Origin of the sequence: Caballeronia sp. ATUFL_M2_KS44 (assembly GCF_023630965.1) — a bacterium.
Classification (GTDB): domain Bacteria; phylum Pseudomonadota; class Gammaproteobacteria; order Burkholderiales; family Burkholderiaceae; genus Caballeronia; species Caballeronia concitans.
Map to the genome: position 1 here is coordinate 1 of NZ_JALQEA010000062.1, position 114,025 is coordinate 114,025.

Annotated in this window: 104 protein-coding genes and 1 pseudogene (1 of these 105 cut by a window edge); 65 read left to right on the forward strand and 40 right to left on the reverse strand. The window is 64.0% G+C overall.

All coding sequences use genetic code 11. The features are described 5' to 3' along the window. Window positions 1-202: 202 nt before the first annotated feature. Window positions 203-583, reverse strand: a complete 381-nt coding sequence (locus tag NCR39_RS26390) for a hypothetical protein (RefSeq protein ID WP_250455411.1) — start codon at window positions 581-583, stop codon at window positions 203-205. Window positions 584-590: 7 nt separating this feature from the next. After that, the gene (locus tag NCR39_RS26395; protein ID WP_250455413.1) at window positions 591-1,565 is read right to left on the reverse strand and encodes a hypothetical protein; all 975 of its coding nucleotides are present in this window, start codon (window positions 1,563-1,565) and stop codon (window positions 591-593) included. Between the two features lie 357 nt (window positions 1,566-1,922). Here NCR39_RS26395 and aldA point away from each other — a divergent pair, with 357 nt between their 5' ends. The 7 genes from aldA to NCR39_RS26430 all read left to right on the forward strand — a co-directional run bounded on the left by aldA (window position 1,923) and on the right by NCR39_RS26430 (window position 12,189). Then, entirely contained in the window at window positions 1,923-3,347 is a 1,425-nt protein-coding gene (gene aldA, locus NCR39_RS26400; protein WP_250455415.1) for an aldehyde dehydrogenase, read from the forward strand. A 97-nt stretch (window positions 3,348-3,444) separates the two neighbouring features. Beyond that, window positions 3,445-4,749: an MFS transporter gene (locus tag NCR39_RS26405; RefSeq protein WP_250455417.1), complete on the forward strand. Its 1,305-nt coding sequence runs from the start codon at window positions 3,445-3,447 to the stop codon at window positions 4,747-4,749. Continuing rightward, window positions 4,746-5,963, forward strand: a complete 1,218-nt coding sequence (locus tag NCR39_RS26410; RefSeq protein WP_250455419.1) for a mandelate racemase/muconate lactonizing enzyme family protein — start codon at window positions 4,746-4,748, stop codon at window positions 5,961-5,963. Before NCR39_RS26405 ends, NCR39_RS26410 begins: the two co-directional genes overlap by 4 nt. Window positions 5,964-5,992: 29 nt before the next feature. Beyond that, window positions 5,993-7,642 carry a GMC family oxidoreductase gene (locus NCR39_RS26415; RefSeq protein WP_250455421.1) on the forward strand — a complete coding sequence of 550 codons (1,650 nt, stop codon included), beginning with the start codon at window positions 5,993-5,995 and terminating at the stop codon, window positions 7,640-7,642. A 197-nt stretch (window positions 7,643-7,839) separates the two neighbouring features. Next, window positions 7,840-8,751, forward strand: a complete 912-nt coding sequence (locus NCR39_RS26420) for a LysR substrate-binding domain-containing protein (protein ID WP_250455899.1) — start codon at window positions 7,840-7,842, stop codon at window positions 8,749-8,751. A 3-nt stretch (window positions 8,752-8,754) separates the two neighbouring features. Continuing rightward, window positions 8,755-9,636: a LysR substrate-binding domain-containing protein gene (locus tag NCR39_RS26425; RefSeq protein WP_250455424.1), complete on the forward strand. Its 882-nt coding sequence runs from the start codon at window positions 8,755-8,757 to the stop codon at window positions 9,634-9,636. A 279-nt stretch (window positions 9,637-9,915) separates the two neighbouring features. Beyond that, a complete protein-coding gene (locus NCR39_RS26430) occupies window positions 9,916-12,189 on the forward strand; it encodes a multicopper oxidase family protein (RefSeq protein WP_250455425.1) in 2,274 nt (757 codons plus the stop codon). 52 nt (window positions 12,190-12,241) lie between these two features. Here NCR39_RS26430 and NCR39_RS26435 read toward each other — a convergent pair whose 3' ends face one another. The 4 genes from NCR39_RS26435 to fae (NCR39_RS26450) all read right to left on the reverse strand — a co-directional run bounded on the left by NCR39_RS26435 (window position 12,242) and on the right by fae (NCR39_RS26450) (window position 16,698). Next, window positions 12,242-13,618: an MFS transporter gene (locus NCR39_RS26435; RefSeq protein WP_250455426.1), complete on the reverse strand. Its 1,377-nt coding sequence runs from the start codon at window positions 13,616-13,618 to the stop codon at window positions 12,242-12,244. A 75-nt stretch (window positions 13,619-13,693) separates the two neighbouring features. After that, entirely contained in the window at window positions 13,694-15,142 is a 1,449-nt protein-coding gene (locus NCR39_RS26440) for an NAD-dependent succinate-semialdehyde dehydrogenase (RefSeq protein WP_250455429.1), read from the reverse strand. After that, the gene (locus NCR39_RS26445; RefSeq protein ID WP_250455432.1) at window positions 15,139-16,176 is read right to left on the reverse strand and encodes an aldo/keto reductase; all 1,038 of its coding nucleotides are present in this window, start codon (window positions 16,174-16,176) and stop codon (window positions 15,139-15,141) included. Before NCR39_RS26445 ends, NCR39_RS26440 begins: the two co-directional genes overlap by 4 nt. A 12-nt stretch (window positions 16,177-16,188) precedes the next feature. Further along, window positions 16,189-16,698 (reverse strand): formaldehyde-activating enzyme, encoded by a 510-nt coding sequence (gene fae, locus NCR39_RS26450; protein WP_250455433.1) that lies wholly within the window; start codon window positions 16,696-16,698, stop codon window positions 16,189-16,191. A gap of 294 nt (window positions 16,699-16,992) precedes the next feature. Between fae (NCR39_RS26450) and NCR39_RS26455 the strand changes: the two genes are divergently transcribed. From NCR39_RS26455 to NCR39_RS26480, 6 genes are all read left to right on the forward strand, one after another. Next, window positions 16,993-17,664, forward strand: a complete 672-nt coding sequence (locus tag NCR39_RS26455; RefSeq protein ID WP_250455435.1) for a 4'-phosphopantetheinyl transferase family protein — start codon at window positions 16,993-16,995, stop codon at window positions 17,662-17,664. 155 nt (window positions 17,665-17,819) lie between these two features. Then, on the forward strand, window positions 17,820-18,353 hold the full coding sequence (gene fae, locus NCR39_RS26460; protein WP_250455438.1) for a formaldehyde-activating enzyme: 534 nt from the start codon (window positions 17,820-17,822) through the stop codon (window positions 18,351-18,353). Between the two features lie 165 nt (window positions 18,354-18,518). After that, window positions 18,519-19,214 carry an ABC transporter ATP-binding protein gene (locus NCR39_RS26465; RefSeq protein ID WP_250455440.1) on the forward strand — a complete coding sequence of 232 codons (696 nt, stop codon included), beginning with the start codon at window positions 18,519-18,521 and terminating at the stop codon, window positions 19,212-19,214. After that, entirely contained in the window at window positions 19,211-21,772 is a 2,562-nt protein-coding gene (locus NCR39_RS26470; protein ID WP_250455442.1) for an FtsX-like permease family protein, read from the forward strand. Before NCR39_RS26465 ends, NCR39_RS26470 begins: the two co-directional genes overlap by 4 nt. Beyond that, the gene (locus NCR39_RS26475) at window positions 21,772-22,872 is read left to right on the forward strand and encodes a lipocalin-like domain-containing protein (RefSeq protein WP_250455444.1); all 1,101 of its coding nucleotides are present in this window, start codon (window positions 21,772-21,774) and stop codon (window positions 22,870-22,872) included. Before NCR39_RS26470 ends, NCR39_RS26475 begins: the two co-directional genes overlap by 1 nt. Window positions 22,873-22,985: 113 nt before the next feature. Next, complete coding sequence (locus tag NCR39_RS26480) at window positions 22,986-24,200, forward strand: YeeE/YedE family protein (protein ID WP_250455445.1); 1,215 nt, start codon at window positions 22,986-22,988, stop codon at window positions 24,198-24,200. Between the two features lie 3 nt (window positions 24,201-24,203). On the opposite strand, the gene bluB is transcribed toward NCR39_RS26480, so the two are convergent. Then, a complete protein-coding gene (bluB, locus tag NCR39_RS26485) occupies window positions 24,204-24,875 on the reverse strand; it encodes a 5,6-dimethylbenzimidazole synthase (protein WP_250455447.1) in 672 nt (223 codons plus the stop codon). A gap of 166 nt (window positions 24,876-25,041) precedes the next feature. On the opposite strand from bluB, the gene NCR39_RS26490 reads away from it, so the two are divergent. Continuing rightward, the gene (locus NCR39_RS26490; RefSeq protein WP_250455449.1) at window positions 25,042-26,061 is read left to right on the forward strand and encodes a polysaccharide deacetylase family protein; all 1,020 of its coding nucleotides are present in this window, start codon (window positions 25,042-25,044) and stop codon (window positions 26,059-26,061) included. Between the two features lie 18 nt (window positions 26,062-26,079). On the opposite strand, the gene NCR39_RS26495 is transcribed toward NCR39_RS26490, so the two are convergent. Together NCR39_RS26495 and NCR39_RS26500 are read right to left on the reverse strand one after the other, a co-directional pair. Then, on the reverse strand, window positions 26,080-27,210 hold the full coding sequence (locus NCR39_RS26495; RefSeq protein WP_250455452.1) for an MraY family glycosyltransferase: 1,131 nt from the start codon (window positions 27,208-27,210) through the stop codon (window positions 26,080-26,082). A 412-nt stretch (window positions 27,211-27,622) separates the two neighbouring features. Then, complete coding sequence (locus NCR39_RS26500) at window positions 27,623-28,177, reverse strand: serine O-acetyltransferase (RefSeq protein ID WP_250455454.1); 555 nt, start codon at window positions 28,175-28,177, stop codon at window positions 27,623-27,625. A gap of 122 nt (window positions 28,178-28,299) precedes the next feature. On the opposite strand from NCR39_RS26500, the gene NCR39_RS26505 reads away from it, so the two are divergent. Together NCR39_RS26505 and NCR39_RS26510 are read left to right on the forward strand one after the other, a co-directional pair. After that, window positions 28,300-29,304, forward strand: a complete 1,005-nt coding sequence (locus NCR39_RS26505; RefSeq protein WP_250455456.1) for a glycoside hydrolase family protein — start codon at window positions 28,300-28,302, stop codon at window positions 29,302-29,304. A gap of 91 nt (window positions 29,305-29,395) precedes the next feature. Continuing rightward, window positions 29,396-30,478 (forward strand): hypothetical protein, encoded by a 1,083-nt coding sequence (locus NCR39_RS26510; RefSeq protein WP_250455457.1) that lies wholly within the window; start codon window positions 29,396-29,398, stop codon window positions 30,476-30,478. A 68-nt stretch (window positions 30,479-30,546) separates the two neighbouring features. Here the strand turns inward: NCR39_RS26510 and NCR39_RS26515 are convergent, their stop codons facing one another. Beyond that, complete coding sequence (locus NCR39_RS26515; RefSeq protein WP_250455459.1) at window positions 30,547-31,512, reverse strand: GNAT family N-acetyltransferase; 966 nt, start codon at window positions 31,510-31,512, stop codon at window positions 30,547-30,549. 525 nt (window positions 31,513-32,037) lie between these two features. On the opposite strand from NCR39_RS26515, the gene NCR39_RS26520 reads away from it, so the two are divergent. The 3 genes from NCR39_RS26520 (at window position 32,038) to NCR39_RS26530 (ending at window position 35,301) form a co-directional block, all read left to right on the forward strand. Continuing rightward, window positions 32,038-33,171 carry a GNAT family N-acetyltransferase gene (locus NCR39_RS26520; RefSeq protein ID WP_250455461.1) on the forward strand — a complete coding sequence of 378 codons (1,134 nt, stop codon included), beginning with the start codon at window positions 32,038-32,040 and terminating at the stop codon, window positions 33,169-33,171. A gap of 610 nt (window positions 33,172-33,781) precedes the next feature. After that, complete coding sequence (locus NCR39_RS26525) at window positions 33,782-34,861, forward strand: hypothetical protein (protein ID WP_250455463.1); 1,080 nt, start codon at window positions 33,782-33,784, stop codon at window positions 34,859-34,861. Between the two features lie 197 nt (window positions 34,862-35,058). Then, window positions 35,059-35,301 (forward strand): hypothetical protein, encoded by a 243-nt coding sequence (locus tag NCR39_RS26530; protein WP_250455465.1) that lies wholly within the window; start codon window positions 35,059-35,061, stop codon window positions 35,299-35,301. A 68-nt stretch (window positions 35,302-35,369) separates the two neighbouring features. On the opposite strand, the gene NCR39_RS26535 is transcribed toward NCR39_RS26530, so the two are convergent. The 7 genes from NCR39_RS26535 to NCR39_RS26565 all read right to left on the reverse strand — a co-directional run bounded on the left by NCR39_RS26535 (window position 35,370) and on the right by NCR39_RS26565 (window position 45,044). Next, window positions 35,370-36,578 (reverse strand): glycosyltransferase, encoded by a 1,209-nt coding sequence (locus NCR39_RS26535; RefSeq protein WP_250455466.1) that lies wholly within the window; start codon window positions 36,576-36,578, stop codon window positions 35,370-35,372. Further along, window positions 36,575-37,750 (reverse strand): glycosyltransferase family 4 protein, encoded by a 1,176-nt coding sequence (locus NCR39_RS26540; RefSeq protein WP_250455467.1) that lies wholly within the window; start codon window positions 37,748-37,750, stop codon window positions 36,575-36,577. The genes NCR39_RS26535 and NCR39_RS26540 overlap by 4 nt, the downstream gene beginning before the upstream one ends. Before the next feature lie 15 nt (window positions 37,751-37,765). Further along, window positions 37,766-38,932: a glycosyltransferase family 4 protein gene (locus NCR39_RS26545; RefSeq protein ID WP_250455468.1), complete on the reverse strand. Its 1,167-nt coding sequence runs from the start codon at window positions 38,930-38,932 to the stop codon at window positions 37,766-37,768. Then, window positions 38,929-40,224, reverse strand: coding sequence for a murein biosynthesis integral membrane protein MurJ (gene murJ, locus NCR39_RS26550; protein ID WP_250455471.1), 1,296 nt, complete (start codon window positions 40,222-40,224; stop codon window positions 38,929-38,931). The genes NCR39_RS26545 and murJ overlap by 4 nt, the downstream gene beginning before the upstream one ends. Window positions 40,225-40,309: 85 nt before the next feature. Next, a complete protein-coding gene (locus NCR39_RS26555) occupies window positions 40,310-41,395 on the reverse strand; it encodes an SDR family oxidoreductase (RefSeq protein WP_250455472.1) in 1,086 nt (361 codons plus the stop codon). A gap of 42 nt (window positions 41,396-41,437) precedes the next feature. Next, window positions 41,438-42,715, reverse strand: coding sequence for a Vi polysaccharide biosynthesis UDP-N-acetylglucosamine C-6 dehydrogenase TviB (tviB, locus tag NCR39_RS26560; RefSeq protein WP_250455474.1), 1,278 nt, complete (start codon window positions 42,713-42,715; stop codon window positions 41,438-41,440). A gap of 82 nt (window positions 42,716-42,797) precedes the next feature. Then, a complete protein-coding gene (locus NCR39_RS26565) occupies window positions 42,798-45,044 on the reverse strand; it encodes a polysaccharide biosynthesis tyrosine autokinase (RefSeq protein ID WP_250455476.1) in 2,247 nt (748 codons plus the stop codon). A 571-nt stretch (window positions 45,045-45,615) separates the two neighbouring features. Between NCR39_RS26565 and NCR39_RS26570 the strand changes: the two genes are divergently transcribed. Continuing rightward, window positions 45,616-45,843, forward strand: coding sequence for a hypothetical protein (locus NCR39_RS26570; protein ID WP_250455478.1), 228 nt, complete (start codon window positions 45,616-45,618; stop codon window positions 45,841-45,843). Between the two features lie 13 nt (window positions 45,844-45,856). On the opposite strand, the gene NCR39_RS26575 is transcribed toward NCR39_RS26570, so the two are convergent. Continuing rightward, complete coding sequence (locus tag NCR39_RS26575) at window positions 45,857-46,882, reverse strand: AraC family transcriptional regulator (RefSeq protein ID WP_250455480.1); 1,026 nt, start codon at window positions 46,880-46,882, stop codon at window positions 45,857-45,859. 181 nt (window positions 46,883-47,063) lie between these two features. Here NCR39_RS26575 and kce point away from each other — a divergent pair, with 181 nt between their 5' ends. The 22 genes and pseudogenes from kce (at window position 47,064) to aroQ (ending at window position 70,130) form a co-directional block, all read left to right on the forward strand. Then, window positions 47,064-48,002 (forward strand): 3,5-dioxohexanoate:acetyl-CoA acetone transferase, encoded by a 939-nt coding sequence (gene kce, locus NCR39_RS26580; RefSeq protein WP_250455482.1) that lies wholly within the window; start codon window positions 47,064-47,066, stop codon window positions 48,000-48,002. A gap of 53 nt (window positions 48,003-48,055) precedes the next feature. Continuing rightward, window positions 48,056-49,390 (forward strand): MFS transporter, encoded by a 1,335-nt coding sequence (locus NCR39_RS26585; RefSeq protein ID WP_250455485.1) that lies wholly within the window; start codon window positions 48,056-48,058, stop codon window positions 49,388-49,390. A gap of 28 nt (window positions 49,391-49,418) precedes the next feature. Then, a complete protein-coding gene (locus tag NCR39_RS26590; protein WP_250455487.1) occupies window positions 49,419-50,159 on the forward strand; it encodes a beta-ketoacyl-ACP reductase in 741 nt (246 codons plus the stop codon). Window positions 50,160-50,187: 28 nt separating this feature from the next. Further along, window positions 50,188-50,979, forward strand: coding sequence for an SDR family oxidoreductase (locus tag NCR39_RS26595; protein WP_250455489.1), 792 nt, complete (start codon window positions 50,188-50,190; stop codon window positions 50,977-50,979). Between the two features lie 201 nt (window positions 50,980-51,180). Continuing rightward, the gene (locus tag NCR39_RS26600) at window positions 51,181-51,603 is read left to right on the forward strand and encodes an NUDIX domain-containing protein (RefSeq protein ID WP_250455491.1); all 423 of its coding nucleotides are present in this window, start codon (window positions 51,181-51,183) and stop codon (window positions 51,601-51,603) included. A gap of 108 nt (window positions 51,604-51,711) precedes the next feature. After that, window positions 51,712-52,746 carry a PDDEXK nuclease domain-containing protein gene (locus tag NCR39_RS26605; protein WP_250455493.1) on the forward strand — a complete coding sequence of 345 codons (1,035 nt, stop codon included), beginning with the start codon at window positions 51,712-51,714 and terminating at the stop codon, window positions 52,744-52,746. A gap of 141 nt (window positions 52,747-52,887) precedes the next feature. Then, window positions 52,888-54,630 (forward strand): DNA-binding protein, encoded by a 1,743-nt coding sequence (locus NCR39_RS26610; RefSeq protein WP_250455495.1) that lies wholly within the window; start codon window positions 52,888-52,890, stop codon window positions 54,628-54,630. Window positions 54,631-54,738: 108 nt separating this feature from the next. Further along, the gene (locus NCR39_RS26615; protein ID WP_250455497.1) at window positions 54,739-55,137 is read left to right on the forward strand and encodes an ester cyclase; all 399 of its coding nucleotides are present in this window, start codon (window positions 54,739-54,741) and stop codon (window positions 55,135-55,137) included. Continuing rightward, window positions 55,134-55,475, forward strand: coding sequence for a GFA family protein (locus tag NCR39_RS26620; RefSeq protein ID WP_250455499.1), 342 nt, complete (start codon window positions 55,134-55,136; stop codon window positions 55,473-55,475). The genes NCR39_RS26615 and NCR39_RS26620 overlap by 4 nt, the downstream gene beginning before the upstream one ends. Before the next feature lie 130 nt (window positions 55,476-55,605). Next, a complete protein-coding gene (gene pssA, locus NCR39_RS26625; RefSeq protein ID WP_250455512.1) occupies window positions 55,606-56,214 on the forward strand; it encodes a CDP-diacylglycerol--serine O-phosphatidyltransferase in 609 nt (202 codons plus the stop codon). A 190-nt stretch (window positions 56,215-56,404) separates the two neighbouring features. Further along, window positions 56,405-57,322, forward strand: a complete 918-nt coding sequence (locus NCR39_RS26630; protein ID WP_284507378.1) for a DUF3034 family protein — start codon at window positions 56,405-56,407, stop codon at window positions 57,320-57,322. Continuing rightward, complete coding sequence (locus NCR39_RS26635; RefSeq protein ID WP_250455514.1) at window positions 57,322-57,759, forward strand: group I truncated hemoglobin; 438 nt, start codon at window positions 57,322-57,324, stop codon at window positions 57,757-57,759. Before NCR39_RS26630 ends, NCR39_RS26635 begins: the two co-directional genes overlap by 1 nt. After that, window positions 57,756-58,364, forward strand: a complete 609-nt coding sequence (locus NCR39_RS26640) for a methylamine utilization protein (RefSeq protein ID WP_250455516.1) — start codon at window positions 57,756-57,758, stop codon at window positions 58,362-58,364. Before NCR39_RS26635 ends, NCR39_RS26640 begins: the two co-directional genes overlap by 4 nt. Window position 58,365: 1 nt before the next feature. Next, window positions 58,366-60,705 (forward strand): putative bifunctional diguanylate cyclase/phosphodiesterase, encoded by a 2,340-nt coding sequence (locus NCR39_RS26645; RefSeq protein WP_250455518.1) that lies wholly within the window; start codon window positions 58,366-58,368, stop codon window positions 60,703-60,705. Window positions 60,706-61,116: 411 nt separating this feature from the next. Continuing rightward, window positions 61,117-61,794 (forward strand): response regulator transcription factor, encoded by a 678-nt coding sequence (locus tag NCR39_RS26650; protein ID WP_084593086.1) that lies wholly within the window; start codon window positions 61,117-61,119, stop codon window positions 61,792-61,794. Between the two features lie 617 nt (window positions 61,795-62,411). Then, window positions 62,412-62,531, forward strand: a pseudogene (locus tag NCR39_RS29840) (ESPR-type extended signal peptide-containing protein); the annotation flags it as partial. A 51-nt stretch (window positions 62,532-62,582) separates the two neighbouring features. Beyond that, a complete protein-coding gene (locus NCR39_RS26655) occupies window positions 62,583-63,722 on the forward strand; it encodes a two-partner secretion domain-containing protein (RefSeq protein ID WP_250455521.1) in 1,140 nt (379 codons plus the stop codon). A gap of 180 nt (window positions 63,723-63,902) precedes the next feature. After that, a complete protein-coding gene (locus NCR39_RS26660; protein WP_250455522.1) occupies window positions 63,903-64,406 on the forward strand; it encodes a glycosyltransferase family 9 protein in 504 nt (167 codons plus the stop codon). A 596-nt stretch (window positions 64,407-65,002) separates the two neighbouring features. After that, window positions 65,003-65,437, forward strand: coding sequence for a hypothetical protein (locus NCR39_RS26665; protein ID WP_250455523.1), 435 nt, complete (start codon window positions 65,003-65,005; stop codon window positions 65,435-65,437). A 208-nt stretch (window positions 65,438-65,645) separates the two neighbouring features. Further along, window positions 65,646-66,311 carry a response regulator gene (locus NCR39_RS26670; protein ID WP_250455525.1) on the forward strand — a complete coding sequence of 222 codons (666 nt, stop codon included), beginning with the start codon at window positions 65,646-65,648 and terminating at the stop codon, window positions 66,309-66,311. Continuing rightward, window positions 66,311-69,577, forward strand: coding sequence for an ATP-binding protein (locus NCR39_RS26675; protein ID WP_250455527.1), 3,267 nt, complete (start codon window positions 66,311-66,313; stop codon window positions 69,575-69,577). Before NCR39_RS26670 ends, NCR39_RS26675 begins: the two co-directional genes overlap by 1 nt. A 115-nt stretch (window positions 69,578-69,692) precedes the next feature. Then, window positions 69,693-70,130 carry a type II 3-dehydroquinate dehydratase gene (gene aroQ, locus NCR39_RS26680; protein ID WP_250455529.1) on the forward strand — a complete coding sequence of 146 codons (438 nt, stop codon included), beginning with the start codon at window positions 69,693-69,695 and terminating at the stop codon, window positions 70,128-70,130. A gap of 27 nt (window positions 70,131-70,157) precedes the next feature. Here the strand turns inward: aroQ and NCR39_RS26685 are convergent, their stop codons facing one another. After that, window positions 70,158-70,331 carry a hypothetical protein gene (locus NCR39_RS26685; RefSeq protein WP_250455531.1) on the reverse strand — a complete coding sequence of 58 codons (174 nt, stop codon included), beginning with the start codon at window positions 70,329-70,331 and terminating at the stop codon, window positions 70,158-70,160. A gap of 37 nt (window positions 70,332-70,368) precedes the next feature. Next, window positions 70,369-70,623 (reverse strand): hypothetical protein, encoded by a 255-nt coding sequence (locus NCR39_RS26690; RefSeq protein WP_250455533.1) that lies wholly within the window; start codon window positions 70,621-70,623, stop codon window positions 70,369-70,371. 343 nt (window positions 70,624-70,966) lie between these two features. Between NCR39_RS26690 and NCR39_RS26695 the strand changes: the two genes are divergently transcribed. Both NCR39_RS26695 and NCR39_RS26700 read left to right on the forward strand, forming a co-directional pair. After that, window positions 70,967-72,376, forward strand: coding sequence for an amino acid permease (locus tag NCR39_RS26695; RefSeq protein ID WP_250455535.1), 1,410 nt, complete (start codon window positions 70,967-70,969; stop codon window positions 72,374-72,376). A gap of 34 nt (window positions 72,377-72,410) precedes the next feature. After that, window positions 72,411-73,607, forward strand: coding sequence for an amino acid aminotransferase (locus tag NCR39_RS26700; RefSeq protein WP_250455536.1), 1,197 nt, complete (start codon window positions 72,411-72,413; stop codon window positions 73,605-73,607). A gap of 34 nt (window positions 73,608-73,641) precedes the next feature. On the opposite strand, the gene NCR39_RS26705 is transcribed toward NCR39_RS26700, so the two are convergent. Beyond that, entirely contained in the window at window positions 73,642-74,010 is a 369-nt protein-coding gene (locus NCR39_RS26705) for a hypothetical protein (RefSeq protein WP_208863139.1), read from the reverse strand. A gap of 156 nt (window positions 74,011-74,166) precedes the next feature. Here NCR39_RS26705 and NCR39_RS26710 point away from each other — a divergent pair, with 156 nt between their 5' ends. The 5 genes from NCR39_RS26710 to NCR39_RS26730 all read left to right on the forward strand — a co-directional run bounded on the left by NCR39_RS26710 (window position 74,167) and on the right by NCR39_RS26730 (window position 78,501). Next, window positions 74,167-74,415, forward strand: coding sequence for a hypothetical protein (locus NCR39_RS26710; protein WP_040052711.1), 249 nt, complete (start codon window positions 74,167-74,169; stop codon window positions 74,413-74,415). A 63-nt stretch (window positions 74,416-74,478) separates the two neighbouring features. Next, the gene (locus NCR39_RS26715; protein WP_250455538.1) at window positions 74,479-74,802 is read left to right on the forward strand and encodes a hypothetical protein; all 324 of its coding nucleotides are present in this window, start codon (window positions 74,479-74,481) and stop codon (window positions 74,800-74,802) included. A 354-nt stretch (window positions 74,803-75,156) separates the two neighbouring features. Then, entirely contained in the window at window positions 75,157-76,884 is a 1,728-nt protein-coding gene (locus NCR39_RS26720) for an outer membrane protein assembly factor BamB family protein (RefSeq protein WP_250455540.1), read from the forward strand. Between the two features lie 115 nt (window positions 76,885-76,999). Further along, window positions 77,000-78,109, forward strand: a complete 1,110-nt coding sequence (gene alr, locus NCR39_RS26725; RefSeq protein ID WP_250455543.1) for an alanine racemase — start codon at window positions 77,000-77,002, stop codon at window positions 78,107-78,109. Between the two features lie 2 nt (window positions 78,110-78,111). Further along, on the forward strand, window positions 78,112-78,501 hold the full coding sequence (locus NCR39_RS26730; protein ID WP_250455545.1) for a DUF1801 domain-containing protein: 390 nt from the start codon (window positions 78,112-78,114) through the stop codon (window positions 78,499-78,501). 12 nt (window positions 78,502-78,513) lie between these two features. Here NCR39_RS26730 and NCR39_RS26735 read toward each other — a convergent pair whose 3' ends face one another. The 4 genes from NCR39_RS26735 to NCR39_RS26750 form a co-directional block, all read right to left on the reverse strand. Further along, window positions 78,514-79,893 (reverse strand): CoA transferase, encoded by a 1,380-nt coding sequence (locus NCR39_RS26735; protein WP_250455547.1) that lies wholly within the window; start codon window positions 79,891-79,893, stop codon window positions 78,514-78,516. 88 nt (window positions 79,894-79,981) lie between these two features. Then, window positions 79,982-80,983 carry a 4-hydroxythreonine-4-phosphate dehydrogenase PdxA gene (gene pdxA, locus NCR39_RS26740; protein ID WP_250455549.1) on the reverse strand — a complete coding sequence of 334 codons (1,002 nt, stop codon included), beginning with the start codon at window positions 80,981-80,983 and terminating at the stop codon, window positions 79,982-79,984. Window positions 80,984-80,993: 10 nt separating this feature from the next. Then, window positions 80,994-82,334, reverse strand: a complete 1,341-nt coding sequence (locus NCR39_RS26745) for a four-carbon acid sugar kinase family protein (RefSeq protein WP_250455551.1) — start codon at window positions 82,332-82,334, stop codon at window positions 80,994-80,996. Continuing rightward, complete coding sequence (locus NCR39_RS26750; RefSeq protein ID WP_250455552.1) at window positions 82,331-83,338, reverse strand: 2-keto-3-deoxygluconate permease; 1,008 nt, start codon at window positions 83,336-83,338, stop codon at window positions 82,331-82,333. The genes NCR39_RS26745 and NCR39_RS26750 overlap by 4 nt, the downstream gene beginning before the upstream one ends. 294 nt (window positions 83,339-83,632) lie before the next feature. On the opposite strand from NCR39_RS26750, the gene NCR39_RS26755 reads away from it, so the two are divergent. Next, entirely contained in the window at window positions 83,633-84,406 is a 774-nt protein-coding gene (locus NCR39_RS26755) for a DeoR/GlpR family DNA-binding transcription regulator (protein ID WP_250455554.1), read from the forward strand. Between the two features lie 22 nt (window positions 84,407-84,428). On the opposite strand, the gene NCR39_RS26760 is transcribed toward NCR39_RS26755, so the two are convergent. The 4 genes from NCR39_RS26760 to NCR39_RS26775 all read right to left on the reverse strand — a co-directional run bounded on the left by NCR39_RS26760 (window position 84,429) and on the right by NCR39_RS26775 (window position 89,968). After that, window positions 84,429-86,939: a hybrid sensor histidine kinase/response regulator gene (locus tag NCR39_RS26760; protein ID WP_250455556.1), complete on the reverse strand. Its 2,511-nt coding sequence runs from the start codon at window positions 86,937-86,939 to the stop codon at window positions 84,429-84,431. A 237-nt stretch (window positions 86,940-87,176) separates the two neighbouring features. Next, a complete protein-coding gene (locus NCR39_RS26765; protein ID WP_250455558.1) occupies window positions 87,177-88,361 on the reverse strand; it encodes a GGDEF domain-containing protein in 1,185 nt (394 codons plus the stop codon). A 140-nt stretch (window positions 88,362-88,501) separates the two neighbouring features. Further along, complete coding sequence (gene yiaA, locus NCR39_RS26770; protein ID WP_250455561.1) at window positions 88,502-88,930, reverse strand: inner membrane protein YiaA; 429 nt, start codon at window positions 88,928-88,930, stop codon at window positions 88,502-88,504. Between the two features lie 102 nt (window positions 88,931-89,032). Beyond that, window positions 89,033-89,968: a LysR family transcriptional regulator gene (locus NCR39_RS26775; protein ID WP_250455563.1), complete on the reverse strand. Its 936-nt coding sequence runs from the start codon at window positions 89,966-89,968 to the stop codon at window positions 89,033-89,035. A 119-nt stretch (window positions 89,969-90,087) separates the two neighbouring features. Here NCR39_RS26775 and gbd point away from each other — a divergent pair, with 119 nt between their 5' ends. The 5 genes from gbd to NCR39_RS26800 all read left to right on the forward strand — a co-directional run bounded on the left by gbd (window position 90,088) and on the right by NCR39_RS26800 (window position 93,542). Continuing rightward, the gene (gene gbd, locus NCR39_RS26780; RefSeq protein ID WP_250455565.1) at window positions 90,088-91,227 is read left to right on the forward strand and encodes a 4-hydroxybutyrate dehydrogenase; all 1,140 of its coding nucleotides are present in this window, start codon (window positions 90,088-90,090) and stop codon (window positions 91,225-91,227) included. A gap of 96 nt (window positions 91,228-91,323) precedes the next feature. Next, a complete protein-coding gene (locus NCR39_RS26785) occupies window positions 91,324-91,527 on the forward strand; it encodes a hypothetical protein (protein WP_250455567.1) in 204 nt (67 codons plus the stop codon). Between the two features lie 139 nt (window positions 91,528-91,666). Beyond that, entirely contained in the window at window positions 91,667-92,578 is a 912-nt protein-coding gene (locus tag NCR39_RS26790) for an urea transporter (protein WP_250455569.1), read from the forward strand. After that, entirely contained in the window at window positions 92,556-93,332 is a 777-nt protein-coding gene (locus NCR39_RS26795; protein WP_250455571.1) for a class II aldolase/adducin family protein, read from the forward strand. The genes NCR39_RS26790 and NCR39_RS26795 overlap by 23 nt, the downstream gene beginning before the upstream one ends. Before the next feature lie 24 nt (window positions 93,333-93,356). After that, window positions 93,357-93,542 (forward strand): 4-oxalocrotonate tautomerase, encoded by a 186-nt coding sequence (locus NCR39_RS26800; protein WP_008347661.1) that lies wholly within the window; start codon window positions 93,357-93,359, stop codon window positions 93,540-93,542. A gap of 50 nt (window positions 93,543-93,592) precedes the next feature. Here NCR39_RS26800 and NCR39_RS26805 read toward each other — a convergent pair whose 3' ends face one another. The 7 genes from NCR39_RS26805 to NCR39_RS26830 all read right to left on the reverse strand — a co-directional run bounded on the left by NCR39_RS26805 (window position 93,593) and on the right by NCR39_RS26830 (window position 100,539). Beyond that, the gene (locus tag NCR39_RS26805) at window positions 93,593-95,767 is read right to left on the reverse strand and encodes a malate synthase G (protein ID WP_250455573.1); all 2,175 of its coding nucleotides are present in this window, start codon (window positions 95,765-95,767) and stop codon (window positions 93,593-93,595) included. Between the two features lie 128 nt (window positions 95,768-95,895). After that, window positions 95,896-96,030 carry a HepT-like ribonuclease domain-containing protein gene (locus NCR39_RS29845; protein ID WP_350029700.1) on the reverse strand — a complete coding sequence of 45 codons (135 nt, stop codon included), beginning with the start codon at window positions 96,028-96,030 and terminating at the stop codon, window positions 95,896-95,898. A 46-nt stretch (window positions 96,031-96,076) separates the two neighbouring features. Beyond that, the gene (locus NCR39_RS26810; protein WP_250455575.1) at window positions 96,077-96,268 is read right to left on the reverse strand and encodes a HepT-like ribonuclease domain-containing protein; all 192 of its coding nucleotides are present in this window, start codon (window positions 96,266-96,268) and stop codon (window positions 96,077-96,079) included. Then, entirely contained in the window at window positions 96,265-96,555 is a 291-nt protein-coding gene (locus NCR39_RS26815; RefSeq protein ID WP_040052566.1) for a nucleotidyltransferase family protein, read from the reverse strand. Before NCR39_RS26815 ends, NCR39_RS26810 begins: the two co-directional genes overlap by 4 nt. 104 nt (window positions 96,556-96,659) lie before the next feature. Continuing rightward, window positions 96,660-98,897, reverse strand: a complete 2,238-nt coding sequence (locus tag NCR39_RS26820) for a xanthine dehydrogenase family protein molybdopterin-binding subunit (RefSeq protein WP_250455577.1) — start codon at window positions 98,895-98,897, stop codon at window positions 96,660-96,662. 21 nt (window positions 98,898-98,918) lie between these two features. Then, window positions 98,919-99,923, reverse strand: coding sequence for an FAD binding domain-containing protein (locus NCR39_RS26825; RefSeq protein ID WP_284507379.1), 1,005 nt, complete (start codon window positions 99,921-99,923; stop codon window positions 98,919-98,921). A 10-nt stretch (window positions 99,924-99,933) separates the two neighbouring features. Next, complete coding sequence (locus NCR39_RS26830; RefSeq protein WP_250455579.1) at window positions 99,934-100,539, reverse strand: (2Fe-2S)-binding protein; 606 nt, start codon at window positions 100,537-100,539, stop codon at window positions 99,934-99,936. A gap of 275 nt (window positions 100,540-100,814) precedes the next feature. Between NCR39_RS26830 and NCR39_RS26835 the strand changes: the two genes are divergently transcribed. Then, the gene (locus NCR39_RS26835) at window positions 100,815-101,492 is read left to right on the forward strand and encodes a nitroreductase (protein ID WP_250455581.1); all 678 of its coding nucleotides are present in this window, start codon (window positions 100,815-100,817) and stop codon (window positions 101,490-101,492) included. Between the two features lie 306 nt (window positions 101,493-101,798). Here NCR39_RS26835 and NCR39_RS26840 read toward each other — a convergent pair whose 3' ends face one another. Continuing rightward, window positions 101,799-103,115 (reverse strand): MFS transporter, encoded by a 1,317-nt coding sequence (locus tag NCR39_RS26840; RefSeq protein WP_250455583.1) that lies wholly within the window; start codon window positions 103,113-103,115, stop codon window positions 101,799-101,801. A 174-nt stretch (window positions 103,116-103,289) separates the two neighbouring features. On the opposite strand from NCR39_RS26840, the gene NCR39_RS26845 reads away from it, so the two are divergent. The 3 genes from NCR39_RS26845 to NCR39_RS26855 all read left to right on the forward strand — a co-directional run bounded on the left by NCR39_RS26845 (window position 103,290) and on the right by NCR39_RS26855 (window position 106,565). Next, on the forward strand, window positions 103,290-104,186 hold the full coding sequence (locus NCR39_RS26845; RefSeq protein WP_250455585.1) for a LysR substrate-binding domain-containing protein: 897 nt from the start codon (window positions 103,290-103,292) through the stop codon (window positions 104,184-104,186). A 105-nt stretch (window positions 104,187-104,291) separates the two neighbouring features. Beyond that, entirely contained in the window at window positions 104,292-105,485 is a 1,194-nt protein-coding gene (locus NCR39_RS26850) for a M20 aminoacylase family protein (RefSeq protein WP_250455587.1), read from the forward strand. A gap of 9 nt (window positions 105,486-105,494) precedes the next feature. Then, window positions 105,495-106,565: a M14 family metallopeptidase gene (locus NCR39_RS26855; RefSeq protein ID WP_250455589.1), complete on the forward strand. Its 1,071-nt coding sequence runs from the start codon at window positions 105,495-105,497 to the stop codon at window positions 106,563-106,565. Here NCR39_RS26855 and NCR39_RS26860 read toward each other — a convergent pair. Continuing rightward, complete coding sequence (locus NCR39_RS26860) at window positions 106,562-107,434, reverse strand: endonuclease/exonuclease/phosphatase family protein (protein ID WP_250455591.1); 873 nt, start codon at window positions 107,432-107,434, stop codon at window positions 106,562-106,564. The genes NCR39_RS26855 and NCR39_RS26860 overlap by 4 nt on opposite strands. A 118-nt stretch (window positions 107,435-107,552) precedes the next feature. Between NCR39_RS26860 and NCR39_RS26865 the strand changes: the two genes are divergently transcribed. Continuing rightward, window positions 107,553-108,041 carry a DUF4019 domain-containing protein gene (locus tag NCR39_RS26865; RefSeq protein ID WP_250455593.1) on the forward strand — a complete coding sequence of 163 codons (489 nt, stop codon included), beginning with the start codon at window positions 107,553-107,555 and terminating at the stop codon, window positions 108,039-108,041. Window positions 108,042-108,053: 12 nt separating this feature from the next. Here the strand turns inward: NCR39_RS26865 and NCR39_RS26870 are convergent, their stop codons facing one another. Then, window positions 108,054-108,359 (reverse strand): high-potential iron-sulfur protein, encoded by a 306-nt coding sequence (locus tag NCR39_RS26870; RefSeq protein ID WP_250455595.1) that lies wholly within the window; start codon window positions 108,357-108,359, stop codon window positions 108,054-108,056. A gap of 342 nt (window positions 108,360-108,701) precedes the next feature. Here NCR39_RS26870 and NCR39_RS26875 point away from each other — a divergent pair, with 342 nt between their 5' ends. From NCR39_RS26875 to NCR39_RS26895, 5 genes are read left to right on the forward strand one after another with little or no spacing between them, the layout of a single operon-like run. After that, complete coding sequence (locus tag NCR39_RS26875) at window positions 108,702-110,003, forward strand: gallate dioxygenase (RefSeq protein ID WP_250455597.1); 1,302 nt, start codon at window positions 108,702-108,704, stop codon at window positions 110,001-110,003. Between the two features lie 27 nt (window positions 110,004-110,030). After that, window positions 110,031-111,380 (forward strand): MFS transporter, encoded by a 1,350-nt coding sequence (locus tag NCR39_RS26880; protein WP_250455599.1) that lies wholly within the window; start codon window positions 110,031-110,033, stop codon window positions 111,378-111,380. Window positions 111,381-111,392: 12 nt separating this feature from the next. After that, on the forward strand, window positions 111,393-112,418 hold the full coding sequence (locus NCR39_RS26885) for an amidohydrolase family protein (protein WP_250455601.1): 1,026 nt from the start codon (window positions 111,393-111,395) through the stop codon (window positions 112,416-112,418). Between the two features lie 2 nt (window positions 112,419-112,420). After that, window positions 112,421-113,104 carry a 4-carboxy-4-hydroxy-2-oxoadipate aldolase/oxaloacetate decarboxylase gene (gene ligK, locus NCR39_RS26890; protein ID WP_250455603.1) on the forward strand — a complete coding sequence of 228 codons (684 nt, stop codon included), beginning with the start codon at window positions 112,421-112,423 and terminating at the stop codon, window positions 113,102-113,104. Window positions 113,105-113,111: 7 nt separating this feature from the next. Beyond that, a complete protein-coding gene (locus NCR39_RS26895; protein ID WP_250455604.1) occupies window positions 113,112-113,813 on the forward strand; it encodes a substrate-binding domain-containing protein in 702 nt (233 codons plus the stop codon). A 54-nt stretch (window positions 113,814-113,867) separates the two neighbouring features. Here NCR39_RS26895 and NCR39_RS26900 read toward each other — a convergent pair whose 3' ends face one another. Further along, window positions 113,868-114,025, reverse strand: partial view of a methyl-accepting chemotaxis protein gene (locus NCR39_RS26900; protein ID WP_284507380.1) — the final stretch only. 1,381 nt of this gene lie beyond the right edge of the window; 158 of the gene's 1,539 nt are visible here — the last part of the coding sequence; the start codon falls outside the window, past its right edge; it ends in the stop codon at window positions 113,868-113,870.

Genomic DNA, 114,025 nt, shown 5'->3' on the forward strand with positions numbered 1-114,025 from the left:
TGCCGTTCGCCAAGGATTTGGCCGCAGATCAAGCGTGAGTTTTTCGAATGTTTGGCCAGCGAATTCTTCGCTTGTCGTTGCAGTGCGAGAAGCGGAAGAATGGCCCGCCATCGAAGAGACAAAAGGTCGCGGGCCGCTCCCGTCGACCGATGAGGAAGGAACCGAGACGCGCTTATCGAGCGACATACACGGTCTTCACCGATCATCGGTCATCGGCTTCAACGGTGAGCGAATCGAATTCCACCGCAATTGCGAAGCCGGCCGTCGGATACAGGATCACTGTGTTGTCGGCAGTCCGTTTGGCTTTCAACGAGTTCTCGAAGAGCTTCGCGGCCAATCGCTCAGTCTCTGTGCCGGGCTTTACCGGTTCAAGAGACAGCACGATATTGACCGTGCCACCACCTTCGATGCCGAGACGCGTCATACCGCGGAAGGTGACGATCACTCGACGATTGACTTGCCTCAGCCTCAGTACAAGCGTGTCCGGACAGTCAGGGTCATTGTCACTGTGCAGCGCGATAGCGTCGACGTGCCAATCGTGAAAGAAATCGAACGATTCGAGTGTTTTGCGAATGTCGGTCAATTGAACCTCAACGTGGAAAGATGGATACGGGCCAGCCTTGATCGCGTTTGAGGCCATCCCAGTTATGCGCGTGCGGATTCGGTTGTCCGTGATGGGAGTCGAAGTCGATATCCACGGCCGCCCCACCGTCTCCTCCGAACATCCGCCACTGTTGTTTTTCGTCCGGGCCGCTTTCGATCCATGAAAACGGGTCGCCGTTCATTTGACTCATACCCGCGATGTCGAAGGACTCGTCCCCGGTCTCCGACTCGAACTCGAATGGCGAAGCGTCACTGAGCGGCGTGTTGTCGCCTGTGAAACTCATCGCCAATGAGCTCGCGTCGTCCGCCTCCGACTCGTACCCGCCGAGCACCGCCCCAGCAACCGATTCAGCAGCGCCAAGCCAGTCGAAGCCACCACTGCCGCCCGTGCTCCCGCCGACGCTATCCATAAGAGAGCCGGCCCCGCCGAAATTCGCCACGACTCCACCAAGGCCGCCACCTCCCGGCGATCCCCCGCCTGCCACCCCGCCGCGTTGACGAATCGGAATGTATTCGGGATCTCGCGGCGCGTAGAGGAAGGCAGCCTGCTTCGGCCAGCGCTGCGGCGCGTCGGGAGGCACGTCAAAGCGCGGCGCCAGGCGCCATTCCCGATTGACTACGGGAATCAGCACTTCATCGCGTACCGCCTTGCGAAAGATTCGCTCGACCTCCTCATTCGACGTTGGTTGATCCCAATGCACAACACGGAGGAAGGTCTGTAAGAAACGCTGGATGGTGAGCAGCGCTCGCCCGCCTGAAATCGTTCGAAAGTCGAGATTCGGCCGGAAGCAGCGATCGAAGGCAATCCGATCGTCTTCAATCGCCTTACGGGCGTCCTCCTTGAGGAACCAGAACTCTGTGCCACATTGCAAACGCGGGGCGAGCGTGCATTGCCAGCCGATATTCAACGGCACGTCCAACGTGTTGTAGGACGGTTGCCATTTGCCGAATCCAGACGCCATACGAGCTTTCGCCTCCTTGTTCTGCTTGGGAGGCAGAATTTCGATGTGAGTGTTTAGCGTGACGACTCAGTCGCGTCAAAATTTGTAGGGCGGTCAGGAGCGCCGTTAGCCGACATCGTGCATCTCGACGCTCGATATTTAGGACATCGTCTAAAGAAACGCCACCGACGGATTGTCCTGCAACCGATGCCGTTCGCCAAGGATTTGGCCGCAGATCAAGCGTGAGTTTTTCGAATGTTTGGCCAGCGAATTCTTCGCTTGTCGTTGCAGTGCGAGAAGCGGAAGAATGGCCCGCCATCGAAGAGACAAAAGGTCGCGGGCCGCTCCCGTCGACCGATGAGGAAGGAACCGAGACGCATGAAGTCAGAACGCAATTTCGTGAATGGCCGTTTCACCGAGCCCGCCAGCGGCGACGTCACCGCCGTCCTCAATCCGGCCACCGAAGAGGTGATCGGCCACGTGAGCAACGCATCGCGCGACGAAGCGCTCGCCGCCGTCGCGCACGCCGCCGCCGCGCAGAAACGCTGGCGCGCGATGCCCGCCGCCGAGCGCGCAACGCACATGCGTCGTCTGGCGGATGCCATCGTCGAGGCGTCGGCTCGTATCGGCGCGGCGCTGGCGATGGAGTCGGGCAAGAGCGTCGCCGACGCGACCAACGAAGCCGTCTATGCCGCCGAGATCACGCGCTATCACGCGGAATGGGCGCGCCGCATCGAAGGCGAAGTCATTCCGAGCGATACGCCCGATGAAAACCTCGTGCTGCATCGCGAGCCGATCGGCGTGGTCGCGTGCCTCATCCCGTTCAATTTCCCCATCTACACGCTAATGCGCAAGGTCGCGCCCGCGCTCATCGCCGGGAACGCGGTCGTCGTGCGTCCGAGCAACAACACGCCGCTGTCGGCTTTCGAACTCGCGCGCGCCGTCGAACGCGCGGCGCTGCCGGCGGGCGTCATCAATATTCTTTCGATGGATCACGCGACGGCCGAAGCCGTCTGCACGCATCCGTCGGTCGGCATGATCACGCTCACGGGCAGCGTGTCGGCCGGACGCAAGGTGCTGGAGTACTGCAAGGCGAACATCGCGAAGCCTTCGCTGGAACTCGGCGGCAAGACGCCCGCCATCGTCGAGCCGGATGCCGATCTTGAAAAGGCCGCGCGCGAACTGGTCGCGTCGAAGCTCACGCACAGCGGGCAGCTTTGCACGGCCATCGAGCGCGTGTACGTGCACGAAAGCATCCACGATGCCTTCGTCGGCATGCTCAAGGCGCAGATGCTGGCGAAGCAGATCGGCGACCGCGCCGACGACGCGAATTTCATGGGCCCGCTCGTGAACCGCGCATCGCGCGACGGCGTTCACGCGATGGTCCGCCGCGCGATCGAAGCCGGCGCGAAGCTCGAAACCGGCGGCGAAGTGCCTGCGCGCAAGGGCTTTTTCTATCCGCCGACGCTGCTGTCGAATTGCCGGCAGGACATGGAGATCGTGCAGGAAGAGACCTTCGGGCCGGTGCTCGCGGTGCTTCCATACAGCACGCTCGACGACGCCCTCGCGATGGCCAACGATCATCAGTTCGGCCTGTCGTCCGTGGTGTACACGGAGAACTATCGCCACGCGATGAAGGTCGCCAACGGCATCGAAGGGGGCGAACTCTATATCAACCGCACGCCGGCCGATCCGTACCAGGGCTTCCACGCAGGCTGGAAGCGTTCGGGCATCGGCGGCGACGACGGCAAGCACGGGATGCTCGAATTCACGCAAACGCGTCTCGTCGTCATGAAGTACTGACGTCTCTTTCTTTTCTCTTTTCTCAACCACAAGAACACAGGAAGGTCCGGCCGGGCGGCGCTGCCGCATGGCCGGCACGCCTTCGAGGAGCACTGCCTTGTCTTCCAATCCAGCTCGAACCGGCCCCGGCGCGGCCGCCGCGCCGCGCGAAACCACGCGCGCGAGCCGTTATCTGCAGCTCGCGCTGCTCGTGATCGCGGCGGGCGCGATCTATCCGATCCTGTATCTGCGGCAGGTCTATCAGCCGACGATGCTCGAAGTCTTCCACATCAGCGAAGCGCAACTCGGCTATCTCTATTCCGCGCTCGGCATCATCTTTCTCATTTGCTATCTGCCGAGCGGATGGCTCGCGGACCGCATCGCGCCGCGCCTGCTCATCACGTTCTCGCTGATCGCGACGGGCGCGCTCGGCCTCTGGTATTCGACGGCGCCGTCGTTCGCCTCGCTCGTCGTGATCTTCGGCGGATGGGGCCTCACGACCGGCCTCACGTTTTGGGCCGCCATCATCAAGCGCGTCTCGATGATCGCCTCCGCCGACGAGCAAGGCCGCTTCTTCGGCTTTCTCGACGGCGGGCGCGGTCTCATCGAAGCGATGCTCGCGACCATCGCCATCGCGCTTTTCGCATACGTCACGCAGACGCGCGGCGAATCGACGGCGGCGGGCTTCAAACTCGTCGTCTATCTGTACGCGTTTCTGTGCATCGGCCTGGGCGTGGTGCTCGGGCTCGTGCGCGATCCGCAAGCGGGCAGAACGGCGCAGGAAGCGCGCAAGGACAGCAACGTGCTGCGCGACCTCGCCGCGCTCGTGAAGAATCGCGAGCTGCTGCTGCTCGCGGCCATCGTCTTCTGCGGCTATCAGGTTTTCTGGGCGACGTATAGCTTCTCGGCATATCTGCACGAGAAGGAGATCGGCCTGTCGGTGGTCGCGGCGGGCGCGATCACCACGCTCAAGCTGTGGATGCGTCCCATCGGCGGCATCGGCGGCGGCTTTCTCGGCGACCGCTTCTCGAAGACCTCGGTGCTCGTGACCGCGCTCTTCTGCGCGGCGGCCGCGTTGCTCGTGCTGCTCGCCGCGCCGAACATCGCGAGCCACGCGCTCGTCGCGGTGATCGTGCTCTTCATCGGCGTGATGACGTACGCCATTCGCGGCCTCTACTGGTCGCTGCTCGATCAATGCAAGGTGCCCGCGCAAACGACCGGTCTCGCCATCGGCCTCGTCTCCGTGCTCGGCTATATGCCCGACACGTTCCTGCCGCTCGTGAACGGCTATCTGACGCAGAACTATCCCGGCGTGCTCGGCTATCAGATGTATTTCGGTTACGTCGCGTGCATGGCCGCGCTGGGCGGCGTCGCGGGGCTCGTCTTCAAACACAGGATCAATCGCCAGGGAGCGCAACAATGAAAATCGCCGCGCTGGAAACGTATGTCGTCGCCGTCCCGCCGCCGCATATCGGCGGCATGTACTGGATCTTCGTGAAGCTGCGCACGGATTGCGGCATCGAAGGCGTCGGCGAGATTTATTCGGCGACGTTCCATCCGAAAGCAATGGCGCCCGTCATCGACGACGTATTCGAGCGCTATCTGCTCGGGCACGATCCGCATCACGTCGAGCGCTTCTATCGCGAGGCGTATTCGAGCGGCTTCACGCAGCGCCCCGATCTCACGATGATGGGCGTGGTGAGCGGCCTGGAAATGGCGTGCTGGGACATCATCGGCAAGGCGGCGGGCAAGCCGGTGTACGAACTGCTCGGCGGCCGCGTGCATGAACGGCTGCGCTCGTACACGTATCTCTATCCGAAGAACAGCCGCGGCGAATACGACTACGACGATCCCGATCTCGCCGCCGAATGCGCCGCGCATAACGTCGCGCTCGGCTTCACGGCGGTGAAGTTCGATCCGGCCGGTCCCTATACCGCGTACTCGGGCCATCAGATTTCGCTCGACGTGATGGACCGCTGCGAAACGTTCTGCCGCAAGGTGCGCGAAGCGGTCGGCAGCAAGGCCGATCTGCTCTTCGGCACGCACGGGCAGATGGTGCCTTCATCCGCGATCCGTCTTGCGCAGCGCCTCGAAAAATTCGATCCGCTGTGGTTCGAAGAGCCCGTACCACCGGGACAGGAATCCGCGATGGCGCAAGTCGCGGCCAAAACGAGCATTCCGATTGCGGCGGGCGAGCGGCTCACGACGAAGTACGAGTTCTTCAGGCTGCTCGAAGCGCGCGCGGCGTCGATCCTGCAATTCAACGTGGGGCGCGTGGGCGGCCTGCTCGAAGCGAAGAAGATCGCGAGCCTCGCGGAAGTTTATTACGCGCAGATCGCGCCGCATCTCTACAACGGTCCGGTCGGCGCGGCGGCGAGCGTCCAGATCGCGGCGTGCTCGCCGAACTTCCTGATTCAGGAAAGCATCGGCACGTGGGACGGCTTTCATGCCGAAGTGCTCAAGACGCCGATTCGCTGGGAAGACGGCTACATCATTCCGTCGCGCGAGCCGGGGCTGGGCGTCGAACTGAACATGGATGTCGTGCACGCGCATACGCCTTACACGGGCGATCGCCTGCATCTGCAGATGGCGTCGAAGCCGTTCGACGTCAAGGACCTCGCGCCGGCCAAGGGCTGACGCAACACAACATGAATCGTCAATAAGACATGGACTTCGATTACATCATCGTCGGCGCGGGATCGGCGGGCTGCATTCTCGCGGACAGGCTTTCCGAGTCGGGACAGCATTCGGTGCTGCTGCTCGAAGCGGGCGGCGAGGACGCGTCGTTCTGGTTCAAGATTCCGGTGGGCTTCACCAAGACCTACTACAACCCCGAATACAACTGGATGTACTACAGCGAGCCCGAGCCGCAACTCAACGGCCGCTCGCTGTATTGTCCGCGCGGCAAGGTGCAGGGCGGCTCCGGCTCCATCAACGCGATGATCTACGTGCGCGGCCAGCCGCACGACTTCGACGACTGGGCGCGCGCGGGCAATCGCGGCTGGGGCTTTCGCGACGTGCTGCCGTATTTCCGCCGGCTCGAATCGCATCCGCTCGGCGAGACCGAGTATCACGGCGCGAAGGGCAAGATCAGCATTGCGCCGATGAAAGACGCCGCGCATCCCATCTGCCAGCGCTTCTTGCAAGGCGCGGAGCAGGCCGGCTTTCCGCTGACCGACGACTTCAACGGCCCGCGTTTCGAAGGCGCCGGCGTCTACGATGTCAACGCGCGCAACGGGCAGCGCTCGTCGAGCAGCTTCGAGTATCTGCATCCGGCGCTGGGGCGCAAGAATCTGCGTATCGAGCGCAACGTGACCGTGCGCCGCGTGATGTTCGATGACAACAAGCGCGCGGTCGGCGTGATCGCATCGCGCGGCGGCGAGACGCTACGCTTCGGCGCGGCGCGCGAAGTGATTCTGTCGGCGGGCGCGGTCGATTCGCCGAAGCTCATGCAGCTTTCCGGTATCGGCGACGCCGCGCTGCTCGCACAGCACGACATCGCGCTCGTGCATGAGCTGCCCGCGGTCGGCAAGAATCTGCAGGATCACTTGTGCGTGAGCTTCTACTATCGTGCGACGGTGAAGACGCTCAACGACGAACTGCGTTCGCTCATCGGCAAGCTGAAGGTCGGCCTGCAATATCTGCTGACGCGCAAAGGGCCGCTCGCGATGAGCGTCAATCAGGCGGGCGGCTTCTTCAAGGGCGATGCCCGCGAGACCGAGCCGAATCTGCAGCTGTATTTCAACCCGCTGTCGTATCGCATTCCGAAGAGCAGCAAGGCGCAGCTCGAACCGGAACCGTACTCGGGCTTTCTGCTGTGCTTCAACCCGTGCCGACCGACGAGCCGTGGATCGATCGAGATCGCGTCGAAGCGTGCGGAAGACGCCGCGAAGATTCGCATCAACGCGCTGACGACGGAGAAGGATCTGCGCGAAGCGGTGCAGGGCAGCAAGCTGATCCGCCGCATCATGAACACGGACGCGCTGCGCCGCATCACCGCCGAGGAAATCTCGCCGGGTCCGAACGTGAAGAGCGACGAAGCGATGCTCGCGTATTTCCGCGACCAGTCGGGCTCGATCTACCACCTGTGCGGTTCCTGCGCGATGGGTCCGGATGCGCGCACCGCCGTCGTCGATGACCGGCTGCGCGTGCACGGCGTGACGGGCTTGCGGATCGTGGATGCGTCGATCTTTCCGAACATCACGTCGGGCAATCTCAATGCACCGACCATGATGGTCGCGGAAAAAGGCGCCGACATGATTCTCGAAGACGCGCGTGCGCACGCGGCCGAAGCGGGCGAACCGGCGACGGCCTGACGCAATCCGGCCGGGCCAAGCCAGGCCCGGCGATCCGGCGACAGCGACCGGCATAATTTGCCTCGATTCGTAAAATGCTGCCCGACGCGGCCACCAGAGCCGCGAGGAGCGTGATAAACCGCTCGCACCGCAGACTGACCGGAGCCGCGCAATGAGGCGTTGCTCCGGCCGAAAGGAGACACGACTTGAAGCGAAAGATGCCCGCCCTGAATGCGCTCAGGGCGTTCGAAGTCGCCGGACATACGGGCAGTTTCACGCGCGCGGCCGCCGTGCTGCATGTCACGCAGAGCGCGGTGAGCCGTCAGGTTCGCCAGCTCGAAACGCAGCTCGGCGAAACGCTGCTGCTGCGCCGGCATCATCATCTCGAACTCACGCCCACCGGGCGGCTGCTGTTGCAGGCGCTCAAGATGTCTTTCGACGGCATCGAACTGACGGCGCGCAGCATCCAGGAAAAAAGCCATCTCAGGCGGCTGCGCATCAACGCGCCGCCCACGTTCACGAGCCGCTGGCTGATGCCGCGCCTGCAATCGCTGCGCGAGACCGCGCCGGAATTGCAGATCACGCTGACGACGAGCCTCAAGGACAATCTTGTCGAATCCGGCGCGCTCGATTGCGCGATCCGCTTCGGCAACGGCGAATGGGACGGCCTCGACAATCAGCTTCTGATGAACGAGCGGCATATCGCCGTATGCGCGCCCGCGCTGCTCGGCGAACACGCGGCATCGCAAGGCGGCGTCGATCTGACGGCGTTCACGCTGCTGCACGTGCTCGCGAGTAGCGACCAGCGCTATCTCACATGGCAGCACTGGCTCAAGGCCGCGCAAATCGACGATGTCGATCTCGGCGGCGGCTACGAATTCGATCTGCTCGATCATGCCATTCGCGCGGCTGTCGATGGCCTCGGCGTCACGATCGCGGATCGTCACATGATCGCGCCTGAATTGCAGAGCCGCGCGCTCGTGCCTTTGCTCGATGTCGAAGTCGACGGGCATCAGTCTTACTGGTTCGTCACGCGCACCGGGCAGCAGGACGCGCCGCAAGTCGCGCTCTTTCGCGAATGGCTGCAAGGCCAGGTCGAGGCGAAAGCGCGCAAGCGCTCGCGCAGGTAAGCCGTGCGCCGCCTGCCGTCGCTGACCGCGCTGCGGTTTTTCGAAGAAAGCGCCCGCCATATGAGCTTCAACCAGTCGGCGGCTGCGTTGTGCGTGACGCCGGGCGCGGTGAGCCGCCAGATTCGCCTGCTCGAAGACGCGCTCGGCACGAAGCTCTTCGACCGCGATCACAAGGGCATCCGCCTGACCGCGCAAGGCGTGGAACTGCTGGCATGCGTGTCCGAAGCGTTCGATTCCATCGAGCGCGTGACGCGCGCGCTATCGGCCGCGAAAAACACCACGCGCAAACGTCTTACGATCTGCGCGCCGCCCACCTTCGCCACACGCTGGCTGTCGCCGCGCTTAGGCTCGTTGATGGACGCGGTGCCTGACATCGTGCTTTCGGTGCGCACGGACTCGACGGAGGAGCGTCAATGCTGCATCCGTTTCGGTTATGAGGCGCGCGCGGATCATCGTTCCGAATTGCTGTTCATCGAACGGCACGTTCTGGTCGGCGCGATGAGGTTCGCGGGCCAGCCCGTCGAATCGCTGCTCGCGCGCCTGCCCGCGCTTCACGTCCTGCACAACGATGCGCGCCTCACGCTATGGCCGAACTGGCTCGACGCAGCGGGCCTGCCTCGCGCTTGCGCGGACAACGGCATCGAATTCTCGACGCTCGATCAGGCCATTCACGCCGCGCGCGCGGGCACCGGACTCGCCGTCGTGGACAGCAACATGATCGCGGACGAACTGCACGAAGGTTCGCTCGTGCAACTGTCGGCGGTGGAATCGAACGGGCCGTATGGATACTGGCTCGATATCGCATCGGCGCATGCGGCGTCTGACTGCGTACAGGCGTTCGCCGAATGGCTGCGCGGCGAAGGCGCGAAAGCGGTGCAGCGCTGACGCATCGCGGTGCTTCAAGCGTTTCGTTCCACTGTCTCGCAGTCCGAACGACATCGACGGAAAGAACGGTGCCAGCGCACGCCAGAACATCGCTTTCGTCCTCGCTCTCGCTCTCCTCGAACCGGAAGATTTTGCAGGCCGCACGGTCGTCGACGTGGCCTGGAAATGTGCGTGTGCGATATCGCACACATGAGAATCGTTTAGGGATACGTGACGGTTTCTGATCTCCTAATGTCATCTTGCGGCGAACTAACACTAAGCACGGTGCAAGGAGACGAAATGAAAAGGCCCATTCGCATGGTCGTCAGCACGGGGTTGGTCATGCTGCTCGCGTTGATGCTGATCCCTGCACCCGGCGTTGCACAAAGCACCGCGTCGCTAACCGCGCGTTCCTTCGACGACCTGAGCGACGCATCCGACGCTTCCGCCGACAACTCGGCCGTCGCCACGCCGGGAAGTCTCCTGTCCGTGCTTCAGCGCCTGCAATGCGTGGCGGGATTGAATCCGTCGGGCAATTCCGCGTCCATCATGCTGAAAGTGCAGATGGGCAACTACCGCATCTACAATCCTTCGACGGATTCGTTCGATTCCGTCACGCTGCGCTCGTATAACGGATGTCCTTCCGGCCCGACGATCAGCATCAAGCCCGGCGCGACGCTGAAGCTCACGCTAAACAACACGCTCTCCGCCACCGATCCGACCGCCAACTGCCCCGGCCCCGCCGACCACACGACGCCGAAGTGCTACAACAATACGAACATTCATACGCACGGGTTCCACATTTCGCCGTCGGGCAATTCGGATAACGTGCTGATGACGGTCTACCCCGGCACCGTGCAGAACTACAGCTACAAGCTCCCGCCCGATCATCCGTCCGGCACGTTCTGGTATCACGCGCATCTGCATGGTTCGACCGCGATCGACGTGGCGAGCGGCATGGCGGGCGTGCTGATCGTGCGCGGCTCGCGGCAGGCGAAGGCGGGCATGACGAACGGCGGCGCGGATATCGATACGATCCTGCGTCGCCGCTTTCTGGTGCTGTCGCTGCCGGTGCGCGAGCACGTGATGCTGTTCCAGCAGATCGAATACGGTTGCTTCGGCGATTCGACGTCCGACAAGCCGCTCGCCGATCCGGCGACGTTCGAATGGATCTGTCCGAAGGGCAGCAGCACGGGCCAGATTCGCGGCTATACGAACCAGCTTTCGTTCATCCCCGACCCGAGGCCGGGTCACACGGGCCAACTGAATTCGACGTGGATCATCTCGGGCCGCTATACGCAGATCAACGGCGTCGTGCAGCCGGTATTTCCGAGCGCGGCGACGTATGTGCCGGCCGGCGAGATTCGCCGTCTGCGCATGGTGCACGGCGGCAATCGCGACACCATCAACGTGAAGATCGTGCGCGCGAATCTGTCGGCGCTCGGTCTTGCCGATTCGCAGTCGCTGTCGGCCGCGCAAGTGAACACCGCGACCACGACGGCGGCGAACGCGCTCGCGAAGGACAACACGAAGGCGTCGCAGACCACGACGCTGGATCGGCTATGCAGCGGCGAAACCGTGAAGCAGCTGGAGTTCGCCGAGGACGGCATCACTATGTCCGCGATGGTCGAGAAGGACGTCAACACGATGAACCCCGGCTACCGCAGCGACGTGCTCGTGGCGTTTCCGTCGCCGGGTCTGTACTGCATTCTCGACGAAGCCGCCGACGCCTCCGCGACCATCAACTTCCGCACCAACGCGACGAAGGCGAAGGACCGCCGGCTGCTGTCGCTGGCGCGCGTGGGCCCGGGCGTCAATATTCCGAACACGACGGTCGGCAATCACTCGCGGTACTGGCAGTACATTCGCGATCAACTCGTCGCGGCCAATCCGACACTCGCGCAACCGGCGAAGTCGGATCTGCAATCGCTGACGCTGCGCGCGTTCGCGCCGACCATTCCCGTCGATGGCAAGGTGGCGAACATCGTTGAAAAGCAGTTTCAGATCGTGCCGCAGCCGCAGCCCCAGCCGGCGCTCTTCCTGATCAGCGGCAAGCCGTACAACCCCGACGAGGTCGGGTACACGGGCATACTCGGCAATATCGACCAGTGGAACGTCTCGGCGTCCGCCCTCGCGACGCACGTGTTCCACATCCATACGAATCCGTTCAAGATCATGGACATCAAGAACGGAAACGGTGACTCGATCTTCAACGGCAATGGCGGATGCACGGACGCCGAAGGCAGCGACAGCGAATACTGCAACCTGCAGGGCGTGATACGCGACACGCTGTTCCTGAAAGCCGGCTACACGCTCACGATGCGCACCGTCTATCAGGACTTCACCGGCGAGTTCGTGATGCACTGTCATATCCTCGATCACGAGGACCGCGGCATGATGGAAAACGTGAAGATCATGACTTCGACGAGCGCGTATCTGAACCGCGTGACCGCGCCGATCACGGCGATGACGAAGGACGCGAGCCGCTGGTTCGCGAAGCTCGCGGGCCGCGATGAGGCGACGCTCGCGCTCGAGGCATCGCTTTGTACCGCAAAGGATTACGCGCGGCGTTGATGCCGGCGGTTCACCGACGCGTCCCTCGCTCCTGAACGAGGGACGCGTTTCTTCATGCGCCGCTGGCTTCGTTCAGCGTCAGATGCTTGGTCTCCGGCGCCCACGCAACGGAGACGACGAGGCCGATCAGCAGCACGGCGGCGAGCGCGAGCATCGTCATCTGAACGCCGGCCTGCGCGATGCCGAGCGGCAGCAGGAACGTGCCGATGGCCGATCCGAGCCGGCTGCACGCAATGGCGAGGCCGACGCCGCACGCGCGCGCTTCCGTCGGGAAACATTCGGGCGGAAACACGCCGACGAGATTCGAGAACGCCGACATCGTCAGCGTGAAGAGACCGAACGCGACGATCATCGCCACATTCGCCGATGACGGCAGCACCGCCAGCGCCAGCAGCGACAGGCACGTGACCGCGAACGATCCGATGAGGAACGCGCGGCGCGAGAGCTTGATCGTCAGCCAGATGCCGAGCAGCGCGCCCAGCACGAGAAAGCCGTTCAGCAGCAGATCGGCGCGCGAACCCTGGTCGAGATGGATCGCGGAAAGAATGCTCGGCAGGAACGTGTAGATCGCGAAGTAGGGAATCACGAGGCACACGAAGAACGCGCAATTGAAGACGGTGCGGCGAATCAGGTCCGGCTTGAAGAGACGCGTGAAGCCGCCCGCGGGCGCGAAGTGCTCGCCGTTATCGGCTTCGAGCGCGACGTTCGGACCGAAGTACTTGCGCACGATGCGAAGCGCTTCGTCGGCGCGGCCCTGTCCGAGCAGCCAGCGCGGCGACTCCGGCGTGCCGATGCGCAGCACGAGCACGAGCAGCGCGGGAACGCCCGCGGACGCGAGCAGCCAGCGCCACGCGTCCGGCGACGCCTCGGCGTAATGCATGCCGAGCACGTTCGCGATCACATAGCCGATGGTCCATATCACGCTGAACGATCCGAGCAGCGTTCCGCGATGCTTGCGCGGCGAGAACTCCGCGAGAATCGCGTGGCCCACCGCGAAGTCGCCGCCCATGCCGAAGCCGATCAGCACGCGCAACGCGACGAGCATGGCGGGCGTCGCCGCGTAGAACTGCGCGAAGGCCGCCGCCGTGATGATGATGAAGCTCAGCAGAAAGATCTTCTGGCGGCCGAGCTTGTCCGAGAGCCAGCCGAACACGAGGCTGCCCAGAAAGATGCCGATGAGCGCCGACGATCCGAGCAGGCCGGTCCAGAACGCATCGAGCGGAATCTGGCGGTTCAGCGACGCGAGCGCGTAGCTGATGGTGCCGAGCGCATAGCCTTCGGTGAAATGCGCGCCGAACGTGAGGCCCGCGATCTTCACGTGAAAGCGGTTGAGCGGAACGTCGTCGAGCATGACGCGGTTCGACGGCGCATCGGCGGGCGCGGCGGCGCGCGGCGCGAGCGCGTGCGGGCTCAGGCTTTGGGTATCCATGGGTTTCTCCTCCACATCTTTCTTGATGCGGCGCACCGTGCATCCGGTGCGCCGCGCATGACCGCTCGCGCGAGTTCAGCGGCCGAGGCCCGCCATCATCATGTACTTGAGCTCGGTGTATTCATCGAGTCCGTACTTCGATCCTTCGCGGCCCAGCCCCGATTGCTTCACGCCGCCGAACGGCGCGACTTCGGTCGAGATGATTCCTTCGTTGATGCCGACCATGCCGCTTTCGAGCGCATCCGCGACACGCCACGCGCGGCCCAGATCGCGCGTGTAGAAGTACGCGGACAGGCCGTAGGGCGTGTCGTTGGCGGCGCGGATGACGTCGTCTTCCGTCGCGAAGCGAAAGCACGCCGCGACCGGCCCGAAGGTTTCTTCATCGGCGATGAGCATGGAAGGCGATGCGTCCGAGAGCACGGTCGGCTCGTAGAAGGTGCCGCCGAGCGCGTGCGGCTTGCCGCCCGTCAGCACCTTGGCGCCTTTCTGCACGGCATCGGCGACATGGGCTTGCACTTTCTTCAGCGCGGCCTCGTTGATGAGCGGCCCCTGTTCGAACGCGCCCTGCAGCCCGTTCCCGACCCGCAGCTTGTGCACCGCGCGCGTGAGCGCTTGCGTGAAGGCGTCGTAGACGCCGTCCTGCACGTAGAAGCGATTCACGCACACGCACGTCTGCCCCGTGTTGCGGAACTTCGACGCGATCGCACCTTCCACGGCGGCGTCGATATCGGCGTCATCGAAGACGATGAACGGCGCGTTGCCGCCGAGTTCGAGCGACAGCTTCTTGAGCGTATCCGCCGATTGCTTCGCGAGCAGCTTGCCGACGCGCGTCGATCCGGTGAACGACAGCTTGCGCACGTCGTGCGATTCCGTGAGCGTCGCGCCGATGGCCGTGGCGTCGCCGGAAACGATGTTGAACACACCGGGCGGAATGCCCGCCTGTTCCGCGAGCACCGCGAGGGCGAACGCCGACAGCGGCGTCTCTTCCGATGGCTTCAGCACCATCGTGCAGCCCGCCGCGAGCGCGGGGCCGGCTTTGCGCGTGATCATCGCGAGCGGGAAATTCCACGGCGTGATGGCCGCGACGACGCCCACCGGCTCGCGCGTCACGATGATCTTCGAGTTCGGCTTCGGGCTCGGAATCACGTCGCCGTAGCTGCGTTTCGCTTCTTCCGCGAACCATTCGAAGAAGCTCGCCGCGTAGGCCACTTCGCCGAAGGCTTCCGCGAGCGGCTTGCCTTGCTCGCGCGTGAGCAGCGTGCCGAGCGCCTCGCGATGCGCGATCATCAGCTCGCCCCAGCGCTTCACGCGCGCGCCGCGTTCCTTCGCGCTCAATGCGCGCCACGCGGGGAACGCTTTCTTCGCGGCATCGATGGCGAGCTGCGTTTCCGTTGCGCCGCCCCGCGCGACGTTGGCGATCACTTCGCCCGTCGCGGGATTGCGGACGGCGTACGTCGCGGCAGTGTCGGCGCTCTCGCGCCATTTGCCGTCGATGTAATGACCCGTTTTCAGGAGATCGATCATGCCGCGCGCTCCAGTTGGCCCGCGAACACGCCTTCGGCGGCACGCGGCTCCCGCGCGATGCGCTGGCCCGCCGTGTAATCGTTGATGAGATCGCACGGCGTGTAGTTGCGCTCGATCTCGTGCAGTTCTTCCGCGTCGAGCTTCGTGCCGAGCGCGGCGAGCGCGCTGTCGAACTGCGCGGCGTTGTCCGCGCCGACCAGCATGCTCGAAATGCCGGGACGCCCGAGCACCCACGCCTGCGCGATCTGCGCCGCCGATACGCCGCGCCGCGCCGCCACGCGCGCCACCGATGCCGCGATCTCCCGCGATGCGCGGTCGCCGTACATTTGCGCCGTGAAGAAATCGGTCTGATTGCGCGTGGATTTTTCGTCGCACGTGAGCAGGCCGCGCGCGAGCGGACTGAACACGGACACGCCCACGCCCTGATCGATGCAATACGGAATCATCTCCCGCTCTTCCTCGCGGTAGGCGGCGTTCAGTTGCAGTTGCATGTTGATCGGCTTGTGCCAGCCATGGCGCTCGCATGCCTGCATGATCTTCGCGAACTGCCACGTGGTCATCGTCGATACGCCGATGTAACGCGCCTTGCCCGCGCGCACGATGTCGTCGAGCGCGTGCATCGTCTCTTCGACGGGCGTGTTCACGTCGAAGAAATGCAGCATGTAGACATCGACGTAATCCATGTCGAGCCGCTTGAGCGACGCGTCGATGCCATCCATGATGTGCTTGCGCGAATGGCCGCCCGCGTTCGGCGTGTTCGCCATGTCGTAACCGACCTTCGTCGTCACGACAATCTCTTCCCGCCGCACGAGCCGCTTCAGGATGCGGCCGACGACTTCTTCGCCGACGCCCGTCGAATAGAAATCGGCGAGGTCGATGAAGTTCACGCCGCGATCGAGCGCGTGCTTCACGATCGGCTCGCTTTGCGCTTCATCGAAAATCCACGGCTTCCATTGCGGCGTGCCCATGTTCATCGTGCCGAGACACAGGCGCGAAACCTTGAGGCCCGACTGGCCGAGGCGCACGTATTCCATGTCGTCGTCTCCTTACTTCTTGGGCGTGTAGAACGGATTCGACACGTCGCGAGCGGCGGCGAACACGGCTTCCTTGCGCGGCAGGCCTTCCATCGCGGCGACGATCGCGTTCCTGCACGCGCGATAGTTGTTCTCGAAGACGGCGTCGAGATCGTCGGTCTTCGGGTTGACCCAGTTCGCCGTCACGACGACCCAGTCGTTCTCCGCTTCGGGCGGCAGCGTGCCGTTTTCGAGCGATTCGGCCACCGCCTTCGCGATGCCCGCCTGCGACGCGCCCCACGTCGCATTGCCGTGGAAGTCGCCTTCGATCTGCGCCTTGTTCACATAGAGCGTGAGCGGCTTGGTCGGCACGCCCGGCTGCGCGATGACGACGAACGGCGCATGTCCCGCCGAGGGCGTCGCGAGCGCGGTCGCGAATGCCTGACCGGCGGGGCCGTTGCGCGGCCCGACCAGCACGTTGATATGGGCGAGGTTCACGCCCGGTCCTTCGAAGCCTTCACCGATGAACAGATTCTTCTGCATTGACTCGTTCCTTTGTCGTTCCGCCGGATGGTGGATGCGGCATTCTGCGGCGGCGTTTCGCGGCCAAGGAATCGAGGATTTTTGAAGGCGGGTGTGAGATGCGATCAACTCCGGGATGACCCGTAAGGGCTTCTCCGCAAGCGATTTCCGACTTTTCCGATGCTCCTAAGCATTTGTTAAGGATTGGCTTCGGAAAATCGTCCTTTGCCCGCTCGGGACGCACAACGCCAAAATAACCGCAAGGAGCGCCGCCATGCCGTGTGAAGCCGCCGTTTCACAGGAATCGAATTCGTGATGGACGACTCCACCGGGTTTCCGCTCGAACTGGCGGACAAGCTGCCCTGGCATTTCCACGATCTCGCCAAGTCGCGCACCGTCGACCGCGTGCCCGAAAAGGGCGAAGTCTGTCTGTGGCTCGTCACGAGCGAATTCCGCTTTGCGTCGGCGTCGAATATCGGCAGCTGGCTCAGCATCGCCGAACGCAGGCGGGCGCGGCTCTATCCGAACTCATCGATCGGCCGGCGCTTCGGCGTCGCGCGCGCGACGCTGCGGCTCGTCGTATCGCAGATGTTCGCGTGCCGCCCGCAGGAAGTGCGCGTGGAAGATGCGCCGGACGAACGCCTCGTCGTCCGCGACGCGAGCGGCGAACGCAGTCTGGGCGTCGATGTGTCGTACTCGGGCATCTGGATCGTGGTCGCGGTGGCGGCGGCGAACGTGGGTATTGGCCTCAGCATCGAAGCGCCGGGCGTGCAGGGCGCGCCTGCCGCAATCGCGGAGGCAGCGCGCCGCGCGAAAGCGCGCGCCGAGCGCGGCGAGGCGGGCGCGGAATCGGCGGCGTCGTCGTGGCATGGGCTCGTGCTGCCGATGCCCGGCGAAATTTGCGGCGTCGTCGCCGTGGATCAGCCGGTGACGGGCGTGCAGGCGTTCGGCTGGGACCGGTCGGCGGAAGGCGCCGGCCCGCGCTGAACGCGGCCTTATCGATCTCTCGCCGACGACGCACTGTGCAGAACAAAGTGTCACGCGCGCGGCTCAGCATCGTGCCTTTCACGGTCGTTTCACGTATGGCATCGTCCTTGCCTTGGCTTCCCGGTTTGATCTGACGAACCCGAGGAGCCACACCCATGTCCCACGATCTCACCTTCCGCGCCGGCGAAGCGACCGTCTTCGCCGCGCCCGGCCAGGCCACCGACGCGATGCCCGAAATCCTGATCGGCCGCGTCGACGGGCCGGTCGGCCATGCGTTCGCGAACATGATGGCGCAGTCGAAAGGCCATACCGCGATGTTCGCCATCCGCGCGTGCAATCAGATGGTCCGGCCCGCGACGATGATCGTCCCGAAGGTCACGCTGAAGGACATGGCGACCATCGACCTCTTCGGCGGCGTGGTGCAGTCCGCAACGGCGGATGCCATCGTCGATTGTCTTATCGAAGGCATCCTGCCGAAGGATCAGGCGAACGAGCTGTGCATCATCAGCCTCGTGTGGATCGATCCGCGCTGCGTGACGGATGCGAATCTCGACAAGAAGGACATGTATCGCACGAACTACGAAGCGACGAAGCTCGCCATTCAGCGCGCGATGAACAATGAGCCGAGTGTGGAGACGTTGATCGCGAATCGGCATAGCGTGAAGCACGATATGGACGACTGGAGCTGATGCGGAAGCAACGGAATCCTAACTAAAATATTGGAAAACACACGGCCGTTCGCTTCCGGCGAATGGACCGGACTCGCTACGTCCGAGGAAACAACAGACGAAACAATAGACAAAACACCTAGGCATAATAGGCATCACCCCGAGGACACCGGAACGCGCCTGCCTATGACCCGCCCCGCCCTGGAATGCCGCCGCCTTCATAAGACCTTTGGTCCTGGCAGAACCATCCTCGCGGGTCTGGACTTCACGCTCGGATCGAGCGAGTTCATTGCGATCATGGGCGATTCGGGCGTCGGCAAGTCCACGCTGCTCAATCTCATCGCCGGCCTCGACGCTCCCGACGGCGGCGAAATCCTGATCGACGGCGTGTCCATCTCCATGTTGAGCGACGAAGCCGCCACGAAGACGCGTCGCGAGAAACTCGGCTTCGTGTTCCAGGCGTTTCACGTGCTGCCGCATCTGACGCTCGTGCAGAACGTGGCCGTGCCGCTTCTGCTCAATGGCCTGCCGATCACGCCCGCGCACGGCATGCTCGCCGCCGTGGGCCTTTTCAATCGTCAGGACGATCTGCCGCGTCAGCTTTCGGGCGGCGAACTGCAGCGCGTGGCGATTGCGCGGGCGCTGGTGCATCGGCCGCGCCTCATCCTCGCCGACGAACCCACCGGCAATCTCGATCCGCAAACCGCGCACGAAATCCTCGGCCTCTTGCGCGCCGAAACGAAGGCGACCGGCGCGGCCGCGATCATGGTCACGCATTCGGAAGCGGCAGCCGCGTTCGCGGACCGCGTGCTGATTCTCGCGGACGGCACGCTGCACGAAGCGGCATCGCTTGCCGCGTTCAACGAAGCGCGCGCACGATGACGGCGCGCGTCGCCGCTCATCGGATGCTGTCGCGCTGGCTGCTCGGCGCGCAATGGCGCAGTCATCGCGGACGCGCGCTCGTCGCCATCGTGACGATCGCGCTCGGCGTCGGCTTGGGCTATGCGGTGCAGCTCATCAACAGCGCCGCGTTCAACGAATTCTCCGCCGCCGCGCGCAGTCTCTCCGGCCAGGCCGATCTTCAGGTGCGCGGCGTGCAGCCGTTCATCGACGAACGTCTTTATCCGATGCTCGCGATGCGCGCGGGCGTCGCGGTGGCGAGTCCCGTGCTCGAAGTGGATGTCGCCGTGCCGAAGCAGACTGCGCCGCTCAAGGTGCTCGGCATCGACGTGTTTCGCGCGAAGCGCATCGCGCCCGATCTGACCGGCGTGCCGTCGCCGCAAGCGCCGCTCGACGTGTTATCCGACGATGCGATCTTTCTCTCGCCCGCCGCGCAGCAATGGCTGCACACGGGCGTCGGCTTGCAGGTCGAATTGCAGAACGGCACGTCGCCGGTGCCGCTGCGCGTGGCGGGCGGCGTCGTGCGGGCGTTGCCGGGGCAGCGCATCGGCGTGATGGATATTGCCGCCGTGCAATCGCGTTTCGGCATGCAGGGCAGACTGACGCGCATCGATCTGCAACTCGCGCGCGGCGTCGATCGCGAAGCGTTCCGGCGCGCGTTGCAGGACGAACTCGGCGCGCGCATCGTCGTGGCCGAGACGCGCGACACCGAAAGCCGCACGGACCGGCTCTCGCGCGCGTATCGCATCAATATGAACGTGCTGGCGCTCGTCGCGCTGTTCACGGGCGCGTTTCTCGTCTTTTCGACGCAGGCCGCGGGCGTCGTGCGCCGCCGCGCGCAATTCGCGATGCTGCGCGTGCTCGGCATGACGCGCGGGCATCTCGTGCGCCAGATCCTGTCCGAAGGCGCGCTGCTCGGCGTGGCGGGCGCGGTGCTCGGCATCGCGCTCGGCTTCGCGGTCGCGGCCATCGCGTTGCGCTTTTTCGGCAGCGATCTCGGCGGCGGATACTTCCCCGGCGTGCAGCCGCGCGTGCGATTCGAGCCGATATCGACGGCGGTCTTTCTCGCGCTCGGCATCGGCGTGGCGCTCGCGGGCACGCTCGTTCCCGCGTTCGAAGCGGCCCGCGCGCGGCCCGCGCCCGCGTTGAAGGCGGGCAGCGAGGAAGCCGCGCTCTCGCCGCTGTCGACGCCGTGGCCCGCGCTTTTCTGTCTCGCCGCCGGCGCCGCGCTCACGCAGTCGCCGCCCATCGACGATGCGCCCTTCGCCGGTTACGCGTCCGTCGCGCTGTTGCTGATCGGCGGGATCGCGCTGATGCCGCGTCTCACGGCCATCGTGTTCGGCGCGGCGAGCGCGAGCTACGCGTGGCTGCGCCGCGAGCGCGGCCGAAGCGCCGTCGCCACGCTCGCGCTCGCGCGGCTCGCGAACGCGCCGGGGCAGGCGTCGATCGCCATGGGCGGCGTGCTGTCGAGCTTCACGCTGATCGTCGCGATGGCGATCATGGTGGCGAGCTTTCGCGTGTCGGTCGAGGACTGGCTGGAGCATCTCCTTTCCGCCGACGTCTACGCGCGCGTGGCCGCGAGCGGCGACACGGGCGGCCTCACGCCGGACCAGCAGGCGCGGATCGTGGCGACGAAGGGCGTCGCGCATGCGGCGTTCTCGCGTGCATCGCAGGTGACGCTCGATGCATCGAAGCCGCCCGTCGCGCTGATCGCCCGCGAGATCGACGGCGCGGATCCCGGCGCGATGCTCCAGATGACCGGCGCGACGCTGCCGCCCGAAGCGTGGAGCGCGGACGAAACGCCCGTGTGGGCGTCCGAGGCGATGGCCGATCTCTACGGCTATCGCACGGGGCAACGGCTCACGCTGCCGATCGGCGGCGCGGGCGAGCACTTCGTCGTCGCGGGCATCTGGCGCGATTACGTGCGGCAGACGGGCGCGCTGCAGATTCGGCTGTCGGACTATCGGCGGCTGACGGGCGACATGGGCGCGACCGATGCCGCCATCACGTTGCGCGCGGGCGCATCGGCGGGACAGGTCATCGCGGCGTTGAAGCAGTTGCCCTTCGGCGATGCGCTCGAATTCTCGCAGCCCGGCGATATCCGCGCGCGCACGCTGACCATCTTCGATCGCAGCTTCGCGGTCACGTACTTGCTGGAAGCGGTGGCGATCGTCATCGGTCTCTTCGGCGTGGCCGCGACGTTTTCGGTGCAGACGCTCGCGCGCTCGCGGGAGTTCGGCATGCTGCGGCATGTCGGCGTGACGAAAAAGCAGATTCTCGCGCTGCTCGCATCCGAAGGCGGCCTGCTGACGATGCTCGGTATCGCGATGGGCTGCGTGCTCGGATTCGCGATCAGCCTGATCCTCGTTTTCATCGTGAATCCGCAATCCTTCCACTGGACGATGTCGCTGCACATTCCGTGGACGTTGCTGCTCGTCATCGGCTGCGTGATGCTCGTCTCGTCCTGCACGACGGCGGTGCTGGCGGGGCGGCGCGCGGTCTCCGTCGATGCGGTGCGCGCCGTGCGGGAGGACTGGTGATGCGCGCGTTCGTCGTCATGCTGATGTCGCTCGTTTCGATGGCGACGGCATTCGCCGCCGAGCCGCAGTTCGCGGCGGTCGCGCCGGGGCGCGCGATCGACTGGCCGCAGGACAGCGGCGCGCATCCGGCGTATCGCACGGAATGGTGGTACGCGACCGGCTGGCTGGAAACGCCGGACCACAAGCCGCTCGGTTTCCAGATCACGTTTTTTCGCTCGAATACCGGCAAGGGCAACGGCGCGGGCGCGTTCGATCCGTCGCAGCTGATCGTCGCCCACGCGGCATTGTCGGATCCCGCGTATGGCCGGCTCGTGCACGATCAGAACATCGCGCGGCAGGGCTTCGGGCTGGCCTACGCGAACACCGGCAATACCGACGTCAAGCTCGATGCCTGGCGCATGGTCCGCGAAGCCGATGGCCGCTACGCCGTCGATGCCGATGCCGCCGGTTTCGCGCTCCATCTCGTCCTCGCGCCGACGCAGCCGCCGATGATTCAGGGCGAGCGTGGCTATTCGCGCAAGGGTCCGCAGCCGCAGCAGGCGAGCTATTACTACAGCGAGCCGCAATTGCAGGTGAGCGGGAAGGTGACGCGGCCGTCGGCGTCGGGGAAAGGCGAAACGGTCGATGTGGCCGGCAGCGCGTGGCTCGATCACGAGTGGTCGAGCACGCTGCTGTCGGCGGATGCGGCGGGCTGGGACTGGCTCGGCGCGAATCTCGACGACGGCTCCGCGCTGATGGCGTTCAAGGTCCGCTCACGCGACGGCCGCGCGATCTGGGCGCACGCCGCGCTGCGCACGCGCGATGGCCGCACGACGCAATACGGCCCGGGCGATGTCGAATTCACGCCGGAGCGCGAGTGGCGCTCGCCGCGCACGAACACGGCGTATCCGGTCGCGATGACCGTGCGCGTCGGCGGCATGCGCTGGCGGCTGGCTCCGCTCATCGACGATCAGGAACTGGATTCGCGCGAATCGACCGGCGCGCTGTATTGGGAAGGCGCGGTCACGGTGACGGGCGATGCGCAGAGCGCCGGCCAGCACGGTCGCGGATATCTGGAACTGACGGGCTACGCGAAGGCGATCGAAGCGGGCAAGCGGTAAGCGCGGAACGCCCGATGCTCCCCGAAGAGGCGCCCCGCGCGTCCGTCAGCAAGCTTCTCTCAAAAACCGGACAATATCGGGGTTAACCCAAAACCCCGAAAAGCAGAAAACTCATGTCCGATTTCGCCACCTCTCTACCTCGCCGCAGCGACCTCAACCCGAAGCCGCTCGGTGTCGCCGCGCTCTTGATCGTCGCGGGCGCGCTGTATCTCGCGCAAACCGCGAGCGTGCGTCAGGCGGCGCTGTATGTCGTCGGGGCGCTGCTCGGCGTCGCGCTGTATCACGCGGCGTTCGGCTTCACGTCCGCGTGGCGTGTGTTTATCGCCGATGGCCGCGGCGCCGGGCTGCGCGCGCAAATGCTGATGCTCGCGGTGGGCGTCGCGCTGTTCTTCCCCGCGCTCGCGGCAGGCTCGCTGTTCGGCACGCCGGTGACCGGACTCGTGTCGCCGGCGGGGACGTCCGTGATCGTCGGCGCGTTCATGTTCGGCATCGGCATGCAATTGGGCGGCGGATGCGCGTCCGGCACGCTTTATACCGTCGGCGGCGGCAGCACGCGCATGATCGTCACGCTCGCCGCGTTCATTCTCGGCTCCGTGATCGCGACCGCGCACATGCCGTTCTGGACCGCGTTGCCTTCGCTGAAACCCGTCTCGCTCGTCAAGTCGATGGGACTCGCGCCCGCGCTCGCGCTCAACTGGATCGTCTTCGCGCTGATCGCGGCGTTGACCGTGTTCGTCGAAAAGCGCCGGCACGGCAAGCTCGTCGCGGCGCATGTTCAGCCCGCGCATACGTCCCCGTGGCTGCACGGGCCGTGGCCGCTTCTCGCCGGCGCGCTCGCGCTCGCCGTGCTCAACTTCGCGACGCTTGCGTTGTCCGGGCGGCCGTGGGGCGTGACGTCCGCGTTTGCGTTGTGGGGCGCGAAGGCGGCATCGGCAATGGGCATCGACGTTGCAAGCTGGCCGTACTGGATGAGCAAGCCGAACGCGGCCACGCTCGCCGCGCCGATCTCGCGTGACGTGACTTCGGTGATGGACATCGGCATCGTGCTCGGCGCGATGCTCGCCGCCGCGCTCGCGGGCCGCTATGCGCCGGTATGGCGCGTGCCGATGCGCTCGCTCGTCGCGGCGATCGTCGGCGGTCTGCTGCTCGGCTACGGCGCGCGGCTCGCCTACGGATGCAACATCGGCGCGTATTTCAGCGGCATCGTGTCGGGCAGTCTGCACGGCTGGCTGTGGCTCGTCGTCGCCTTCTTCGGCAACGTGCTGGGCACGCGGCTGCGTCCGATGTTCGGGCTCGAAGTGGAGCGCCTCAAGCCCACGGCCTGCTGACGCTCACTTCGTCGGCCACCGGTTTTCGAAGACGCATTCTTCCGGTGGCCGGCGCTTCGCCCAGCCTTCCGTTTCGAGCATCGGCGCGTCATAGAAACGCTCGACGTGCCCGATGCAAAGAATCGCGACCGGCCGCGCGCCCGGCGGCATGGCGAGCAGTTCGGCGATCTCGCGCGGATCGAATAGCGACACCCATCCCATGCCGATGCCTTCCGCGCGCGCCGCGAGCCACATGTTCTGAATGGCGCAGGCCACGGACGCGAGGTCCATCTCCGGCAACGTTCGGCGGCCGAAGACGTGATGCTCGCGGCCATCCATCAGCGCCATCACGAGCACTTCCGCGCATTCGCGCATGCCTTCCACCTTCAGTTTCATGAACGCATCGCGGCGCTCGCCGAGCGCGTCGGCGGTGAGCATCCGTTCGCGCTCCACCGCCGCATGAAGCTGCGCGCGAACGTCCTTGCTCGTGATCCGCACGATGCGCCACGGCTGCATGAAGCCGACGCTCGGCGCGTGCAGCGCAGCGTCGATGAGCCGCTGCATGACGTCCGGCGCGATGGGATCGCTTGCGAAGTGCCGCATGTCGCGGCGTTGCGCGATGGCGCGATAGACGGCGTTGCGTTCGGAATCGGTGAAGCTGTTGAAGGTGTCGTTCATCGTCGATAGGCGTGACATGCGCGGTAGCGCCACTGTATCCGCATCGCGCGGCCGTGCACAGCGCGCTCACGCCGATACGCGGCATACGGTGCGCTAGCCCACCATCGCGTGCACGAAAATGAGCGAACATAGCCGATGCCGTTCGGAACAGGCACCGTCCGCATTTCATCGATCAGGCCGACACATGACATTCGACCACGGCGTATTCACCGTCTCGCTGGACTTCGAACTGCTCTGGGGCGTGCGGGAGACGCGGACCATCGAAAGCTATGGCGAGAATCTGCGCGGCGGGCGGCGCGCCATTCCTCAGATGCTGGATGTCTTTCGCAACGCCGGCATTCACGCGACGTGGGCGACCGTGGGCTTCATGTTTCATCGCGATATCGCCGAACTCAAAGCCAGCATGCCGCGCGCGCGTCCGCATTATGAACGGCCGGGCATATCGCCGTATGACTATATCGATGCCGCGCAAAGCCTCGATCCGCTTTATCACTTCGCGCCCGAGTTGATCGCGCTCATTCAGGAAGCGCCGGGACAGGCCATCGGCACGCATACCTATTCGCACTATTACTGTCTCGAAGAAGGGCAGGGCGTGCGCGAGTTCGAAGCGGACCTGGAATGCGCGGTGGACGTGGCGCGGCGCGCGGGCATCGAGATGAAAAGCATCGTGTTTCCGCGCAATCAATGCAACGACGCGTATCTCGCCGTGCTGAGCCGCTTCGGGATTCTTTGTTATCGCGGCACGCAGCACGGCCACGCTTATGCGGCATCCGACAAAGCGGGCCAGAGCCGCTTCAAGCGCGCGAGCCGCCTGCTCGATGCCTATGTGAACGTGTCCGGCCACAACACGCATGCGCTCGAAGACTGCTATCGCTCGATGCCGTTCAATTTTCCGGCGAGCAGTTTCCTGAGGCCGTTCAAGCGCCGCGCCGCGATGCTCGACGATTTGCGCCTCAAGCGAATCAGGGACGCCATGACGTATGCCGCCGTCCACAAGCGGCTTTATCACCTGTGGTGGCATCCGCATAACTTCGGGCGCGATACGGCGCGGAACATCGCGTTCCTCGCGCGCATCGCGGAGCATTATGTCTTTCTTCGCGAGCGCTACGGCTTCGTCTCGCTGAACATGGAAGAGCTGTGCGCGCTCGGCGCACGTCTTCACGCGAATGATCGTGCGGCAAGCGCGATCGAAGCGACGCTCTGAAGCGCCGCTTCTTCCCCTTCAACGACGCGTTTCCTGCGACGTGGCCGGCGGCGTGATCGACGAATGGCCGAGCAGGAAGCGCGGCGTCTTGAAGCGCACGATGCACGCGTAGACCCACACGTACGCGCCGACGAACACGATGTCCGTTGCGAACAGCACGACAGGTTGATTCCAGAAGAACGAAGCCGGCACCACGCCCACCGCGCACAACGCCCACAGATAAGGCGACGTTCGCGCGTTGCGGCGGCTGCGCTGACGCGAGTCGCGATAATCGGCGCCGCGCAGCGCAATGCGGCGATAGATCAGCGTATGCAGATGGACGCCGTCAGGCTCGCTGACGGGCCGCCCGCGCACGAACTTGCGCCGGTAAATCGAGAAGATGGTTTCGAATAGCGGATAGATCGCCACGACGGCCGCATACCACGCGGACACGTTCGGATGCCGTGCAATGAGCAGCACGAGCAGTTCGGCCATGAGAAAGCCGATGAAATACGCGCCGCCGTCGCCGAGAAAGATCGCCGCGCCCGGATAGTTCCATACCGCGAAACCGAGGATGGTGCCGATCATCGTCAGGGCCACGCTCATGATGAGCCAGTCGCCGACCTGATGCGCGACATAGCCGATCGACCCGAAGATCAAGATGGCCGATACCGATGCGAGGCCGTTCATGCCGTCGATCAGATTGATCGCGTTGGTCAGGCCCGACACCGTGAGCACCGTCAGGCCGATGGCGACCGGCAAGAGCGCGAGACCGCGATCGACGATAGGCAGGTCCACGCGGCCGAGCACCGCGTTCAACACATAGACCGCGCAGATCGCGCCGGCCATCGCGGCGAGCAGCCGAATGCGCGGGCTCACGCGCTTGGTCACGTCTTCCACGCATCCCGCGACGAACGGTATCGCGGCGCAGCCGAAGAGCAGCAAGGCATCGCCGAGCGGATTGCCGTCGAAGATGCCGCCCACGACGAAAGTGATACCCGTTCCGCCCATGATCGCGACGCCGCCGATACGCGGCACGGGCACCGCGTGCATCTTTTGTACCCCGGTGAGATCCGTGTCGAGCCAGCGGGAACCGGCATGGCTCGTGTACTTCACAATCCAAAGTGTCAGACAAAACGATGTCAGGCAGCCGAGGGCGAGATTCAGCATTGTCGTGTGCTCATGGTCAACAGCGCGGACGGTCGATCGGAATCAGAATTAATTAGCCAATGCCGAACATGCGGGCCGATGACTCGGCCCTCGAGTCTTTCGATCAAGCCACTGCGTCGAAGCAAAACACGGATACATAACCCGTAAAACGCGCGATAACCCTATTTATTCCGGTGTCTTTTTTATGATTAATCAGGGATATCCCGCTTATCCCAATCACGTTGGGAGTCCGAATATCATCGCGCGACAAGCCTTTTGAATGGCACGTTTTTTTGTTGATGAAGTGTTGGCTAGGCCGCGTAGTGGCTAAGAATTGACTGCTCTCATAAGCCTTCTTTTGTGCTTTCGAGCGATGGCAGACACCGCATGTGTCGCCGTGATGACGCCCCTTTACGCAATGCTCATGTATTGGTCATGCAATCCATCGGCGCAGCACGTATCGGCCTTCGCGATTGCGCGCGAGGTCATCGCTCACGATGCGCGCAGGCACGCCCGCGACCGTCACATTGGCCGGCACATTCGAAGTCACGACACTGCCCGCGCCGATCGTCACTGAATCGCCGATTATCACGTGCTCGACGATGCATACATTCGGCCCGATATAAACGTTATCCCCAATGGTGGCCGCTTTACCGTCGTTGGAACCGATGGTCACGCCTTGCGAGAGATTGCAGTTCGCACCTATAACGGCGGTCTCGTTGATCACGATATTGCCGAAATGCCCGATAAAGAGTCCCGGTCCCACTTGCGTGCCCGCCGGAATGATGATGCCGAACTGGCGCTGCTTGCGGCGCAGAATGATCTTGAGGAGTCCGCCAAGAAATCCGTTCGGCGTAGCCGACGCGAGACGAAACCACACCGAATAGTTGAAACCTTCCGAGGAAATGAACTTGCGAACGAGCGTGCCCGTATCGGCGCAACCGGCATAGCGGTAGAGATCGCTCTTGATCAGATCAAGCGGTTTCATCGGTAACCTAACGAAGAAGGTGCGTTGCGCGGTAGCGTAACGGGACGCGGATCGCGTATAAGTTTGAGAACTCACATTTCATTCGACGTATCGAGACGACGCACAAAGGAGCCCGCCGCGTCATGCGAAAAAGAAGGATTGCGCTCAAGCTCATCGCGCTCGGCGCGCTGGTGGAAACCCTCGCTTCGAAGCCGCTTCATGCAGCGGATACCGTGAATGCCGGCACGTTCGGCGTGAAGGGCGACGGCACGAGCAACGACCGCGCGCGGCTTCAGACCGCGATCGACGCGTCTGTCGGCAAGACGCTCGTCATCAGCGGACGTTGCCGTATCGATGCGAAAGGACTCGATTTGCGAAGCGGATCGCGCGTTCGTTTCGATCCCGGCGCGTCCATCAAGCTGCTTGCGCACGACACGCCGTTTTATCAGATCATCCGCATCTGGGACGTGACCAACGTGATGCTCGAAGGCGGCACGCTCGACGGCAGCAAGGAGCTGAATGCCGCGCAGCCGAAGCGTCGCGAAGAGGGCTACGGCATGGGCATTTCCATCGCGGGCAGCACGAACGTGAGCATCAAATCGGCGACGACCATCAACTGCTGGGGCGACGGCGTGTATATCGCCAATAGTTATCGCGCGCAGCAGGTGGCGCCCGAAGATATTCGCATCGCGGATCATCATGCGAGCTATTGCCGGCGGCAGGGCGTGTCCATTATCAGCGGCAGGAATATCGTGATCGAGCGCGGCGTGTGGGAGAACATCGGCGGCACCGCGCCGTCGGCGGGGCTGGATATCGAGCCGAATTCGAATCGCGATGTATTGGAGAATATCCGCATCGTCGATCCTGTCACGCGCCATTGCAAGATCGGCATTCTCGTTTTTCTTGCTGAAATGCCGGGGCCGCTTGCAAAGCGCGTCGATATATCGATTAGCGGTCATCGCGATGAAGGTTCGACCGATAATGCCTTCAGCGTTTCAGGTCTCGATACGAAAGGCTTCATTGTTAAAGGCCGCGTTGAAAGCCATTCGCCCGTTTGGGTCGATTCGCGGCTCGCTTCGGTTGAAAGCGTGGACTATGACAAGCGCGGTCCCGCTGTCGTCGTGACGGGCCTGCGCCTCATCCGTTAGACGAGCGCTCACATGCTGTGGGACAGCGCACAGACTCGGCGCGCGCATCGCCCCACGCTTTCCGGTGCCACCTTGAACGAGGATTCCTTCGATGAGAGCAAGAGCGATGCAGGTTCGAAGCGCATCGGCTTCGCGTGTCGTGCATCGTGCGCAGAACTATCTTGCGACGCCGGCCGGCTGGGTCTTCATCACGCTCGCGGTTGTCATTCTCATCATCATGGCGACGAGTCCGCGCCACGTCTCGACCGTGCTCGACCAGGACAATTACCTCGAATATTTCCGCAGGACGACATGGGACTGGTTCGTCAGTTCATATAAGCAGCGCACGTCCACGCTTTCATTCGTCATCAGTACCGTCACGGAAGAATTCGGCTGGCGCGCGTGGGTGGTCGGCTTGAATGCGTTGGGCTTCACGCCGGAAACGGGCGTTCGCATCACGGTGGTCATGCTCAATGCGCTGATCTTCATCGCGCTGCTCGAAGTCAGGCGCCCGCTCTTGGGCCTGGTTCTCTGGGCCGTCATACCGATGGCGCTCGCAACGGTCGGCACGTTTCAGATTCGGCAAGGCATGGCGTTCGGCATTGCGATGCTCGTCACGCTGCGATACCGGCGTCCCATCACCGGCTGGAGCCTCGCGTGCTTCATCCATACGACGTTTGCGATACCGGCGCTGTTGCTCATCGCCATTCGGCTATGCGGCGAGCGCAGACGGCTCGCGTTCGCGAGCGCGGGCGCGATGGCTTTCGCGCTGGTTTCATCGGCGGGATTTCTGTTCAGGAACTTCGGCGGCCGGCGTATCGACGAATACTCGGGGTATCAGGACGACTTCACGATCAAGCTCGTGATTCTGCTCGTCATTTACATGACGGCATCGATCGTGTTCCTTTATTCGGAGTGGAAGAACAGGCCGGGCGCGAAATCCACCGTATGGACCGAGCTTTGCACGATGCATATCGTGCTCGTGCTCTATCTGCTGCTTGCGTTCCTGCTGTTTCCGTTCGGCAAGGGGCGCGTGTGGTATTGCATCCCGTTGATGCTCGCGTTCATCGTGCCGCAGATCCGCTTCAGGAACGCGTTTTCGATCTGGTGGGTAGTGGGAATAATGCTGGTGTTGTCCGCCGAAGTCATCAAGAGCTATTACGAAGGCGTGTACGCGTATTTCATCGGCAGCTAGCTGTGCGATGCGCGATGCGCTTCGTCATCGACGGCAGAAGCATGCACCGTCGATGACGAACGCGAGTTTCAGGTCTTTTCCGCAGGCGTCTTGCGCAGGCGCTTCGCGCCCGTCTTGCTCGCCATCCGCTCGCCACGAAGCACCGTGCGCAGCGCGCCGTAGTCCGCGCGCATGCGTTCGATTTCATAGCGCGTCACGAGCCGCCCGCCGAAGCCCGACAGGAAGTCGAGAATGGTCGCGGTGGAAATGCCGTCGAGATCGAAGATCAGCTTGCGCTCGCGGGAGATCCGCGCGGCTTCCCAGATCAACAGGCTGATGGCGCCGCCGTGCGCATCCGCGCGGCGCGAGGACAACAGGTAATACACCGCGCGGTCGTCCCACACGAGCGCGGTCTCCGCAACGAGCGCGCCGTCTTCGTCGAACGCGCCGAGCATCACGCCCGCGTTGCGCGTGCGCACTTCGCCGAGCACGCGCCGCATGATGTTCGAGCCGTACACGTTATTGCGTTTGCGAACGGCGAGATTGCTGTCGTAGAAGTCGACGAAGGCATCGGCGTTCTGTATTTCCCGTATCGTCAGACGCTCGGTCGCGCGCCGCACCCAGTTGCGCGTGTTACGGCGCAACGCCGACCACGCTTCGCTTTCGGTGCGGTCCGGGGGAAGCTCCATCGTATAGCCGATGGAAACATCGTAGCCATGCAGCGAGAACGCAATGGCCTCGGCTTCCGACATGCGCGTGTCCATCAATTGATGGAAGTGCGCGCAAGACGGCAGCTTCGCCACGAGCTGACTCGCAATCTCCATTCGGTAACACCATTCGCGCTCGCTGCTGCCCGCGCGTTGCGGCTTGATGACGGGACCGAGCGTGCGCGTGATCGACGGCAATTCGGATATGCGCCATATGCCTTTTCGCTCCAGCATATAGGGCATTTCACCGATGACTTCATCGCCCTGTCTGACTTCGACGACGTCCCATTTACCGTCGGTTGCCGCTTCGAGCCACCATGGTTCATGAAAGATCGATCGTGCAGTCAATCCTTGCGGCTTCACGTCGCATGTCACGGCGACCTTGACATTTTCCTTGGCTTTATTCTGTTTGCCTTTCGCGGGCTTGGGTTTCGTCGCAACAGCTGAAGAGCCTGCTGAATAGCATTCGTTATTCATTGTCCCTCGCAACTCGGTTCATGATGCAGTTCGCTATGCGTTTAATGTGCGCTGCAAAACTTCAGCACGGGCGTTAGCACGCGGGTCGACAGCGTCCGAAGGCTGGCGCGACGGAATGACGGACGCGGAGTCGGCGGCGTGAGTCAGAAGAGGCGATGCGTGTTTTCGACGATGTCAAGAGAATACGTCGGGCGACTTATTACAAGGGTTTACTGGAGCGTAAATGAGCAATCGAGTGCACCACTGTACGGCATCGCACGTTGCGCCGGTTGCTTCGCGATGCAAGATGCGCCAAGCGAAGGACAGCCAAATGATGTCTGTTCATTGACGATGCGGCGCGCGTGACCTGCCCGATGCGCAAGCCATCGTAAACCATGTGACGTCGCAGAGACATTCATGATTGCACCAGCCACACGTATCGACATCATCAAAACGACAGAGGAATTCCGTGCGCTCGGCGACGAATGGCAAGCCTTGTGGCGGCGCGCGCGGGGCCGGCATCACGAGTCGTTCGTGACGTGCTGGCTCAGTTGGGAATGCGTGGCGAAACCGATCGGCCGGTCGCTTCGCATCATCGCGGTTCATCGCGGCGAGCGCCTTGTCGCCGTGTGGCCGCTCGTTCGTTCGCGTAACCGGCTGTGGACCGTCATGCGTCCGTTGAGCCCCGAATCGGCGGACTATACGACCGTGCTCGTCGATCCCGAGCATGCTTCAGTTGAACTGATCGAATCGATCTGGCGCGCGGCGCTCGAACGCTGTCCGGCCGACATCTTCCTGTTGCCGTATCTGGATCACGAAGGCGCGCTCTACCGGCTCGCGATGGCGCATGAAGGATTGATGACGGCGAAGGCGCATCCGTATGCCATCGCGCGCCTGTCGCAAGAAAAGGATTGGGAGAGCTTCGCGGCGCCGCTCGGCACGCTGTCGGGCAAGAAGCCGGGCGCGCTGCTCAGGCGGCTCGAGCGGCAGGGGAAGGTCGAGATGCGCGTGCTCGGTCCCGACGACACGGAAGAAAACGCACGCATGGTCGACTGGATGCTCGAATGCAAGCGCGATTGGGCCGAGCGCGTGGACAAGAAGGGCGCGTGGCTCTATTCGCAGGCGTTTCGCGACTATCTCGTCGCGCTGGCGAACCATCCGGCCGATAGCGAGGGAAAACCCTACTCGCGGATCATGGTCCTGACGCTGGACGGCGCGCCCATCGCCGCGAACATGGTCGGACTCGGCCAGGGAATCATGCTCGGCGTGATGACCGGATTCGACCGGGCGTTCGGCAAGTTCGCGCCCGGCGCGATCAGCGTCGAGGCGTGGGTGCGCTGGGCGATCGAAAACCGGTTCGATTTCGACCTGGGCGCGGGCACGGAGACGTTCAAGCCGTACTGGAGCAAGGGCAACGTGTCGACGGCGACGAGCGTGCAGATCGCGCAGTCGTCGTGGGGACGCGTGGCTTTCGCCATGAACGACGGCATCAGCAAGCTCGCGGCGATTCGCGCCGGAATGCGGCGCGGCAACGCGGAAATGGCGTCGTAGACAAAATTAAAACAAAACGCACCGATTAACTTTTAATCCGCAAGACGATTTAATAATCAGAAGAATTTCTTAAGCAATAAATGCAGTTTTCTTCATACATGAAACCTGTCGTTCGGTAGCAACGACAAGCCTTATTTCTCCTCTCGACGATTTTTTTTAAATCGTCCGATCAATAAGCAAACGTTTTCCCGAATCCCCCGCCCCGCTTGGGATACGGAGAACGTACGTTCTCGCTATTCCGACCCGTCCCCGCTATTTGGTTACAACGCGTTACGAAACAATCTCAATTGTCATACCACGATGTGTATTATTCGAACCCGGTATCGGTATTACGTGCCATTACACGCAAGCGCTAGTCTGCGTTATGAAGTAAGTTTGACCGGCATCTCGTCACCAGCATGCTTCGGGCGGTTCATTGCCTCGGTTGAACGGCTTTGCCTTCGTCCGATTTTGCGGTCTCGACGGACATTTTCTTTTTTCCAGTCGCCTATCAATAACGTCAAGCACAATGCCTTTTATCAAAACCAATCTCCTTTCTTCTGAACAAAATCCGAATTCGATTTTCACCCGCCGTAAATTCCTGACCGCTCTTGCAGCGGGAACCGGCACCGTGGCACTGGCCGCGTGCGGCGGCGGCAGCGCCGACGACCTCGCCGCCACCGACAAACGCTGGCGCCGCAGTGGCGCCGCGAGCAGTTCGGCCGCGTCCAGTACGGCTGCGTCGAGCGCGACGGCCGCATCGTCCACGCAAGCAGCGGCAACTTCGACGGCCGGCACGGTCGACGCCGGCACGTTCGGCGTGAAGGCCGACGGCGTCACCAACGACCGCGCCGCGCTTCAGAAGGCCATCGACGGTTCCGTCGGCAAGATCCTGCTGATTTCGGGCAAGGTCCGCATCGACTCGGCAGGCCTCGATCTGCGCACGAACTCGCATCTGCGTTTCGCGAGCGGCGCGTCGATCAAGCTGCTCGCGCACAACACGGCGAGCTACCAGATCCTGCGTCTGTGGGACGTGAACAACGTCCAGATCGAGAACGCGTACCTCGACGGCAGCAAGGAGCTCAACTCCGCGACGAACGACCCGAACGAAGGCGGTCAGGGCATGGGCATTTCGATTGCCGGTGCGACGAATTCCACGATCACCTCGCCGACGACGATCAACTGCTGGGGCGACGGCATCTACATCGGCAACTCGTATCACTCGCTCACGACGCCGAGCAACGCCATCACCATCACGAAGCACGTGGCGGACGGTTGCCGTCGCCAGGGCGCGACGATCACGAGCGGCAGCAACATCACGTTCGATACGCCGACGTGGTCGAACACGACGGGCACGTTGCCTTCGGCCGGTCTCGACATCGAGCCGAACGACAACAACGCGGTGCTGTCGAACATCAAGGTGATCAGCCCGACCACGAACAACTGCCGCTACGGCATTCTCGTGTACCTCGGCGCGTTCCCCGGCCCGGTCGCCAAGACGGTGTCGATCGACATCACCAACCACCGCGACAACGCTTCGTATCACGTGGCGTATGCGGTCGGCGGCCTGCAGTTGAACGGCCACTCGGTGACGGGCCATATCAGCAGCGACAACCCCGTGTACATGCACTCGGCGCTCGGCTTCAGCAAGACGGACTGGGACAACGCCGGTCCGACGGTCGAAGTGACGAACATGACTTACACGCGTTAAGCCGGGCGGTTTCCGGGTGACGGAAAAAAGGGCTGCCCGCGAAGGCAGCCCTTTTCTTCATGCAACTGTCTTTTTCTGCCAATCACCTGTACTGCCCCTTAACTTCCGGCTGAAAATGCCGAAAACTAATGGCATGGATGCTGCTCTAAACAATCCCGGCTGCGGGATTGCCCAGCGTCGATTCGTCTGGAGAGGGAATGGATTTCGCCATTACTGTCGGCACGATAGTGTTTTTCGCTGTCGTTGCGCTCGCCTTGCTGGCGGTGGCCGACGTGCTGCTGCCTTCGCGACGGCGGCATCGGCGCGGCACGGACAGCGACGAAGGCAACGGCGAGGGATCGCCCGGCCTGTGGGACAGCCTGCGCGGCCGCATGCACAAGTCGGACGAACTGAAGCCGAAAGAAGCGGGCCACTCATCGCGCTCCGGTCATCACAAATGACGCTGCCCGTGCAAATTATGCAGTTCAGATAGCATCCCCGGCTGCGATCCACGCACGAAACGCAATCCTCAGTCTGTCTGTTTGAACCCGACGCAATCATGCGCCGATCGGCGTTGCGCGTTCGTCGTGCTCACGTACGTTTCTTCGTAGCGTCGCCAACTCGTTTCGATCGAGAAAACGCGTTCTATTCGTTCGCGCGCGGCAAGGCCGAGTCTGCGCCGTTCTTCCGAAGGTATCCTCAACATGTCGATGAGCGCGTGCGCCAATGCTGCCGCGTTCCCGGGCGGCACGACGGTTCCGGTCTCGCCGATGAGCCACGCCGTGTCGCCGACATCGGTGGCGACGCATGGAACGCGGCACGCCATTGCTTCGCCCACGACCGTCGGCAAGCCTTCGCTGCGCGAGGAAAGACAGAACACGTCGAGCCCGGCGAGCACGGTCTCGGGATGCTCCAATGCACCGAGCAGCCGTCCCGCATGCGTGATGCCCGCGTGATGCAAGCGCGCGACGAGTTCGCCGTTATCGTGATCGAGCCCGCGGCCCGCCATCACGAAGCGGCATTGCGGCAACACGTCGAGCACGCGGCGCATCGCGGCAATGAAGTTCGGATAGTCCTTTACCGCGTGATATCGCCCGACGATGCCGACCACCGGCGCATCCGCATCGAAGCCGAGATCGCGACGCAAGTGCTCGCGCGCGTGCGGCATCGGCCTGAAGACATCCAACTCGAAGCCATTGGGAATGACCGTCATCTTCCCGGCGCGATAGCCGCCCTGAACGTGCGATTGCATGGCCGCTTCGCCGCAGCACACGATGGCATCCGGCACGCGCGCAGACAGCATCGCGCACGCCTTCGTGACCCAGCGCGTCATGCGGCTGCTGCCCGTCGAACGCAGGTCCGTATGATGGATGCCCCACACGAGCGCGGGACGCGGCGCGCGCGATCCGCGCAGGCGTCGCGACGCGTTCATTGCGTGAAGCGCGAGGCCGCCCATGAGATCGCCGTGATAGAGCCAGCTTTGCACGACATCGGGATCGAGTTCGTCCAGCCAGCGCACGAGCGTCATGAACTTCGCGGGTCCGGGCATGCCGCGCCGCATGCCGAGCATGCGCACCTCGGCCCCGGCTTCGCGGATGCGCGCAGCGAGCGTGTCTTCCGACGACAGCGATATCACCGTATGCCGCACGCCGCTGCCGCGCGATGCGCGTATCAGCCGGTAAAGCAGCATCTCGGCGCCATCGGCCGGAAGCGCGGTGATGACGTGAACGATCTTCACCGCGCGATACCGACCGGCGACGGCGTCGCCTGATGCGCGGGCGCGAGCGTTTGATACACGCCGAGCGTTCTGTCGATGACGATGGCTTCGTCGAACTCGCGCAGCGCCTTGTCGCGGGCGGCGAGGCCGAGCTTGCGGGCGAGCGCGCGATCGTCGTCGAGAAGGCGCAGTGCATTCGCGAGCGCGACAGCGTCGCGCACCGGCACGATCAGGCCGTCTTCACCGTTCACGCTGACCACTTCGCGGCAGCCGGGCGCATCCGTGGTGATGAGCGGCAGCGCGCACGCGGCCGCTTCGATCAGCGATTTCGGCAGGCCTTCGCGATAGCTCGGCAACACCATCACGTCGGTTTCAGCAAGCAGCGCGGGCATGTCGCTGACGTGGCCGCGCCATTCGACGAGTCCTTCCGCCACCCAGCCTTCTATGGTCGCGCGTTCGATCGATGCGGGATTGCCCGCATCCGGCATCCCCGCGAGAATGAAGCGAATGGAGCGGCCTTCGCGTTTCAGCGCACGGGCGGCATCGATGAATTCGGCGATGCCCTTGTCCCACAGCATGCGCGCCGCAAGCAGCGCACGCAGCGGTTCGCGCGAGAGCGGGGCATCGGCGGGACGCGCCTTGAAGCGCGAGCAGTTCACGCCCGAGCCCTTGATCAGATGGATCGCGCTTTCATCGACGAGACGCGCCGTCTTGAACATCTGCACGTCATCGGGATTCTGAAGGATGAGCGCGCAGCCGTCGCCATCGAGCGCGAGACGCAGCACGCGGCGCACGACGGGACGCAACATGCGCGCCTTGAGATCGCGGCTCGTGAACACATAGCCGAGGCCCGCGACCGAGTTCACGCGCGCCGGCACGCCCGCGAGCTTCGCACCGAGCGACCCGTACACCGCGCTCTTGATGGTGAAGCCATGCACCAGCGCGGCCCGTTCTTCACGGAAAAGGCGCGCGAGCCACAGCACGAGATTCAGTTCGCGAAGAGGATTGAGACTGCGGCGGATCATCGGCACCGCATGCCAGCGAAAGCCGAGTTCGCGCAGACGCGGGCCGTATTCGCCGGGCGGCGAGATCAGCACGACTTCATGGCCCATGTCGCGCAAACGATAAGCGAGCGACAGGCGGAAGTTGTAGAGATACCAGTCGGTGTTGGCGAAGAGGATGACTTTGTTCATGGCTCGCATCTCCTTTCAAAGCGCCTGACGCTGATGATTCCGCATGCGATGGTTCACGGGTGGTTGCGCGTCTGCCGTGCATACGCCGATGCGCGCGAACAGGTCGTCCCATAGGCGAAGGATCGCGCTGACGGCGTATCGCTCGCGAATCGACTCCGCGCCTTTACGTGCGAGTCCCGCACGCAGGGCTTCGTCGCCGAGGAGACGCGTCAAAGCGGCAGCAAGCGCGTCGCGATCGTTCGGCGGCACGAGCAGCGCGTCTTCACCGTTGCGTGTGATGTCGCGCGGACCGCTCGGACAATCGACGGCCACTGCCGGCACGCCCAGCGCCATGCTTTCGGCAAGCGCGAGCCCGAAGCCTTCGAAGCGCGACGACATCACGAAAGCCTGCGCGCGCCGCATTTCCATCCACGGTTCGCTGGTCACGCCCGGCATGAATACGCGCTCTTTCAAATCGTATCGGTCGATGCGCGCCTGCAACGCCGCGCGCTCCGCGCCTTCGCCCCATATGGTGAGATCCCATTGGGGAAAGCGGTTTGCAATGGAAGCGAACGAATCGATAAGCAATCCATAATTCTTTTGCGGATGCAGCCGCCCGAACGAAACGAGCCGCATGCGCGCGTCCGTGCTCGCAGCGGGCGCGGGTTGCGAGAAGAGTTCCGGCGGCAATGGATTCGGCATGACCGCCATGTGACGCGCGCCCGGAATCATCGCGCGAAACGGCTTCACGACGTTCTCGGTGAGCACCGTCACGGCGTCCGCATACGGATAGGCGATGCGCGTCGCCAGGTTCCAGAACGGCGAGCGGCCATCGGCGGAAGGATCGTTGTGTTCGCACACGATGAGCGGCACGCGCTGCCCGACCGTCGCGAGCACGCTCGCCACGTTCACGTTGTAGAGGAACGAGACGACGACATCCGGCCGGCTTTCGCGGATCAACGCGCGCAAGGCCAACTGGCGTTCGATATAACCGATGGCACCGCCGCGTCTCTTGGCGACGCGATCGGCGAGATGGATCATGCGCACCTTGTCCGACAGCGCGTAGAAGCACGGGCGCTTGCGGCTGTATGTGGCGACGAGCGTGACGTTGTCGCCGCGTTCGCTCCATGCATTGACGAGCGTGGCCGCGACGCGCTCGGCGCCGCCGCTTCCCATCGAGCTCACGAGCAGCGTGATGTTCATCGAACCGTTCCTCCCGTGAGGTTCGCGGGCGGCACGCGCCGCGTGATCATCATCGACACGACGAAGACCGTCGCGTGCATCATGCCGGTTCCGACGAGCACGCCCGGCATGCCGATCCAGCGCGTGAGCACCGCATTGGCGACCACCTTCACCGCGAAGCCGAGCGCGGTCACGATAGCCATGTCCTTGTAGCGGCCCTCGACCGAAAGCAGGTTCATCGTGACGAGCGCCGCGAAATAGAACGGCAACTGCACGAGCGCATAACGCATGAGGTCGGCCACGAGCACGGTGTTCTGCGCGGTGAACGCGCCGCGCTGGAACAGCACTTCGACGATCCACGGCGCAAGCGGATACGTGATGAGCGCGGCCACCGTTCCCGCGCCGAGCGCCATCAGGGACCACAGAAACGCGGTGTGGCGCGCGCGGTTGATGTCGTCCTTGCCCAGAATGTCGGAAAGCACCGGCAGCGTGCCCTGCGCGATGGCAAGCGCGCCCATGCTCAACAGCAAGCCGAACACGCGGTTCGCATAGCCGAGCGTGGCGACGGCGCCATCGCCGAGATGCGCGACGAAATACTGATCCAGCGCGGGCGAGCAGCACACCACGAGCTGCCCCAGCATGAACACACGCACCGCGTGATAGATGGGCTGCCAGCGGCGCGACGTGAACGTGAGGCTCAGGCGGCTGTACTTGCCGTCGACCTTGCCCGCGAGCGGCCACAGCACGAGCACGAGCGCGATATAGCCGAAGAGCGTGCCGTACATGAGCGGCACCATCGCGGTCTTGTCGGTGACGAAGAGCACGAGCAGCAGCGTCATCACGGCGGGCAGGCCGTCGAGCAGTGTCGCGATGTGGCGCTCGCGCGATTGCAGCCGCGTGGAGTATGCGGTGATCACCATGATGAGCACGCCGATGGGCGCCATCACCACCATCATGTGATGCGCCATGTCCCGCGTCTGCGCCGACAGATTGCCCGCCATGAATTGCAGGACATAAGGCCAGACGAGATAGATGATCGCCGTGAACATCAGGCCGACCAGCATCGCCCAGGCGAGCAGTTCGCCGAGAAAGCGCGTTTCTTCTTCGATGGATTCCCGGCGCAGATCGACGAACATCGGCACGAGCACGATGGCGAACACGGCCGAGCACGCGGCGGGCAGCCACGAGACGAGCGTCAGCGTGATCTGATACGCATCGACCACGTTGCTGATGCCGTAGCGATACGCGATGACCATTTCCTTGGCCGCGCCCGCGCATCGCCCGAGGAGAACGAAAACGGCCACCCTCGCCATGCCGCGCGCCGCGCGCAGATGATCGGGGTGAAGCTGCAGAAGACGGTCTCTCAGTGCAGCGAATTGTGAAATCAACGCATCTGCCTCATGTCCCGCTGCGTGCGGCCGAAAGCGCGGATGCGCTGATTGGCTCGCGGTCAGCTTGTTCTGAAAGGAAGCGGATGTACCACGGCATGGCCTTTTCGATGCCGTCCGCGAAAACCACCTTGCGCCCGTAACCGAGCAGTTGCTCGGCCTTGGACACATCGGCTTGCGAATGGCGCACGTCGCCCGCGCGGAACGGTCCGTACACGGCGTCCCGGCGGCTCTCGATCCCATGTCTCGCGAGTGCCCGCTTGAGTTCTTCGTATAACTGCCTGAGCGTCGTGGGGTCGCCGACCGCGACGTTGTACACCTGTCCCCTTGCTTCCTGCGCCGCCTTCGCCGCAAGAATGTTCACCTGCACCACGTTGTCGATGAAACAGAAGTCGCGGCTCGTTTCGCCGTCGCCATTGATGGTGATGGTCTCGTCTTCGATGAGCGCGGCGGTCCATTTCGGAATGACCGCTGCATACGCGCCTTCGGGGTCTTGCCGCTTGCCGAACACGTTGAAGTAGCGCAGCCCGGTCGCATGAAAGTCATACGCGCGCGCGAACACGGACGCATACAACTCGTTGGCGTACTTCGTCACCGCATAGGGCGAAAGCGGCTGGCCGATGCGGTCTTCCACTTTCGGCAGGCCGGGATGATCGCCATACGTCGAACTCGATGCCGCGTATGTGAAGCTCTGGACCTTCGCATCGCGCGCGGCGCACAGCATGTTGAGAAAGCCGCTGAGATTCACGTCGTGCGTCGCGATGGGATCGCGCACGGAACGCGGCACCGAGCCGAGCGCTGCTTCGTGCAGCACATGATCCACGCCATGAAGCGCGGCGCGGCAATCGTCCATGTTGCGGATATCGCCTTCAATGAAGCGAAAGCGCCGCCATTGCTTTTCACCGACGACTCCGCGCACTTCGTCGAGATTGCGCTGATGTCCCGTCGCGAAGTTGTCGAGGCCGACGACATGCTGATCCAGCGAAAGCAGCGCTTCCAGCAGGTTCGAGCCGATGAAGCCCGCCACGCCGGTGATCAGCCATGTTTGCGGATGCGCGCGCAATGCTTCGCACACGGATTCGTATCGGTCGGGCATCGGGTTCTCCAGCGCGGATCGCGAGCGTGTCATGAGCGGCGATCACAGGCGCAGATCGCTTGCTTCGGCGGGCAGCACGTATTTCAGGTCGTACACGACATGCTGGCCCTTGCCGAACGCATGCAGCGCGTCCGCACCCATCTCCGCGAACTCGCGATGCGACACCGCGAGCACGATCGCGTCGTACACGCCCTTGGCGGGCGCTTCGATCGGCTGGATGCCGTACTCGTGGAACGCGTCTTCGCGCGAGATCCAGGGATCGTAGACATCGACGTTAGTGCCGTATTGCTTCAGTTCGGTGACGATATCCACGACGCGCGAATTGCGCATGTCGGGACAGTTCTCCTTGAACGCGAGACCCATCACGAGCACGCGCGCGCCCGGAATATAGATGCGCGCCTTCGTCATCGCCTTGACGAGTTGCGAGACCGCATAGCTGCCCATGCTGTCATTCAGCCGGCGGCCCGCGAGGATGATCTCGGGGTTGTAGCCGATGGATTGCGCCATGTGCGTCAGATAGTACGGATCCACGCCGATGCAATGCCCGCCCACGAGCCCCGGCCTGAAGTTGAGGAAGTTCCACTTCGTGCCCGCCGCGAGCAGCACCGCTTCGGTGTCGATGCCCATCTTGTTGAAGATGATCGATAGTTCGTTGACGAGCGCGATGTTCACGTCGCGCTGCGTGTTCTCGATAGCCTTCGCCGCTTCGGCCACGCGGATGCTGCTGGCCTTGTGCGTGCCCGCCGTGATGATCTGGCGATAGAGCGCGTCGACGGCATCGGCCACTTCGGGCGTCGAACCGGACGTGACCTTCTTGATGTCGGGCAGGCGATGCAGCTTGTCGCCCGGATTGATGCGCTCGGGGCTATAGCCCGCGAAGAAATCGACATTGAAGCGCAAGCCCGACACGCGTTCGAGCACCGGCACGCATTCTTCCTCGGTCACGCCGGGATAGACGGTCGATTCATAGATCACGACATCGCCGGGCTTGAGCGCAGAACCGATGGTTTCGCTCGCGCGCAACAGCATGCCGAGGTCGGGACGCTTGTGACGATCGATCGGCGTCGGCACGGTCGCGATGAACACGGTGCAGTCCTTGAGCGCCGCGGGGTCGTCGGTGAAGACGAGCGATTGCGCCGCGCGCAGTTCCTCGTCGGCGACTTCGAGCGTCGCGTCGTGTCCTTCGCGCAGCGAGTCGATGCGATGACGGTTCACATCGAAGCCCACTACCGCATGATGCTTGCTGAATTCGACGGCGAGCGGCAGGCCCACGTAGCCCAGGCCGATCACGGCAATTTTCTGATCAGTAAGCGAACGCATGAAGTTCTCTCCAGTCTCGAAGCAACGCGAAGGGCGGTGACCGCCGTGTGTTTCGACTGCGCATGCTGCGCTTATTCGACGCTTATTCCGGCGCGGATTCGTAGTTATGCGCGACGTAAGCGCTGCTGCCATAGCGTCCTGCGAGCGCCTTGTTCGCCGTATGCAGCGAGACGCCGTTGAGCAGCACGCCGGTCACGCGCGCGCCCGTCTGATTGAGCCGCTTCATCGACTCCTTGATTTCGCCCACGCGCGTTTGCCCATAGAGGCCCACGAGGAAGATCGAGCCTGCCGCCGGCGCGATCGCGCCCGCATCGGATACGGCGAGCACGGCCGGCGCATCGACGAGCACGATGTCGTACAGCGAGGACGCTTCCTGAATCACCTCGCGATACTTCGCGCTCAACAGCAGCTCGGCGGGACTCGCCGGATACGGTCCGCCTTGCAGCACGTCCAGATTCGGCAATACGTCGCGATGAATCGAGCCATCGAGCGTATGCGTGCCGAGCAGGATGCTCGCCAGCCCCGGCCCTTGCTGAATGCCGAATTGTCGATGCAGATAGCCCTTGCGCAGGTCGGCATCGACGAGAAGCACGCGCGTGCCGCCCGATGCGAGCACCGTGGCGAGATTCGCCGAAAGGAACGACTTGCCGACGCCGGGCAGCGGCCCCGCGATCATCACGACGTTATTGCGCGCGCCGACGAGCGTGAATTGCAGCGCCGAACGCAGGATGCGCAACGCTTCGACCGTCGGGTCCTTGGGGAACTGCGCGGCAAGCACGGCCTGACGCGGCGCCGTGCCGTTGACGACGCTCGAAAGCGCAGGCTGACGCGCGCTCTGCGGAATGGTCGCGAACACGCTCAGGCCCGTGTCGATCTCGATCTCCTGCGTGTCGGTCACGCCGCGGAAGATGCGGTCGAGCAGCATGGCCAGGCCCACGGCCAGGAAAAGCCCCAGCGCGAGCGCAATGGCAAAGGCCAGCCATTTGATCGGCTTGACGGGCAGTTCGGGCACGTCGGCGGTGTCGATCAATTGAACGGATGCCGCCTTGCCCGCCTTGATCAGCATCATCTCTTCGATGTTGTTGCGCAGCGCCGTGTAAAGGTCCGTGCTCACGCGGACGTTGCGCAAGAGACGCAGCGCGCCTTGCTCTTCCATCGGCATGGAACGCGTGCGGTCGTTCAGCTTGGCAAGGAACTGCTCGGTTGCCGCGATCTGCTTGTCGATGGACGTGATTCTCGGATGCGCGCTGGAGAACGTGGTCGTCAGGTCGTCGCGCGTGTGACGCAAGGACAGCAATTGCGCGTTGGCATCGGCGGTCTGCTTCAGGATCAGGCGATTGGTTTCGTCGGTATCCAGCATCGCGTTCTTGTCGCGATACGAGTTGTACGCGTTCTCCGCGTCTTCCATCTGACGTTTGAGCACGGGCAACTGCCGCTGCAGATAGGTGAGCGAATTCTCCGCGATCACCGCCTTGCGGTCGCCGTTGAGCCTGACATATTGATGCCCGATCTCGTTGATGGTCGCGGCCACCTGCACGGGATCCGCGCTTTCGAGCGTCACCTTCAGCACGCTCGACTTGTTGCCCTGCTCGGTGATCTTGAGCTGGCTCTGGATCGCGTCGATGGTCAACTGCCGCGAGTAATGCACGACATCGAAGCCGACGCCCGGATTGCCTTTCATCGACGTCACGAGCAGCCGCACCGGACCTTTCGAGGTCTGCACGAGCAGCACTTCGCCCACGGTGCCGACGACCGGCGTGCCGAGCGCGGGATTGCTCAGTTCATATTGGCCGTCCTTGCGCGCGGTCACGGTGAACTTCGCGCCTTCGAGTTGGCGCGGCACGTCGAAGTCGGGAACGCTGATGGATTCGTCGCCCCACGCGTAGTCGCCGAAGCCGAAGAGTCCCGGCTCCGAAAGCTGGCCGTCGTGATGAGCGAGGCGGTTGCCGACCACCGGAAAGCGACGCGGATACGCGCTGATATACAGCTTGAGCGCATCGACGGCGCGCGAGACGACGAGCTTCGAGCCGATCACCTGCATCTCGCCTTCAGCGGACGAACGGTCGTCAAGCGTCGGAAGCATGTTGCTCAACGGATCGCCGGGACGCGAATTCGATACGTCCTTGTTGTCCTCGACCTTGATGAGAATCGCGGACTGAAAGATGGGCGGGCTCAAATAGGCGTATGCGGCGCCGAGCAGCAGAGTGAACGTCACCACCATTGCAATAAGCACGCGATGGTTGATGACTGTATCGATTAGCGAAGCAAACGGAATTTCGTCGCCGTTTTCCGCAACGGCTTCGTCAGACGTTTTGACTTTGGAAATCATTTTAAGCAGGCCCCGGCGCGTGTGGTTGGCTCAAACGGATTGGGCAGACATGCTGTTAGGGCTTTCCACGATCATTCATAAGGAAAGCAGAGGATCGCAACCCGGATGCGTGAGAGAGAATTGCGCGTGGTGAAACCGTATCAGCCTGCTTTTTGCCGGTATGCGCGGAAGGCCACATTGCAGCCCGCGGTTCGATGTCGCGGGGAAATATTGCTGATGAAATTGCATAACGTGCGTATGCCTAATCTATTCCGCATCGAGGCGGCAAGAGCGCGTTTATCCGTGTTTGTCCGTATCCCTCATTCCATCTAATCAAACGAGGCTTCGTCATCCATACGAAGCTGTCGAATCGAACAGGTGTGCGCAAACCGGCAGCGGGAAACTGACGTTCTTTTGTACGAACAAACGATGCGCTGTCGGGGCGCGACAACCGCATGATCTGTCATGCGTTGGTCATGGACCGACATGTGCGGTCTTCGCTTCCGGCGAATGGCTTACGCAACGAGGTTTCGCGTGCTGGCATGGCTGCTGCATAGTCCGATGCGAGATTCATTAATGCATCGGAGTCCGTATGAATACCAAAGCCATAGCCGCGCTGTGCGTGATGAGCGCCGCGTCTTTATCCATGTCGCTGCCCGATCCGGCTCGCGCAGCCGCGCGCACCATCAAGCCGTTCGATTGCAAGACCGCGAGCGCGCGCGTAGAGCGACATGCGCACGGCGCATCGTCGAAAGCGCAAGTGCAGGTTCAAAAGCGCGAGCGCTTCGACAGCATCGACGCGATGTATCGCGGAGGCTGATGCGCACAGCGCCTCAACGCCGCAGTTCGCCCGGACCTTTGCCCGTCCAGCGCTTCAGTGCGCGGCGAAAGTTGGCGGCGTCGCTGAAGCCGAGCAGCATGGCGATATCGTCGGTGCTCATCTTCGTCGTCTTCAGATACTCCAGCGCGAGCGAGCGGCGCACGTCATCGACGATGGCGAGAAACGACGTGCCTTCCGCTTCGAGACGCCGCCGCAAGGTGCGCGTGGTCATATGCAGCGATTGCGCCACCGCTTCCATGCCGGCGAACGTGCCGGGCGTGCTCATCAGGATTTGATAGACCTCGCCGGCCACGCCCGCCGATGTCTTCGCCTGCCCGATCAGCCTGTCGCATGTTTCCTGCAGCAACGTGGCCGTGAGCTTGTGCGCGAGCTGCGGCTTGCGGTCGAGTATCGCGCTGTCATAGACAAGCTCGCATTGCGGCTGATCGAAGAAGCAGGGGCAGCCCAGGTATTGCGAATAAATGTCCGCATGCGCGGGCGCGGGATACGAGAAGCACGCCTTGACCGGCGGACACGCGCTGCCGGCGACATCCTGAAGATGCGTCACATGCTGCGTGTATTGCTGCTCGATGATGAACTCGCGCAGCTCACGCGACGGGCTCGACACGAACGCATCGGGGAACGTCCACACCATGCGGTCCGGATACTCGGTCCATTCGATGGTGACCGTGGGCGTCGCGAGACTGTGATACTTCACGCCCAGCTTGAAGTACTCGCGCAGCGAAAGGCAGGACATGAGCGCGTAGCCATACATGCCGTATGCGGAAAGATGCAGCCGCATGCCGACCTTGAACGGCGTGGCGGGATCGCATGCCTGCGAGACTGCGTTCCTGCACACGGTTGCATACTGCGCGACCGATGTGAGCACGGAGGCATCGTAAATCTGATCGGGATTCACGCCGGTGCCGCGCAGACTGTCGGCGGGCGCGATGCCCTGTTCCGCCAGCACTTCCACCAGCGCGGCGATCTTGTACGGCGCGTACATGCGCTCGTTATACGGCGGGCGGCTCGTGGCCACGGCATCCTCTTCGCGTTACCTGTGCGTCGCTCTTGCGTCGCTTTTTGCGTTGTCCTCGGGGGACTCGCGCCTGTCCGAAAATGACCTTACGGGCGCGATGCTATCCCACTAATATCGCTCTCACAAGATGCCGCGCGCGAATCCGGACGCGGCACGAACATTGGACATAGAGAGACGCCAGATGAACAGCACAGGCCGCAAGGTCATCATTTCGTGCGCGGTCACAGGGGCCACGCACGTTCCGTCGATGTCGGAGCACTTGCCGCTCACGCCATCCGATATCCGCACGCAAGCCATCGAAGCCGCCGAGGCCGGCGCCGCGATCATCCATCTTCACGCGCGCGATCCGCAAGACGGACGCCCCACGCCGAGCCCGGACATCTTCCGCCAGTTCGTGCCGGAGATCGCCGAAGCGACCGATGCGGTCATCAACATCACGACGGGCGGCAGCACGCGCATGACGCTTGCCGAACGCCTCGCGTATCCGTTGCTGGCGCAGCCGGAGATGTGCTCGCTCAACATGGGCTCGATGAACTTCTCGATTCATCCGGTCGCCGCGAAGATTCAGTCATGGCGCTATGGATGGGAGAAGGACTATGTGGAAGGCATGGAAGACATGATCTTTCGCAACACCTTCAAGGACATCAAGCACATCATGCTCGAACTCGGCGGCAAGGGCACGCGCTTCGAGTTCGAGTGCTACGACCTCGGGCATCTCTACAATCTCGCGCATTTCGTCGATGAAGGGCTCGTGAAGCCGCCGTTCTTCATTCAGTCCGTGTTCGGGATACTCGGCGGCATGGGCGCGGACCCGGAGAACATGACCGTGATGCGCTCGACAGCGGACCGCCTCTTCGGACGCGAGAACTATCACTTCTCCGTGCTCGGCGCGGGCCGTCATCAAATGTCGCTCGTCACCATGAGCGCGATCATGGGCGGCAATGTGCGCGTCGGTCTCGAAGACAGCGTGTATATCGCGAAGGGCGTGAAGGCCGAATCGAATGCGCAGCAGGTGCGCAAGATAAGGCGGATTCTCGAAGAGCTTTCGTTCGAGATCGCGACCCCCGACGAAGCGCGCGCAATGCTCGGCCTCAAGGGACGCCACGAAGTCACGCCATGAAGTCACGCGACGACGTGACATCGGCATAACGATAAAGACTCATAGGAGACACCATGACATCGCTATCGATCGACGAAACTCACCGCATCGCGACACGCAAGGCGATGCTGCGCCTCATTCCGCTGATGTGCGCGATCTACTTCATGTCGTTCCTCGACCGCACGAACGTCGCGCTCGCGAAAGCGCAGCTCGCGGTCGATGTCGGCATCAGCGCGGCGGCGTTCGGGCTCGGCTCGGGCATCTTTTTCATCGGCTATGCGCTGCTCGAAGTGCCGAGCAATCTGGCCGCGCATCGCGTGGGACCGCGACGGTGGATCGCGCGCATCGCGGTGACGTGGGGCATGCTTTCCACCGCGATGATGTTCGTGCAAGGCCCGTGGTCGTTCTATGCGCTGCGCGTGCTGCTCGGCATCGCGGAAGCCGGGCTCTTTCCCGCGTTGATGTACATGGTCACGCTTTGGTTCGCGCCGAACGACCGGCCCGTTGCCGTGGGCTGGATCTACACCGCGCCCGCGCTCGCGCTGATGCTCGGCAATCCGCTCGGCGGCGCGCTCATGCAACTGGGCGGCATCGGCGGGCTGCACGGCTGGCAATGGATGTTCATGATCGAAGGCATTCCGAGCATCGTCGTCGGCGTGGTGCTGTTCTTCAAGCTGCCCGAACGTCCGCGCAATGCGCGCTGGCTGTCGAAGCAGGAAATCGACGTGCTCGAACAGCGCGCCGTGATCGACGCACACGGTCATCCCGAACTCACGTCAGCCGACTGGATCGCCGCGCTCAAGCGCCCGACGACCGTGCTCATCGGTCTCATCTATTTTCTGAATCAGGTCGCGTTCGTCGGGCTGTACTTCTTCACGCCCGCCATGATCCAGCAGATGCACGTGAAGACGCCGTTCATCGTCGGTCTGCTGTCGAGCAGCGTGGGTGTCGGCTTTCTGCTGGGCGTGCTCGTGCTGCCGCGTATTCATCGCCGATATGGAAACGACTGCATCTATCTCGGCGTGCTCACGGCGGGACTCGTGGCCGGCGCATGCGCGTTCGTCGCGACGGCAAGCCCGGTCGCGCGCATGGTGCTCCTCGCGGTGACGGCGTTCTTCGCGGGCGGCGTGCTGCCTTCGTACTGGGCCATCGCGATGAAACGTCTGCAAGGCATCCAGGCGGCGGCGGGTCTCGCGTTCATCAACACGATCGGGCTGATCGGCGGATTCGTCGGACCGTATCTCTTCGGCATGACCGAAACCGCGACAGGCCGCAGCGATTCGGGCTTCATGGTGATCGTCGTCGCGTCGGTGCTCGGCCTGCTGCTGGTACCCTTGCTTGCTCGCGCGATCCGGCGCGAGGCGGCACCGCGGCCCACGGTCGGCGCGGCGGCGGGCGCGCATTCATGAACTCATCACCAACAAGAAGGTCGGGACAATGCGGCTAAAAGGAAAAGTAGCGATCATCACGGGCGCGGCGCAGGGCATCGGCGCTGCGACGGCATTGAAGTTCGCGCGCGAAGGCGCGATCGTCGCGGCGTGCGATCTGAACCACGATGCGCTCACGCGCGTCGCCGATGCATGCCGTGAAGCGGGCGGTGAAGCCAACGCGTTTTGCATCGACATGTCGGATCGCGCGGGCGTGGACGAGATGGTGGCGACGGTGCGCGAGCGTCACGGAAGAATCGACGTGCTCGTGAACAACGCGGGCATCACGCGGGACGCGCGCCTGCAAAAGATGACGATCGAACAGTTCGATGCCGTCATCGACGTGAATCTGCGCGCCGTGTTCCATGCGACGCAGGCGGTCGCGGATCACATGGTCGCGCAGGGTTCGGGCGTGATCCTGAACGCGAGTTCGGTCGTCGGCATTTACGGCAACTTCGGGCAGACCAACTACGCGGCCGCGAAGTTCGGCGTGATCGGCTTCACGAAGACGTGGAGCCGCGAACTGGGGCCGAAGGGCGTGCGCGTGAACGCGGTCGCGCCGGGTTTCGTCGATACCCCGATCCTCGCCACCATTCCGGAAGACGTCCTCGCGAAAATGCGCGCGCAAGTGCCGCTCGGACGCCTCGGCAAGCCCGAGGAAATCGCGAACATCTACGCGTTCCTCGCCAGCGACGAAGCGAGCTATATCAACGGCGCGGTCATCGAGGCATCGGGCGGCATGACGCTGTAAGGCCGCGCAGCCATTCAACGGAAGAAGCATGAACACGTTCGATCTATTGAAGCCCGCGCCCGGACTGCGCGTGGTCGTGTCCGGCGCGGCGAGCGGTATCGGCGCGGCAATTGCAGAGGCATTCGTTCAGGCGGACGCGCAAGTCTTCATCTGCGACGTCGATGCGTCGGCGGTCGAAAAGGCCAAGGCCGCGCAGCCGCGATTGCACGCGAGCGTCGCGGATGTCGCGAACATCGAACAGGTGGATGCGGTCATCGACGATGCACGCCGCGCGCTCGGCGGACTCGATCTGCTCGTGAACAACGCGGGCATCGCGGGTCCGACGGGCGCAGTCGAAGACATGGACCCGGCGCAATGGGAACGCACGATCACGACGAATCTGAACAGCCAGTTCTATTTCCTGCGGCGCGCGGTTCCGGTGCTGAAGGCGACGTCGGATCGCGCGGGCATCATCGCGATGGCGTCGGTGGCGGGGCGGCTAGGCTACGCGTTTCGCACGCCCTATGCGGCGACGAAATGGGCGATCGTCGGGCTCGTGAAGTCGCTTGCCGTCGAACTCGGCCCGAGCGATATCCGCGTCAACGCGATTCTTCCGGGCGTCGTGGAAGGCGAGCGCATGAATCGCGTGATCGCGGCGCGGGCGGAATCGCTCGGCATCACGTTCGACGCAATGCGCGACGATTATCTGAAGCGCATTTCGCTGCGCCGCATGGTCACGGTCGACGACATCGCCGCCATGACGCTGTTCCTTGCATCGCCGGCGGCGCGCAACGTGACCGGCCAAGCGATCAGCGTGGACGGCAACGTCGAATATCTCTGACATAGCATCAAACTTCATACCATTCGATAGCACGACGAAATCCTCAACTTCGCCTTCGATATGCCGAAATAGCGGTGTAACCGATTGCGCCACGTGCCCCTTATGCGTTACAAGAATTCGACCATGAGGGCGCATGGCGCTGGCACACACCGCCGCACACGTTCGAACGCCGGCGCGGCATTTCATATTGGAGACGGGGGCATGAGGGTTCGGGCAACGGTGCTGCTGGTTCGTCATCGCGCAGTGCTGCTGGTGAAGGAGCGCGGCGGCCCGTGGTTTCTGCCGGGCGGCGATCTGCGTCCCGGCGAACTGGCGATGGCCGCCGCCATTCGCGAATTGCACGAGGAAACGTGCGTCGAGGCGAGCGCGGCTGCGTTTCTGTGGCAGCACGTATCGGCGCATCACATGCATCAGGTCTTTCGCGTGGCCATTCCGCCTGAGGTCCGTCCGCGTGCGAACGTGCGTGCGGGAATCGAGGAAGTGCGCTGGGTCGAACTCTCGCAACTGGCGAGCATGTCGGTGACGCCGGGCACGCGGGCGATTCTCGGGCGCGCGGCGGGCGGCACGGGCACGGTGTCGCGATCCGACTGGCGCGACGGCGCGGGGGCGTCGCCCGGATTCTGAGGACGGCGCTTTGCGCTACGATCGGCTTTTGCGCGATGCATCGCACCCGCGCGGGCAATTGTCTCCGCAGCGCGGAGACATTCATCGCCGCCGATCCCAACGTCCAACATGACCGACCTCATTCCTTCATCGCTCTTCGACGAAGTCAGGCGGCTGATCGATTCAGCCCGTGAACGCGCGGCGGCCGCCGTCAACGCGGAACTGACGCTGCTCTACTGGCAGATCGGCAACCGCGTCCGCGCGGAAGTCCTGCGCGGCGCGCGTGCGGAATACGGGCGCCAGATCGTCGCGACTTTGGCGCGCGAACTCAGCGAGCGCTATGGACGCGGCTGGAGCGACAAGCAATTGCGCCATTGCATCCGGCTCGCCGAAGTCTTCGCCGACGAGGAAAGTGTCTCCGCAGTGCGGAGACAATTGAGCTGGACGCATCTCAAGACGCTCATCTATATCGACGACCCGCTCAAGCGCGACTTCTACATCGAACTGGCGCGCGTCGAGCGCTGGTCGTCGCGGCAACTGCAGGAGCGCATCCATTCGATGCTCTTCGAGCGCAGCGCCATCTCCCGCAAGCCGGAAGGCGCCATCGCGCACGATCTCGCCGTGATGCGCGACGAAGGGCGCGTCGCACCTGAAACCCTTCTGAAAGATCCGTACGTGCTCGACTTTCTCGGGCTGAACGACCATTACCTCGAAAAAGATCTCGAAGACGCGATTCTTCGGGAGATGGAGCAATTTCTGCTGGAGCTTGGCGCGGGCTTCACGTTCGTCGCGCGGCAAAAGCGCTTGCAGATCGACGAGGACGATTTCTACATCGATCTTCTGTTCTATAACCGCAAGCTGCGGCGGCTCGTTGCCATCGAACTGAAGCTCGGCGCGTTCAAGGCCGAATACAAGAGCCAGATGGAACTCTATTTGCGCTGGCTCGCGAAGCACGAACAGGAACCGGACGAGTTGCCGCCGCTCGGCATCATCCTGTGTGCGGGGAAGAAGCAGGAGCAGATCGAACTGCTGGAACTGAACAAGAGCGGCATTCACGTGGCGGAATATCTGACCGTGCTGCCGCCGCGCGAAACGCTGCAGGCGAAGCTGCATCAGTCGATCGAAGCGGCGCGTTCGCGATTGCTCGACAAGGACGCGGACTGAGGCCGCGTCGTTCGGCATTGTTGCGGTTTGCGGCACGCGGGCGCTTTCATCGGGCGAAATTCGGGAAGCAATGCCAACTTGTTGGATAATCCCTCCTTTCGTCCGGCACACCTTGCCCGATGCCTGTAACTCGAGGCGCTTATGTTTACAGAAGCAGACACCATCACCGATGAAGAAGTCATTTCGATTGCCCAACGTCTGAGCGACGAAGGGCGACCGGTTTCCCCCGTCACCGTCTGGGCGGAGTTGCGGCGCGGCTCGGCCGTGTCGATTGCGCAAGCCTTGCAGCGCTGGCGCGACGCCCGCGAGCCCGCCGTGCCGGCCGCGCAGTTTTCGGCGGACATGCCGCAGGAATTCGCCGACGCGCTGATGAACGCCGCGCACCGGCTCCGGAAGGCGTCCTGGGACGAGGCGCACGGCGTCGTCGCGCAGCGCGCCGATCTGCTGGGCAAGCGGCTCGAAACGGCGCTGGCCGAGCGCGACGAAGCGCTCGCCGGCTATCAGACGGCCGAAGGCGCCGCCGCCGACGTGCGCCGCCAGCACGACGAACTGACGTCCGGGCTGCGCGCGTCCGAAGAGACGGTCGCCCGTTTGCAGGCGCAGCTTTCCGGCGCCACCGAGCGCGCCGAGGCATCGCAGGCGCGGGCGGCGGAACTCGCGGAACGCGCATCGACGCAAGATGCCGTGCTGGCCGCCGCGCGCATGTCGCTCGACGAGGAACGCAAGGCGCGCGAAGCGTTGAACGCGGAGTTGTCGGCGAAGCGCGACGAGATCGAGCGCGTCGCCCGCGAGCGCGACGAAGCGCGTGAGGAACACGCGGCGAAATCGCAACTGGCGGAGCGGTCGTCGCAGGAAGCGGCGGAAAGCGCCGCGCGCATCGCGGCACTGGAAGCCGAATTGCAGGCGGCGCGCACCGAACTCGCGACCGAACGCGAAGCGAATGCGGCGCGTCACGCGGATGCATCGGCGCAAGAGGAAGCGTTGCAGCGCGTCAAACGCGAACTGGACGAAGCCCGCGCGCAAAACGACGAAAGCCGCACGCGCCTCGCGGCCGTCGAATCCGAACTCGCGACGGAACGTGAAGCGAATGCGGCGCGTCACGCGGATGCATCGGCGCAAGAAGAAGCGTTGCAGCGCGTGAAGCGCGAACTCGAAGAAGCGCGCGTGCAGATCGACGAAAGCCGCACGCGCGTCGCGTCGCTCGAAACCGAACTCGCGACGGAGCGCGAAGCGAGCGCGGCGCATGGCGCGCAGGCATCGGCGGGACAGGAAGCGATCGAGCGCGTCACGCGCGAACTCGACGAAGCGCGCGCCCAGCTCAACGCCGTCAACGAGGAAAAGGCCGCCGCGCAAGCCGAACTGGCGCGTGTGTCGCAGGACGCCGCCGCCGCCGGCAGTCGCGCGGACGAGGCGCAGCAGCACGCCGCGCGTCTCGCGGAACAGCTCGCCGAGCGCGAAAAGAGCGAAGCCGCCGCGAAGGACGAGTTGCGCGATCACAAGATCGCGTTGCAGACCTCCGCCGCAGCCAAGGAAGAGGAACTCGCCGGGTTGCAGCGCCGCATTTCGGCCCAGGCCCAGACGCACGCGAAAGCCTACGACGAGTTGCGCGCCAACGCGGAGCAGTGGGTCACGTATGCGCGCGACCTCAAGCAGCGCCTCGATGTGGCCAACGAGAAGATTCTTTTCATCGATGCCCGCAGCACCGGCGAAGTCGCGCTGTTGCGCCGTCTTTCGACCGAACTCGAACGCCTGAAGCCCGATCACGAACTGGTGTTCCGCGAGGCGCAGCAACGCGTGATCGGCGACAAGATCGCGCAGCAACTCGCGCAGAAGGGTTATCGCTACGATCCCGCGACGGCTGTCATGTCGAAGATCGAAGGCTGATAGCCGGCTCCCGCGCGCACCGCTTCGGCCGAATGCGGAAGGCGGTGCGCGCGGCGTACCGATTGTGCGACCATACGGACGACCCTTGCCACGCAAAGGACCGTCCATATGGAAAGCACCGACCTCGCAGGCGTCTACCGCGGCTATATCGCCTGCCTCAACGAACGGAACTGGCCGATGCTCGGCACGTTCGTTCACGACGACGTCACGCACAACGGCAACGTCCTTCGCCTCGACGGTTACCGGCAGATGCTCGAACGCGACTTCCGGCACATTCCCGACCTGCGCTTTCACATTCAGTTGCTCGCCGCCGATCCGCCATTCGTTGCGAGCCGCTTGTGGTTCGATTGCACGCCGGCGCGCGATTTCCTCGGTCTCGATATCGACGGCAGGCGCATCTCCTTCGCCGAGAACGTGTTCTATGAATTCCGCGACGCGAAGATCGTGCAGGTGTGGTCCGTCATCGATAAAGCCGCCATCGAAGCCCAGCTTCGCACCTTCTCATGATCGATGCCTCCTGCCATTGCGGCGCGGTGCGCTTCACCGTGGATGCCGCCCCGGACGAAGTGAACGACTGCGACTGCTCCCTCTGCCGCCGATACGGCGCGCGCTGGGCGTACTACGATCCGTCGCGCGTGGACTTCGCGCCCGACTGCGGCCCGACCGACATCTATATGTGGGGCGCGCGCCGGCTGGAGTTTCATCGCTGCGCGTCGTGCGGATGCGTGACGCACTGGCGCGCGGTCGACCGCGATCGTCCCATGATGGGCGTGAACACGCGGATGATGCCGCCCGAAGCGCTCGCCAACGCGCGCGTGCTGCGCAACGGCGAAGCCACCGACTGACGCGGTCCGACTCTTGCGGCACGCGATGCCGGCGGGGCGTGATGATAGACTCGATCCGTCTCGCGGCCGCCCGTGCTCGGCGCCGCCCGAATTCAATGCAACGACAGCCAAGACTGCAAAGACAACAAGCATGAAACGTTTCTCGATGATCCGCGATTTCCATCTCGCCGACTGGTTCACGCTGGGCAATGCGATCTGCGGAACGGGCGCCCTGTTTTCGACGATCAGCTACATCGACGACTCCGACGTCTTGCATATCTATCTCGCGTGCGCGCTGGTTTTCGCGGCGCTCATCTTCGACGTGCTCGACGGGCGCATCGCGCGGTGGCGTCAGAAGTCGTCGCTGCTCGGCAAGGAACTCGATTCGCTCGCCGACGTCATCTCGTTCGGCGTCGCGCCCGCGATCATCGGCTATGGATGCGGCATGCGCGGTCTCTATGACCGCGTGATGCTCGCGTACTTCGTCGCGTGCGGCGTGTCGCGTCTCGCGCGCTACAACGTGACCACCGAAGAGATGTCGGCCGGAACCGGCAAGGTCACGCATTTCGAAGGCACGCCCATTCCGACATCGTTTGCCATCGTGCTGATGCTCGGCATCGCCGCATGGTTCGGCGCAATCGGGCCGCAGTTGTGGTTCGGCGAATGGCGCATCGCGGGCTTCACGCTGCATCCGCTCGTGCTCGTCTACGCGCTTTCCGGCTCGCTGATGATCAGCCGCATCCGCATTCCCAAGCCTTAACGCCCGCCTCGCGGCCTCTATCAAGTTTCGACGAGCGCCGCCGTATACACGTGGATGAAGGGTCGCGGCCGAGATCGCCGCGTCCGTCCCCAAGCGCCAGGCTCGCCGCGGAGTCGTCAGCCACGACACGCGACACTCCCAGTGGCGAACGGGAATTCTCACGGACCCGTTTCCAGAGCCCATCCACGTAATGCATTCATTTCGCAAGACCGCGAGCCTGGCCTGCGCGGTGGCCGCGCTCGTCGCGCATTCGCCGTTCGCGCTGGCCGACGACGTTCCGGACGCGCCCGAGTTGCCGAAAGTCCCGCTCACGGGCGGCAAGCTGCTGCTCACGGGCGGCGTATCGCAGGTTGAAGGCGCGGCGGGCGGCGGCCTCGCGCCGTGGGCCGTCATCGGCGGATACGGCACCGCGAGCCAGCTCGGGGCGAACGTTCACGGCACCTATATCCACACGCAGGACTACGCGCTCGGCTCGTGGGGCTTGACCGTGGGCGTGGCAAACCGCGTCGAGTTTTCGCTTGCGCGCCAGCGCTTCGATACGCGCGATGCCGGCGCGAAGCTCGGCCTCGGCGAAGGCTACGCGTTCAACCAGAACATCTTCGGGCTGAAAGTGCGGCTCATCGGCGACGCCGTGCTCGATCAGGACACGTGGATGCCGCAGGTCGCCGCGGGCATCCAGTTCAAGCACAACGAAGAGGGCGGCGTGCTGAAGGCGATCGGCGCGGCGAGCAATTCGGGCACGGACTTCTATCTGTCCGCGACCAAGCTGCTGCTCGCACAGAGCCTGCTGCTCAACGGCACGCTGCGCTTCACGAAGGCGAACCAGTTCGGCCTGCTCGGCTTCGGCGGCGACAAGTCGAACGCGTACAAGCCGGAATTCGAGTCGTCGGTGGCGTACTTGCTGACGAAGAACATCGCGATCGGCGGCGAATATCGCATGAAGCCCGACAATCTATCTTTTGCCCGCGAACAGGATGCGTACGACGCGTTCATCGCGTGGGCGCCCAACAAGCACGTCTCGCTGACGGCGGCGTATGTCGCGTTAGGCGACATCGCGACGATCAGGAATCAGCGCGGCCTCTACGTGTCCTTGCAGGCGGGGTTCTGATGACGACGACGACCATTCGGCACGCGGCGCTCGCCGTCATGCTCACCGCGTTGATGAGCGCGAACGCGCACGCGGAAGACAACGCGCTGTATCGACAGTTCGGGGAAAAGGCAGGGCTTGCGCGCATCGTCGATGACATGTACGCCACCGTGACCGTCGATCCGCGTACCGCGCCGTACTTTGAGAACGCGCCGATCCGCCGCATCAAGACGAAGCTCGTCGAGCAGTTGTGCGTGCTGCTCGACGGTCCGTGCGTCTACACCGGCCGTCCGATGAAGCGCACGCACGAAGGGCAGAACATCGACCGTGCGGCGTTCGACGCGCTCGTCGAAGACCTGCAGGCCGCGATGGACAAGAACGGCGTGCCGTTCCATGCGCAAAACAAGCTGCTCGCGAAACTCGCGCCGATGTACCGCGATGTGCAGGACCGTGAATGATGAAGCTCTTTCAGTTTTTCCTCGTGCCCTTGATGGCGCTTTTTGCATCGCTTGCGCAGGCGGCGAGCGTGCGCGTTCAGGTCGTCGATCAAACGGGCGCGCCCGTGCCCGATGCCGTCGTCTATGCGATGCCCGCAACCGGCAAACCGCCCGCGACGAAGCCTGCCGGCGCGATCATCGATCAGGTGAAGCGGCGCTTCGTGCCGCTCGTGTCGGTGGTGCAGACGGGCGCGTCGGTGACGTTTCCGAACCGCGACAACATCGAGCATGACGTGTATTCGTTCTCGCCCGCGAAGCGTTTCGAGCTGAACCTGTATCACGGCATTCCGGCGAATCCCATCGTGTTCGACAAGCCCGGTCTCGTCGTGATGGGCTGCAATATTCACGACGAGATGGTGTCGTATCTGCTGATCGTCGATACACCATGGTTCGCGAAGACCGATGCAAAGGGCGTGGCCGTCATCGACAACGTGCCCGCCGATACGCTCAAGCTGACCGCCTGGCATTTCCGCCTCGGCGATGCGAACGCGCAGCCGACGCAGAAGATCACCGTCACCGCCGATTCGTCGGCGAAATTCGCGCTGCAACTCAAGGCCGCCGAATAGCATGCGCCTTCACAGCCTGCGTGCGCGCATCGCGCTCGTGTTCGTCGTTCTGATGCTCGTCGCGCAGGCTGCGGCTTACATCGTCATTAATTCAGTCATCCTGAAGAATGCGCACGAGAACGCGGAAGAGCAGTTGTCCGTGGCCGAGCGCGTCTTCGGGCAAGTGCTGCGCAGCAATAGCCAGCAGTTGACGCAGGCGGCGAGCGTGGCCGCGTCCGACTTCGGCTTTCGCGAGGCGGTCGCGACGCACGACAGCAAGACCGTCGCGTCCGCGTTGCAGAATCACGGCGACCGCATTCATGCGGATGCGGTGATGCTCGTCGATCTCGACGGCAAGCTGATCGCCGATAGCGACGGCGCCGCGCACGAAGGCATGGCGTTCCCGTTTCCGCATCTCATCCGCACGGTGGCGCAGAAGGGCGATGCGTCGTCGTTCGGCATGATCGGCGGCAAGGCGTATCAGCTCGTCGCGGTGCCGGTGAAGGCGCCGATCGTCATCGCGTGGGTCGTGATGGGCTTCGCCATCGACGACGTCCTCGCGCGCCAAATGAGTTCGCTCACATCGCTCGATGTGTCGTTCCTGACCGTGGACGAGCGCGGCCGATGGGATGTCGTCGCAAGCTCGCTGCCCGAAGCGTCGCGCGTCAGGCTGAAGGATCAGGCGCAGCTCGCGGACGACGGTTACGCGACGCGCATGGTGCGTCTGCATTCGGAAGGGCGCACCGTGGCGGTGCTGCTCGATCGTTCGCTCAAAGAGGCGCTGGCGCCGTTTCGTCGATTGCAGTCGGCGCTTCTGCTCATCACGATGCTGGGCGTGATCGTGTCGATCGTCGGCAGCGTGCTGACGGCGCGCTCGGTCACGCGACCGCTCGCGGCGCTCGCGCAGTTCTCCCGGCGCGTCGGACAGGGCGATTACAGCGGGCCGATCGAGATCAGGCATCAGGACGAGATCGGTGAACTCGCCAGCGCGTTCAACCAGATGCAGGAAGGCATTGTCGAACGCGAGAGCCGCATCACCGAGCTTGCGTATATGGACCGGCTCACCGGCCTGCCGAACCGCGCGCTCTTCAACGACCGCCTGCAACACGCGATCGTCGCGGCCAGCGGAAGCCGCCGTCCGCTGTCCGTGATGATGATGGACCTCGACCGCTTCAAACTCGTGAACGACACGCTCGGGCATCCGATCGGCGACATGCTGCTGTGCGAAGTCGCCGGGCGTTTGCGCGCGGCGCTGCATCGGCAGACGGATACGGTCGCGCGCTTGGGCGGCGACGAGTTCGCGGTGCTGCTGCCCGAAGGCGATCTCGCGGCGGCGCGCGTCGTGGCGGCGCGCATGCTGCGTGCGCTCGAAGAGCCGATCACCATCGAAGGGCAACTCGTCGATGTAGGCGCGAGCATCGGCATCGTGATATATCCGGAGCACGGCACCGACATGAACGTGCTGCTGCGCCGCGCGGATATCGCGATGTATGCGGCCAAGCGCGCGAACCTCGGCCACGCGCTCTACGACGCGCGGCACGATCACAACAGCGCCGAGCGTCTTTCGCTGATGGGCGAACTGCGGCAGGCCGTCGAGCACGATCAGCTCACGCTCTACTATCAGCCGAAGGTGGATCTGGCGACGCATCGCGTGACGCATGTGGAAGCGCTCGTGCGCTGGGATCATCCGACGCGCGGCTTCGTCTCGCCCGACCAGTTCATCCCGTTCGCGGAGCAGACCGGTTATATCAAGACCATCACGCGCTGGGTCGCGGACAAGGCCATCGCGCAATGCGCCGCGTGGCAGGCAGAGGGCATCGAACTCGCCGTTTCGGTGAACGTGTCCGCGCGCGAGCTGATTCTGTCTTCGTTGCCCGAGATGTTCCAGAGCTTGCTCGAGAAGCACGGCGTCGCGCCGGACCGCCTGTGGATAGAGATTACCGAAAGCGCGATCATGGAGGACCCGAATCACGCGATCGAGACGCTCGACCGTCTGCACGCGCTCGGCATCCGCCTTTCCATCGACGACTTCGGCACCGGCTATTCATCGCTCTCGTATCTGAAGCGCATGCCGGTGGACGAGTTGAAGATCGACAAGTCGTTCGTGATGGGCATGACGCATCACAAGGATGACGAGACCATCGTGCGATCGACCATCGACCTCGGACACAACATGGGGCTGAAGGTGGTGGCGGAAGGCGTGGAGAACGAAGCGATGATGCAGCGCCTCAACGCGCTCGGGTGCGATCTCGCGCAGGGCTTTCATCTGAGCCGGCCGCTGCCGCCCGCGAAGCTCGCGCAATGGCTCATCGAGCAGTCCGCGCAAGCCGAAACGTTCGCCGAGCCGTCGTTGCCTGCGTGACTTTCGACGCCCGCTGCCACTTAGAACTTCGTCTATGGATTTCCGGTAGTCGTATCGGGCATGGAGAAGTCACTCAATGGCGCGCGTGCATCGCAGCAAAATCACTGATTTCGCTATCCGCCGGGTGCGATTCGCGTGATCTTCCAATTCGGCTTTCGCATTCATTTCGGGTTTTCAACATCGTTCTATATGACGGTGTTATGCGTCCGCCTTATCGTCTATACAAGTCACGAAGAAAACATACGCGATTGCAGCGTACTGAAGAGGCATCTCCATTCATGCCGCCGTGACGACGTGGCAGTGAATACTCATCGTCTTTCGCCTGACGCATCGTGGTGCGGCCGGGCCGGCGCCGAGACCTGCGACAGCCAGTTGATGAGGGGCCTCGCCGGGCCTGTCAGGAGATAAGAGATGCGACAGATCAAGGTTGCCATCGTCGATGACCATCCGCTCGTGCTTTGCGGACTCCGTAAGACGTTGGAAGACGCTGGTTTCGACGTATCGGGTGCAGTAACAAGCCCGAGTGAATTAATCAAAATGCTCGGTGCGTCCGAGTGCGATGTCGTCCTCACGGATTATTCCATGCCGGGCGACGAAGGGCTCGACGGCTGGCGCTTCCTAGCGTCGGTATCGAGTGAATTTCCAGACGTGCCTTTGCTCGTTTATAGCGAGTTCGACGATCCTTTCCTGGTCGGCAGCCTCGTTCAACGCGGCGTCTCGGGAATCGTGAGCAAGCGCGACGAGATGCATGAAGTGCTGGCGGCGGTGCGCGCGCTGGCAGACGGCGAACGCTATTTGTCGATGATCGCGCGGGCATCGCTTCAGGAATTCGGCGCGCTGCCCGCGTACCGGCGGTTCACGTCGCTCACGCGGCGGCAAATGGAAGTGACCGGCCTGATGCTGTGTGGATTGTCGGTATGTGAAACGGCTCGGTTGCTGCATCGGCGTGTGAATACCATCAGCGCGCAGCGCACCGAAGCATGCCGGCGTCTCGGGTTCTCCGGAGAATCGGAGATGTACCGGTTCGCGGTAGGGCACGGGCTTTGGCTTGACCGGTCAGCTTCCGGAAACGAACTGCGGTCGGCTTGATATTCAGTTTCAGCGCGACGCGAGCAGCGGCTGATTTCATTGCTGCTGCTTGACGCGCTTCGATTTACCGCTCTACCAGCGCGGACATACTGTTGGCGTTGCGTACGCCAACGTCGCATCAATAAGAAAAAATCTAAAAACGATGCATCTCGCCGGCTTAACGTCCGTCATCTCTCCTTCGACGGATCGGCATTCCAAACTCCTCAAATCGACGACCGTTGGATTAGAAGTTTTCTTATCTAATCGTTGCCGGCTCGTCATGGTGACGCCACGTCACCGCTGATTGTTCTGAATTTCACGGCGTTCGTTTCGCATATCGGACCGTTTCGAACTTCGTCTATATCGACGCTGTATTTCGCTTTTTAGCATCCGACCCTGGATTCGAAAAGCAGTCCTGGCTGAAGGGTGATCGCGACGACGAACGTCATCGGCGCGCGAAGTCTTTCTGCAGAGCCAGGGCTTGTCAAGAGGAGACCCCAAAGGGCGTCGTCGAATCCAGGCGTGTCAAGGCCGTCGAGCCTTCCGCGCTGCTTCATGGAGATTGCGCTCCGGCGCGTCGGTTCCGCACTGAGCCATCAGTTCGGAATGTCTGTCATTTCTTCGCAGGTAAATTTCTAATGAATCAGAATAGATTTCGTCGCGTGTTTAGCAAGCGACTTGGAATGTTGGTCGCTGTTGGTGAAGATGTCGTTGGTCAGGGTAAGGCGCCCGGTGAAGGCTCGTCATCCGAAACAGGTGCTGTTGAAGGATTTCGCGTTGTTTCCGCGCTGACGGCGTTCGCCGCCGCCATGCTCGCGACGCAGCCCGGCGTAAGCTTCGCGCAAGCGCTGCCGACGGGCGGCCAGGTCACCGCCGGCCAGGCGTCGATCTCGCAGAACACCAATACGATGACCATCAATCAGGGTAGCCAGCGCACCGTGATCGACTGGAACTCGTTCAACGTCGGCGCGGGCAACACGGTCCAGTTCAACCAGCCGAACGCGCAATCGCAGGCACTGAATCGTGTCTCGGGCGGCGGCGCATCGAATATTCAGGGTTCGCTGCTGGCCAACGGTCAGGTGCTGATCCAGAACGCCAACGGCGTGCTGTTCGGCAAGGGTTCGGTGGTGAACGTCGGCTCGCTGCTGGCGACGACCAAGGCCATCAATCCGGATGCGTTCATGGCAGGCGGCACGCTGCAACTGAACTCGACGGGCACGAATGCGAGCGTCGTGAACGATGGCTCGATTCAGGCGCAGGGCTATGTGACGCTCGTGGGCGATCAAGTTCGTAACACGGGTTCGATCAACACGGCGCAAGGCGGCCAGGTGGTGCTCGCCGCAGGCGATAGCGCAACCGTCGCGCTGCCGAACGGCCAGGGCATTCAGTTGACGCTGACCAACGCGACGGCTAACGCGCTGGTGGAAAACAGCGGCACGATCAAGGCCGATAACGGCTCGGTGCTGCTGACCGCACGCGGCACCAACACGCTGCTCAGCACGGTGGTGAATCTGTCGGGCGTGGTGCGCGCAGGCACGGTCGTGGCCGATGCAGGCAACACGGGCGATGTCGCCGTGACCGGCAAGATCGATGCATCGAACAATGCAGCAGGCGGCGTGGGCGGCACGGTGGTGCTCTCGGGTGACCGCGTGGGCGTGTTCGGCAACGCGAGCATCGACGCAAGCGGCGATGTGGCGGGCGGCAAAGTCATCATCGGTGACCGCCAACGGCGTGCTGAACGTCAGCGGCAACACGTCGAACGGCACGGGTGTGATCGATCAGGGCTCGATCAACGTCTCCGGCAAGGGTTCGGCCGACATCTCGGGCGACGCCAAGAACGGCAACGGCGCAGTGATCAACGGCGACGTGAACGTGAACATCTCCGGCAACTCGACCAATGGCGCGGGCTTTATCGAAGGCGACAACGGCTCGATCGATATCTCGGGTAACGGTTCGACCAACATCTCGGGTAAGTCGACGAACGGCAACGGTGCGGTCATCGACGGCGATGTGAACGTGACGGATATCCGCACGCGATTCCGGTTCACCTGCCGCTCATTCTCGATGCGCTGCCGCCCGCCGTTCCCTATCTGCGCGCGCCGCAGGGCGTGACGGCCAGGCTGCCGGCCGTGGATCCGCACAAGCTGAAAGTGGGCATCGTGTTCAAGGGCAATCCGACACACGAGAACGACAGCCAGCGCTCGCTGCCATCGCTTGGCGTGCTCGACGATCTCATCAGGCTCGGCGGCGTCGAGTTCTTCAGCCTGCAAAAAGGCGCGGGCGCCGACGAAGCCGCGCGTTACGGACAGCTTTATCGCAACTTCCACGACATCGGGCCCGATCTGAATACGATGGCGGAGACCGCAAGCGCAATCGCGGCGCTCGATATCGTGCTGACGGTGGATACCTCCGTTGCGCACGTCGCCGGGGCAATGGGCAAGCCCGTGTGGCTGATGCTGCCTTCGTACGGCGACTGGCGCTGGCATTACACGCGCGAAGACAGCCCGTGGTATCCGACGATGCGGCTTTTCCGCCGCCGCTTCGGCTGCGACTGGTCGGAAGTCGTGGCGCGGCTGGCGGGCCATATGCGCCAGGCGATCATGGACAAGTCACAGCGCGCGGTCACGGCGTAATGGGCGCAGCCTGATTCGATGTTCCCGTGCCGCTTTCATCGACGAACGGCTCGGGAACGTCACGGGGAAAGGACGACGAATCGTTTTTCGATACGCGATCTGCGTTTCGCTTTTGAGTTCTTTATGAGCGGGAATTTGTGTTCGCAGGATTTCCCGCATTTGAAAAGTAGTTCGTTCGGTCGCGCTAATCAAATTCCGTTTATATCCGTAAAAGCGTGCTGAAAGGCATACTTGAGTTAGCCTAAACGGTTACATGCGTTACCTGCAGACCACGTTAGCCATGGCTCACGTTCAATACTCAGGCGCGTAGGCTGCTTATGCCATTCGACCTTTCGACCGCCCTTAAGGCGGCTTTTCGTGGAGCGCACCAACGGCAGGAGGGAAAGGCGATGGCGATCGCGCAGGCAGACGCTAATAGACGTTCTTCGATATGTCGGTCCTGATGTGACGACTCACATCGGGCAGTCGAAGCCAACGGACTCATTCAGGGTCGCGGTCAATATGCCGTTCGAGTCTTCGTTACCGCATTAATTGCAATGCCCTTCTGCAGACAGGCAGCCCCGAGAGGCGCTTGTCACCATCTTTCGGTGCCTAGTATGTCTTTGTTCCGTTCCATACGCCAAGCCGTTCAGCAATCGCCGGAATCCCTCGGAATCGCTTCGCTGGTGCTGGTGCCGGTGTTCTTCGCGATGTCCTTCGTCATCCTCGCGGCTTTCGCGGTGGGACTGTCGCGGTCGTGTATCGTCCTGGCCGTTTCCATTGCGTTCGTCGCATGTATGTTATTAGTCACCTGCATCCTGTTCACGCAGAGCAGTCGCTACAAGACGGCTCGGGACCGGTGCGCGATGTCCATGCCGCTTCATGAGTTCGGACAGACGAAGGCTTATCGCAGAGACGTCGACGACAACAACGCCTCGCGCGATGACCTGCGGATGCAATGCAACCTATGCCGCAGCGAAGGAGGGCCGTTGTGCTTGGGCGGGCCCACGAGTAGAACCAATTGTGAAGACCGGAATGAAAAGAGTGCTTGACCAAGGAGCCCGGCGGGCATATTCGAAAGCATTGCAGTCAGTCTTTCCATGCAATCCGTCCTATCCTAGAATAAATTCTGGCTATCTCTATGCGCTCGGGAGACGTGCTGATGAACCGGTCTGTTCGTCGGTTGCTTTTTCTGCAGCAAGCCGCGCTTCTGTTTCGTCTTCCGGTGCGGACATCGAAGGCTCGAGCGACGGTGTACCCATGAATGGACAAATCCGCACTGTTCGCGTGGTGCTGGCCGATGACCACCCCATCGTACTCCTGGCTGTTTCGGACCAGTTCTCCAAGCTCCCCGGATATGAAATCATCGCGACGGTGAATTCGGGCGCGGAATTGATTCGCGTGCTCGAAAAGGAACCGGCCGATCTCGTCATCACCGATCTCGTCATGCAGGGCGATGAAGAAATCGAACTCGACGGCCTGCGCCTCGTGAGCCGGCTGCGCCGGTCGTATCCGGGCGTGCCGCTCGTGATCCTCACCATGATGACGAGCGGCGGCATGTTCCATGAACTGTGCAAGCTCGGCGTCGCGGCTATCGTGAGCAAGGAAGAGCCGGCGAGCGAACTCGCGCAGATCAGCATGCGTGCGCTCGCAACGAAGGAAACCATCATTTCGCCGAAGATTCAGCTTCGTCTCGCGCGTGAAGGGGCGACCTCGAAGGATCTCGCGCGCGAACAGCCGCTTTCGCCGCGCGAACTCGAAGTGGTGCGCCTCTTCGCGCAAGGGCTTTCCGTGACGGAGATTGCGCGCACGCTGAACCGGTCGGTGCCGACGGTCGCCACGCAGAAGCGCTCGGCCATGCGCAAGCTGCACGTGGAGAATCACGTAGATCTCGTCAAATACGCTGCCAAGACAGGTCTTGCCTGATGGAGCGTTTCTTCGCCGCATCGCAGAATTCTCCTCTGCAGATGCTGCGGATGCTGGAGAACAACCTCAAGCGCGAACGGCGCATCTTCGCGATGGCGGTCGGGCTGCTGATCTTCGTCGCGATCTGCGCGGCCGCCGCCACGGCGGTCTTCATGTTCAGTTCCGTGTTGAGAGCCGAACAGGAACTGGTGCAGGCTGCCATGCGCGGCGTGAACGTCTCCATCTTCAGCCGCTACAACATGCTCAATACCGGCGCGGCGCTGCTCGAAGCCGGCGCGGGTCCGTCGAAGGCCAACGAAGCGGGAGTGAGTAGCAAGCCTTCTTGCCAGCCTTATCCCGTTGATCGTGAAGACCCGGTGCTGCTTGCCGCGTGCAATGCGGCGCGGCAAATGATCCCGGAAGAATCCACGCCGCCCATCCTGCAGTACGTTTCCTTCGACGGCAGCGTGTCCCACGGTTTCTCCTTCTTCGTCGATGTCGACGACAAGGTGCCTCCGGAACAAAGACTTGCCGCGCTCGCCGGCTTCGCGAAGATCTACATGAACACGCACGGCATCAAGCCGCTCGATGCGGCGCATGCGCGGCGGGTCATGTGGTTCGTCGCGCCTCCGTCGATCGGTTTCAGGAAGCCGACCATCATCATGTTCATGGTGGTCGCGCGCGATGATGCGCCCGTGGGGTTCGTCTTCACGCGGATCCTTCTGGACCGCGCGCTGCGCTACGTGCTGGCGGAATCGCTCGGGTCGCAGATTGCGATTTTCAGTGAAGATGGCCGTGTTCTCGGCGGCGACGACACCGAATACACCCAATATGTCAACCGGAGCCTCGAAAGCGCGCAAGCCGGCACTTTCCACTGGCTGCCCGGCCGCGGATGGGGCGCGCGGCTGGACCCGCTCGCGCTGGGCGTCGGACACATCACGGCTGCGCTGCCCCTGAACAAGGAACTGGCGCTGAAGCGCGTCGATCTGTCGATCATCGTGCTCGTGACCGGCGTGCTCGTCGCGATGCTGCTCGCGATGTATCGCTACTGGAATTTCCGCTTCCTCACGCCGAACTACGAGCAGGCGCGCCGCGCGGTGGAACGCGAGATTCTCAATCATCTGCTCGTGCACGCGACGCCCGTGGGCCTGTGCATCGCCTTGCGCACGGACTTCGGCGTCATCGCGGCGAATCAGGTCGCGAGTTCGATGCTCGGCCTCTCCGATGCCTCCATGCGCTTGCCCGCCGGACTCTGCGAGGCGCTCGAAGCGAACGGCATCGCGCCGGCGGACAAGGGCCATGAAACGATGATCCGGCAGCTTCAATATTCGCTCGCGAAGCCGGACGACGGCGTGCTGCATCTCAAGATTTCGTACGCGTCGGCGGTGGTGAACAACACGGACGTCCTGTTCTGCGCGATCGCCGACATCAGCGAGCATCACGAAGTCGAACGCCTGCTGCGCACCGCCAAGGAAACGAGCGATGCCGCCGCCAAGGCGAAGCTGAGCTTCTTCGCCTCGATGAGCCACGAGATCCGCACGCCGTTGTCGTCGCTCGTCGGCAATCTGGAACTCGTCGCGCTCGGGCCGCTCGCCGCCGAGCAGGAGGCGCGCGTCCATGCAATGCAGGCATCCGCGAACGCGCTGCTGCAAGTCGTGAACGATGTCCTCGATTTTTCGAAGATGGATATCGGCGAAATGCGGCTTTTTCAGGAGTGGGGCTCCATACACGATCTCGTCGTGCGCGTGATGATCGCGCATGCGCCGCTCGCGAACCGGCAGGGATTGCGGCTCTTCGTCGTGATCGACCGGTCCTGTCCCGCGAAGCTCCTCTTCGATCCGATCCGCGTCTCGCAGATTCTCAACAACCTGCTCGGCAACGCGCTCAAGTTCACGTATTCGGGCAAGGTCGTCGTGCGTGCGTGCTGGGTCGATGGCGCGCTGGAATTGAGCGTCGCCGATTCGGGCATCGGCATTCCGGAGTCGCAGCGCGAGACGCTGTTTCAGCCGTTCATCCAGGGCGAGGCGCATCGGCTCACGCAATCGCGCGGCACGGGGCTCGGACTGTCCATCTGCGTGCGGCTTTGCCAGTTGATGAAGGGCCGCATTTCGCTCGACAGCACCGAGGGCGTCGGCACGCGCATACGGGTGTCGTTGCCGCTCGCCGTCGAAGCACCGGGCGCGGCCAGCGATGCCTTCATGCTCGGCGGCCGTCCGGCCATCCTGTGCCGCGCGAGCGAGTATCGCGAATGGTTCGAGAATCTCTACGATCCGGACCGCAGCGTGCTCACGTTTCTTTCGCAGGCGAACATGGCGTCGACGGACGGCTGCGACTACCTGATCGCCACCGACGAGTTCACCGACCAGGAAATCGAATCGATCTGGACCGACCAGACGCGCATGATCCGCATGACGCAGGACGGGCCGCTCGTGCCGGTGCATTGGGGCGACGGCGTGCTCGAAGTGAGCATCTTCAGCGTGAAGGGTTTCAAGGATGCGGTCGGCATCATCGAGGGACGCGAGCGCGCGACGGCGCGTCCGGACGCAGCTAGCGCGCCCGCCATGCGGACCGCGCCGAAGTCGGGGCCGACGGTGGTCATCGCGGAAGACAACCGGCTCAATCGCGGGCTGCTGCGCGATCAGTTGCTGACGCTCGGCGCGACCGTGCTCGAAGCCGCCGATGGCGAGGAGGCGCTCGAACTGCTGCGCAAGAATCGCGTGGATATCGTGCTGACCGACATGGACATGCCGAAGATGTCGGGCGCCGAGTTGCTCGCGGCAGCGCGTGCGCGCGACCCGTCGATGCGTATCTATGCGGTCAGCGCGAGCGCCAGCACGCAGGACGTGGAAGCCGGCCGCGCGCGCGGCTTCACCGACTATTTGACGAAGCCGCTGCCGCTTTCCGTTCTGGCCGGCGTGCTGCAGGCCGCGAGCGCGAACGAAGCAGACGACGCTTCCGACGACAACCTGCCGCCCCGGTTCCCGACGGTTCCCGCCGCGTATATGCCCGATCTCCTCGTTCAGATCGACGAAGACATCGCCGCGCTCGACGGCATCTGCCGCGCGAAGGACATGGAGCAACTACGCGGCTGGGCGCACAAGCTGGCGGGCGGCCTCGCAGTGCTCGGTCGGTCGATGATGTACGACCAGTGCGAGGAATTGCGCACGGTGCTGAGGGAATCGGAAGACTGGGAGGAAGACGTCGATACCTTCACCGCGCTGCTGCGCGTCGACCTGATCGAGCTTCGCGACATGCTGCACGCCGCGCAGGAGGCGCACTCCAAATAGCGGCGGGGCGCGGTCCGCGTGACCGAACCCGAGGCGAAACTATTGTCATGGCGCGCCATGGACTGCAGAATCTGTCGATTACCTGGCCTGCAGCATCCACATTCAAGGACCCACCATGGCAAAGATTCTGACGCTGCACGGCGTCAACCTCAACATGTTCGGCAAGCGCGATCCCAAGCAATACGGCACCGCGACGCTCGCCCAGATCGACGAGCAGTTGAGCGCGCTCGGCACGGAGCTGGGCGTGGAAGTGGAGTGCTATCAGACGAACATCGAAGGCGAGATGTGCGCGCGCATCCATCAGGCGTTCACCGAAAAGGTCGATGCCGTCGTCATCAACGCGGGCGCGTGGACGCATTACAGCATCGCCATTCGCGACGCGCTCGCCATTCTGACGGTGCCCATCGTCGAGGTGCACATGTCGAACGTTCATGCGCGGGAGCCGTTCCGCCACGTCTCGGTGTTCGCCGAAGTCGTGAAGGGCCAGATCTGCGGCTTCGGCGTGGACAGCTATCTTCTCGGCTTGCGCGCGGCGGCATCCGCGATTCAGTAACGCGGCGATGCGTCGCGCAAACGGCGCTTACGAAGCGCGGCTGACTTCCTTGGCGGCGCCCGCGACGTTCGAACCGGCGCGCTCGCGAATCTGGACTGCGCGCGCCGGCTTCTTGTCCTGCACGGTCGCGCCACGAATGAACAGCACCGCGAAAATCGCGCAAACCGTCCACACAACCCCGATGATGGTCAAGTAGTTCATTTCGTTCTTCCTGGTCCGATGCGTTTTGCTTGATGTCTTAGCTTTGCGATGCAGGCATGGCGAGCAACTGGCCGATCAGCCGTTGCGCGAGCGCGTGCTGTTCGGCGAGGGAATCGGCTGCGTCGTGGCCGGGGCGCGCGGTCATTTCGCCCGCGAGGCGCAGCACGTTGTCCGACGCCATCTGAAGCTGCGCCAACAGTTCCGCTTCGGACGCGGCAGCGCCGAGGTGCGCCTGCGCAGTCAGATTGGCGACGTGATGCGGCGTGGCGTTGTGTTGCATCGTCTGGAACATGGCGCTTCCCCGTTTGAGTGGATGAACGGATTTTGCGCGCGGGGTCGTCATCTCAATCCCCCGAAAAAGCCCCGATTTCGGCGTCAATTCCCGCTCTTGACCGCTTTGGCGCTCCGCCGACCCGCTGAAACCGGGCGCAAAGGTCCACGCGACAAGGCTTTGCGCGCGGCGGGACGGTAAAATCGCATACTTTGGTCCGGGCGGAACGGGAAGCGAAGCGGTGTTTTGCGGGGCGCGATGAACGCGTCGCGCAAAAAAACAACACTTCGTGCGTTTTGAAAGACGGTGCGGCGGCGGGCGTCGCGGCGACGCGCGGACCGGGCAGTAGAGGCAGGCATCGAACATGGTTTCAGGCAATACCCACGCGACGGCAACCCAGCCCGAAGCGGAATCGCTCAGACGCGGACTCAAGAGCCGCCACATCCAGTTGATCGCGCTCGGCGGCGCGATTGGCACCGGACTCTTTCTCGGCGTCGCGCAGACGATCAAGCTCGCCGGTCCATCGGCGCTGCTCGGCTACGCGATCGCCGGGCTCATGGCGTTTTTCATCATGCGGCAACTGGGCGAGATGGTCGTCGACGAACCCGTCGCCGGCTCGTTCAGTTACTTCGCCGACAAATACTGGGGCCGCGCGGCGGGCTTCGTCTCGGGCTGGAACTACTGGGCCATCTATATCCTCGTCGGCATGGCGGAACTGTCGGCGGTCGGCATCTACATGCAGTACTGGTGGCCGGGCTTGCCGACGTGGATATCGGCGCTCGCGTGCTTCGTCATCGTCAACGCGATCAACCTCACGAGCGTGAAGTCGTACGGCGAACTCGAATTCTGGTTCGCCCTCGTCAAGGTCGCGGCGATCGTCGGCATGATTCTCTTCGGCGGCTATCTGCTGATATCCGGCCACGCGGGGCCGCAAGCCAGCGTCACGAACCTGTGGAAGCTCGGCGGCTTCTTTCCTTACGGCGTGAGCGGGCTCGTCATGTCGATGGCCGTCATCATGTTCTCGTTCGGCGGGCTCGAACTCGTCGGCATCACGGCGGCGGAGGCGGAAGATCCGTCGCGCAGCATTCCGCGCGCGACGAATCAGGTCATCTACCGCATCCTCATTTTTTATATCGGCGCGCTCGGCGTGCTGCTGTCGCTGTATCCGTGGGACAAGGTGGCGACGGGCGGCAGCCCCTTCGTGCTCATCTTTCGCGAGATGAACAGCACGTACGTTGCGAACGTGCTCAATGTGATCGTGCTGACGGCGGCGCTGTCGGTCTACAACAGCGGCGTCTATGCGAGCAGCCGCATGCTGTACGGCCTCGCGCAGCAGGGCAACGCCCCGCGCGCATTGGGCGGCGCGAACCGGCGCGGCATTCCGCTCGCCGCGCTTTTCGTTTCGGCCGTCGTCACGGGCGCGTGCGTGCTCATCAATTACTTCATTCCCGGCCGCGCTTTCGAACTGCTGATGGAGCTCGCGGTGACGGCGCTCATCATCAACTGGGCGATGATCAGCGTCGTTCACCTCAAGTTTCGCCGCGACAAGCGCGAGCGCGGCGTGACCACGTCGTTCAGAAGCCTCGGCTATCCGCTCACCAACTACCTTTGCCTCGCGTTCGTCGCGGGCATCGTGTGGGTGATGTTCGAAACGCCCGAACTGCGGCTGTCCGTGTACCTGATCCCCATCTGGCTCGTGTTTCTGGGAATCGGCTACTATCTCAAAAGCCGGGGCGATGACACGGGCGATACCCGCCGCGTGCCGTCCCGATGATTCTTCCTCCTGCTTATCGCCCGATCCCGACACCATGTTCGAACATATCGATGCCTACCCCGGCGACCCGATCCTCTCGCTGAACGAAAACTTCCAGAAGGACCCGCGCACGAACAAGGTCAATCTGAGCATCGGCATCTACTTCGACGACGCCGGCAGTCTGCCCGTGATGCAGGCCGTGCGCGAAGCGGAACTCTCCATTTTGAAGGACCTCGGCCCGAAGCCGTATCTGCCGATGGCCGGTTTCGCGCATTATCGCGACGCGGTGCAGGCGCTCGTGTTCGGCGCGGATTGCCCGGCGCGCGCGCAAGGCCGCATCGCGAGCGTGCAGACGCTCGGCGGATCGGGCGCGCTGAAAGTGGGCGCGGATTTCATCAAGCGCTATTTTCCGGCGTCGAAAGTGTGGGTGAGCGATCCGACGTGGGAGAACCATCGGTTCATCTTCGAGCGCGCGGGCTTCGAGGTGAACACGTATCCCTATTACGACGAAACCACCGGCGGCCTGCGTTTCGATGCGATGCTCGAAGCCATCGACGCGTTGCCCGCGAAGAGCGTCGTGCTGCTGCATGCGTGCTGTCATAACCCGACGGGCGTCGATCTGGACGAAGCGCAGTGGGTGAAGATCATCGACGTGCTGAAAGCGCGCGATCTGCTGCCGTTCGTCGACATGGCGTATCAGGGCTTTGGCTCGGGCCTCGACGAAGACGCGTTCGCCGTGCGCGAGCTTGCGCGCCGTGGCGTGCCGGCTTTCGTCGCGAATTCGTTCTCGAAGAATTTCTCGCTGTATGGCGAGCGTTGCGGCGGCCTGCACGTGCTTTGCGACGATGCCGCCGAAGCCGATCGCGTGCTCGGCCAGTTGACGAGCGCGGTGCGCGCGAACTACAGCAATCCGCCGACGCATGGCGCGAAGATCGTGACCAAGGTGCTGACGACGCCCGAACTCGCGCAATCGTGGCGCGAAGAGCTGGCGGCGATGTGTGAGCGCATCGCGCGCATGCGCCAGGCCATTCACGACGGCCTGAAGGACCACGTGCGCGGCGAAATGCTCACGCGCTATGTCAAGCAGCGCGGCATGTTCACGTACACGGGTCTCGTCGCGGAACAGGCGGATCGGCTGAAAGAGGAATTCGGCGTGTATATCCTGCGCTCCGGCCGCATGTGCGTGGCGGGCCTCAACGACAGCAACGTGCAGACGGTCGCCGACGCGATCGGCAAGGTGCTCGCGAAGTAAATTAACGCGCCTCGCGCTTCACGTCCGCTTCACGTCACAACGCGGGACACGACAGCACTTGCTGCGGCGGCAGCGTGCCCGGTCCCGCGTCTACCTTCGCACCACGCGGCGGCGTCGAAACGAGACGCACGCTGTTTTCTCCCGCATTCGCGAGCACGTATTGCTCCGGGCTTCCGTCCGGCTGCCAGTACACGCGATACACCGCGCCATCCCGATACACATGCAGCGCGCCGTGCACGGCCTTGTCGCCTTGCCTGAGGTCGGCGCGCTCGCCTTCGCGCAACGTCAGCGCATTGCCCGACGCGCCTTGCAGCACGCCGCATGCGGCATCGTCGGCGTGGGCGTGCGCGCACGCGATCACGGCTGCGAAGAGCAGCGCGCGGCGGAATGTCGGCGTCTTCATCGGCTCGTATCTCCAGGGGATCTTTGCGCAAATGAGAGCAATTTGCGTGCAGCGCGGACGAGCGTGCCGTGACGCGCACGCCCGCGCAATCGGCTTCACCGTTCGCGCGCGCGTGTGCTACCTTGGATGAAGCAGCGTTCGATCGTGGAGGCCGCCATGTCAGTGATCGCACCGGACGAAAAAGCGGACTTTCTGGCCATCCTCGCGCGGCATCGTATCGACGCGAGCGATTTTCTCGTGCAGGAAGCGGGCGAATCCGATGTCGTCGACGATGTGTATCCGTTGCAGGGACACGTCACGATCGTGCGGCGCTCGACTTTGAAAGAGCGCGAGTATCGCATCGGGCACGGCACCGCCTGGGTCGCCATGTTCGAGAAAGACTTGAACAAGGGCGCGTTCGGCTGATTGCCTGGACTTGCGACGCGCGCCGCATCGACTTACCACGCACTTTTTGAGGCGGAGCACGCGATGAGACCGACCGAATTCGCATCGTTCAAGGCGCACGTCGCCATGCTGCTCCGCGATCTTCCGCGCGGCATGACCGCCGATCTGACCGATGTGGCCGTCGCGTACTGGAACGGCACGCAAGTGGTCGGGGCGTATCTGCGCGATAACGGCTGCATCGACGAAGATTTCGACTTCGACGAAACCGCCTGGGCCTTCTGGCGCGATGAGTTCCTGCTTTGGTTCGACGCGCCGCACTTCTCCGAACGACGCGATCTGAAAGCCGCGCTGCTTTCGGGCACCTACGCGGCGACGGTCCACGGCGGACGCTGGCCGAGACCGTCCTGACGGCTGCGCTCTACAGCGCATCCGTTCTTTTCCCTTCCTTGAGCGGAATATTGCTTGCTGCGATTCCGTTCACATACGGCGGCACGCTTTTCAGCTTGCCCGCACGATTCACATCGATTGGCGGTACGCCTCGGCCATCAGTGCGCTGACACGTGCGCGGGCGTCGATGGCATCGCGGGCGGCGGCGGCCAGCATCGAAAAGAGAGAAACGAGCATTCCCATGGCGGAAGTCCTTGATTGTTAGCGAGACTAGGTTAACTACCTAGGTAGTTTCCCTATAGTAACACGCTTGACGCGCCGCAGCAAAATGCATCGCGCGACGTGGCGACGCGCAGGTCCGGAGCAGGAGTGCACATGAAAACGCATCTCTCGGGTCGTACCGTTCTGCTTTCTCTGCTGGTCGCGACGGTGACCGCGATCGCCATCGCGGGCGGATGCAGCGGCAGCGGTTCTTCCTCGTCGGGTGCCACGGCGACGGCGGGCGTGTCCAGTCCGCCGGCCGCGTCGAGCCCGTCGGGTGCTTCGGCTGCATCGAGCCCGGCGCCGGCATCGAGCCCCGTGGCGGCCGCGAATCCGATGGATGTCGCCACATATCACAACGACATCGCCCGCACCGGGCAGCAGCTCGCGGAAACCGTGCTCACGCCCGCCAACGTCAATTCGGCGACGTTCGGCAAGCTCGCCGTCTATCCGGTCGATGGCGCCGTCGACGCGCAGCCGCTTTTTCTCGCGAACGTGTCGATCGCGGGCGGCACGCACAACGTGCTGTACGTCGCGACGGAAAGCGCGAACGTCTACGCCTTCGACGCCGACACCGGCGCGACGCTCTGGAAAACGACCACGCTCGCCAGCGGCGAATCGCCGAGCGACGACCACGGCTGCGGCCAGATCACGCCGACGATCGGCATCACCGCGACGCCGGTCATCGACCGGACGCGCGGCCCGCATGGCGCGATGTACGTCGTCGGCATGTCGAAGGACGGCGCGGGCCGCTATCACCAGCGCATTCACGCGCTCGATATCGCGACTGGCGCGGAACTGTTCGGCGGGCCGACGGAAATCGCCGCGTCGTATCCGGGCACGGGCGCGGGCAATCAGAACGGGCGCGTCGTGTTCGATCCGGGGCAATACGCCGAACGCGCGTCGCTGTTGCTGCTGAACGGCATCGTCTATACCTCGTGGACGTCGCACTGCGATTTCATGCCTTACACCGGCTGGGTGATGGGCTACGACGCCGCCACGCTCGGGCAGGCGAGCGTGCTGAACGTGACGCCGAACGGGCAGATGGGCTCGATCTGGATGAGCGGCGCGGGTCTCGCGTCGGACGGCGCGTCGATTTATTTTCTCGATGCCAACGGCACTTTCGATCCCACGCTCGACGCGCACGACATGCCGATCCACGGCAACTTCGGCAACGGTTTCCTGAAGCTCGGCACGACGCCGGCGCTCGCCGTCACCGATTACTTCGAGCCGTCGAACACGGTGCAGCAGTCGAACGCCGACGAAGATCTCGGCTCCGGCGGCGCGCTCCTGCTGCCCGATCTCGCCGACGCCACCGGCGCGGTGCGCCATCTCGCGCTGGGCGCGGGGAAGAGCGCGGTGATCTACGTCGTCGATCGCGATTCCATGGGCAAATTCGATTCGAACGCGGACCACATCTATCAGGAACTCGTCGGGCAGATCGGCGGCCCGGTGTTCGGCATGCCGGCGTACTTCAATCGCACGGTGTATTTCGGCGCGGTCGGCGACAGCATCAAGGCGTTCGCGATCACGAACGCGCGGCTCTCGGCCACGCCCACGAGCAAGACGCCGAACGCGTTCGGCTCGCCGGGCGCGACGCCGAGCATTTCGGCGAACGGCGCGGCGAACGGCATCGTGTGGGCGGCGCAGAACGGGACGATCGCGGCGCTCCACGCGTACGACGCGTCGAATCTCGCGCGGACGCTTTACGACAGCAACCAGGCGGGCGCGCGCGATCAGTTCGGTCCGGGCAACAAGTTCATCACGCCGACGATCGCGAACGGCCGGGTCTACGTGGGGACGAAGGGTGGCGTGGCGGTGTTCGGGCTGCTGGCGCGATAGCGTCGCCGGACAGTCGTTTCGACTAAAAAACGCGTCGAATTAAATAACAAGAACTACCTTCGACTCGATACGATGCCGGAATCGACCAGACAACGAGCCGAACAGGAGACCACTCATGCCCCGCCCGATTTCCGCGCGCATTCATCCCGATTCCATCCGCCGCAATATCGAATTCGTGCGGCGCACGGCGGCGTCGTCGCGCGTGTGGGCGGTGATCAAGGCGAACGCCTACGGTCACGGCATCGAGCGCATTTATCCGGCGCTCGAACAAGCCGACGGCATCGCGCTGCTCGATCTCGACGAAGCCGTGCGCGTGCGCGAACTCGGCTGGACGAAGCCCGTGCTGCTGCTCGAAGGCATCTTCGAGGCGCGTGACGTGGAGATCGCGGATCGATACCGGCTGACGGTGACCGTGCATTGCGACGAGCAACTCGACCTGCTCGATACCGCGAAGCCGCGTCAGCCCATCGACATTCAACTCAAGATGAACTCCGGCATGAACCGCCTCGGCTTCCGTCCGGACGCCTACAGCCGAGCATGGCGGCGGGTGTCGGGCATGGCGTCGGTCGGCGCGATCGGGCTGATGAGCCACTTCGCGAACGCGGACGATGGCGGCATCGACTGGCAAATCGACGAATTCGACGCTGCCACGCGCGATCTTCCCGGTACGCGTTCGCTCGCGAATTCGGCGGCGGTGCTCTGGCATCCGCGCGCGCATCGCGACTGGGTGCGGCCCGGCACGATTCTCTACGGCGCGTCGCCGACGGGCAGCGCGCGGCATATCGCGGGCCTGCCGCTCGCCGCGGCGATGACGCTGTCGAGCCGCATCATCGGTGTGCAGACGCTCGCGCCGGGCGAGACCATCGGCTATGGACGCGCTTTCACGGCGGATCGCGCGATGCGTATCGGCGTGGTCGCGTGCGGCTACGCGGATGGTTATCCGCGTCACGCGCCGGCCGGCACGCCCATCGCGGTCGATGGCGTGAGGACGCAGCTCGTCGGGCGCGTGTCGATGGACATGCTCACCGTCGATCTCACGCCGTGCCCGGCGGCGGGCATCGGTTCGTCCGTGCAGCTTTGGGGCGATCAGGTGCGCGTCGACGAAGTCGCGGAGCCGTCCGGCACCATCGGCTACGAGCTGATGTGCGCGCTCGCGCGGCGCGTGCCCGTCGAGGTCGATGCCGCCGGTTCCGTCGATCCGGTCGATTCATCCGTGGCGGCCTGACGATGGACGCGTCGCAACGCATCGACGAGATGATCGCGGAACTGGCCGACTGGCGCGGCGCGACGTTCGCGAGCGTGCGCAAAGCCATCCTCGCGGCGGATCCGCAGATCGTCGAGGAATGGAAGTACATGGGAAGCCCGGTGTGGTATCGCGACGGCATGATCGCGGTCGCCAACGCGCACAAGGGCAAGGTCAAGCTCACGTTCGCGCACGGCGCGATGCTTGCCGATCCCGGCAAGCTCTTCAACGCGGGACTGGAAGGCAACGCGAGACGCGCGATCGATTACTTCGAAGGCGACGAGGTCGATGTGCGCGGCTTGCAAGCGCTCGTCCGCGCGGCCATCGACTTCAACGTGAGCAAGTCGAAGAAGAAGCGCGGGTCTGTCGCATAAGTCGGCGAGCGATCACCACCGCGCCTCCGACGTTCCCGGCGGCTCGGAAGCCCGCTCGTAACGCGCGGGCGTGCGCGCGAACTGCGCGCTCGGGCGCACCGCGTCGAGTTCGCCGAAGCCGGACGGCCGCCGCTCCATGAAAGGCGTGAAATCGGGCCTAACGGCTTGCAATCCGCCATCGATTCGTCCGAGTCCGCGCAGCCAATGCCCCGTCTGCGCCAGCGACACTTCCACGTGCCAACTGCCGCCTTCCTGCTGCTGCTTCCACAGCGCGGCGGCGGCGCCGAACGCCATCAGAAAGCCGCTCGCCATGTCGAGCATCTGCATCGGCAAGGGACGCGGCTTTCCCGCGCCTTCCGCTTCCCCTTCGGCGGCATTGAAGCCCATCGCGGTCTGCACGAGCGAATCGAAGCCGCGCCGATCCGCCCACGGTCCCTCTGTGCCATACGCCGTCAGCGACACATACACGATGCCCGGCCGACGCTCCGCCAGCGCTTTCGCCCCGAAGCCGAGCGCCGCGAGCCCGCCCGGCCGATACCCCTGCGAGAACACATGCGCTTCGTCGATGAGACGCCACAGCGTCGCGCGCGCGTTTTCGTCGTGCAGATCGAGATGCGCGGAGCGCTTGCCACGGCTCGTATCGGCGATGGCGGAAATGTTCGGCAGATGCGGCGCGTTCACGAGCATGACGTCCGCGCCGTACGCGGCCAGCGCGCGCCCGCCGACCGGCCCGGCCAGAATGCGCGTGAAGTCGAGCACGCGCACGCCGGCCAGCGGCCGATCGTTTGCCGACAGCGGCGGCAACGCACGCGGCGGCGCATCGCCGATGCGCGTGATCGTCATCAACGGCTGCGCGGCGATCGCGCGTGCTTGCGGCGTGGCGTCCCATTCGTCGAAGGTGCGCAGCATCGTGACGACGAGACCGCGTTGCGCGCAGGCATCCTCGAAATCGGCGGCGCGCCAGTCGAGCAGGGTGCGCGCGACGTCTTCCCGCTTCGCGGTGCGCGGATCGAGGCCGAGCACGCGCAGCGCGCCGTCCTGATGATGCTCGAAGTTGGCATGGATGCGCACGTAGCCGTCGGCGCAACGGTAGAGGCCCGAGAACGCGCCCCAGATGTCGGGCGGATGGCCGTCGAGCGTGAAGTGGCCGGTGCATTCGACCGCCGCGTGCGTCATGTCGACGGACACGCGCTGGCGCGGCGCGCCGCGCACGTGCGCCAGCTCGCAGGCGGCGAGCGCGGAGGCGGCGACGGTCGATTGCGCCGCCGTGCCGACTGCGAATGTCGAGGGAAAGACCGGGTCGTGTCCCGGAAGATCGAGGAAGGCGAGGGCGTCGCCGGGCAGGCCGGCGAGTTGCCAGAGACGGCTTAGCGTGTCGATGGAGGCGGGCATGGTCGGCGGGCGCATCGCGAGGGAGATGCGGCATTGTCGCGCCGAATCGATGCGATGTCCCGCCTCGCGCCCGCTCAGGCGATGCGCCTTAAGCGCGCCGCGTCGCCAGTTCCGCGCCCTGGCGCAGCGCTTCGAGCAGGCTGCCTTCGTCGGCGATGCCCTTGCCCGCGATATCGAACGCCGTGCCGTGATCGACCGACGTGCGGATCACATCGAGCCCGACCGTCACGTTGACGCCCGCTTCGAGTCCGAGCACCTTCACCGGCCCGTGTCCCTGATCGTGATACATCGCGACGACGAGATCGAAGTCGCCACGCCCCGCGCGATAGAACAGCGTGTCGGCGGGCAGCGGGCCGGTCACGTCGAGCCCCTGTTCCTGCAGTTCCTTCACGGCCGGGATGATCTTCTCTTCTTCCTCGCCGTAGCCGAAAAGACCGTTCTCGCCCGCGTGCGGATTGATGCCGCACACGCCGATACGCGGCTTCGCGATTCCCGCCTTCACGAGCGTCGCGTTGCCGCGCTCGATCGTGCGGCGCACGAGACCCGGCTCGATCTTGCGGATCGCGTCGATGATGCCGATGTGCGTCGTCACGTGAATCACGCGCAGCTTCGGCGCGACGAGCATCATCGACACTTCGTCCACGCCCGTCAGATGCGCGAGCATTTCCGTGTGGCCGGGGAACTTGTGGCCGCCCGCGTGCAGCGCTTCCTTGTTGAGCGGCGCGGTGCAGATCGCGTCGATCTGATTCGCCTGCGCCAGTTCGACGGCGCGCGCGATATAGCGATACGCCGCGTCGCCGGCAACCGCCGACAGCTGGCCGAACGGCAGATCGTCGGGAATGAGTTCGAGGTCGATGCAGTCGATCACGCCCGGCTGATACTGCGCCTGCGATGCGTCGTCGATGCGCCGCACGGTCGCGCGCACGCCGGTGATTTCGATGGCGCGTTCGAGACGGCGCGCGTCGCCGATCACGAGCGGACGGCACTGCTGGTACACGGTTTCGTGCACGAGGCTCTTGACGACGATTTCCGGGCCGACGCCGCTCGCGTCGCCCATCGTGATGCCGATTACGGGAAGATAGTTGGTCATGGTCGTTCGTTCAGATGGAGGTTTCGCGGGCGTCGTTCTTGAGCGCGGCGACGGGCGTTTCAGCAACGCCGTGTGCGCCGCGCAAGTGCTGGTACGCGCCGAGGAGCGCGTGCTCGCTGCCGAATGCGCCGGCTTTCGTGACGATGGCCGCGCCGTTCGCGGCGCTCGTCGTGTTCGTGGTGGTCGCGCGTCCGAGCGCCACGCCGGCTTCGATTTCGCGCACGAGTTCGAGGCTGCCGACGTTCGCAGCCGCGAGCATCGCGCGGGCCGTTTCGCCGCCGGTCGCGATCAGGCCGCCGAGCGCGTCGAAGTGCGGCGCGACGAGGGCCGCGAGCGCGTTGGACAGATGCGCGCCTTCGGCGGGATCGAAGGCGTCGTCGCGGCCGATGCGCACGATCAGGTCATGCCCGCCGCGCAGCCGCTCGCCGATGTCGTCGCCCCACGCGGCCCACGCCGAATGGCGCGCGCCGTCGCGCAGCACGGCGGGCGGCACGATCAGTTCCGCGATGCCCGCTTCGCTGCGAAGCATCGCGCATTGCCGCTCCGATACCGCCGAGAGGCTGCCGACGAGCGCGAGCACCGGCCCGTGCGCCACGTCCGCCGATGCGTGGCGCGCGGTGAGTGCGGCGGGCGCATCGAAGAGATCGGGCAGCGCGGCGAGTTCGCGCGCGAGGCCGCCCGAGCCGACCCAGAAGAAAGGCGTATCGAGCGATGCCGTGATGCGGGCGAGCGCGGCGAGATCGTCGCTGGTTTCGGCATCGACGATCAGCGCGCCGACGCCTTCCGCCGCCGCCGCCGCGATTCTCGCCGCGAGCGATTGCGGTGCGTCGCGCAAGGTCGCGAGGCCAATGTGCGCGGTTTTCAGGCCCGCCGCTTCGAGCATCGAGCCTAAGCGCGCGTCGCGTCCCGCGTGTTCCAGTTGCCAGGTTTCGGTCTGTTCGAGCGGCAGGCCGTTCACGAAGACGACGCCTTCGCGCACCGCGCGGCCCGTCGCCGGAAACGCGGGCGCGACGATCGCCGGACCCGCGAGCCGCGCGAGCGCCGCGACTTCGGCGGTCCAGTTGCCGCGCAACGTCGAATCGATCTTCTTGTACAGACGACGGCCCGGCGCGCGCAGTACGCGGCACGCATCGGCGACGCGGGCGGCGGCATCGGCGGGGGAAAGGCGGCGCGTGTCGGTGTCGGCGGCGATGACCGTCGCGCCTTCGTCCGGCGCGTTCGGGTCCAGCGTGACGACCGTCTTGCGGCCCGCCGCCGCGAACGCGATCGCGCAGTCGGCGGCGCCCGAGAGGTCGTCGGCGAGAATCAGCATGCTCGTGGACTTCGCGTTCATCGCGTGCATGGCCGTCATTGAGCGGCTCCGCGCTTGGCCGTGGCGTCGAGCGCGGCGCGGGCATCGTGGCGGGCGGAGACGCGCTTCGCGATCGCCGCGGTGAGGATCGGCGTCACGATGGACGTCACCACCACGCACGCCGCGACCAGCAGCGTCGCGGACTTCGCCGCTTCTTCATAGACCGGATTGGCCGCCGCGATCAGCGCCGGAACCGCCGCCGCATTGCCTGCCGTATTCGCCGCCGCCGCGCCCGCGACGCCGGTGCCGCCCGTCAGGCGATCCGCGATGTAGAGCGGAATGCCGGTGACCACGACGACCGCGAGACCCAGCCCGATGCCGAGCAGGCCCGCCTGCCATACCTTGTGCAGATCGAGGCCCGCGCCGAGCGCGAGCGCGAAGAATGGAATCATCACCGGCACCGCGCGGCCGAGGAAGTCGCGCATTTCGCGGTCGAGATTGCCGAGCAGCATGCCGACGGCGAGCGGCAGGATGCTGCCGACGAGCGTCGGCCACGGAAACGCCGAGAGGCCCGCGACGCCGAGCGTGACCATCGTCAGGAACGGGCCGGATTCGAGCGACATGATCGTGTACGCGCCGACATCTTCCTTGCGTCCGTACTGGCCCATCAGCGCCATGTAGAGGCCGCCGTTGGTGTCGTTCATCGCGGCGACGACGGCGAGCGTCGAAATGCCCGCGAACATGCCGGAGCTGATCGGCTGCTCGCCGAGAAAATGTCCGAGGACGATGCCCGCGAGAACCGCCATGCCGATTTTCGTGATGAAGAGCGCGCCGCCTTTCTTGAGCAGATAAGGCGTGGCTTTCACGTCGATGCCCGCGCCCATGCACACATAGAACACCGCGAGGATCGGCAGCGCGCCGGTGAAGAGCGCGCTCGTGAACGAGCCGAAGAACTTCGGCATGCCCGGCAGGAAAGTGGCGATCAGCGAGCCGATGAGAAGCGGCACGATCATCATGCCGCCGGGTACGCGCTCGATCGCACGCTTGATTGGAATCTGGGCCATGGGGTGTCTCCGGAAGAGTTTTTGCCGTTTCGATCAAAAAAAATGATCGGTTCGATCAATCGCTAGTGTAATGTTTGATCGAATCGCGCGCAATTACCGCTATGTGCGCGTTTACACTGATCGAACCGTTCAGCGCGATGCGTGTGCAATGATCGAATCGGTCATGGCGCGCTCTTTGATTTCCGACGAACGATGCAGCATCGCGCGCGCCCGGAACCGCCGCGCAATTCGATAAACTTGGCGCCCGCCGCGCACACGCATGCGCGTCGCGCCACGCCCATCAACAGGAACCGCATGAAAGTCGAGAAACGCCGCGAGGCGATGCTGCAAGCCGTGCTCTCCGGCATGAACGATGTCGCCGCGCTCTGCGAGCATTTCGGCATGTCGGAGGCGACCGTGCGCCGCGATCTGCGCGCGCTCGCCGACGAACGCCGCATCGTGCGGACATACGGCGGCGCGGCGTCGGTGGGCGCACACGAGCCGGAGGAATCGCTCGATACGCGGCGCGAAAGTTTTCGCGAGCAGAAGGAAGCCATCGCGCGGGCGGCGGCGCGTCACGTGCAGGACGGCGACACGCTCTTTCTCGACGGCGGCACCACGACCGCCGCGCTCGCGCGCTGCCTTGCGGGGCGCAAGGAGGTTCAGGTCATCACGAACAATCTGCTGGCGGTGAGCGCGCTCGCGTCGGCGGATGTGCGCGTGACGCTGATCGGCGGCGACGTGCGGCCGTCGAGCATGAGCACGCTCGGGCCGATCGCGCAGGTCGCGCTGTCGCGGCTCACGTTCGACAAGGCGTTTCTCGGCGCGGACGGCGTGGTCGCGGGGCGCGGGCTTTGCGAAGCGACGGCGGAGCAGGCGTTTCTGAAGGAATGCATCGTCGCGCAGGCGGCGAGCGTGTTCGTGCTGGTGACATCGGACAAGCTGGAGCGCGCGAGCCAGCAGCACTGGACGCCGCTCGAACGCGACTGGACGCTCGTCACGGATTCTTTCGCCGATGCCGCCGCCGTCGAGCGATTCATGCAGCGCGGCAGCGTGACGGTGGAGCGCGCGGAGATGGACGCGCGGTAGCGCCGCGGTTCGCTATTGTTGGCTATTGGGACGCCGCCAGCGTCAGCACGTTCTCGACTTCGCTCAGGTCCACCGGCTTGATCAAATGCGCGTCGAAGCCGGCGGCGCGCGTGCGGGCGATGTCTTCGTCGGAACCGAGTCCGGTCATCGCGGCGACGATCACGTGCGCGCCGCCGTCCGCGCCCACGCGCTCGCGAATGCCGCGAATGACGTCGAAGCCCGTGAGTCCGGGCATCGACAGATCGAGCAACACCACGTCGGGCCGGCGCTCGTCGAACAGATGCAGCGCTTCCTTGCCGTCGTAGGCGGCGCGCGCCGCGTGGCCGAGCATATCGACGACGAGCGTCATGCTGTCGGCGGAATCGCGGTTGTCGTCGACGACGAGCACTTCCAGTTGCCGATCCGCCGGTGCGCCCGGCGCCGCCGGCTTCGGCGCGCCCGGCGCGCTCGCCTGCGCGAGCGGCAGCCACAGGCTGAACACGCTGCCTTTGCCCGGTCCGTCGCTCTTCGCCTCGACGTGTCCGCCGTGCAGTTCCGCGATCGCGCGCACGAGCGTCAGGCCGATGCCGAGCCCGCCTTCGTCCGCATGCGCGCCCGGCGGATGCTCCTGCACGAAGAGATCGAACACGGCGCCGAGCGCATCGGCGGAAATGCCGCGCCCTTCGTCGATCACGCGCAACAGCGCCGTCCCGCCGCGCGCGCCGACTTCCAGCCTGATCGTCGAACCGGGCGGACTGAACTTCGACGCGTTGTTCAGCAGGTTGTTGAGCGCCTGCACGAGCCGCGTCGAATCGCCGTTGACGCTGACCGGCCCCGCGCCATCCTCGACGACGAGATGCTGCTGCCGCGCATCGAACGACGGCTGGCTGGCCTCGGCGCTGAGATGCACCACGTCCGCAAGATCGACGATGCCGGTCGCGAGGCGAATCTTGCCCGAACTGACGCGGCCGGCTTCGAGCAGATCGTCGACGAGCTTCGTCAGATGCGCGAGCTGCCGGTCGACGATCTGGCGGCTGCGGACCACGTCGGCGTCGTCGGACGCCTTCAGTTTCAGGATGCTCACCGCGTTGCGGATGGGCGCGAGCGGATTGCGCAACTCGTGGCCGAGCAGCGCGAGAAATTCGTTCATGCGCCGGCTGGACGCTTCCAGTTCTTCGAGGCGGCGGCGCGAGGTCATGTCGCGCGTGATCGCGACGAAATCCTGCGCGCTGCCATCGGAATTGGGCAGCGCGCTCAGCGTCGCGTGCGCCCAGAACTCGGAGCCGTCCTTGCGCACGCGCCAGCCTTCCAGCTCGACGCGGCCGTGCTCGCTCGCGCGGCCGAGCGTATCGCCGGGGCGGTGGCGGGCGACTTCGTCGGGCGTGTAGAAGAGCGCGAAATGCCGGCCGATCGCTTCTTCCGCCGTGTAGCCGTACAGCGCGTTCGCGCCCTCGTTCCATGAGCGCACGATGCCGTCGGAATCGAGCATGTAGATCGCGTAATCGCTGACCGAATCGATCAGAAGGCGCAGGCGATGATTCGCCGCCGTCGCGCGCAGGCGGTCCGTGATGTCGTGGATGAAGCACGTGAACTGGCGCTGGCCCTCGTACCAGACTTCGCTGATCGTCAGGTCGGCGACGAACTCGGTGCCGTCGCGGCGGCGCGCGGGCAGTTCGACGCGCGTATCGATCACGCGCGCCTCGCCCGTCGCCAGATAGCGCGTGAGCCCTGCGCGATGCGCGGCGCGGTGCCGCTCGGGCACGATGAACTGCGCGAGTTCCTGATGCATCACTTCGTGCGGACGCCAGCCGAAAAGACGCGTCGCGGCCTCGTTCCAGTAGATGACCATGCCGGCTTCGTCGATGGAGACGAACGCGACGTGCGCATTGTCGAGGATGGTGCGGCGGCGGCGCAGCGCGTCGGCGAGTTTTTTCTCGAACTCCACGCGCAGCGACGATTCGATGCTCAACGTCGCGCTGACGGTCGCGTTCTGCTCCAGAAGCTGACGGTTTTCCTGCGCGATTTCCTCGCGCGCGATGGTTTCCGCGATGCACGCGCAGAACGCGTTGAGAATCGCGATATCGGCCTGGCCGAACTGTTCCGGCTCGCCGGAAATGAGCTTCAGCACCGCGACCGACCGGCCTTCGTAGATGACGGGCGCGACCACCATCGACGCCGCGCCGACGGCCTGGCACGCCGCGCGGTCCACGCGATGATCGTTCGCGGTGTTGCGGCTGACGAGCGCCTCCTGCCGCGTGATGCACAGCCCCGACAGGCTGCCGGCGGCCGGCAGCCGCGTGCCGACGTGGCGCGCGGCGGCGCCGCTCGCCGCGCGATAGACGAGTTCGTCGCCGTCGATCCATTCGATGACCGACGACGCGACACCCGCCACTTCGCGCAGCGTGTCGGTGACTTTCTGCAGATACTCCGGCAGCGGCAGCCGGGAATGCGCGAGGCTGGCGAACGTGGCGAACCATCGCTGGAAATGAGCCTGACGTTTCGGATGGGCCTTGAGTCTTTTATCCGCGGTTGAGGTCTCGTACTGAAAGCGCATGGCCCTTTTTTGCATCGATCGAGGCGGAAGTTTGGAATGCGATGATTATCGCGGTATTTATTCGCCCTAATTTGAACACAAAAGAACGCCAAACGTTTGCTTAAAACAGATCGTGCAATTTTTATCGACGCAGCGGAAGAACAACAGGAAAGCGGTGCTGAATAAAGGATTTAGGCTCGCATTAATCCGGTAATAACGACTCGGTTCGGATAATCATTCAGACGAATATTTTCCGATTTAGACGAGCGCCGATTCGCCCGACGGCTGCGGTGCGCTTTCGCTGCCGCTCGCGGCTACCCATCGGCTCTTGCCCGAGCGTTTCGCGGCGTAAAGCGCGTTGTCCGCGTCGCGCAGCACGCCGTCGAGTTCGGTGTGATTGCGATCGAACATCGCAATGCCGATGCTCGCGCCGATCGTCAGCGCGCCGTCGCCTTCCGCATGAAACGGCTTGCCCAGTTCGACGACCAGCAGATCCGCGAGCGCGAGCGGATCGATGCTCGGCGGCGCGACGATCACGAACTCGTCGCCGCCGAGACGCGCGACCAGCGCGTCTTCGCCCGTCAGATGCCGCAGCCGGCGCGCGACGAGCGCGAGCAGCGTGTCGCCGACTTCGTGGCCGCAGGCATCGTTGATCGCCTTGAAGCCGTCGAGGTCGAGATAGAGCAGCGCGTCGTAGGCGCGATCGTGCGCCCGGCCGTGCAGCATGCGATAGCGCACGGCCTGGAACAACCCGGCGCGGTTCAGAAGGCCCGTGAGTTCGTCGTGGCGCGCGCGGCGGTCGTTTTCCTGTTCCGCTTTCATCGTCGAGACGAGCATGCCGTTCAGACGCCACGCGGCGGCGCTCATCGCGAAGAGATAGAAGGGAATTTGCAGCAGCGTGAGCAGGAGCGTCGGCTCGCCCGAAAGCAGTGCGCCGATGCAGCACGGCCCGAGCGACAGAAAGATCATCGCCGCGACGAGACGCGGCGCGCCGAAATTGCGAAAGCAGATGCCGCCGACCATCGCCGCCGCCGAAAGGAACGAGAGCGTGGCGGCCACCCAGTCGCCGGAGAGCACGCTGACGAGCGCGCCGTAGCCGACCGTCGCGCCCCACAGCGGCGCGAGGAGCACGTAGGCATCGGTGAGCGTCGATTTGCCGGCGCGGGCGCGCCGGCGCGCGACGATCAGCACGGCGAGCCGCGCGAGACAGACCGCGACTTCGAGCGCGAGCCAGATATCGAATGCAAACGACGGATGCCGCGTTTGCAGCACCCACGCGACCCCGATGGTGTTGAACACGCCGCCCGCGAAGATCGGCAGCGTGCCGAAGAGGCTGCCCACGAGCGCGACGCGGATGGCGCGCGGAATGTCCGGGCCCGCGTGCAGCAACCACGTCGCCGCGCGCCCGCGCGGGAGAGTGAACGATTCGGTCTGTAGGTCCATGTTTGCGATGTGCATTGGCCGGGCAAATGCTCGGCCTTAGGGACAGTTGCTCCACACATCGGATAACGGAATGAAAGGATCGAACTTTATAGCGGCGAGGGCTTGCTCGCGATGTGAAACGTTTGCGTGCCGTCCAACGATCAAATTGTTTCGGATTCCACGCTTGCCCGCGGCGCGGCCTGAATGTCGCGCGTGTTCTTTTGAACCGCGATCGCGCCGAACAGCGCGAGGCCGAAGGACATCGCGTAGAAACCCTTTTCGCTTAGCGCAAGCGTCGCATTGAAAAGGCCGACGGCAAGCAGACCGATTGCCAGCACGAGCGCAATCCAGCTCAGGCCGAAATACAGCTTCGTCACGGGAATGCCTTCTACTCGGTCGCGCACCGTCTTTTGAAGCGAGATAGCCGCGAAAAGCCCGAACACGAGGACGGTGAAGTAATAGCCTTTTTCGTTCAACTGCATGCCGGCATTCCACAATCCGGCCAGATATGCTGCGAAGCCGGCGCACAATGCGCCCCACGACGCGACGACGAAGGCGGCCGAGGGCCGTTGAGAAGGGATGCTAACCATTGCCATGAGTTCCTTTTTCGATCAACGACGCCCTGACGCGGGCGTATCGACGGGCACTCTAGCAGGGATGTTTTCTGAGAGAAAGGCGGCGCGCTTCGTGGTCTAAGCCGCGTTGCGCCCCGCATCCGCGATCTCGTCCATCAACAGCCGCACGCCCGCCGAAAGCTGCGCGTCGCGGCGCGTGACCATCTCATAAGGCTCGCTTTTCGATGTGAACGCGAGCGGCAGCGTGCACACGACGCCATGCGCCGTGCAAAAGCGCGCGACATCGACCGATACGAGCGCCACGAGCGACGGATTCTTCTCCAGCAGCGCGAGCGTCGCGAATGCCGATGTCGTTTCGAGCAAATGCGACGGAAAGCGCAAGCCCGCGTCGTGGAACTCGCGTTCGAGCAGAAGGCGCATCGGCATGTTCGCGCGATACACCACCCAGCGATGCTTCGCCAGATCGTTCAGCGCGACGCGGCGGCGCTTCGCGAGCGGATGATCGACGTTCGCGATCACGGCGAGCGTCTCCTGCTGCACGACGACGCTGTCGTACAGATACGGCGTCTGGCTCACGCTCGTGCGGCACACGGCGACATCGAGCCGTCCCGCGTCGATGAGGCCGAGCAGCGTCGCGCTCGTATCCTCGACGATCTCCACCGACATTTCCGGCTGACGCGCGCTGACGGCGGTGATCGCATCGGTGACGAGCGGCACCGCGCCCATGATCACGCCCACCGACACGCGCCCGCCATAACCGCGCATGATGCCGACGATCTCCTCCCGCAAATGCGCGATATCCGTGTGAATGAGCCGCGCGTAACGGATCACGCAATGGCCGACCGCGTTCGGCTCCAGCCCGCGATGCGTCCGCACGAAAAGCGGCGTGCCGAACGTCGTTTCGATTTCATGCAGCGCCTTGCTCGCGCCCGGCTGCGTGAGCGCAAGCTGCTTCGCCGCGCCGAGCAGCGAGCCGCGTTCCTCCAGCGCGATGAGCAGGCGCAACTGCCTGACGTGCAGGCGCGAGAGAATCGAATTGAGCGATGGCGTCATGATTCGTTCAGCCGATATGGCTTGAGAGAAAGTTATACCCTTATCACACGCCGTCAGTATCGCGGAGCGGAATGCGTCCGTATACTCGGCCACGCGATATAACCTTTCGTCATTCCATCATGGCTCTCATCAATTACATCACGCAGATTCAGTTCGACTACGGCGCGGTGCGCCTGCTCGCCGGCGAGTGCGAGCGCTTCGGCATTCGCCGTCCGTTGATCGTGACCGATGCGGGCATTCGCGCGGCCGGCCTGCTCGACAAGGTCGTCGATGCGCTCGGCCCGAACTTCGCCGCGCCCGTCTTCGACGCCACGCCGCCGAACCCGAACGAAGCCGCCGTGCGCGCGGCGGTCGAGCTGTATCGCGCGAACGATTGCGATGGCGTGATCGCGGCGGGCGGCGGTTCGTCGATCGATCTGGCGAAGGGCGTCGCCGTCTGCGCGACGCACGACGGTCCGCTGCAGAGCTTCGCGGTGATCGAGGGCGGCCTCGCGCGCATCACGGCGAAGACCGCGCCGGTCATCGCCATTCCGACGACGGCCGGCACCGGCAGCGAAGTGGGCCGCGGCGCGATCCTGATTCTCGACGACGGCCGCAAGGTCGGCGTGATTTCTCCGCATGTCGTGCCGAAAGTCGCCATCTGCGATCCGGAACTCACGTTCGGCCTGCCGCCGATGCTCACCGCCGCGACCGGCATGGACGCCATCGCGCATTGTCTGGAGACGTTCATGGCGCCGGCGTTCAACGCGCCCGCCGACGGCATCGCGCTCGACGGCCTCTGGCGCGCGTGGCGGCACATCGAGCGCGCGACCCGCGACGGCTCGGACCGCGCGGCGCGCTGGAACATGATGAGCGCGTCGATGCAAGGCGCGCTCGCGTTCCAGAAGGGCTTGGGCTGCGTGCACAGCCTGAGCCATTCGCTCGGCGGCATCAATCCGAAGCTGCATCACGGCACGCTCAACGCCATTTTTCTGCCGGCGGTGATCGCGTTCAACAGCAGCGCGCCTTCGATGCAGGAAGAAGGCAAGCTCGCGCGCATCGCGCAGGCGATGGGCCTCGCTTCCGGCGACGACGTCGGCAACGCCATCCGCACCATGACCGCGACGCTCGGCCTGCCGCGCGGCTTGGCGGAACTGGGCGTCACGCGCGATCTTTTCCCGCGGATCATCGCCGGGGCGCTGAAGGATCACAGCCACAAGACGAATCCGCGCGATGCGTCGAGCGACGACTACGCGGCGATGCTGGAAGCGTCGATGTAAGCGGGGTGCGCAGGGCGGTTTGCGGCAATGCAACAAATGACTAGGGAAAACCCCTAGTCTTTGTTACAATGTGCAGCAAATTCTGGATTCACTGTCATGCGCACCCGTTACGTCATTCTCGAAAAAATCGCTTTTACGCTGCTCACGCTGTCCGCCGTGGTCGATGCCAGCTATATCACGTGGGAAAAACATCCGAACTTCCGTGAAAACGTCACGGAACTGGTCAAGATGAGTTCCGACCTGAATTACGCAACGGCGACCATCGACGGTTCCACGATGATGCCGCTCGCGTTCAACTAATCAACTAAACAGCCGCCGCCGAGCGGCTGTTTTCGTTTCACCTCGGCGTTTCCCGCCAATACCCGCTATACGGCCCCGCGTCGCACGACGCGCGCGGCTTGTCCTATGCTGGCGGCTTCCTCAAGCGATGCCGCCGCGCATGTCCATCGTTCTTCATTCCGACGCCGCTTTCGGCGCTCAGCTCCGCAGCTTCGCCCGCGCGATCGGGCAGATCGTGCTTCAGCGCAATGCCGCGACCGGCGCGCTGCTGTTCGCCGGCGTGCTCGCGGCGAGCCCGCGCCTCGCGTGCGCGCTCGTGATCGGCGCGATCGTCGGCAACGTCATCGCGGTCATCACCGAACCCGCCGATTCCCCCGTCATCCGCGACGACCTCTACGGCTTCAACGGCGCGCTCGCCGCGCTGGCGGCGTTCACGTTCATCCGCGATGCGTCGCAGGCGGCGGCTGTCGCCATCGTCGCGGCGATGTTCGCGACGCTGCTCGCGGCGCCGCTCACGCGCGCGCTTTCGCTTCGCGACTTGCCGATCTTGTCGAGCCCGGCGATCATCGTCACCTGGTGCTGGATGCCGTTGCTTGCCGATCGCGGCGAAGTCGGCGCGCTCGGACCGGTCCCGGCCGGCGTCGCCGCGCTGACGATGTCCGCGTTCGCGGGTTTGGCGCCCATCGTGTTCGCATCCGGCGCGGTCGCGGGCGCGTTTATCGCGGCAGGCTTGTTCGCCGCGCGGCCCGCACGCGCCGGTTGGGCGCTCGCGGGCAGCGCGTTCGGCGCGGCGCTGCACGGGCTGTGCGGCACGAGCGACGCCGTTTTGCTTTCCGGCGCGTGCGGCTTCAATGCGGCGCTCGCGGCGCTCGCCATCGCACCGTTCGGCGCGCGCTACGCGTTCTTGGCGATTGCGCTGGCGGTGGCGATCGAGCGCATCGCGGATTGCGTCGGCATCGCGGCGCTCACCGCGCCGTTCGTGCTCGCGTCGTGGGCGACGATGCTCGTGGCGCGGCGCGTCGAAGGATCATCGAAAGGAGGAGGCTCGCATGTCGTTCACCCACACATTTGAGCGCAGGATCGGCGAAAGCGGACCGCGCTCGGCCGCCGAAACCGCGACGCGCGTGGATCTGGCGGCGGCGTATCGGCTCGTCGCGCTGAACGGCTGGGACGACGTCGTCTACACGCACATTTCCGCGAGCGTGCCGGGCGAACCGGGGCGCTTTCTGATCAACCCGTTCGGACTGGCGTTCGATGAAGTGACCGCGTCGAATCTCGTGAAGATCGATATCGACGGCAACGTGATCGGCGAAAGCGCGCATCCGGTGAACGCGACGGGCTTCGCGCTGCACGCCGCCGTGCATGCCGCGCGCGCCGACGCCGCGTGCGTGATGCATCTGCACGTGCGCGAAGCGATCGCGGTATCGACGCAGCCGCACGGCCTGCTGCCGGCCTCTCAGCACGCGATGCGCTTTCACGGCCATCTCGCGTATCACGATTACGAAGGCCTCGCGTTCTCGCGCGCGGAAGGCGAGCGGCTCGTCGCGAGTCTCGGCGGGCATCGCGCGATGCTCCTGCGCAATCACGGGCCGCTGACGCTCGGGCGCACCATCGCGGAGGCTTACGTGCTGATGGATATGCTCGTCAAGGCATGCGATATTCAACTGCGCGCGCTGGCGGGCGTGGGAAAGATGATCGTGCCGACGCCGGAAGTCGTCACGCGCACGGCGGCGCAATTGCACGACGACGACGCTATGGAAGGCGCGCTCGAATGGCCCGCGCTGCTACGAAAGCTCGAGCGCATCGACCCGACTTATCGCGACTAAAACGCAACTGGAGGAATCAACGCAATGCCGACTTTCAACATCCAGCTCTTCGAAGGCCGCACGGTGGAAGAGAAGCGCAAGTTCGTCGAGGCGATCACGCGCACGACTTGCGAGACGCTCGGCTGCGAGCCGGGTTCGGTGGATATCATCCTGACGGACGTGAAGCGCGAGAACTGGGCGACCGCGGGCAAGCTGTGGTCGGAGCAATAGCGCTTCGATGCGAACGCGGCAGCGCGATGCCGCCGCGTTCGCCGTGAGCGTTACATCGTTTCCTTCGCGGCAAGCCGGAACTTGTGCAACAGCGGTTCCGTGTAGCCGTTCGGCTGCGTGCGTCCTTCGAAGACGAGCGCGCAGGCGGCCTTGAACGCGTAGGAGCTATCGAACGCGGGTGCCATCGGACGATAGTACGGATCGGCCTCGTTCTGCTGGTCGACGACCGCCGCCATGCGTTCGAGCGTCGATCGCACCTGCTCTTCCGTCACGATGCCGTGCCGCAGCCAGTTCGCGATGTGCTGGCTCGAAATGCGCAAGGTGGCGCGGTCTTCCATCAGGCCGACGTCATGAATGTCCGGCACCTTCGAGCAGCCGACGCCCTGATCGATCCAGCGCACCACGTAACCCAGAATGCCCTGCGCGTTGTTCTCGATCTCGTTGCGGATATCGTCTTCCGACCACGTTGCCTTCTCGACGACGGGAATCGTCAGCAGCCCGTCGAGCAGTTCGTTTTTCACGCCTTCATAGTCGATGCTTTCCGTGTCCTGCTGAACGTGCTGCACGTCGATCTGATGGTAGTGCAGCGCGTGCAGCGTCGCGGCCGTCGGCGAAGGCACCCACGCGGTATTCGCGCCGGCCTTCGGATGCGCGACCTTCTGTTCGAGCATCGCGTGCATGAGGTCCGGCATCGCCCACATGCCCTTGCCGATCTGCGCGCGGCCACGCAAGCCGGTGTTCAGGCCGACGAGCACGTTGTTGCGCTCATACGCGCCGATCCACGCCGACGACTTCATGTCGCCCTTGCGCATCATCGGGCCGGCTTCCATCGACGAATGCATCTCGTCGCCGGTGCGATCCAGAAAGCCTGTGTTAATGAACGCGACGCGCGCCTTCGCTGCCGCGATGCACGCCTTGAGGTTGACGCTCGTGCGGCGCTCCTCGTCCATGATGCCCATCTTGATCGTGTGACGCGGCAGGCCGAAGAGATCTTCGACGCGCGTGAACAGTTCGTCCGAGAACGCGACTTCGGCGGGGCCGTGCATCTTCGGCTTGACGATATAGATGGAGCCGGTGCGCGAGTTGATCTTGTTCTTCAGATCGTGCAGCGCGCCGAGCGTGGTCATCACGGCATCGAGGATGCCTTCGGGAATTTCGTTGCCGTCGCGATCGGTCACGGCGGGGTTCGTCATCAGATGCCCGACGTTGCGGATGAACAGGAGCGAGCGGCCATGCAGCTTGAGCGTGCCGCCGTCCGGCGCCGTGTATTCGCGGTCCGCGTTCAGGCTGCGCGTGAACGTCTTGCCGTTCTTCGTGACCTGTTCCGACAGTTGGCCCTGCATCAGCCCGAGCCAGTTGCGGTAGAGCTGCGTCTTGTCGGCGGCATCGACGGCGGCGACCGAGTCTTCGCAATCGATGATGGTGCTCACGGCCGCTTCCATCAGCACGTCCTTGACGTGCGCGGCATCCGTCTTGCCGATGGAATGATTCGCGTCGATCTGAATCTCGAAGTGGAGGTCGTTGTGCTTGAGCAGCACGGCGCTCGGCGCGGCTGCATCGCCCTGAAAGCCCGCGAATTGCTCGGGATTGGCGAGGCTGCTCTTGCCGTCCTTCAGCGTGACGACGAGCTGGCCGCGCTCGACGCTGTACTTCGTGGCGTCGGCGTGGGAGCCGTGCGCGAGGGGCGCGTTGTCGTCGAGGAAAGCGCGTGCATACGCGATGACCTTCGCGCCGCGCTTCGGGTTGAATTCGGCGGTGCGTTCGGCGCCCTCGCTGTCGTCGATGGCGTCGGTGCCGTAGAGCGCATCGTAGAGGCTGCCCCAGCGCGCGTTGGCGGCGTTGAGCGCATAGCGCAGATTCGAGAGCGGCACGACGAGCTGCGGCCCGGCCTGCTCGGCGATTTCACGATCGACGTTGGCCGTGGTCGCCTGCACTTGCGCGGGCGCGGGCACGATATAGCCGATGTCTTCCAGAAACTTGCGATACGCGCGCAGGTCGCGCACCGGGCCGGGGTTGCTGCGATGCCAGTTGTCGAGTTCGGTCTGAAGGCGGTCGCGCTCGGCGAGCAGCGCGCGGTTCTTCGGCGCGAGGTCGTGCACGATGGCATCGAATCCTTTCCAGAAGGATGCGGCATCGACGCTCGTGCCGGGAATGGCTTCTTCTTCGACGAACTTCGCGAGACTCGCGGCGACCTTGAGGCCGTGCTGTTGAATCATTTCGTTCATGGGCACTCCGGCTGATTGCTGCTACATAGGGGATTGGGGGCTGGGGAGTATGGTAGCGCGGAATGGGAGGGGAATTGCATCGCGTCGGCCTGCAAGCGGTGTGCCTGGGGGCGGCGCGGGCGCGGCAACTAGTCGCCGAGATGTTTCGCTTCGGCGGCGAGCGCTTCGAACTGGCTTTCCATGGCCGGCGTATCTTCCGCCACGGTCGTCCAGATGACGCTCATATCGACCTTGTGGTAGCCATGAGCGATTGCATTGCGCATTTCGTAAGCGGCTGAGAAAGGGACGTCTCGATGCTTTGCGACGAAGTCAGGAAAATTGCCGCCGGATGTTATTGCATGCTTCGCCGACGTTTTCCAGATTGCGAAGAACCGCGTCCTGAATTAATTCGTCCTCGAGGAAAGCCGCCTCGTCCATTCCTTGGGTGTAACGCGAGATACGCCGAATTGCGGTAAGGACGTGATCCAGGTACTCGAGCAAAGTCTGGATGTCACGACTCATACCGGAATGGCTCCGGCAATGATCACCTCACGCGTACGATCCGGAAGCGCGTTAGGCGTGAGGACGTCGACTGGGACCCCGAGTAACGTGCGCAGTTCATGGCGGATTGCACCGATGTCCAGCATCGTGGTTCGTGGCGTCGGATCGATCAGCAGATCGAGATCGCTGTCTTCCGTATCGTCGCCGCGGGCAACGGATCCGAACACACGCGCATTCGACGCACGATGCGCTTCCACGACGCGTCGAATATCGTCGCGATGAGCCTGGAGTGCGATGGAGGGTTTCATGGCGGAATATGCAATTGCTAGCGCGGACACCGATCGAGTCTAGCATAGCGCGCGAGCACGAAAATCCGGCCTTCCGTCGCGAAAGGCCGGACCCACGCACGCGCTCAACCCCCCAGCAAATCCTCGATCATCACCGGCAATTTCCTCACCCTAACCCCCGTCGCGTGATAAACCGCGTCCGTGATCGCCGACGCAATCCCCGCCAGCCCGATCTCCGCGATCCCCCGAGCCCCAAGCTCGTTGAACACGGTATCGGGGTGATCGAGGAACGTGACATCGAGCTTCGGCGTATCGGCATTCGTCGCGATGACGTAATCCGCGAGACTGCTGTTGACCGGCGCGCCGGAACGCTCGTCGTAGGACGTGTGCTCGAAAAGCGCCATGCCGACGCCCATGACCACCGCGCCTTCAATCTGATTGCGCGCCGCACGCGGATTCAGAATCTTGCCGCCGTCGATCACCGTCACCACGCGGCTCACGCGCAGCCGCGCCGTCGCCGGTTCCCACGTGACTTCCGCGAAATGCGCGCCGTAGGAGTGAATCGACCAGTCCTTCTTGAGCGGATCGTCGAAGCCGCCCTTCGCGCTCGCACTGCCCGACGCCGCGTGCATCCGCGCCGCTTCGAGAATGCGCGTGTAGGGCACGCCGCTCTCCGGCGCTTCCCCCTTGCGATGCACCCGCCCGTCGCTGAACGCGAGTTCCTCGGCTTTCGCGCCCGCCAACGGCGACCCTTCCGCCGCGCTCGCCCGCGACAACACGATGCCGATCGCCGCCCGCGTCGCATCCGACACCGCCGGCACCACCGATGCCGTCGCCGCCGATCCGCCCGATATCGGCCCGATGGGCAACGCGGTATCGCCGAGGCCGACTTCGATCTTGTCGAGCGCGATGCCCGTCTGCTCCGCGACGAGCTGCGCGAGGATCGTGTACGTGCCCGTGCCGATGTCCTGCGTGCCGCACACGACGCGCGCCGTGCCGTCCGCGCGCAGATCGACGGTGGCTTCCGCCGAAAAGCGCAGCCCCGGCCAGCTGCACGCGCCGACGCCCCAGCCGAGCGTCAGGCCATCGCGTTTCATCGAGCCGACTTCGGGCGTGCGCCGCGACCAGCCGAACTTCTCCGCGCCGGTCTTCAGGCACTCGACCAGATGCCGCGACGAGAACGGCAAGCCGCTGCTTTCGTCGACGCCCGGCTCGTTGCGCAGCCGCAGTTCGACCGGATCCATCTTCAGCGCGAGCGCAAGCTCGTTCATCGCCGATTCCAGCGCGTAGAGGCCGGGCACCGCGCCGGGGCCGCGCATCGACGTGGGCGAACCGACGTTGCGCTTCACCGAGCCGCCCGTCACGCGCAGGTTCGCCGTGCTGTACATCTGCGGCGTCGCTTCGCCGCAATCTTCGGTGTATTCGTCGGCGAGCGCCGCGTGGTTCAGGAAGTCGTGCTGCACGGACGTGAGCTTGCCGTCCTGCGTCGCGGAAAGGCGCATGCGCTGCTGCGTCACCGGCCGATGCCCCACGTTCTGGAACATCATCTTGCGGCTCAGCACGAGCTTCACCGGGCGGCCCGTCTGACGCGTCGCGGCGGCGGCGAGCAGCGAATGCGGCCACATCCACAGCTTGCTGCCGAAGCCCGAGCCGAGAAAGCGCGAAATCACGCGCACTTTCTCTTTCGGCACGCCGAGCATCTGCACGAGCGTGCCGCGATGATTCGCCACTGCCTGGCTCGTCTCGTAGAACGTGTAGTTGTCGCCGTCCCAATGCGCGACGGTCGCGTGCAGTTCGATCGGATTGTGCGTTTCCGCCGGCGTCACATAGGTTTCGTCGATCTTCACGGGCGCGCTGTCGAATGCGCCCGCCGGATCGCCGCGTTCGCTCTGGACTTTCGGTTCCTGGTCGGGCGCGAGCGTCGTGCTGACGTCGTGCTTTGCGACCTCATAGCCGACCTTGATCGCAGCCGCCGCGGCGCTCGCGGCCTCGAAGGTTTCCGCGATCACGCACGCGACGTACTGGCCGTAATAGCGGATCACGTCGTCCTCGAAGGGCGGACGCTGTTCGTCGACATAGCCGTCTTCGAACGAATTGGCCGGAATGCGATACAGCCGTCCCACGTTCCCGCGATGCAGGATCAGCTTGACGCCGGGCATGGCCTGCGCGGCGGCGAATTCGAGCGACGTGATCCTGCCGCTCGCGATGGTGCTGCCGACCGGCACCGCGTACAGCATGCCGGGCAAATCGACGTCGGATGTATACGTCGCGCGGCCGCAGACCTTCTGCGGCCCGTCGATGCGCGATTGAGGCCGTCCGATGAATCCGTTGGCGGACGGCTTGATGTCGGGCGCGGTGGACATGGATGCGTTCCTCGATTCGGTTCAGGATGCCTGCGTGGCGAGCGTGAGCGCATGCACGATGCAGCGCTTCGCCAGTTCCACCTTGAAGCCGTTTTCGCTTTGCGGCTTCGCGTCGGCGAGCGCGGCGTCGGCGGCGCGCCGGAACGCGGCTTCGTCGGGCGCGGCGTCTTGCAGTTCCTTCTCGGCTTCGCGCGATCGCCACGGCTTCGTCGCGACGCCGCCCAATCCCACGCGAACATGCGCGATGCGGCCGTCCTTCACGCCGACGACGATCGCCGCCGAAGCGAGCGCGAATTCATACGATGCGCGGTCGCGCAGCTTCAGATACACGGAACGCGCGCCAACGACTGGCGGCGGCAGCGTCACGTGCGTGACGAGATCGCCGGCTTCGAGCACGTGCTCGCGATCGGGCGTCGTGCCGGGCAGCAGATGGAAGTCGTCGAACGCGATGGCGCGCTTGCCGCTCGTGCCTTCCACGTGAATCGTCGCTTCGAGCGCCGCGAGCGCGACGTTCATGTCCGACGGATTGCTCGCGATGCACGCTTCGCTCGTGCCGAGAATCGCCATCATGCGATTCGCCCCGCCGATCGCGGAGCAGCCGCTTCCCGGCTCTCGCTTGTTGCACGGCGACGCGGTATCGCGGAAATAGACACAACGCGTGCGCTGAAGCAGATTGCCCGCGGTCGTCGCCATGTTGCGCAACTGCGCGGACGCGCCGGACAACAGCGCCTGCGAAAGCACCGCATAACGCTCGCGGATCAGCGGATGATGCGCGACATCCGAATTGCGCGACGTCGCGCCGATGCGCACGCCGCCGTCGTCCGTCGCCGCGATTTCGCCGAGCGGCAGCCGGTTGATATCGACGATACGCACGGGCCGTTCGACGTTGAGCTTCATCAGATCGACGAGCGTCGTGCCGCCCGCGAGAAAGCGCACTTCGGCGCCTTGCTGCGCGGTGTGCGCGGATGCGCCGGCCTTGATCGCCTCGGGCAGATCGCGCGCGCGGGAAAGCTGAAACATGTCCATGGCGCGCTCCTTATTCCTTGCCGCGCACGGACTGGATCGCCGTGACGATGTTCTGATACGCGCCGCAGCGACACAGGTTGCCGCTCATCGCTTCGCGCACGTCGTCGTCGCTTGCGCCGATGGGTTCGTCGAGCAGCGCGACCGCGGACATCAACTGGCCGGCGGTGCAATAGCCGCACTGGAAGCCGTCGCATTCGACGAACGCCGCCTGCATCGGATGCAGCGCGTCCACTTCGCCGATGCCTTCTATCGTCGTGATCGCGTCGCCATCGTGCGCGGCGGCGAGGCACAGGCACGAATTCACGCGACGGCCGTTCACATGCACGGTGCATGCGCCGCATTGCCCGTGATCGCAGCCTTTCTTGGTGCCGGTGAGATGCACGTGCTCGCGCAGCGCATCGAGAAGCGTGGTGCGCGGATCGAGCGAGAGCGTATGGCTTTGACCGTTGATGGTCAGCGTGACGCCGGCTTTAGCGTCGCCTGATTTCGCGGCGGGCGGCGCGAGCACGTCGGCGGCGGCGTGCGCGTTGCCGTTTGCTTCTTGCGTGTCTGCGCGCGGGTTCGTTGTCGATTTATCGGCGCGCGCGGGAGTCGATTGGGGAACGGGGTGTTGCATCGAGCAATCTCCTTCAATGGCGCAACGCGCGGCGCGAGGCTGCGGATGCGGCGGGACCTTGAGAGGCGAAGATGCGATGAAGCGTTGGTGCGTGATGCGTTGATGCGTTGATGCGTTGAAGCGTGGCGTTGCGGCGATGACACTCAGCCAGTATAGGCAGACGTGGCCGATCTTTCACAGACGACGGCCAGGCGAACCCACGATGAAATACAGGGGCACGAAGCATGCCTGAGCGTGGTAGCGTTAATGCATTGCCTATTTCTCCACTGCAAAACATGAACGTTGCCGATGCCATCGCTTCGCGCCGCTCGATCCGCGCGTTCTTGCCCGATCCCGTCGAACGCGCGACGCTCGAAGCGATACTGGAAAGCGCATGCCGCGCGCCGTCGGGCAGCAACATCCAGCCGTGGAAAGTTTATGTGCTTACCGGCGATGCGAAAGAAGCGCTGTCGCGCGCGATTCTCGACGTGTTCAACAATCCCGCCGCCGACCGCGAGCACGAAGAAGAATTCGCGTATTACCCGCGCACGTGGACGTCGCCTTTCATCGAACGAAGGCGCGCGCTCGGCATCGGGCTGTACTCGCTGCTCGGCATCACGCGCGAGAACAAAGAAGGCATGCACGCGCAAATGGGCCGCAATTTCGCGTTCTTCGGCGCGCCGGTGGGCATCATCTTCACCACCGACCGCACGATGGAGCGCGGCTCGTGGCTCGACTACGGCATGTTCATCCAGAACGTCATGCTGATGGCGCGTTCATTCGGGCTCGATACGTGTCCGCAGGCGGCGTTCAACCGATATCACCGCATCATTGCCGAGCAGTTGAAGCTGCCGGAGAACGAGACTGTGGTGTGCGGCATGAGCCTCGGATACGCGGACTGGTCGCAGCCGGAGAACCGGCTTTCGAGCGATCGCGAGCCGTTGAAGAACGTCGTGCGCTTTTCGGGCGATTGAGTGAATCGCAAGCGTCAGTGCGCAAGCGCGAGCCGCGCGACCAGCGAGAGCACGACGACGCCGGCCGCCGTGAAAGCGGAGAGCACGATCAGGATCAGCAGAAGGCGCAGGATCATGGACATCGCGTCGATAAAAAAAGGGCCGCTTGCGCGGCCGGAAGGAGGGGTGGGTCGGTCAGGCTTCAGACTAGGGCCTCATTCTTAACCCGGCCTTAAGCGCGCAAAAACTTCTCGCACGCCACGCCGAAACAAAAAGCCGCGCCACCCGAAGGCGGCGCGGCTTTCAACGATGAAAACGCGGTGACGCTCAGCGCAGCGCTTCGCTATAGCGGTCGCGCAGCGGAATGATGGTCAGAAGCGCGACGGCGCTGCCGAAGATCACGTAGTAGCAGATGGAAAGCGCATCGCCCGTGGTCATCGTCAGCCATTGCACGATGGCCGGTGCAAAGCCGCCGAAGATCATGACCGCGATGTTGTAGCTGACCGAGATGCCCGTCGACCGCACGCTCGACGGCAGCAGCTCCGAGATGAACGCCGGATAGCAACCCTGATACATGCCGAGGTAGGTCATGAGCAACGCCTGGCAGACGATCAGCATCGGCAGGCTCGGATGCGCGGTGAGCACGGCGAAGATCGGATATGCGGTCAGGAACGACAGCGTGAGCGCGGTCGCCATGATCTTCTTGCGGCCGATGCGATCCGACAGTTTGCCGAACACCGGGCAGCACACGAGATACACGAGCGCGCCGATGGTCGAGCTGATGAGGCCGTCGGTGAGCGCCATGTGCAGCACGCGCGTGGCGTGCGTCGGCAAGTAGAGCAGGAAGATATACGTGCCGATGGTGCCGAACACCGTGAGGCCCAGGCCCGCGAGCACGGGCAGCCAGTGCTTGGTCGCGGTATCGCGAATGGGGCTCGACGTCAGTTCGTTCTTCTGCGCCTTTTCGACGAACACGGGCGATTCATCCAGCTTCGAGCGCAGATACAGGCCGACCGGCACGATCAGCAAGCCGAGCACGAACGGCACGCGCCATCCCCAGCTATTGAGGCTTTCCGGGCTCAGCGAACGCGTGAGCACCGCGCCGCAGAACGATCCCGCGAGGCTTGCCGCCGCCTGCGCGACCATCTGGTAGCTGCCGAAGTAGCCGCGCTTGTTGGCGGGCGCATACTCGACGAGAAACGCCGTGGCGCAGCCCACTTCGCCGCCGGCGGAGAAGCCCTGAATCAGGCGGCCGAGCAGCATCAGCAAGGGCGCGGCGACGCCGATAGCCGCATAAGTCGGCGCGAACGCGATAATCGCGATGCCGACCGCCATCAGCGAGATGGTGAGCGTGAGCGCGGATTTGCGTCCGACGCGATCCGCCACCGCGCCGAGCACGATGCCGCCGAGCGGCCGCGTGAGAAAGCCGACGCCGAACGTGGCCCACGTCGCGAGCAACGAAATGGTGGGACTGGTGGCGGGGAAATACAGCTTGGAGATGATGACCGCGAAGAAGCCGTACACCATGAAGTCGAACCATTCGAGCGCATTGCCGATGGTCGAAACGACGATGGCGCGTCGGCCCGATAAGTTGGACGCGGCGTTGTCGGCAGCGGCGTGCGATGCGGGTAGTACGGTGCTCATCGAAAAGACTCCGAGAGAATATGTTTTATCGCGCGTTCGTTTCCGCGCTTTCCGTTACGACAACATGCAAAGACTACGCCGGAATAAATTAAGAAAATATAGAATTTCTGAACTGACATTCAAGGAAACCTCAAGGAAACCTGAATACAACGTCGGGTAATCCCTAGGCACGTCATGAGCAATATTCGCTTTTTGCGCACCTTCATTGCCGTGGCGCGTTATGGCTCCTTCGCCGCCGCCGCCGAAAAAGTCGCGCTCACGCAGGCGGCGGTCAGCATGCAGATGCAATCGCTCGAAGACGATCTGAAGCGGCCGCTCTTCGATCGCGTCGGACGCACGAACCGGCTGACGAGCATCGGCAAGCAGGTGTTGCCACAGGCGGAGCGCATCGTCGCGCTGTACGACAGCATGCGTCTCACCGGTCTCGACGACGAAATCGCCGGCTCGGTTTCCATCGGCGCCGTCGATTCCGCGATGGGCGCGCTCGCTTCCGTCGTTACCGAACTGAAAGGACAGTATCCGAGGCTCGATGTGCGGCTCTTCACGGGCAAGGCGCTCGCGCTCGCGCCGCAGGTCGAGGCAGGCGAGATCGACGCGGCGGTGATCGTCGAAATGGCGGGCAAGACGCCCGCGAGCCTCAACTGGACGCCGCTTTATTCGGAGCCGCTCGTGGCCGTCGGCTCTTCGGGACGCGCGTATGCGAATGCCGCCGACATGCTCGCGAGCGGCCCCTTTCTGCGCTTCGATCGTGCGCAGCGCACCGGCGCGCTGATCGATCGCGCGTTGCGCCATAACCGCTTCACCGTCAGCGAGTTCCTCGAACTCAATTCGCTCGAAGTCATCGTGGAACTGGTGCGGCAGGGCGCGGGCGTCTCCGTGGTGCCGCTGCTCGAATACGGGTCGTGGGCGAGCGATCCCGCGCTCGTCGTGATGCCGCTCGCGAAGAACACGCCGCGACGCGTCGTCGGCATGCTGGAGCGCAAGATTCACGATCGACACGCGGTCATGCGAGTGGTTCAGGAAAGCATTCGCGCGCGTTCGCGAGCCGCCGACGTCGCGCGCGATGCATGAGGTTTCCTTAAGTCACGGACAAGAAATATCGGCTTTCGCTGTGAATTACGGCCATCGACAATGCTTCAACGTCAGGCCCGTCATTCATCGACCCAAGAGGAAAGCATGCCGATCATTCCCGAGATCGCCCAGTCGCAAGACGAACTCAAAGCCATTCGCCGCGATATCCACGCGCATCCCGAACTCTGTTATGAAGAAGCGCGCACCGCCGAACTCGTCGCGAGGAAGCTGGAGAGCTGGGATATCGAAGTGACGTGCGGGCTCGGGAAAACGGGCGTCGTCGGCGTGTTGAAGAAAGGCACGAGCAAGCGCGCTATCGGCTTGCGCGCGGACATGGACGCGCTGCCGATTCCCGAATCGAACACGTTCGCGCATGCATCGAAACACGAGAACAAGATGCACGCGTGCGGCCACGACGGCCATACCGCGATGCTCCTCGGCGCCGCGCAATATCTTTCGAAGCATCGCGATTTCGACGGCACCGTCGTGTTCATCTTCCAGCCGGCGGAAGAGGGCGGCGGCGGCGCGAAAGCCATGATCGAAGATGGGCTCTTTCAGCGCTTTCCCGTCGATGCCGTCTTCGCGCTGCATAACTGGCCGGGCATGCCGGCGGGCAACATGGGCGCGCGCGTCGGTGCGACGCAGGCATCGAGCAACGAGTTCGAGATTCGTATCGAAGGCATCGGCTCGCATGCCGCGATTCCGCACGATGGCGTCGATCCCGTCTTCACCGCGCTGCAGATCGGCACGGGCTTGCAGAGCATCATGACGCGCAACAAGCGGCCGATCGATGCCGCCGTGCTGTCCATCACGAAGATGCAGGCGGGTCACGCGGTCAACGCCATTCCGACGACCGCCACGCTCGCGGGCACCGTGCGCACGTTTGCCGTCGATACGCTCGATCTCATCGAGACGCGCATGAAGGAGATCGTCGCGGCGACGGCGGCGGCGTATCGATGCAAGGCCGAAGTGAAGTTCGTGCGCAACTATCCGCTGACCGTGAACACGCACGATGAAACGCAGTTCGCGCTCGGCGTGATGCAGGAAGTCGCGGGCGTCGATCATGTGAACACGAACGTCGATCCGACCATGGGCGCGGAAGACTTCTCCTTCATGCTGCTGGAGCGTCCCGGCTGCTATGGATACATCGGCAATGGCGAAGGCGCGCATCGCGATCATGGTCATGGCCTCGGGCCGTGCATGCTTCACAACAGCAGCTACGACTTCAACGACAACGTGCTGACGCTCGGATCGACATACTGGGTCAAGCTCGTCGAGAAGTTTCTCTCGCGTGCGTGAGCGGCGAACATGACGACGTATTTCTCTTCCTCATATCGCGATGCACGCCAGCGCTTCATCGATGCCGCCGCCCTGCGCCAGTTCCATGTCGACACGCGCGTGCTGCCTGACATAAGCGGACTCGAAGGCGAAACGCTCGCGACGGATATCGTGCGCATGGGCCCCGCCGATGCGAAGCGCATGCTCGTGCTGACATCGGCGACGCATGGTGTCGAGGGCTTTTGCGGCTCGGGCGCGCAGATCGCGCTGCTTCACGACGACGCGTTGCCCGCGCTGCTCGACAAGCTCGGCGTCGCGCTCCTGCTCGTGCATGCGATCAACCCGTACGGCTTTTCGTACCTGAGCCGCACAACCGAAGGCAACGTCGATCTGAATCGCAATAGCGTGGATTTCGACGCGCCCTTGCGCCAGAACGCGGGCTATGCGGAACTGCATGGCTTGCTGATACCGCAGACGTGGCCGCCCGATGAAGCCAACGTCGCCGCGATCCGCGACTATATCGACACGCGCGGCCAGTGGGCGTATCAGCAAGCCGTGACGACGGGCCAGTACACGCACGCCGAAGGCATGTTCTACGGCGGCAGCGAAACGGCATGGAGCACGCGCACGATGCGCGAGATTCTCGCCGGCTATGGCGAGCGTTGCGCGGCCATCGGCTGGATCGATTTTCATACGGGACTTGGGCCGAGCGGCTTCGGCGCGAAGATCAACATCGGCGAGCTGGCGCGTGCAAGACGATGGTGGGGCGCGGACGTGACGAGTCCGCTCGACGGCACGTCCATCGCGGCGGATGTCGCCGGGCCGCTGCTCGATGTGCTGTCGCAGACGTGCCCGCATGCATCGAACGCGGCGATCGCGATCGAATACGGCACCGTGCCGCTCACCGACATGCTCGACATGCTTCGCGCCGATGTGTGGCTGCGCCATCACGCCGACGCGCCCGACGCGCTGAAGGCCGGCATCCGACGCCAGATTCGCGCGGCGTTCTATATCGACGACGACACGTGGCGCGGCATGATTCTGGGCCAGGCGCGCGCGGCGGTGCTGCAGGCGGTCTACGGCTTGTCGCGCGAGGGCTAGCGCAGTTCGAGCCACATCGGCTGATGGTCCGATGACCGGCTCTTCTGATCGGCCTCGCATCCGGCGATGCGCGGCTTCAGATCGTCGGTGACGAAGATGAAGTCGCACGCGAACGGACCGTCGGCCCACTGCTCGTGATCGTACAGGCCGACGGTCGCGGCGCGCGGCTCGTCCGGATGCGCGCAGGTCCATGCATCGGCGAAGGATGGCGCGTCCGCGATGGGTTCGAGCATCGCGCGATACGCGGAGCCTTCGAATGCGCTATTGAAGTCGCCGCAGACGATGGCCGACATGGGCCGCGCGGTATCGGCGAACGGACTCGCCGGATTCTCGGACTTCGATGGGCGGCGAGCATGCGCGCACGCTTCGCTGTGCAGCTCGCGCAGCCGCGCCACTTGCGCGAGCCGCTGCGTTTCCGAGTAGAACTCCAGATGCGTGCTGATGATGCGCAGCGGGCCGACGTCCGTTTCGATGACCGCTTCGAGCGCGATACGCAGCATCGACGGCTTCGCGGGATCGGCGGGCCACGGCAGCGAATGGCGCAGCACTTGCCGCACGGGCAGACGGCTGACGATGGCGTTGCCGAACTGCCGCCGCGCGAGGCCCGCGCCCATCGGCGGAAGATCGGACCCGATGCCTTTGATGACGGTCGCGCCCGGAATCAGCGCGGCCAGTTCGGCGAACTGATCGGCGCTCGGGCGGCCTGCGAGCCCGCCCGCTTCTTCGCTTTCATGAAAGCCGCGCGTGACTTCCTGCAGACAGAGCACGTCGAAGTCGTGCAGCGCCTTCGCCTCGTTGACGATGCGCGGCAGATCGACGCGGCCATCCACGCCGCGTCCCCATTGCATATTCCAGTCGACGAGTCGCATGTCCGTGATCCTCGGGTCGGTTCGTGCGCGAGTCCGTCTTGCGAAACCCAGTATTTCTGACTGTCTCGAAAAAGCGCGGCCTACAATCCGCGGTATCGAAACACGTCATGAATGCACCATGAAAACGAGCACGAAACTGTGGTTGAGCGGGATTTCATCGATGTCGTTCTGCATCGCGTGTCAGGCGCAGCCTGTGCCGCAGAGCGGGCCGGCGCCCACGCTCACGCGCGAGCAGCAGGCGGGCCTCGACAAGCAGGATCAGGATATCGCGGAAATGGCGGCGACGATCGTGAGGATGATCGATCAGGACAAGGCGGGCGATGTATGGGATGCGTCGTCCGACGTGGCGAAACGGGTCATCGCGCGCGAGGACTTCGTGAGCAAGGTGTCGCGGGATCGCGCGACGCTCGGCACGCCGGGCATGCGCATGCCGATGGGCGTGAAGCATCTTCACTTCGACGGCACGGGCAACATGCCCGCGGGATGGTTCATGAGCGTCGCGTTCGATACGCAGTTCAGCCAGCCGCAACAGTCGTCGCGCGAAGTCGTGACGTTCATTCTCGATGCGGATAGAAGCTGGCGGTTCGTGGGGTATTCGGTGCGGTGAGGCGCAACGCCTCTACATATTCGTCCACGACGCACACCATCCCTTCGCCGCCACGTCTTTCCCGCTGAACAACGTGCATCCGCCCCAGGCATCGGTGGACTTGCCCTGAAACAGCGAGCAATTCGCGCACGTCTGATCTGCCGCGAAGTTCGGGTACTTCGCCCGGTCCACCTTCGCGGCGTCTTCCTTATAGCCGACGGCCACGGCCGCCGGATCGGCTTCGCTCAAATGCGGAGCCTCCGCGTTCGCGCGGGCGAGCCATAGCGACGCGCCCGCGCCCATCGTCAGCACCATGAAACTGCGGCGGGAATGGTTCATATCGTGGAGTGATCCGGTTGTCGTTCTCTTGCGCTAACGGAACGATACGCCGACTCGCGCATCGATGCATGCACGAGCGTCCGGCTTTGCGTCCTTTTTGTCAGGCCATCTGTTTTGTTTATCGGCAAGATCGGACCGCGACGTGCGGCCCCCGCCCGCCAAGCCGCCACCGGCAACGATCCATCATTTCCGCGCGCCGTCCTCCCTGCTTCGCCTCATGGTTTACGCGCAGTTCCGCGCGTGCGGTGCGCGCCGTATCGTCCGCTCACGTTTTCGCAACGAACCGGGCCGCGTGCAGTCGACGAGCGCCTCGTCGCCCGGCATCTCACGGAGCATCTGAACATGGCCCGCATCATTGGCGGTATTGCCGCCTCGCACACGCCGACCATCGGTTTCGCATTCGACAAGAACAAGCGCGACGATCCCGTCTGGGCGCCGATCTTCGAGAACTTCGCGCCGCTCGCGGACTGGATCGAAGAGAAGCGTCCCGATGTGATCGTGACCATCTATAACGATCACGTCACGTCGTTCTTCTTCGATCATTACTCGGCGTTCGCGCTGGGCGTCGGTCCCGAATGGCATGTCGCCGATGAAGGCGGCGGCGCGCGCGATCTTCCGCCGGTCAAGGGCCATCCCGCACTCGCCGCGCACATCGGCAAGTCGCTCGTCACCGACGAGTTCGACATGTCGTTCTTCCAGAACAAGCCGCTCGATCACGGCTGCTTCTCGCCGCTTTCGATGCTGTGCCCGCACAAGCCCGAGTGGCCCGTGAGCATCGTGCCGCTGCAAATGGGCGTGCTGCAATTGCCGGTGCCGAGCGCGCGGCGCTTCTACAAGCTCGGCAAGGCATTGCGTCGCGCCATCGAAAGCTACCCGGAAGACATCAAGGTCGCGATTCTCGCCACGGGTGGCCTCTCGCATCAGGTGCACGGCGAGCGTGCCGGCTTCAACAACACCGAATGGGACGCGCGTTTCCTCGATCTCTTCGAGCGCGATCCCGAGCAGCTCGCTGACATGACCCTCGCGGAATATGCGGAGCTGGGCGGCTACGAAGGCGCGGAAGTCATCATGTGGCTCACGATGCGCGGCGCGTTGTCGTCGAATGTCGTGTGCAAGCATCGCAGCTACTACCTGCCTTCGATGGCCGGCATCGCGACCGCCATCTACGAAGGCGAAGACAGCGAGACGAAGCCCGCGATCATCGAGCGACATCGCGAGCGCATGGCGGAACAACTGACGGATGTCGAGAAGCTGCAAGGCACGTATCCGTTCGATATCGAAACGGCGGTGCGCGCGTATCGCATCAACGATTATCTGCATCGCATGATCGAGCCTGCGCACCGCGAAGCATTTCATAAGGATGCCGAAGCAAGTTTCGAGGCGGCTGGCTTAAGCGAAGAAGAGCGCGACATGATCCGCCGACGCGACTGGCGCGCGCTGCTGCATTACGGCGTCATCTTCTTCATGCTGGAGAAGCTCGGCGCGGTGACGGGCGTGTCCAACCTGCATATCTATGCCGCCATGCGCGGCGAAACCCTCGAAGCATTCCAGCGGACTCGCAACGCACCCGGCGCGCTGTATTCGGTCGCGGGCAAGGGCGCGGGCAAGCTCGACTGGGACAAGGCGGAGAAGGGCAAGGAATAAAACACACATACAGGGACGGAGACACACATGACTAGCGGTAGAACCATCGACATCAAGGGCTTTATCGACGAGCGGCCCATCTCCGCCTACCAGTGGCTGCTGGTGGCGCTGTGCTTTCTCGTCGTCACCGCCGACGGCATGGACGTCGCCATCATGGGCTTCGTCGCGCCTTCGATCATCGCGGACTGGCATATCTCGCGGCCCGCGTTCGGTCTCGTGATGAGCGCGGCGCCCATCGGTCTCGTGATCGGGGCATTGGCGGCGGGACCGGCGTCGGACCGCATCGGACGCAAGGGCGTGCTGATCGCATCGGTCTTCCTGTTCGGCGTGTTCACCATCGCGACTGCGTTCACCACATCGCCGATGAGCATGGCGATATTGCGCGTGCTGACGGGCATCGGCCTCGGCGCGGCGATGCCCAACACGACGACGCTGCTCTCCGAGTACGCGCCGCAACGCAAGCGCGCGCTGCTCATCACGATCATGTTCACGGGCTTCAATCTGGGTTCCGCGTTGATCGGCTTCGTCGCGGGATGGCTGATCCCGGTGCATGGCTGGCGCTCGGTGCTCGTCTTCGGCGGCGCGTTGCCGCTCGCGTTGATCCCGCTGCAGCTCTGGTTGCTGCCCGAGTCGGCGCGTCTGCTCGCGGTGCGCGGCGCGGCGCAGGAACGCATTCGCAAGGTGCTCGGACGCGTCTGCGGCGCGCGCTTCAATGGCGATGAAATCTTCATCTCGAACGAGCCGCCGTTGCCGATGAAGAAGCCCATCGGCGTACTGTTCTCGCATGGCTATGGCGTGCTGACGGCGGCGCTGTGGGTCACGTATTTCATGGGCCTGCTCGTGATCTATCTGCTGACCGGCTGGATGCCGACCTTGATGAAGGACGCGGGCCTCACCGTATCCGCGGCGGCCAACATCACGGCGATGTTCCAGATCGGCGGGACGATCGGCGCGATCATCGTCGGCTGGATCATGGACCGAGTGCGGCCTGCGCCCGTCATCAGCGCGGCGTACCTCGGCGGCGCGGTATGCGTGCTCGGGCTGGCGTGGATTGGCGCGCTGTCGTCGTCGCTCGCGCTGCTCGTGTTCGCTGCGGGCTTCTGCATGAGCGGCGCGCAGACCGGACTCAACGCGTTCGCGCCGAACCGGTATCCGACGGTCGCGCGTGCAACCGGCGTGAGCTGGATGCTCGGCATGGGCCGCTTCGGCAGCATCTTCGGTTCGGCGTTCGGCGGCGCGCTGCTGGGTCTCGGCTGGCAGTTCGGCGCGATCCTCGCGATGCTCGCCGTGCCCGCGACGCTTGCCGCCATCGCCATTCTCGTCGCACAGCGCGGACGCGCGGGCGAAACCGCGCCGCAGACGACCGTCGCACATTAGTACGGAGTTCGAATGATTATCGACATACACGGCCATTACACCACCGCGCCCAAGGCGCTGGAAGCATGGCGCAATCGGCAGATCGCCGGCATCAGGAATCCATCGGAAAAGCCGCGCGTATCGGAACTGAGCATTAGCGACGACGAACTGCGCGAGTCCATCGAAAGCAATCAGTTGCGGCTGATGCGCGAGCGCGGTCTCGACCTCACCATTTTCAGCCCGCGTGCGAGCTTCATGGCGCATCACATCGGCGACTTCGAAGTGTCGAGCACGTGGGCCGCGATATGCAACGACCTGTGCTATCGCGTGAGCCAGTTGTTTCCCGACCACTTCATTCCGGCGGCGATGCTGCCGCAAAGTCCCGGCGTCGATGTATCGACGTGCATTCCGGAACTCGTGAAGTGCGTGGAGCAATACGGCAATGTCGCGATCAATCTGAACCCGGACCCTTCGGGCGGACACTGGACGAGTCCGCCGCTCTCGGACCGCTACTGGTATCCGGTCTACGAGAAGATGGTCGAGTACGACATCCCCGCGATGATTCACGTCAGCACGAGCTGCAACGCGTGTTTTCATACGACGGGCGCGCACTACCTGAACGCCGACACCACCGCGTTCATGCAATGCCTCACGTCCGACCTGTTCCGCGATTTCCCCACGCTGCGTTTCGTGATTCCGCATGGCGGCGGCGCGGTGCCGTATCACTGGGGACGCTTTCGCGGTCTTGCGCAAGAGCTGAAAAAGCCTTTGCTGAAGGATCATTTGCTCAACAACGTGTTCTTCGATACCTGCGTCTATCATCAGCCGGGCATCGACTTGCTCACGCGCGTGATTCCCGTCGACAACATTCTGTTCGCGAGCGAGATGATCGGCGCGGTGCGCGGCATCGATCCTGAAACGGGACACTATTTCGACGATACGAAGCGCTATATCGAGGCTGCGTCGATGCAGCCCGAAGCGCGCTACAAGATCTACGAAGGCAACGCGCGCCGCGTGTATCCGCGGCTCGATGCGGCGCTCAAGGCAAAGGGACGGTGACCATGTACGAACTCGGAGTGGTGTATCGCAACATCGATCGCGCGGATGGCGACGCGGCCGCGAAGCTCGGCGCGCTCGGCTCGGCAACGGTTCACGAAGCCATGGGCCGCGTCGGCCTGATGAAGACCTACATGCGGCCGATTTATACGGGCGCGCAGGCGAGCGGCACGGCGGTGACGGTCCTGCTTCAACCGGGCGACAACTGGATGCTGCACGTCGCGGCTGAGCAGATTCAACCGGGCGATATCGTCGTGGCTGCCTGCACGACCGACAACACCGATGGCTTCTTCGGCGACCTGCTCGCGACCAGCTTCAAGGCGCGTGGCGCGCGGGCGCTCATCATCGACGGCGGCGTGCGCGACGTGCGCGTGCTCACCGAAATGGGCTTTCCGGTGTGGAGCCGAGCGATCTCGTCGAAGGGCACGGTGAAGGCCACGCTCGGCTCGGTGAACATTCCCGTGGTGTGCGCGGGCGCGCTCGTGACGCCCGGCGATGTGATCGTCGCGGACGATGACGGCGTCGTCGTGGTGCCGTCGGCATCGGCGAAAAAAGTGCTTGAAAAAGCCGTCGCGCGCGAGGCGCTCGAAGAAGAGAAGCGCGCGAAGTTAGCGAGCGGCGTGCTCGGCCTCGACATGTACAACATGCGCGAGCCGTTGCAACGCGCGGGCTTGCGTTACATCGACTGAGCGCGCGATGAACGAGACAAGAGCGGCCATCACGGTCATATCGTCGATGGCGACGCGTCACGTCCTCGACGATCTCGCCGATGCCTATACGCAGCGCTACGGGCAGCGCGTCGCGATCGAATCGGTGGGCGGCGTGGCGGCGGCGCGTCGCGTGCAAGAAGGCGAGGCGTTCGACATCGTCGTGCTGGCCGCCGACGCGATCGGCAATCTCGCAGCGGCAGGGCGCATCGATGCGGCGAGCCGCGTGGGCATCGCGCGATCGGGCATTGCAATGGCGGTGGCGGCGGGAGCATCGCGTCCTTCCGTCGATACCGAGGCCGCCGTGCGCCATGCGGCGCTGGCGGCGCGCAGTATCGGCTATTCGACGGGACCGAGCGGCGCGCACTTGATGCGCCTCTTCGAGCGTTGGGACATCGCGCGGTCGATTGCATCGCGTCTCGTGCAGGCGCCGCCGGGTGTCGGCGTGGGCGCGTTGATCGCGCGTGGAGACGTGGAGCTCGGGTTTCAGCAGACGAGTGAGTTGATCGGCGTCGATGGCGTCGACGTGATCGGTTCGATGCCCAATGAGATTCAGGCGATGACCGTATTCGAAGGCGCCGTTTGCGCGAATGCGCGCGCGCCGCAGGTTGCACGATCGATGCTGCAATTCATGACCCAGCGCGATGCCGATGAAGTCAAGCATCGGCATGGGATGGAAGCGGCGTTCTAAAGCAAAAAAACCCGCGCTTCATCCCGAAGCGCGGGCCATCACCAACGCAGAACCTCAAGCCTCCTGCAACCGGAACGTCTCGACCGCCGTGCGCAACGCCGCCGCCTGATCTTCCAGCGATTGCGCCGCCGCCGCCGCTTCCTCCACCAGCGCCGCGTTCTGCTGCGTCACTTCATCCATCTGCGTGACCGCACGCGCGACCTGATCGATGC

Excerpts from the sequence above, each read along its gene's own strand:
- NCR39_RS26760 (WP_250455556.1), bottom strand. The coding sequence starts at position 86,939 with ATGCGCTTTCAGTACGAGACCTCAACCGCGGATAAAAGACTCAAGGCC.
- NCR39_RS26715 (WP_250455538.1), top strand. The coding sequence starts at position 74,479 with ATGAGACCGACCGAATTCGCATCGTTCAAGGCGCACGTCGCCATGCTG.
- alr (WP_250455543.1), top strand. The coding sequence starts at position 77,000 with ATGCCCCGCCCGATTTCCGCGCGCATTCATCCCGATTCCATCCGCCGC.
- NCR39_RS26860 (WP_250455591.1), bottom strand. The coding sequence starts at position 107,434 with ATGCGACTCGTCGACTGGAATATGCAATGGGGACGCGGCGTGGATGGC.
- NCR39_RS26750 (WP_250455552.1), bottom strand. The coding sequence starts at position 83,338 with ATGGCCCAGATTCCAATCAAGCGTGCGATCGAGCGCGTACCCGGCGGC.
- NCR39_RS26870 (WP_250455595.1), bottom strand. The coding sequence starts at position 108,359 with ATGAACCATTCCCGCCGCAGTTTCATGGTGCTGACGATGGGCGCGGGC.
- NCR39_RS26435 (WP_250455426.1), bottom strand. The coding sequence starts at position 13,618 with ATGGATACCCAAAGCCTGAGCCCGCACGCGCTCGCGCCGCGCGCCGCC.
- NCR39_RS26720 (WP_250455540.1), top strand. The coding sequence starts at position 75,157 with ATGAAAACGCATCTCTCGGGTCGTACCGTTCTGCTTTCTCTGCTGGTC.
- NCR39_RS26490 (WP_250455449.1), top strand. The coding sequence starts at position 25,042 with ATGACATTCGACCACGGCGTATTCACCGTCTCGCTGGACTTCGAACTG.
- NCR39_RS26570 (WP_250455478.1), top strand. The coding sequence starts at position 45,616 with ATGAATACCAAAGCCATAGCCGCGCTGTGCGTGATGAGCGCCGCGTCT.
- pssA (WP_250455512.1), top strand. The coding sequence starts at position 55,606 with ATGAAACGTTTCTCGATGATCCGCGATTTCCATCTCGCCGACTGGTTC.
- NCR39_RS26465 (WP_250455440.1), top strand. The coding sequence starts at position 18,519 with ATGACCCGCCCCGCCCTGGAATGCCGCCGCCTTCATAAGACCTTTGGT.
- NCR39_RS26505 (WP_250455456.1), top strand. The coding sequence starts at position 28,300 with ATGCGAAAAAGAAGGATTGCGCTCAAGCTCATCGCGCTCGGCGCGCTG.
- aldA (WP_250455415.1), top strand. The coding sequence starts at position 1,923 with ATGAAGTCAGAACGCAATTTCGTGAATGGCCGTTTCACCGAGCCCGCC.
- murJ (WP_250455471.1), bottom strand. The coding sequence starts at position 40,224 with ATGGCGAGGGTGGCCGTTTTCGTTCTCCTCGGGCGATGCGCGGGCGCG.
- NCR39_RS26480 (WP_250455445.1), top strand. The coding sequence starts at position 22,986 with ATGTCCGATTTCGCCACCTCTCTACCTCGCCGCAGCGACCTCAACCCG.
- NCR39_RS26530 (WP_250455465.1), top strand. The coding sequence starts at position 35,059 with ATGGATTTCGCCATTACTGTCGGCACGATAGTGTTTTTCGCTGTCGTT.
- NCR39_RS26565 (WP_250455476.1), bottom strand. The coding sequence starts at position 45,044 with ATGATTTCCAAAGTCAAAACGTCTGACGAAGCCGTTGCGGAAAACGGC.
- NCR39_RS29845 (WP_350029700.1), bottom strand. The coding sequence starts at position 96,030 with ATGCGCAATGCAATCGCTCATGGCTACCACAAGGTCGATATGAGCGTC.
- NCR39_RS26445 (WP_250455432.1), bottom strand. The coding sequence starts at position 16,176 with ATGGAATACGTGCGCCTCGGCCAGTCGGGCCTCAAGGTTTCGCGCCTG.
- NCR39_RS26885 (WP_250455601.1), top strand. The coding sequence starts at position 111,393 with ATGATTATCGACATACACGGCCATTACACCACCGCGCCCAAGGCGCTG.
- NCR39_RS26475 (WP_250455444.1), top strand. The coding sequence starts at position 21,772 with ATGCGCGCGTTCGTCGTCATGCTGATGTCGCTCGTTTCGATGGCGACG.
- NCR39_RS26635 (WP_250455514.1), top strand. The coding sequence starts at position 57,322 with ATGACGACGACGACCATTCGGCACGCGGCGCTCGCCGTCATGCTCACC.
- NCR39_RS26665 (WP_250455523.1), top strand. The coding sequence starts at position 65,003 with ATGTCTTTGTTCCGTTCCATACGCCAAGCCGTTCAGCAATCGCCGGAA.
- bluB (WP_250455447.1), bottom strand. The coding sequence starts at position 24,875 with ATGTCACGCCTATCGACGATGAACGACACCTTCAACAGCTTCACCGAT.
- ligK (WP_250455603.1), top strand. The coding sequence starts at position 112,421 with ATGTACGAACTCGGAGTGGTGTATCGCAACATCGATCGCGCGGATGGC.
- NCR39_RS26875 (WP_250455597.1), top strand. The coding sequence starts at position 108,702 with ATGGCCCGCATCATTGGCGGTATTGCCGCCTCGCACACGCCGACCATC.
- NCR39_RS26415 (WP_250455421.1), top strand. The coding sequence starts at position 5,993 with ATGGACTTCGATTACATCATCGTCGGCGCGGGATCGGCGGGCTGCATT.
- NCR39_RS26410 (WP_250455419.1), top strand. The coding sequence starts at position 4,746 with ATGAAAATCGCCGCGCTGGAAACGTATGTCGTCGCCGTCCCGCCGCCG.
- NCR39_RS26605 (WP_250455493.1), top strand. The coding sequence starts at position 51,712 with ATGACCGACCTCATTCCTTCATCGCTCTTCGACGAAGTCAGGCGGCTG.
- NCR39_RS26440 (WP_250455429.1), bottom strand. The coding sequence starts at position 15,142 with ATGATCGATCTCCTGAAAACGGGTCATTACATCGACGGCAAATGGCGC.
- NCR39_RS26595 (WP_250455489.1), top strand. The coding sequence starts at position 50,188 with ATGAACACGTTCGATCTATTGAAGCCCGCGCCCGGACTGCGCGTGGTC.
- NCR39_RS26545 (WP_250455468.1), bottom strand. The coding sequence starts at position 38,932 with ATGAACATCACGCTGCTCGTGAGCTCGATGGGAAGCGGCGGCGCCGAG.
- NCR39_RS26500 (WP_250455454.1), bottom strand. The coding sequence starts at position 28,177 with ATGAAACCGCTTGATCTGATCAAGAGCGATCTCTACCGCTATGCCGGT.
- NCR39_RS26690 (WP_250455533.1), bottom strand. The coding sequence starts at position 70,623 with ATGTTCCAGACGATGCAACACAACGCCACGCCGCATCACGTCGCCAAT.
- NCR39_RS26395 (WP_250455413.1), bottom strand. The coding sequence starts at position 1,565 with ATGGCGTCTGGATTCGGCAAATGGCAACCGTCCTACAACACGTTGGAC.
- NCR39_RS26795 (WP_250455571.1), top strand. The coding sequence starts at position 92,556 with ATGTCGTTCACCCACACATTTGAGCGCAGGATCGGCGAAAGCGGACCG.
- aroQ (WP_250455529.1), top strand. The coding sequence starts at position 69,693 with ATGGCAAAGATTCTGACGCTGCACGGCGTCAACCTCAACATGTTCGGC.
- NCR39_RS26655 (WP_250455521.1), top strand. The coding sequence starts at position 62,583 with ATGCTCGCGACGCAGCCCGGCGTAAGCTTCGCGCAAGCGCTGCCGACG.
- NCR39_RS26805 (WP_250455573.1), bottom strand. The coding sequence starts at position 95,767 with ATGAACGAAATGATTCAACAGCACGGCCTCAAGGTCGCCGCGAGTCTC.
- NCR39_RS26630 (WP_284507378.1), top strand. The coding sequence starts at position 56,405 with ATGCATTCATTTCGCAAGACCGCGAGCCTGGCCTGCGCGGTGGCCGCG.
- NCR39_RS26765 (WP_250455558.1), bottom strand. The coding sequence starts at position 88,361 with ATGGACCTACAGACCGAATCGTTCACTCTCCCGCGCGGGCGCGCGGCG.
- NCR39_RS26510 (WP_250455457.1), top strand. The coding sequence starts at position 29,396 with ATGAGAGCAAGAGCGATGCAGGTTCGAAGCGCATCGGCTTCGCGTGTC.
- NCR39_RS26895 (WP_250455604.1), top strand. The coding sequence starts at position 113,112 with ATGAACGAGACAAGAGCGGCCATCACGGTCATATCGTCGATGGCGACG.
- NCR39_RS26745 (WP_250455551.1), bottom strand. The coding sequence starts at position 82,334 with ATGACGGCCATGCACGCGATGAACGCGAAGTCCACGAGCATGCTGATT.
- NCR39_RS26590 (WP_250455487.1), top strand. The coding sequence starts at position 49,419 with ATGCGGCTAAAAGGAAAAGTAGCGATCATCACGGGCGCGGCGCAGGGC.
- NCR39_RS26455 (WP_250455435.1), top strand. The coding sequence starts at position 16,993 with ATGGACGACTCCACCGGGTTTCCGCTCGAACTGGCGGACAAGCTGCCC.
- kce (WP_250455482.1), top strand. The coding sequence starts at position 47,064 with ATGAACAGCACAGGCCGCAAGGTCATCATTTCGTGCGCGGTCACAGGG.
- NCR39_RS26585 (WP_250455485.1), top strand. The coding sequence starts at position 48,056 with ATGACATCGCTATCGATCGACGAAACTCACCGCATCGCGACACGCAAG.
- NCR39_RS26700 (WP_250455536.1), top strand. The coding sequence starts at position 72,411 with ATGTTCGAACATATCGATGCCTACCCCGGCGACCCGATCCTCTCGCTG.
- NCR39_RS26600 (WP_250455491.1), top strand. The coding sequence starts at position 51,181 with ATGAGGGTTCGGGCAACGGTGCTGCTGGTTCGTCATCGCGCAGTGCTG.
- NCR39_RS26670 (WP_250455525.1), top strand. The coding sequence starts at position 65,646 with ATGAATGGACAAATCCGCACTGTTCGCGTGGTGCTGGCCGATGACCAC.
- NCR39_RS26730 (WP_250455545.1), top strand. The coding sequence starts at position 78,112 with ATGGACGCGTCGCAACGCATCGACGAGATGATCGCGGAACTGGCCGAC.
- NCR39_RS26620 (WP_250455499.1), top strand. The coding sequence starts at position 55,134 with ATGATCGATGCCTCCTGCCATTGCGGCGCGGTGCGCTTCACCGTGGAT.
- NCR39_RS26540 (WP_250455467.1), bottom strand. The coding sequence starts at position 37,750 with ATGAACAAAGTCATCCTCTTCGCCAACACCGACTGGTATCTCTACAAC.
- NCR39_RS26855 (WP_250455589.1), top strand. The coding sequence starts at position 105,495 with ATGACGACGTATTTCTCTTCCTCATATCGCGATGCACGCCAGCGCTTC.
- NCR39_RS26640 (WP_250455516.1), top strand. The coding sequence starts at position 57,756 with ATGATGAAGCTCTTTCAGTTTTTCCTCGTGCCCTTGATGGCGCTTTTT.
- NCR39_RS26650 (WP_084593086.1), top strand. The coding sequence starts at position 61,117 with ATGCGACAGATCAAGGTTGCCATCGTCGATGACCATCCGCTCGTGCTT.
- NCR39_RS26555 (WP_250455472.1), bottom strand. The coding sequence starts at position 41,395 with ATGCCCGACCGATACGAATCCGTGTGCGAAGCATTGCGCGCGCATCCG.
- NCR39_RS26775 (WP_250455563.1), bottom strand. The coding sequence starts at position 89,968 with ATGACGCCATCGCTCAATTCGATTCTCTCGCGCCTGCACGTCAGGCAG.
- NCR39_RS26835 (WP_250455581.1), top strand. The coding sequence starts at position 100,815 with ATGAACGTTGCCGATGCCATCGCTTCGCGCCGCTCGATCCGCGCGTTC.
- NCR39_RS26520 (WP_250455461.1), top strand. The coding sequence starts at position 32,038 with ATGATTGCACCAGCCACACGTATCGACATCATCAAAACGACAGAGGAA.
- NCR39_RS26820 (WP_250455577.1), bottom strand. The coding sequence starts at position 98,897 with ATGTCCACCGCGCCCGACATCAAGCCGTCCGCCAACGGATTCATCGGA.
- NCR39_RS26815 (WP_040052566.1), bottom strand. The coding sequence starts at position 96,555 with ATGAAACCCTCCATCGCACTCCAGGCTCATCGCGACGATATTCGACGC.
- NCR39_RS26430 (WP_250455425.1), top strand. The coding sequence starts at position 9,916 with ATGAAAAGGCCCATTCGCATGGTCGTCAGCACGGGGTTGGTCATGCTG.
- NCR39_RS26710 (WP_040052711.1), top strand. The coding sequence starts at position 74,167 with ATGTCAGTGATCGCACCGGACGAAAAAGCGGACTTTCTGGCCATCCTC.
- NCR39_RS26850 (WP_250455587.1), top strand. The coding sequence starts at position 104,292 with ATGCCGATCATTCCCGAGATCGCCCAGTCGCAAGACGAACTCAAAGCC.
- NCR39_RS26830 (WP_250455579.1), bottom strand. The coding sequence starts at position 100,539 with ATGCAACACCCCGTTCCCCAATCGACTCCCGCGCGCGCCGATAAATCG.
- NCR39_RS26810 (WP_250455575.1), bottom strand. The coding sequence starts at position 96,268 with ATGAGTCGTGACATCCAGACTTTGCTCGAGTACCTGGATCACGTCCTT.
- NCR39_RS26685 (WP_250455531.1), bottom strand. The coding sequence starts at position 70,331 with ATGAACTACTTGACCATCATCGGGGTTGTGTGGACGGTTTGCGCGATT.
- NCR39_RS26840 (WP_250455583.1), bottom strand. The coding sequence starts at position 103,115 with ATGAGCACCGTACTACCCGCATCGCACGCCGCTGCCGACAACGCCGCG.
- NCR39_RS26785 (WP_250455567.1), top strand. The coding sequence starts at position 91,324 with ATGCGCACCCGTTACGTCATTCTCGAAAAAATCGCTTTTACGCTGCTC.
- NCR39_RS26825 (WP_284507379.1), bottom strand. The coding sequence starts at position 99,923 with ATGGACATGTTTCAGCTTTCCCGCGCGCGCGATCTGCCCGAGGCGATC.
- NCR39_RS26645 (WP_250455518.1), top strand. The coding sequence starts at position 58,366 with ATGCGCCTTCACAGCCTGCGTGCGCGCATCGCGCTCGTGTTCGTCGTT.
- yiaA (WP_250455561.1), bottom strand. The coding sequence starts at position 88,930 with ATGGTTAGCATCCCTTCTCAACGGCCCTCGGCCGCCTTCGTCGTCGCG.
- gbd (WP_250455565.1), top strand. The coding sequence starts at position 90,088 with ATGGCTCTCATCAATTACATCACGCAGATTCAGTTCGACTACGGCGCG.
- NCR39_RS26735 (WP_250455547.1), bottom strand. The coding sequence starts at position 79,893 with ATGCCCGCCTCCATCGACACGCTAAGCCGTCTCTGGCAACTCGCCGGC.
- NCR39_RS26755 (WP_250455554.1), top strand. The coding sequence starts at position 83,633 with ATGAAAGTCGAGAAACGCCGCGAGGCGATGCTGCAAGCCGTGCTCTCC.
- NCR39_RS26845 (WP_250455585.1), top strand. The coding sequence starts at position 103,290 with ATGAGCAATATTCGCTTTTTGCGCACCTTCATTGCCGTGGCGCGTTAT.
- NCR39_RS26420 (WP_250455899.1), top strand. The coding sequence starts at position 7,840 with ATGCCCGCCCTGAATGCGCTCAGGGCGTTCGAAGTCGCCGGACATACG.
- NCR39_RS26695 (WP_250455535.1), top strand. The coding sequence starts at position 70,967 with ATGGTTTCAGGCAATACCCACGCGACGGCAACCCAGCCCGAAGCGGAA.
- NCR39_RS26470 (WP_250455442.1), top strand. The coding sequence starts at position 19,211 with ATGACGGCGCGCGTCGCCGCTCATCGGATGCTGTCGCGCTGGCTGCTC.
- NCR39_RS26880 (WP_250455599.1), top strand. The coding sequence starts at position 110,031 with ATGACTAGCGGTAGAACCATCGACATCAAGGGCTTTATCGACGAGCGG.
- NCR39_RS26790 (WP_250455569.1), top strand. The coding sequence starts at position 91,667 with ATGTCCATCGTTCTTCATTCCGACGCCGCTTTCGGCGCTCAGCTCCGC.
- NCR39_RS26610 (WP_250455495.1), top strand. The coding sequence starts at position 52,888 with ATGTTTACAGAAGCAGACACCATCACCGATGAAGAAGTCATTTCGATT.
- pdxA (WP_250455549.1), bottom strand. The coding sequence starts at position 80,983 with ATGACCAACTATCTTCCCGTAATCGGCATCACGATGGGCGACGCGAGC.
- NCR39_RS26675 (WP_250455527.1), top strand. The coding sequence starts at position 66,311 with ATGGAGCGTTTCTTCGCCGCATCGCAGAATTCTCCTCTGCAGATGCTG.
- NCR39_RS26615 (WP_250455497.1), top strand. The coding sequence starts at position 54,739 with ATGGAAAGCACCGACCTCGCAGGCGTCTACCGCGGCTATATCGCCTGC.
- tviB (WP_250455474.1), bottom strand. The coding sequence starts at position 42,715 with ATGCGTTCGCTTACTGATCAGAAAATTGCCGTGATCGGCCTGGGCTAC.
- NCR39_RS26495 (WP_250455452.1), bottom strand. The coding sequence starts at position 27,210 with ATGCTGAATCTCGCCCTCGGCTGCCTGACATCGTTTTGTCTGACACTT.
- fae (WP_250455438.1), top strand. The coding sequence starts at position 17,820 with ATGTCCCACGATCTCACCTTCCGCGCCGGCGAAGCGACCGTCTTCGCC.
- NCR39_RS26705 (WP_208863139.1), bottom strand. The coding sequence starts at position 74,010 with ATGAAGACGCCGACATTCCGCCGCGCGCTGCTCTTCGCAGCCGTGATC.
- NCR39_RS26800 (WP_008347661.1), top strand. The coding sequence starts at position 93,357 with ATGCCGACTTTCAACATCCAGCTCTTCGAAGGCCGCACGGTGGAAGAG.
- fae (WP_250455433.1), bottom strand. The coding sequence starts at position 16,698 with ATGCAGAAGAATCTGTTCATCGGTGAAGGCTTCGAAGGACCGGGCGTG.
- NCR39_RS26865 (WP_250455593.1), top strand. The coding sequence starts at position 107,553 with ATGAAAACGAGCACGAAACTGTGGTTGAGCGGGATTTCATCGATGTCG.